The organism is Paenibacillus sp. 2003, from assembly GCF_031455635.1.
Taxonomy (GTDB): domain Bacteria; phylum Bacillota; class Bacilli; order Paenibacillales; family Paenibacillaceae; genus Paenibacillus; species Paenibacillus amylolyticus_B.
Genome location: NZ_JAVDTB010000006.1, coordinates 115,344 through 230,686, shown reverse-complemented (window position 1 = coordinate 230,686; position 115,343 = coordinate 115,344). Strand labels below are relative to the sequence as shown.

At 46.2% G+C, this 115,343-nt stretch carries 107 protein-coding genes, 1 pseudogene and 3 riboswitches (1 of these 111 only partly in view); of the genes and pseudogenes, 82 read left to right on the top strand and 26 right to left on the bottom strand.

Annotation, left to right across the window (positions count from 1 at the left end):
* Positions 1-23 precede the first annotated feature (23 nt).
* From J2X75_RS22740 to J2X75_RS22640, 21 genes are all read left to right on the top strand, one after another.
* On the top strand, positions 24-1,409 hold the full coding sequence (locus J2X75_RS22740; protein ID WP_310340318.1) for a transcriptional regulator: 1,386 nt from the start codon (positions 24-26) through the stop codon (positions 1,407-1,409).
* 313 nt (positions 1,410-1,722) lie between these two features.
* A complete protein-coding gene (locus tag J2X75_RS22735; protein ID WP_310340316.1) occupies positions 1,723-3,093 on the top strand; it encodes a helix-turn-helix domain-containing protein in 1,371 nt (456 codons plus the stop codon).
* Between the two features lie 21 nt (positions 3,094-3,114).
* Complete coding sequence (locus J2X75_RS22730; protein WP_310340313.1) at positions 3,115-4,479, top strand: helix-turn-helix domain-containing protein; 1,365 nt, start codon at positions 3,115-3,117, stop codon at positions 4,477-4,479.
* 24 nt (positions 4,480-4,503) lie between these two features.
* Positions 4,504-5,856 (top strand): helix-turn-helix domain-containing protein, encoded by a 1,353-nt coding sequence (locus tag J2X75_RS22725; protein WP_310340309.1) that lies wholly within the window; start codon positions 4,504-4,506, stop codon positions 5,854-5,856.
* 200 nt (positions 5,857-6,056) lie between these two features.
* Positions 6,057-6,230: a Spo0E family sporulation regulatory protein-aspartic acid phosphatase gene (locus tag J2X75_RS22720; protein WP_310340305.1), complete on the top strand. Its 174-nt coding sequence runs from the start codon at positions 6,057-6,059 to the stop codon at positions 6,228-6,230.
* Positions 6,231-6,412: 182 nt separating this feature from the next.
* A complete protein-coding gene (locus tag J2X75_RS22715) occupies positions 6,413-6,628 on the top strand; it encodes a hypothetical protein (protein WP_074093184.1) in 216 nt (71 codons plus the stop codon).
* 103 nt (positions 6,629-6,731) lie between these two features.
* Positions 6,732-7,625, top strand: a complete 894-nt coding sequence (locus J2X75_RS22710; RefSeq protein ID WP_074093185.1) for an McbB family protein — start codon at positions 6,732-6,734, stop codon at positions 7,623-7,625.
* Positions 7,615-8,445 (top strand): nitroreductase family protein, encoded by an 831-nt coding sequence (locus J2X75_RS22705; protein ID WP_074093186.1) that lies wholly within the window; start codon positions 7,615-7,617, stop codon positions 8,443-8,445. Before J2X75_RS22710 ends, J2X75_RS22705 begins: the two co-directional genes overlap by 11 nt.
* Before the next feature lie 10 nt (positions 8,446-8,455).
* Positions 8,456-9,496 carry a YcaO-like family protein gene (locus J2X75_RS22700; protein ID WP_036673104.1) on the top strand — a complete coding sequence of 347 codons (1,041 nt, stop codon included), beginning with the start codon at positions 8,456-8,458 and terminating at the stop codon, positions 9,494-9,496.
* 20 nt (positions 9,497-9,516) lie between these two features.
* Positions 9,517-10,617 (top strand): YcaO-like family protein, encoded by a 1,101-nt coding sequence (locus J2X75_RS22695; RefSeq protein WP_310340296.1) that lies wholly within the window; start codon positions 9,517-9,519, stop codon positions 10,615-10,617.
* Positions 10,618-10,632: 15 nt separating this feature from the next.
* Complete coding sequence (locus tag J2X75_RS22690) at positions 10,633-11,394, top strand: hypothetical protein (RefSeq protein ID WP_310340294.1); 762 nt, start codon at positions 10,633-10,635, stop codon at positions 11,392-11,394.
* Between the two features lie 11 nt (positions 11,395-11,405).
* A complete protein-coding gene (locus tag J2X75_RS22685) occupies positions 11,406-12,113 on the top strand; it encodes an AAA family ATPase (protein ID WP_310340291.1) in 708 nt (235 codons plus the stop codon).
* Positions 12,114-12,471: 358 nt separating this feature from the next.
* Complete coding sequence (locus J2X75_RS22680; protein WP_307540449.1) at positions 12,472-12,741, top strand: hypothetical protein; 270 nt, start codon at positions 12,472-12,474, stop codon at positions 12,739-12,741.
* Positions 12,742-12,931: 190 nt separating this feature from the next.
* Positions 12,932-13,120 carry an aspartyl-phosphate phosphatase Spo0E family protein gene (locus J2X75_RS22675; RefSeq protein WP_307540447.1) on the top strand — a complete coding sequence of 63 codons (189 nt, stop codon included), beginning with the start codon at positions 12,932-12,934 and terminating at the stop codon, positions 13,118-13,120.
* 242 nt (positions 13,121-13,362) lie between these two features.
* Entirely contained in the window at positions 13,363-15,186 is a 1,824-nt protein-coding gene (locus J2X75_RS22670) for a sensor histidine kinase (RefSeq protein ID WP_310340286.1), read from the top strand.
* Positions 15,187-15,191: 5 nt separating this feature from the next.
* Positions 15,192-15,959, top strand: a complete 768-nt coding sequence (locus J2X75_RS22665) for a response regulator transcription factor (protein ID WP_310340284.1) — start codon at positions 15,192-15,194, stop codon at positions 15,957-15,959.
* 103 nt (positions 15,960-16,062) lie between these two features.
* Entirely contained in the window at positions 16,063-17,358 is a 1,296-nt protein-coding gene (locus tag J2X75_RS22660; protein WP_310340282.1) for an ABC transporter substrate-binding protein, read from the top strand.
* 30 nt (positions 17,359-17,388) lie between these two features.
* On the top strand, positions 17,389-18,099 hold the full coding sequence (locus J2X75_RS22655) for a beta/alpha barrel domain-containing protein (RefSeq protein ID WP_310340279.1): 711 nt from the start codon (positions 17,389-17,391) through the stop codon (positions 18,097-18,099).
* Positions 18,100-18,376: 277 nt separating this feature from the next.
* On the top strand, positions 18,377-19,291 hold the full coding sequence (locus J2X75_RS22650; protein WP_310340276.1) for a carbohydrate ABC transporter permease: 915 nt from the start codon (positions 18,377-18,379) through the stop codon (positions 19,289-19,291).
* Positions 19,275-20,129 carry a carbohydrate ABC transporter permease gene (locus J2X75_RS22645; RefSeq protein WP_307540434.1) on the top strand — a complete coding sequence of 285 codons (855 nt, stop codon included), beginning with the start codon at positions 19,275-19,277 and terminating at the stop codon, positions 20,127-20,129. Before J2X75_RS22650 ends, J2X75_RS22645 begins: the two co-directional genes overlap by 17 nt.
* A 78-nt stretch (positions 20,130-20,207) precedes the next feature.
* Positions 20,208-21,545 (top strand): FAD-dependent oxidoreductase, encoded by a 1,338-nt coding sequence (locus tag J2X75_RS22640; protein WP_310340462.1) that lies wholly within the window; start codon positions 20,208-20,210, stop codon positions 21,543-21,545.
* Between the two features lie 509 nt (positions 21,546-22,054).
* Here J2X75_RS22640 and J2X75_RS22635 read toward each other — a convergent pair.
* The 4 genes from J2X75_RS22635 to J2X75_RS22620 form a co-directional block, all read right to left on the bottom strand.
* The gene (locus J2X75_RS22635; RefSeq protein WP_307540432.1) at positions 22,055-22,705 is read right to left on the bottom strand and encodes an amino acid ABC transporter permease; all 651 of its coding nucleotides are present in this window, start codon (positions 22,703-22,705) and stop codon (positions 22,055-22,057) included.
* Positions 22,706-22,929: 224 nt separating this feature from the next.
* Positions 22,930-23,652, bottom strand: coding sequence for an amino acid ABC transporter permease (locus J2X75_RS22630; RefSeq protein ID WP_310340271.1), 723 nt, complete (start codon positions 23,650-23,652; stop codon positions 22,930-22,932).
* A gap of 102 nt (positions 23,653-23,754) precedes the next feature.
* Complete coding sequence (locus J2X75_RS22625) at positions 23,755-24,588, bottom strand: transporter substrate-binding domain-containing protein (protein ID WP_310340267.1); 834 nt, start codon at positions 24,586-24,588, stop codon at positions 23,755-23,757.
* A gap of 39 nt (positions 24,589-24,627) precedes the next feature.
* Entirely contained in the window at positions 24,628-25,356 is a 729-nt protein-coding gene (locus J2X75_RS22620) for an amino acid ABC transporter ATP-binding protein (protein ID WP_051449904.1), read from the bottom strand.
* A gap of 480 nt (positions 25,357-25,836) precedes the next feature.
* Between J2X75_RS22620 and J2X75_RS22615 the strand changes: the two genes are divergently transcribed.
* Positions 25,837-27,450, top strand: a complete 1,614-nt coding sequence (locus J2X75_RS22615) for a glycoside hydrolase family 28 protein (protein ID WP_310340261.1) — start codon at positions 25,837-25,839, stop codon at positions 27,448-27,450.
* A 152-nt stretch (positions 27,451-27,602) separates the two neighbouring features.
* Here J2X75_RS22615 and J2X75_RS22610 read toward each other — a convergent pair whose 3' ends face one another.
* The gene (locus tag J2X75_RS22610; RefSeq protein ID WP_253429372.1) at positions 27,603-28,454 is read right to left on the bottom strand and encodes an AraC family transcriptional regulator; all 852 of its coding nucleotides are present in this window, start codon (positions 28,452-28,454) and stop codon (positions 27,603-27,605) included.
* Between the two features lie 256 nt (positions 28,455-28,710).
* Here J2X75_RS22610 and J2X75_RS22605 point away from each other — a divergent pair, with 256 nt between their 5' ends.
* Positions 28,711-29,169, top strand: a complete 459-nt coding sequence (locus tag J2X75_RS22605) for a cupin domain-containing protein (protein WP_076216501.1) — start codon at positions 28,711-28,713, stop codon at positions 29,167-29,169.
* 74 nt (positions 29,170-29,243) lie between these two features.
* Here the strand turns inward: J2X75_RS22605 and J2X75_RS22600 are convergent, their stop codons facing one another.
* The 3 genes from J2X75_RS22600 to J2X75_RS22590 form a co-directional block, all read right to left on the bottom strand.
* Entirely contained in the window at positions 29,244-30,098 is an 855-nt protein-coding gene (locus tag J2X75_RS22600) for a hypothetical protein (RefSeq protein ID WP_310340256.1), read from the bottom strand.
* A complete protein-coding gene (locus J2X75_RS22595) occupies positions 30,095-30,613 on the bottom strand; it encodes a sigma-70 family RNA polymerase sigma factor (protein ID WP_256975236.1) in 519 nt (172 codons plus the stop codon). Before J2X75_RS22595 ends, J2X75_RS22600 begins: the two co-directional genes overlap by 4 nt.
* A 277-nt stretch (positions 30,614-30,890) precedes the next feature.
* A complete protein-coding gene (locus J2X75_RS22590) occupies positions 30,891-31,718 on the bottom strand; it encodes an aldo/keto reductase (RefSeq protein WP_091018397.1) in 828 nt (275 codons plus the stop codon).
* Positions 31,719-32,050: 332 nt separating this feature from the next.
* Here J2X75_RS22590 and J2X75_RS22585 point away from each other — a divergent pair, with 332 nt between their 5' ends.
* The 4 genes from J2X75_RS22585 to J2X75_RS22570 all read left to right on the top strand — a co-directional run bounded on the left by J2X75_RS22585 (position 32,051) and on the right by J2X75_RS22570 (position 35,623).
* Positions 32,051-33,307, top strand: a complete 1,257-nt coding sequence (locus tag J2X75_RS22585; protein ID WP_310340252.1) for a DUF445 domain-containing protein — start codon at positions 32,051-32,053, stop codon at positions 33,305-33,307.
* A 353-nt stretch (positions 33,308-33,660) separates the two neighbouring features.
* Positions 33,661-33,942, top strand: a complete 282-nt coding sequence (locus J2X75_RS22580; RefSeq protein ID WP_100527832.1) for a hypothetical protein — start codon at positions 33,661-33,663, stop codon at positions 33,940-33,942.
* Positions 33,943-33,957: 15 nt separating this feature from the next.
* The gene (locus J2X75_RS22575; protein WP_223868876.1) at positions 33,958-35,298 is read left to right on the top strand and encodes a Tle-like phospholipase domain-containing protein; all 1,341 of its coding nucleotides are present in this window, start codon (positions 33,958-33,960) and stop codon (positions 35,296-35,298) included.
* A 52-nt stretch (positions 35,299-35,350) separates the two neighbouring features.
* Positions 35,351-35,623 carry a hypothetical protein gene (locus J2X75_RS22570; RefSeq protein WP_017691024.1) on the top strand — a complete coding sequence of 91 codons (273 nt, stop codon included), beginning with the start codon at positions 35,351-35,353 and terminating at the stop codon, positions 35,621-35,623.
* Positions 35,624-35,868: 245 nt separating this feature from the next.
* Here the strand turns inward: J2X75_RS22570 and J2X75_RS22565 are convergent, their stop codons facing one another.
* The 4 genes from J2X75_RS22565 to J2X75_RS22550 all read right to left on the bottom strand — a co-directional run bounded on the left by J2X75_RS22565 (position 35,869) and on the right by J2X75_RS22550 (position 40,522).
* On the bottom strand, positions 35,869-36,645 hold the full coding sequence (locus J2X75_RS22565) for a YcnI family copper-binding membrane protein (protein ID WP_310340245.1): 777 nt from the start codon (positions 36,643-36,645) through the stop codon (positions 35,869-35,871).
* A gap of 464 nt (positions 36,646-37,109) precedes the next feature.
* Positions 37,110-38,825, bottom strand: a complete 1,716-nt coding sequence (locus tag J2X75_RS22560; RefSeq protein ID WP_310340242.1) for a copper resistance CopC/CopD family protein — start codon at positions 38,823-38,825, stop codon at positions 37,110-37,112.
* Between the two features lie 208 nt (positions 38,826-39,033).
* Positions 39,034-39,690, bottom strand: a complete 657-nt coding sequence (locus J2X75_RS22555; RefSeq protein ID WP_307540391.1) for a response regulator — start codon at positions 39,688-39,690, stop codon at positions 39,034-39,036.
* Position 39,691: 1 nt separating this feature from the next.
* Entirely contained in the window at positions 39,692-40,522 is an 831-nt protein-coding gene (locus tag J2X75_RS22550; protein WP_310340240.1) for a sensor histidine kinase, read from the bottom strand.
* Positions 40,523-40,826: 304 nt separating this feature from the next.
* On the opposite strand from J2X75_RS22550, the gene J2X75_RS22545 reads away from it, so the two are divergent.
* Positions 40,827-40,994 carry a hypothetical protein gene (locus J2X75_RS22545; protein WP_017691019.1) on the top strand — a complete coding sequence of 56 codons (168 nt, stop codon included), beginning with the start codon at positions 40,827-40,829 and terminating at the stop codon, positions 40,992-40,994.
* A 134-nt stretch (positions 40,995-41,128) separates the two neighbouring features.
* On the opposite strand, the gene J2X75_RS22540 is transcribed toward J2X75_RS22545, so the two are convergent.
* The 3 genes from J2X75_RS22540 to J2X75_RS22530 all read right to left on the bottom strand — a co-directional run bounded on the left by J2X75_RS22540 (position 41,129) and on the right by J2X75_RS22530 (position 45,527).
* The gene (locus J2X75_RS22540; RefSeq protein ID WP_307540387.1) at positions 41,129-42,961 is read right to left on the bottom strand and encodes a bifunctional diguanylate cyclase/phosphohydrolase; all 1,833 of its coding nucleotides are present in this window, start codon (positions 42,959-42,961) and stop codon (positions 41,129-41,131) included.
* Positions 42,962-43,271: 310 nt separating this feature from the next.
* Positions 43,272-43,862, bottom strand: coding sequence for a DUF5317 domain-containing protein (locus tag J2X75_RS22535; protein WP_091038128.1), 591 nt, complete (start codon positions 43,860-43,862; stop codon positions 43,272-43,274).
* 243 nt (positions 43,863-44,105) lie between these two features.
* Entirely contained in the window at positions 44,106-45,527 is a 1,422-nt protein-coding gene (locus tag J2X75_RS22530) for a hypothetical protein (protein ID WP_310340234.1), read from the bottom strand.
* 276 nt (positions 45,528-45,803) lie between these two features.
* On the opposite strand from J2X75_RS22530, the gene J2X75_RS22525 reads away from it, so the two are divergent.
* The 15 genes from J2X75_RS22525 (at position 45,804) to nfsA (ending at position 60,423) form a co-directional block, all read left to right on the top strand.
* Positions 45,804-46,835 (top strand): BMP family lipoprotein, encoded by a 1,032-nt coding sequence (locus J2X75_RS22525; protein ID WP_310340231.1) that lies wholly within the window; start codon positions 45,804-45,806, stop codon positions 46,833-46,835.
* 294 nt (positions 46,836-47,129) lie between these two features.
* Complete coding sequence (locus J2X75_RS22520) at positions 47,130-48,629, top strand: ABC transporter ATP-binding protein (RefSeq protein ID WP_310340228.1); 1,500 nt, start codon at positions 47,130-47,132, stop codon at positions 48,627-48,629.
* Positions 48,626-49,693, top strand: a complete 1,068-nt coding sequence (locus J2X75_RS22515) for an ABC transporter permease (protein WP_017691012.1) — start codon at positions 48,626-48,628, stop codon at positions 49,691-49,693. Before J2X75_RS22520 ends, J2X75_RS22515 begins: the two co-directional genes overlap by 4 nt.
* Positions 49,677-50,600, top strand: a complete 924-nt coding sequence (locus J2X75_RS22510) for an ABC transporter permease (RefSeq protein WP_310340223.1) — start codon at positions 49,677-49,679, stop codon at positions 50,598-50,600. Before J2X75_RS22515 ends, J2X75_RS22510 begins: the two co-directional genes overlap by 17 nt.
* Positions 50,601-50,647: 47 nt before the next feature.
* Positions 50,648-51,319 carry a sulfite oxidase-like oxidoreductase gene (locus J2X75_RS22505; protein ID WP_307540376.1) on the top strand — a complete coding sequence of 224 codons (672 nt, stop codon included), beginning with the start codon at positions 50,648-50,650 and terminating at the stop codon, positions 51,317-51,319.
* Between the two features lies 1 nt (position 51,320).
* Positions 51,321-52,079 carry a nucleoside phosphorylase gene (locus tag J2X75_RS22500; protein ID WP_307540374.1) on the top strand — a complete coding sequence of 253 codons (759 nt, stop codon included), beginning with the start codon at positions 51,321-51,323 and terminating at the stop codon, positions 52,077-52,079.
* A 255-nt stretch (positions 52,080-52,334) separates the two neighbouring features.
* Positions 52,335-52,946 (top strand): hypothetical protein, encoded by a 612-nt coding sequence (locus J2X75_RS22495; protein WP_221823887.1) that lies wholly within the window; start codon positions 52,335-52,337, stop codon positions 52,944-52,946.
* A 192-nt stretch (positions 52,947-53,138) separates the two neighbouring features.
* On the top strand, positions 53,139-53,324 hold the full coding sequence (locus J2X75_RS22490; protein WP_307540368.1) for a hypothetical protein: 186 nt from the start codon (positions 53,139-53,141) through the stop codon (positions 53,322-53,324).
* A gap of 122 nt (positions 53,325-53,446) precedes the next feature.
* Complete coding sequence (locus J2X75_RS22485; protein ID WP_307540366.1) at positions 53,447-53,935, top strand: GNAT family N-acetyltransferase; 489 nt, start codon at positions 53,447-53,449, stop codon at positions 53,933-53,935.
* 123 nt (positions 53,936-54,058) lie between these two features.
* The gene (locus J2X75_RS22480) at positions 54,059-54,457 is read left to right on the top strand and encodes a metal-sensitive transcriptional regulator (protein ID WP_310340459.1); all 399 of its coding nucleotides are present in this window, start codon (positions 54,059-54,061) and stop codon (positions 54,455-54,457) included.
* Positions 54,458-54,515: 58 nt separating this feature from the next.
* A complete protein-coding gene (locus J2X75_RS22475) occupies positions 54,516-54,716 on the top strand; it encodes a copper ion binding protein (RefSeq protein WP_017691004.1) in 201 nt (66 codons plus the stop codon).
* Positions 54,717-54,941: 225 nt separating this feature from the next.
* Entirely contained in the window at positions 54,942-57,419 is a 2,478-nt protein-coding gene (locus J2X75_RS22470) for a heavy metal translocating P-type ATPase (RefSeq protein WP_310340456.1), read from the top strand.
* A 351-nt stretch (positions 57,420-57,770) separates the two neighbouring features.
* A complete protein-coding gene (locus J2X75_RS22465) occupies positions 57,771-58,931 on the top strand; it encodes a YhgE/Pip domain-containing protein (protein WP_310340215.1) in 1,161 nt (386 codons plus the stop codon).
* A 156-nt stretch (positions 58,932-59,087) separates the two neighbouring features.
* Positions 59,088-59,687 (top strand): TetR family transcriptional regulator, encoded by a 600-nt coding sequence (locus J2X75_RS22460; protein ID WP_310340212.1) that lies wholly within the window; start codon positions 59,088-59,090, stop codon positions 59,685-59,687.
* Entirely contained in the window at positions 59,680-60,423 is a 744-nt protein-coding gene (nfsA, locus tag J2X75_RS22455) for an oxygen-insensitive NADPH nitroreductase (protein WP_150365299.1), read from the top strand. Before J2X75_RS22460 ends, nfsA begins: the two co-directional genes overlap by 8 nt.
* 329 nt (positions 60,424-60,752) lie before the next feature.
* Here nfsA and J2X75_RS22450 read toward each other — a convergent pair whose 3' ends face one another.
* From J2X75_RS22450 to J2X75_RS22430, 5 genes are all read right to left on the bottom strand, one after another.
* Complete coding sequence (locus J2X75_RS22450) at positions 60,753-61,559, bottom strand: TatD family hydrolase (RefSeq protein WP_310340206.1); 807 nt, start codon at positions 61,557-61,559, stop codon at positions 60,753-60,755.
* A 104-nt stretch (positions 61,560-61,663) separates the two neighbouring features.
* Positions 61,664-62,572: an ABC transporter ATP-binding protein gene (locus tag J2X75_RS22445; RefSeq protein ID WP_310340203.1), complete on the bottom strand. Its 909-nt coding sequence runs from the start codon at positions 62,570-62,572 to the stop codon at positions 61,664-61,666.
* Positions 62,573-62,615: 43 nt separating this feature from the next.
* Positions 62,616-63,374 (bottom strand): ABC transporter permease, encoded by a 759-nt coding sequence (locus J2X75_RS22440; RefSeq protein ID WP_124117990.1) that lies wholly within the window; start codon positions 63,372-63,374, stop codon positions 62,616-62,618.
* The gene (locus J2X75_RS22435; protein WP_062322512.1) at positions 63,374-63,664 is read right to left on the bottom strand and encodes an MTH1187 family thiamine-binding protein; all 291 of its coding nucleotides are present in this window, start codon (positions 63,662-63,664) and stop codon (positions 63,374-63,376) included. Before J2X75_RS22435 ends, J2X75_RS22440 begins: the two co-directional genes overlap by 1 nt.
* Before the next feature lie 223 nt (positions 63,665-63,887).
* A complete protein-coding gene (locus J2X75_RS22430; protein ID WP_310340197.1) occupies positions 63,888-64,928 on the bottom strand; it encodes an ABC transporter substrate-binding protein in 1,041 nt (346 codons plus the stop codon).
* A 220-nt stretch (positions 64,929-65,148) separates the two neighbouring features.
* Positions 65,149-65,261, bottom strand: a riboswitch (TPP riboswitch).
* Positions 65,262-65,696: 435 nt separating this feature from the next.
* Between J2X75_RS22430 and J2X75_RS22425 the strand changes: the two genes are divergently transcribed.
* Both J2X75_RS22425 and J2X75_RS22420 read left to right on the top strand, forming a co-directional pair.
* Positions 65,697-67,097 carry a phospholipase D-like domain-containing protein gene (locus tag J2X75_RS22425; RefSeq protein ID WP_310340193.1) on the top strand — a complete coding sequence of 467 codons (1,401 nt, stop codon included), beginning with the start codon at positions 65,697-65,699 and terminating at the stop codon, positions 67,095-67,097.
* A gap of 22 nt (positions 67,098-67,119) precedes the next feature.
* Positions 67,120-67,341 (top strand): DUF2798 domain-containing protein, encoded by a 222-nt coding sequence (locus J2X75_RS22420; RefSeq protein WP_474200054.1) that lies wholly within the window; start codon positions 67,120-67,122, stop codon positions 67,339-67,341.
* Between the two features lie 427 nt (positions 67,342-67,768).
* Here the strand turns inward: J2X75_RS22420 and J2X75_RS22415 are convergent, their stop codons facing one another.
* Entirely contained in the window at positions 67,769-69,004 is a 1,236-nt protein-coding gene (locus J2X75_RS22415) for an MFS transporter (RefSeq protein ID WP_310340188.1), read from the bottom strand.
* A gap of 388 nt (positions 69,005-69,392) precedes the next feature.
* Between J2X75_RS22415 and serS the strand changes: the two genes are divergently transcribed.
* The 25 genes and pseudogenes from serS to sdaAA all read left to right on the top strand — a co-directional run bounded on the left by serS (position 69,393) and on the right by sdaAA (position 96,556).
* Complete coding sequence (serS, locus tag J2X75_RS22410) at positions 69,393-70,691, top strand: serine--tRNA ligase (protein WP_310340186.1); 1,299 nt, start codon at positions 69,393-69,395, stop codon at positions 70,689-70,691.
* 452 nt (positions 70,692-71,143) lie between these two features.
* Positions 71,144-72,250: an Ig-like domain-containing protein gene (locus tag J2X75_RS22405; RefSeq protein ID WP_310340184.1), complete on the top strand. Its 1,107-nt coding sequence runs from the start codon at positions 71,144-71,146 to the stop codon at positions 72,248-72,250.
* A 353-nt stretch (positions 72,251-72,603) separates the two neighbouring features.
* Positions 72,604-73,163 (top strand): annotated as a pseudogene (locus J2X75_RS22400) (GrpB family protein).
* Between the two features lie 4 nt (positions 73,164-73,167).
* Positions 73,168-73,575 carry a ribosomal maturation YjgA family protein gene (locus tag J2X75_RS22395; RefSeq protein WP_310340182.1) on the top strand — a complete coding sequence of 136 codons (408 nt, stop codon included), beginning with the start codon at positions 73,168-73,170 and terminating at the stop codon, positions 73,573-73,575.
* A 28-nt stretch (positions 73,576-73,603) separates the two neighbouring features.
* Complete coding sequence (locus J2X75_RS22390; RefSeq protein WP_310340180.1) at positions 73,604-74,161, top strand: GNAT family N-acetyltransferase; 558 nt, start codon at positions 73,604-73,606, stop codon at positions 74,159-74,161.
* 51 nt (positions 74,162-74,212) lie between these two features.
* The gene (locus J2X75_RS22385; protein ID WP_091038169.1) at positions 74,213-74,542 is read left to right on the top strand and encodes a DUF952 domain-containing protein; all 330 of its coding nucleotides are present in this window, start codon (positions 74,213-74,215) and stop codon (positions 74,540-74,542) included.
* A 68-nt stretch (positions 74,543-74,610) separates the two neighbouring features.
* A complete protein-coding gene (locus J2X75_RS22380; protein ID WP_124117971.1) occupies positions 74,611-75,201 on the top strand; it encodes a DUF1572 family protein in 591 nt (196 codons plus the stop codon).
* A complete protein-coding gene (locus J2X75_RS22375) occupies positions 75,198-75,788 on the top strand; it encodes a histidine phosphatase family protein (RefSeq protein ID WP_124117969.1) in 591 nt (196 codons plus the stop codon). Before J2X75_RS22380 ends, J2X75_RS22375 begins: the two co-directional genes overlap by 4 nt.
* 3 nt (positions 75,789-75,791) lie before the next feature.
* Positions 75,792-76,625, top strand: coding sequence for a DUF2785 domain-containing protein (locus J2X75_RS22370; protein WP_310340174.1), 834 nt, complete (start codon positions 75,792-75,794; stop codon positions 76,623-76,625).
* A 39-nt stretch (positions 76,626-76,664) separates the two neighbouring features.
* Complete coding sequence (pxpB, locus tag J2X75_RS22365; protein WP_310340172.1) at positions 76,665-77,381, top strand: 5-oxoprolinase subunit PxpB; 717 nt, start codon at positions 76,665-76,667, stop codon at positions 77,379-77,381.
* Positions 77,378-78,412 (top strand): 5-oxoprolinase subunit C family protein, encoded by a 1,035-nt coding sequence (locus tag J2X75_RS22360; RefSeq protein WP_310340170.1) that lies wholly within the window; start codon positions 77,378-77,380, stop codon positions 78,410-78,412. Before pxpB ends, J2X75_RS22360 begins: the two co-directional genes overlap by 4 nt.
* A complete protein-coding gene (locus J2X75_RS22355) occupies positions 78,409-79,182 on the top strand; it encodes a LamB/YcsF family protein (protein ID WP_310340168.1) in 774 nt (257 codons plus the stop codon). Before J2X75_RS22360 ends, J2X75_RS22355 begins: the two co-directional genes overlap by 4 nt.
* An 86-nt stretch (positions 79,183-79,268) precedes the next feature.
* Entirely contained in the window at positions 79,269-79,727 is a 459-nt protein-coding gene (locus J2X75_RS22350) for an NUDIX domain-containing protein (RefSeq protein WP_310340166.1), read from the top strand.
* 649 nt (positions 79,728-80,376) lie between these two features.
* Positions 80,377-80,793 (top strand): pyridoxamine 5'-phosphate oxidase family protein, encoded by a 417-nt coding sequence (locus tag J2X75_RS22345; protein WP_074093246.1) that lies wholly within the window; start codon positions 80,377-80,379, stop codon positions 80,791-80,793.
* 477 nt (positions 80,794-81,270) lie between these two features.
* Positions 81,271-83,544 carry a bifunctional 2',3'-cyclic-nucleotide 2'-phosphodiesterase/3'-nucleotidase gene (locus J2X75_RS22340; protein WP_307540309.1) on the top strand — a complete coding sequence of 758 codons (2,274 nt, stop codon included), beginning with the start codon at positions 81,271-81,273 and terminating at the stop codon, positions 83,542-83,544.
* A gap of 214 nt (positions 83,545-83,758) precedes the next feature.
* Positions 83,759-84,817 (top strand): EAL domain-containing protein, encoded by a 1,059-nt coding sequence (locus J2X75_RS22335; protein ID WP_310340163.1) that lies wholly within the window; start codon positions 83,759-83,761, stop codon positions 84,815-84,817.
* Positions 84,818-84,990: 173 nt separating this feature from the next.
* Positions 84,991-87,078 (top strand): methyl-accepting chemotaxis protein, encoded by a 2,088-nt coding sequence (locus J2X75_RS22330; RefSeq protein WP_310340160.1) that lies wholly within the window; start codon positions 84,991-84,993, stop codon positions 87,076-87,078.
* A 187-nt stretch (positions 87,079-87,265) separates the two neighbouring features.
* Positions 87,266-88,558 (top strand): arsenic transporter, encoded by a 1,293-nt coding sequence (locus J2X75_RS22325; RefSeq protein WP_310340157.1) that lies wholly within the window; start codon positions 87,266-87,268, stop codon positions 88,556-88,558.
* A gap of 771 nt (positions 88,559-89,329) precedes the next feature.
* Positions 89,330-90,256, top strand: a complete 927-nt coding sequence (locus tag J2X75_RS22320; RefSeq protein ID WP_253429468.1) for a phosphate ABC transporter substrate-binding protein — start codon at positions 89,330-89,332, stop codon at positions 90,254-90,256.
* 115 nt (positions 90,257-90,371) lie between these two features.
* Positions 90,372-91,307: a phosphate ABC transporter permease subunit PstC gene (gene pstC / locus J2X75_RS22315; RefSeq protein ID WP_017690972.1), complete on the top strand. Its 936-nt coding sequence runs from the start codon at positions 90,372-90,374 to the stop codon at positions 91,305-91,307.
* 2 nt (positions 91,308-91,309) lie between these two features.
* Positions 91,310-92,197, top strand: a complete 888-nt coding sequence (gene pstA / locus J2X75_RS22310) for a phosphate ABC transporter permease PstA (RefSeq protein ID WP_091018663.1) — start codon at positions 91,310-91,312, stop codon at positions 92,195-92,197.
* A 12-nt stretch (positions 92,198-92,209) separates the two neighbouring features.
* Positions 92,210-92,965 (top strand): phosphate ABC transporter ATP-binding protein PstB, encoded by a 756-nt coding sequence (pstB, locus tag J2X75_RS22305; protein WP_253429470.1) that lies wholly within the window; start codon positions 92,210-92,212, stop codon positions 92,963-92,965.
* A 195-nt stretch (positions 92,966-93,160) separates the two neighbouring features.
* On the top strand, positions 93,161-94,177 hold the full coding sequence (locus J2X75_RS22300; RefSeq protein WP_310340153.1) for a phosphotransferase enzyme family protein: 1,017 nt from the start codon (positions 93,161-93,163) through the stop codon (positions 94,175-94,177).
* 348 nt (positions 94,178-94,525) lie between these two features.
* A riboswitch (glycine riboswitch) is annotated at positions 94,526-94,648 on the top strand.
* A 4-nt stretch (positions 94,649-94,652) separates the two neighbouring features.
* Positions 94,653-94,787: riboswitch (glycine riboswitch) on the top strand.
* Between the two features lie 112 nt (positions 94,788-94,899).
* Entirely contained in the window at positions 94,900-95,589 is a 690-nt protein-coding gene (sdaAB, locus tag J2X75_RS22295) for an L-serine ammonia-lyase, iron-sulfur-dependent subunit beta (RefSeq protein ID WP_310340151.1), read from the top strand.
* Positions 95,579-96,556 carry an L-serine ammonia-lyase, iron-sulfur-dependent, subunit alpha gene (sdaAA, locus tag J2X75_RS22290; RefSeq protein ID WP_310340149.1) on the top strand — a complete coding sequence of 326 codons (978 nt, stop codon included), beginning with the start codon at positions 95,579-95,581 and terminating at the stop codon, positions 96,554-96,556. The genes sdaAB and sdaAA overlap by 11 nt, the downstream gene beginning before the upstream one ends.
* 172 nt (positions 96,557-96,728) lie before the next feature.
* Here sdaAA and J2X75_RS22285 read toward each other — a convergent pair whose 3' ends face one another.
* A complete protein-coding gene (locus J2X75_RS22285; protein WP_310340147.1) occupies positions 96,729-98,489 on the bottom strand; it encodes an alpha-glycosidase in 1,761 nt (586 codons plus the stop codon).
* Between the two features lie 228 nt (positions 98,490-98,717).
* Between J2X75_RS22285 and J2X75_RS22280 the strand changes: the two genes are divergently transcribed.
* The 5 genes from J2X75_RS22280 (at position 98,718) to J2X75_RS22260 (ending at position 103,418) form a co-directional block, all read left to right on the top strand.
* Entirely contained in the window at positions 98,718-99,401 is a 684-nt protein-coding gene (locus J2X75_RS22280) for a response regulator transcription factor (RefSeq protein ID WP_253429484.1), read from the top strand.
* A 56-nt stretch (positions 99,402-99,457) separates the two neighbouring features.
* Positions 99,458-100,969, top strand: coding sequence for a HAMP domain-containing sensor histidine kinase (locus tag J2X75_RS22275; protein ID WP_310340143.1), 1,512 nt, complete (start codon positions 99,458-99,460; stop codon positions 100,967-100,969).
* Positions 100,970-101,054: 85 nt separating this feature from the next.
* Positions 101,055-101,969 carry an ABC transporter ATP-binding protein gene (locus J2X75_RS22270; protein WP_310340141.1) on the top strand — a complete coding sequence of 305 codons (915 nt, stop codon included), beginning with the start codon at positions 101,055-101,057 and terminating at the stop codon, positions 101,967-101,969.
* The gene (locus J2X75_RS22265; protein WP_036607500.1) at positions 101,966-102,682 is read left to right on the top strand and encodes an ABC transporter permease; all 717 of its coding nucleotides are present in this window, start codon (positions 101,966-101,968) and stop codon (positions 102,680-102,682) included. Before J2X75_RS22270 ends, J2X75_RS22265 begins: the two co-directional genes overlap by 4 nt.
* Position 102,683: 1 nt before the next feature.
* On the top strand, positions 102,684-103,418 hold the full coding sequence (locus tag J2X75_RS22260; RefSeq protein WP_310340138.1) for an ABC transporter permease: 735 nt from the start codon (positions 102,684-102,686) through the stop codon (positions 103,416-103,418).
* Positions 103,419-103,514: 96 nt separating this feature from the next.
* Here the strand turns inward: J2X75_RS22260 and J2X75_RS22255 are convergent, their stop codons facing one another.
* Positions 103,515-104,075 carry an acyltransferase gene (locus J2X75_RS22255; RefSeq protein ID WP_310340136.1) on the bottom strand — a complete coding sequence of 187 codons (561 nt, stop codon included), beginning with the start codon at positions 104,073-104,075 and terminating at the stop codon, positions 103,515-103,517.
* A 666-nt stretch (positions 104,076-104,741) separates the two neighbouring features.
* On the opposite strand from J2X75_RS22255, the gene J2X75_RS22250 reads away from it, so the two are divergent.
* Positions 104,742-107,450, top strand: coding sequence for a PAS domain S-box protein (locus tag J2X75_RS22250; protein ID WP_310340133.1), 2,709 nt, complete (start codon positions 104,742-104,744; stop codon positions 107,448-107,450).
* Between the two features lie 137 nt (positions 107,451-107,587).
* On the opposite strand, the gene J2X75_RS22245 is transcribed toward J2X75_RS22250, so the two are convergent.
* Positions 107,588-108,541, bottom strand: a complete 954-nt coding sequence (locus tag J2X75_RS22245) for an L-lactate dehydrogenase (protein WP_310340131.1) — start codon at positions 108,539-108,541, stop codon at positions 107,588-107,590.
* A gap of 544 nt (positions 108,542-109,085) precedes the next feature.
* Here J2X75_RS22245 and J2X75_RS22240 point away from each other — a divergent pair.
* On the top strand, positions 109,086-109,772 hold the full coding sequence (locus J2X75_RS22240) for a MerR family transcriptional regulator (protein WP_310340129.1): 687 nt from the start codon (positions 109,086-109,088) through the stop codon (positions 109,770-109,772).
* Positions 109,773-109,907: 135 nt separating this feature from the next.
* Complete coding sequence (locus J2X75_RS22235; RefSeq protein WP_310340127.1) at positions 109,908-110,729, top strand: serine/threonine protein kinase; 822 nt, start codon at positions 109,908-109,910, stop codon at positions 110,727-110,729.
* Between the two features lie 215 nt (positions 110,730-110,944).
* Here J2X75_RS22235 and J2X75_RS22230 read toward each other — a convergent pair whose 3' ends face one another.
* The gene (locus J2X75_RS22230) at positions 110,945-111,154 is read right to left on the bottom strand and encodes a hypothetical protein (RefSeq protein ID WP_017690946.1); all 210 of its coding nucleotides are present in this window, start codon (positions 111,152-111,154) and stop codon (positions 110,945-110,947) included.
* 207 nt (positions 111,155-111,361) lie between these two features.
* Between J2X75_RS22230 and map the strand changes: the two genes are divergently transcribed.
* Both map and J2X75_RS22220 read left to right on the top strand, forming a co-directional pair.
* Complete coding sequence (gene map / locus J2X75_RS22225; RefSeq protein WP_076215941.1) at positions 111,362-112,108, top strand: type I methionyl aminopeptidase; 747 nt, start codon at positions 111,362-111,364, stop codon at positions 112,106-112,108.
* Positions 112,109-112,282: 174 nt separating this feature from the next.
* Positions 112,283-113,296: an NADP-dependent oxidoreductase gene (locus tag J2X75_RS22220; RefSeq protein ID WP_310340124.1), complete on the top strand. Its 1,014-nt coding sequence runs from the start codon at positions 112,283-112,285 to the stop codon at positions 113,294-113,296.
* A gap of 120 nt (positions 113,297-113,416) precedes the next feature.
* Here J2X75_RS22220 and J2X75_RS22215 read toward each other — a convergent pair whose 3' ends face one another.
* On the bottom strand, positions 113,417-113,902 hold the full coding sequence (locus J2X75_RS22215) for a CcdC family protein (protein WP_176873064.1): 486 nt from the start codon (positions 113,900-113,902) through the stop codon (positions 113,417-113,419).
* A gap of 217 nt (positions 113,903-114,119) precedes the next feature.
* Here J2X75_RS22215 and J2X75_RS22210 point away from each other — a divergent pair, with 217 nt between their 5' ends.
* Positions 114,120-115,274 (top strand): HEAT repeat domain-containing protein, encoded by a 1,155-nt coding sequence (locus tag J2X75_RS22210; protein ID WP_310340121.1) that lies wholly within the window; start codon positions 114,120-114,122, stop codon positions 115,272-115,274.
* A protein-coding gene (locus tag J2X75_RS22205) for a glycosyltransferase family 2 protein (RefSeq protein WP_310340119.1) crosses the window boundary here: on the top strand, positions 115,255-115,343 show its beginning. 1,354 nt of this gene lie beyond the right edge of the window; the window shows 89 of its 1,443 coding nt (coding positions 1-89); the start codon lies at positions 115,255-115,257; the stop codon falls past the right edge of the window. Before J2X75_RS22210 ends, J2X75_RS22205 begins: the two co-directional genes overlap by 20 nt.

Below are 115,343 nucleotides of genomic sequence, written 5' to 3'. Positions count from 1 at the left end.
TTTTCATTGTGGAGGTGGGATACATGGAACCTACAACTACGATACGCTCATATATTGAGGACTACATCAGGAAACAGGGGTACACCCTGCAGTATTTTGCCGATATATCGGGAGTTAACGCTGGAACGCTTAGTGCAATTATTAAGGGGACTCGGCCCATCGCTATGGCGCAACTGGATCTGATTACCCAAGGCATGAAGCTGGAAGAGGGGTATTTCTACGAGATTTATGGGGCTGAATGTTTCGTGGAATCGGCACCTCATTGGAGGAGACTGGAACCATTCCTGCAGCGCTGTGCTGAATTGGACAAGCTGGAATGTATTCATAAGGTTATCCAGGAAGTGACGGATGATCGCTCGTATATCTCGGAGTTGTTTGAGATGGCGGAAGGCATGCTTGAGCGTGGACAGACGAAGGCTGCACGGATGTTGTACGAATGTGTGGCGGAGTGTGAGAAATATCAACACTCGGAACGTCTGGCTCTTTGCCAGTATCGTATCTTCACGTTATCTCTCGGTCAGGACCAGCATGAGAATCTTCGTGCAGCCGTACATTTTGAACCATATATTAATCGGCTGGATGAGGAACGGCAACTGGATGCGATAAAAGACCTGGCGAATACGTATGCTTCACTTCGATATTGGGATAAGTCATCTTCCCTTGCTGATGATCTGGGACGGAAAGCTGAAATTATCCAATCGTACACTAAGAAAAAAGTGAATAAAGAAGATAGGGTCACAGCCTACCCGTTATTCGTATACCAGGCATATTCAAACTTGCTTAAGGCTAATGCATGCGAAAGAATGGGGAAATACGAAGAGGCTTTAAGATACACTACACAGTATAAAAGTATAGTTAATATAATAGATCCAGATGACGAAGAACTTTTGTTTATTAACAAGTTCAAAGGTTGGGGAGAAGTAAACACATATCTATATTACTTATTCATGGGCGACAATAGTATGTTGTCAACGTACGTTCAATATATAGAAAATAATCAATCAGAGTTATTGCCAGCGTTGGTGAATATTATGGAGGCGGCTAACAAAAATAACATGAACGTGGATGATATCCTTCACAAATTTGAACCTCAAATTAGTTCTGAGGAAAGCCTTATTCATGGTTATAGCAGGCAGATTAAACAAGATTTATTTACTACCCTTTTGCTAGAAGTATCAATCTACTACCTTACTCGGGGCAGATATGAAAAAGGTTTGAAGAGACTTATGGAGTGTTTCTCATCTGCAGTAAGAACTAATAATCAGATGGATACTATTCATTGCATGACACTATTCGAGGAATACAGGAATTTGGCCAGTAAAGAAATTTATAATCAATATAAACTATTAGTAGCGGAGGTGCGTAGTTATTATGAAAAAGCAGAAAATACTTTATATAATCTTGCTTAGTATGATTGTTGTTAATGTTGTACAATTGAGCTCGTCTTATGACACCACTGTTATTTATTCTTTGTTGTCCTCACATGGGTTAGGAGACATATAATTCTAGGTTTCTTATACATTTACGTATGTAATAATCATATAATAGGTTGCTTAGTATAAATGATATTGATATTTTGCATTTCATGAGAGGTTTATTTCCGAATACGGAAGTAAGCTTTTTTTGTATTTTCATAGATTGACCAATGTAAAATACAGGATTAAAATAACATTTATTATATGTTATTGAATTATAAGTGATTTGGGTGATGGAGGTGTGATAGTGGAATTGGTACCTAAAATAAGAGTACATATTGAGAAATATATGAGAGAGCAGAATCTCAAGTTGCAGCATTTTTCCGATATTACTGGAATTAATGTTGGAACTTTAAGTGCCATTCTTAAAGGCAACAGGCCAATGTCTATGAACCAACTGAATCAGATTACTTCTGTTATGGGATTAGAGAAAGGGTATTTTTATGAGAGTTATGGGGTTGAATCCTTCATAGAATCTTCGCCCCACTGGAGACGTTTGGAGCCATATCTATATGAGTGTGCTGAGCTTGGTAAGCTGGATTGTATACAACAAGTCATCACTCATGTAACGGACGATCGATCATATATAGAAGAATTATTTGATGTAGCTGAAAGCTTTTTTGCTAGAGGATTAAAAGAAGTAGCTCTTATTTTGTATGAATGTGTGGCAGACAGTGAAAAATATCAACACTCCGAGCGGTTGGCCTTATGCCAGTACCGTATTTTTCTGCTTCATAAAACACTGAATAAATTCAATAACTTAAATGCCGCAGTAAAGTTTGAACCTTTTATCGAAAAATTGAATGAGGAAGTACAACTGGATGCGATTAAAGATTTAGCTAATTTGTATGGCGCGATAAATCTATGGGATAAGGTTTTTGAACTGGCTAATGAATTGATTCTAAGAACTGAATTCCAAGTTCAACTTCAATCTATGAGACGGAACAGAAAACCAAGAATAGCCTCTTATCCTCTATTTACTTATAAAGCTTATGCTAATCTGCTCATGGCAAATGTATCTGAAGAACGTAAGCAATATATGAAAGCTTTGGAGTACACAGATGTTTATGAGAATATTATGGATGAGATTAAAAATCCAACAGAGGAAGAGCAAGAATTGATAGATCGATTCAAGGGCTGGGCTGAGGGCAATCGATATTTGTACAAAATACTATCAGGTGACTTCGAAGGCTTAAACGGTTATTTGAATTACCTAGATGTTAATCATGCCGAAATTTTAACAGCACTCGCCTATATTATACAGGCGGCAAATCAGTACTCTTTTAATATTGACCATGCATTAAATAGATTCCAAAATCACATTGATCAAATTAAAGCGGCAAGACATGTAAAAGGAATATATAACGAACAGGCATCAAATTTTAGATATATACGCTTATTCTACGAACTAGCAAAATACAGATTGAAACAGAACCAAATGGAACAGGGAATAGAACATCTAATTACTAGCTTGGAACGTTCATCTTCATGTAATGAAGATCTGATGTGTATCAAATGCATTGATTTGTACGGAAAATACAGAAATTCCGCTAGTAAGACCCAGGAAGAGCAGTATACAAAACTAATAGAAAAGTTAAGTGTACCAACTTTTCGATAGTAAAACATCTGGGGAAGGACGATGAAGACAATGTCCAATATACGTTCCTATATTGAAAGTCACTTGAAGAATAAGGGATATAAACTACAGCAATTTTCAGAAATCGCTGACATTAATGTGGGCACATTAAGTGCTATCATCAAGGGAACCAGACTTATTTCAATGAACCAACTAGACCAAATCACATCAGCAATGGAGTTAGAACAGGGGTACTTTTATGATATGTATGGTGTGGAGTGTTTTATTGAATCTGCACCCCATTGGAGACGCTTAGAACCGTTTATATATCGTTGTGCTGAGATTGGTAAGCTGGATATTATTCAACAAGTCATTACTCATGTGACAGATGATCAATCCTATATTGATGAGTTATTTGATGTGGCTGAGAGTCTCTTTAATAAAAGCATAAATGAAGCGGCACTCATTTTATATGAATGTGTAGCCGACAGTGAGAAGTATCAACACTCGGAGCGGTTGGCTCTTTGCCAGTACCGCATTTTCTTGCTTCAGAAAACACTGAGTAAATATGATAATCTCAATGCAGCAGTAAAGTTCGAATCGTATATTGATAAATTAAATGAAGAAGTGCAATTGGATGCAATTAAAGATTTGGCAAACGTATATAATACGATACATTTGTGGGACAAGGTCGATGCATGGGCACGGGAACTGGAACGGAAAGCAGAATTCCAATTGAAAATTCAATCTCGTAGGCGAAAAAGTAAAAGAAGGCTAACAGCCTATCCTCTTTTTACATATGTAGCCTATGCAAACTTATTAATATCAAGCGTTTATGATGCTCGTAAGGAATATGAAAATGTCCTAAAGTATATAGAAAAATACTTGGAAATAGTTGAGGTTGAGAATCCTACACAAGAGGATCAACAAATAATAGATTTGTTCCAAATATGGGGAGAAGGAAATCAATATGCTTCCCAATTAATGCTTGGTCAAGAAAATGTAATCAATTCTTATTTGGATTATATCGAAAACAACCCGTCAGAAATATTAGCTGGATTCATTAATATTTTGCAAGCAGCTAACCAGTATTCTTTTAACATTGACTATGCTTTAGACAGATTTAAAGATCAGATCAATTTGTTTAATACTGACATGTATATTAAAGGTAGTTATAACGATCAAATGTTAAACCACGCGTATCAAGATTTTTACTATGAATTGGGATATTATCAAATAAAACAGCGTAATTACTTACTTGGGATTGATGCCTTACTCATGTGTTTAGAACTCTCTTCTTCAAGTAAAGATGACCTGATGTGTATTAAATGTTTAGATTTGTACGGGGAGTATAGGAGCGAAGCCAATGAAAAACAGATCAGAAAGTACAAAAAAGTAATAGAAAAGTTAAGTTTACCGACTTTTTGATAATGAAATATCTGGGAAGGGACGATGAAGAAAATGTCCAATATACGTTCCTATATTGAAAATCACTTGAAGAATAAGGGCTATAAACTACAACAATTTTCAGAAATTGTTGACATTAATGTAGGCACATTAAGCGCTATCATCAAAGGAACAAGGCATATTTCAATGAACCAACTAGACCAGATTACCTCTGCAATGGGTTTGGAACAGGGGTACTTTTATGATATGTATGGTGTGGAATGTTTTATTGAGTCAGCACCCCATTGGAGACGATTAGAACCGTTTATATACCGTTGTGCTGAGCTCGGTAAGCTGGATATTATTCAACAAGTCATTACTCATGTGACAGATGATCATTCATATATAGATGAGTTGTTTGAAGTAGCCGAAGATTTGTATAACAAAGGAATGAAGCAAGCAGCACTTATCTTGTATGAATGTGTGTCTGAATGCGAAAAATATCAGCACTCTGAACGCTTGGCTATGTGCCAGTATCGTATATTTCTGATAAGTATGGGTTCTGACCAAAAAGAAAACAGAGTAATTATTTCAAAGTTTGAACCTTTTATAGAGCGATTAGATCAGGACTATCAATTGGATGCAATTAAGGATTTGGCGAATGCTTACTGGGGGTTGCATGAGTGGAATAAAATGAAGGATTTATCGCAAGAACTTGAGAGACGAGCTAACCTGGCTATGAAACAAACTAAAAAGCGTGTATCTAAATCTCAATATCCTTTCTTCGTATACAAAGCCTATGCCAACTTACTTTTTTCTAACTATTGTGATTATGCTAAAAATTACAAAGAAGCCTTAAAGTACACTGATATATATGAGAAAATCATTGAGAATGAAGCGAAAGTTGCAGATTATGAAGTTCTTCATAAATTTAGAGAATGGGCGAAATTCAACAAATGTTTGTATAAAGTCATGATGGGAAGAAAAGAGGTCATCCCTGAATACATCACTTACATTGAACATAGTGAAGAGGAAATTCTTCCTGCAATGGTCAAAATTCTTCAATCAGCAAATAGATATCAATATGATATAGATGACGTGTTGATGAGATTTAAAGCTCGGATCGATGCTAAATTCAATGACGTACGTTCACAAGGAAGATATACTGTACAGAGTTGGTATTATCGAAGAGTGGTGCTATTCTACGAATTGGCCTATTACTACTTTAACAAGAAGAGGTTTGAACTCGGAGCTACTTCTCTGTTAATAAGTTTAGAGATAAGTATTTTTGTCAAAGATGACGTTCTGATCTCAAAATGTGTAAATCTCTATGGGCAGTTTAAGGAGCATTTAACTAATCAAGATCATGATAATTATAAAATACTAATAGATAATATTTATATAGAAGCGAGTTTATAGTTTAGCCTACTGCAATCAGTAGGCTATTTTTTATTTTCACTTCCTTGAAAAGATAGAACGCAATGCCTTTTTCTAAAGAATTCTTTTTACAATATTATGCAAAACATAATATGTTCTTAAGAGAACTTTTCATCATGACCAAAACTAAACAACATACTTATTCTAAATGTTTTCTAGAATGTCCTAGAGGGGTACATGCCATGAGAGAACTAAGTATCTTAAAAGACCGGATCGAGCAAGGTCGGCAAGAGTTGAGTCGCTTGGTAGATCAATATGGAATCCCGAATGTGAAAGTGCTTGAGCAGTCTATGGCGTTGGACGAGCTAATTAATGAATATAATCGATTTACTCTAGGAGTGAATATGAGGAAATGAATGATATGATATTTAAGTTTTTACTAAATAATTACACATGCTAATTTGTATAATTATTCAAATAATTTAAATATAATATTCTTTTGCAAAATATTATATTTTAAAAAAGGGATCAAAATACTAGTTCAATTTTTGAAAAGGTTAAATGTATTTTTATCTATATTAAACAAGGAGGTGAGCATATGGGAGCAAGTAAACCTGGTAAAGGCAGTACAAAATATCCCGAGCTGACTAGCGGGGATTTCGGTGTTGGAGCAATCAGATTTCAAAATCCCCCAAATACAGGCGGGGGAACAGGGAACACCGGTAGCTGTGGTGTTAATGTAAGTTGTGTACTTTGCTGTTGTTGTGGCAAAGGTGGTGGAGCGGATAATGTACAAAAACAAATTGAACTATAGGACTTTTTTTGATTCCCAATAATTATATTGATTCGAGTGCGGCAATATGCGTATTTAGGATATTAGCCGCACTTGAAGTTTAAAGCGGAGGTGTCATATCATTTTGATTACAGAAGAGTACACTACGTACACATTGAATAACTTTGTTATCTATGAAATAAACTCAAATGAACTAGTTTTAATGCATAACTATGGGATAGTGAAAATAAAAGAAGCAAGATTAATAGAAGAAATAAAGAAATGGGATAACAATAATATTAAATCAGTCCATGAGAAAGAACTTATGGATGTTTTTCAAGAAGACTATTCAAATGCTATATCCTTTTTAGAGAATAATTACATCTTCATTACTAAAGAAGAGGTGAACTTCTCAATAGAAAAATGCGTTTTCTTAAGTAATAATGATGAAATACTTAAAGTGTCCCGAGAGTTTCTTTTTGAGAACCAAAATATGAAAAATTCAATTATAAATCTTAATGAAGAATCAAATAGCACACTACTATCAGAGAAGAATAGTAATACTTTATATGTAGTGTTTATGAATCCTTACAGTAAAGAAATAGCCAGTAAGATTACTTCACTTGTAAGAAGGAGTGAGAACTCAATTTTATTGATGAGCTACACATACAACAACAACTTTTATATTGATTCTCTTTATAGCCCTCAAGCATCTAATCCATGTCATTTTTGCCACATAGGTCACATTGAATCACAATTGCGTGTAGATTCTACTGGGAATATCTCTTATCAGCAAATTATCGATTCGATTTATAAAGATGAACCCAAATTCAAGGTTCATACTCCTCTAAACAAAAATAATATTTTGAATATACTCTCGTTATTAAGTAATAAAATAAGTAAATATTTCACCTTAGAAAATGGTAGAATAATCCATAATGAAGAGTTACATGAATGTTCCGTATTTGATCTTCAAACGAATAATTACTATACAGATTATTCATTACATTGGGAGCTATGTGACTGCTATGAAAAATAAGTATGTTGGAAGTCTAGAACATAACACAGTGGAAAGGTCATTCACTGATTACATTTACGCTTCTTATATACCAAAGAAAGTTGAGAACTATATTCTTAAATTTCATCAAAGCAGTACTTTGCTAAAGTTGCCTGATTCCAAGCACCAATCCATCGATGATAACGTAATTCCATGGCTTGAATATGCGCAGTACACAGATATCACTCCTGATTATTACGAACAGAAAATTAATCTTAATACAAGCACAGAAGTGAATGTAATCGGAAGTTACAGATCATTTAACAAAGAGAGACTGTTCAATTTTGCAGAGTTATCCCAATTATTAAATGATGCTTTTATAAGAGATAAACAAACGGGGTCTAAAAAATATGGTTCTGCTGGTGCTCTCTATCCCATAGTTCCGTTGGTACTCGTGTTCCAAGATCATGATACTTTGACAAGAGGAGTTTACGTATATGATGGGATAGAACAATCATTGTTAAAAATAACGTCTTGGGCCAAAGACGAAGCACTTCATATTAAGAAGTATGTCTGTCATGATGCAATAGATCTACCGGAAATTTGTATCGCATATGCAGCAGACTTACGCAGATCAATAATCAAATATCATATCAGAGGGTACAGACATGCTCTAATAGAGGTAGGAGCCATGAGCCAAGTGTTTAAAAATTCTCTCCATAAAATGAGTAAAGGTGTCGGAGAGGTAAGTTGGTCTGGATTCAATGATAACGAACTGACTAAGCGATGTGGTCTTAATGTGAGATTGTGTCCAATAGTAATGCTTCAATGGTTTGGATACACGGATTCAACAGGAAAATGAGGTCGATATCATGTTGTATTTATCAAATCCTCTTCACTTTAATATACCGGAGCAAAAATTTATTACTGACGACACATACACATCCTTCTCAAGAATTGGGAACTTTCTTAAAAATGGTTATATAGGGCCGGATAGTTCCACTGCAATAGATTTTAATAAGCAACAGTCTCTAATCAAAGCTTTTTCAGAAATGATCGAGAGAAGGGCAATATCTGCCGGGGGCATCCCTTTTGATGAGAAGAGTGTATATGCTATTAATATGGTTAATTCAAGTAGTGTACTTATTGATAAGAAATACTCAACGTATTCATTATCAGAAGAATTTCCAATTGATACTACCGGAACCTCTAGTCATATTTCGTCACAAAAAGCAATTGTTAGTTCTCTCCGAGAAATTATTGAAAAAAATGCCTTGTATCTATTTTGGTATGGTAAACAAGGCTCTAAAATTAAACTAGATGTATCTCTGATAAACAAACATAAAATTTTATCTGGATTAATGTATCAAAAAAATAAAGAAGTTCTTTTTTTTATCAATGAATATTTCTATCCCTTAAAGGTAGTATTTTGTTTTATTCTTCACAAAAATTTCGTGTGCTCTTCTGGGGTGGGTAGCTCTTTTTCCATTGAAGAGGCTATCCTTAAATCCACACAAGAAGCCGTTTTATTACAGTGGAAAGAAGAAAGTAATGAACTCGTTGCTATGTCACGCCAAGTGTTCAAGAAAAAATATGAAAATCAATCTGGGATTATTGATTACTTATCTGTAGGGTACGGAAGTATCTCAACTAGTGATTATGAAAAAACGATGAAAGAATTAACAATCTCCAATTTGTTAAATATACTTCCTCCTTGGGTGGCTGAAGTATATATGATTCCGCTAAAACAAACGGTAACTACAAAAATTAAATGTATAAAAATATACTCTCCTTATCTTTTTAATCATATTCCTTTAAAAGAGTACATTAACCTAAGAAACCCTATGAATGTAAATACGATAAATCTTAACGAGCAAAGCATGTTGAAAATACCTAACTGTATTGTAGTGTGATAGAGAGGAGGGAATACGCTTTGATAAATAATCCAGTTAACGGCACACCTTTTATGATTGAAAGGTTTCATATCAAACAAAATTCATTTCTTCTTGACTATTTTCAGAGTGATGTTATTACGTATTCTGAGAATGGTCCGCCTGCAAGCGCAATTGATTTTGATAAAAGAAAATCAATTAAAGCAGCAATAGGAGAGCATATAGAGAGGGTATCAGTTTTTAACAATTATCATAGATTCAGGGATCAATTAGTAGAGGGAGTCAACATGCTGAATGGTACAATAGAACAATTTCCTCTACATCGTATTTTGTTGAACTGGAATGATCCTATACTTAACAAATTAAATCTAGATAATATATATAGCGATACCTGCGGAATGGCCTCTCATGTTAGTTCCCATCAGTCGATAAATTCTGCATTTTTAGAATTCTTTGAAAGGCAAAGTTTGCTCTTCAGTTGGTTCACTAAATCTCCTGCTAAAAAGATTCATATTGAAGATATAAAATTTATAGATCTTCAATCCATTATCCAGATGTCTCGGATACATGTAGATGAGATTTTTATGTACGATATATCGTTGTGTGATGAGGTCAAGGTAGTAATTACAATTGCCTTTGGAGAAAAAACTAAAGGTGTTGGGATAAGTGCTGATTGGGACTACCAAGGTGCAATAACAGGCAGTCTAAAAGAGTTATTCCAATATATAACTGTGGAGCAGCCTATAAAAAAATCAAATTATCAAAGTGCGGAAAACTCAGTTGATCCATTACTTTACTCTCATTATTTTATGGAGAGACTTGGTGTAGATGAATTAAAAAGCGAGTTCCAATACCTAGAGAAATCAGACAAAGTGTGTGGTGAACTAATAGATGGAGACAAAACTGATCCTAATGAATTTTATAATACAGTTAAGAAAATCTCTTTAAAATTGGCAATGGATTTTAATCTTTGTTATATACCAGCTCTCGATAGAGAATTAAATACAAAAATTGTTAAAATCATAACAAATAAGGGCTTCCATCATATGTATGCTGCAAAAATAGACCCAACTCAAGTCGAAATCTTGAAGCCTTATAAGAATCGATTACACAATATTGGGAAAATGCTCCCGTTTGGATAAATTGGAGGTTGTATTTTGAAAATAACTCGTGAATACTTCCGGCTGTTTACTAAAATGATGTTAAGCAACAAAGTAGCATTCATATGGTATCTGTTATTTCCTCTCATTGCGTTTTTTATTTTTAACTACCAGTGGTTTACTCAGGGGCCTGAGATCAATGAGTTCTACATCCAAACGAGTGTATTTGTTTCATATATTATCTTTGTGATGTCCATCGATGTGACGACCAATCTGATCTCTTTAAGAGAGAGCGGTTTTTTCAAGATGTTCAAATTTATCTCGGGTAGTAAGTATCCCATTATTTGGGGGAAGGCTCTGAACCAGATTGGTTTTCTGTTCTTGACCATTCTTCTGTTCTCGCTAGTATCGGGAGTGATATTCCTGGATAGTTTTGGACAGGTTGCTTTGTTTCTCGCCGTGTCTTTAACAAGCTGTATAGTGGGGTCTGTAATGGTCATTTTATTAACTCTTATCCTCATGCTTCTTCCAGTAAGGCAGGAGTCGCTGAATGCGGTGGTCAGTATGAGTTTACTGGTCATGTTTTTTCTATCTGCGAAAGGACTGGCGTATTCAACAGAGTATGGTCTACTTCTGGTGTTTATCAATCCTATGGAGTACGTCAGGAATCTAACTTTTTTATTAGCAGAATGGTTTATGGATAGCCCTTTCCCACATTTGAGTCTGATCAATATGAGCCTCATCACGCTTTGTTATGTTAGCTGCGGACTTATCGCACTCAAGTTTGTGAAAGTCATATCCAGAACACATCGGACATAGCAGGAGGATCTATGATTAAAATTGAAGATTTGAGCTTTTCTTATCCCAAAGCCTCTCGTCAAAATCTGGATCATTTACATGTGGAGTTTCCCCAACAAACCGTGAATATGATCATTGGTAAAAATGGTTCCGGCAAAACGACTTTATTTGATCTGATCGCAAATGTGATTAAACGTCCACCAGAAATACAAGGTATTCCTGATGAGAAGGAGATCATCTACCAGCTCCAGGGTTTGTTATTTCCTCTAACTTTGAAGGCCAAAGATCTCTTTCGCTTTTTCCTGTATTCCGATCACTCAAACTGCATTGAAGTGAACAACGAACCTTATGTAGATGAAGATATGAGTCCAGCAGAGGTTGAATTGGTACAACGGGTATGGCATATGGAGTTTGGGCAATTATCTGTTGGGGAGAGGCGTTATCTGTGTATTCTGGCAATCACATTAATGAGGAGGAAATTATACATCTTTGACGAGCCATTAGCGGGTATCGATCCGGAAATGCGTTATCATATTTTGAAAAGGATCGAAAAGCTGGCACTCCATAATGAGTGCACTGTACTGGTCTCGAACCATCACTTGCAGGATATTGCAAATATCCAGTGTGTTCTGCATTTTATTCATCAAGGTAAAATAACCTTTAGCGGATCATATGAGACGTTTATTAAAATGGGAGATGGAGTGAATCCGGACTTGGCGTTTCTAAAGCAGGTGAAGTGAGGAGAGGTGTTTCTCCATTTTCAAAAACACAGTTACTCATGTTTAATTTGAACCGAGAGCGGAGAGGGAAAAGCTATTTTTATTTTCACATCCTAGAAAAGGCAGATTGCAATGCTTTATCTAAAGAACTATTTTTACAATATTATGCAAAGCACAATATGTTATAAAAAGCACTTGTAGTCATTAGCAAAACATATAGCTTACTCATATTATTGGTACTTATGAGTATAAAGAACCAACGGGGGTATACATTTACTGGCAAGATACTACTGGTTGGTAACTAGACAGAATTTAACAATTTTGGTAATATAGTAGCGCATACAACAGCAATATTATATTATCAAAGGAGAATTTAAATTTGAAAAGTAAAATGATTTCCTTAGTAGCCCTTATCTGTTCATTTGTATTATTTGTTATTGGATTTCAGTTTATTGCTCAAAGTACTAATTGGGGTATGAACAAAGCTATGTTGGTTCTTGCAGAATACCAAAATGTAAAGTCTGATACCTCTGATATCTTTGGTAGTTTCATAAACTCAGAGATTTGGTCGTATAAAATTGAAGGAATGTTATTGATATTTTTAGGGATGTTAATGTTGTATTTAGCAAATTCATTACGAAGTAAATAATGAAAAGTATTCGGGTCCCGAATACTTTTTTTCTTATTTACAATTTAATCTTTAGTTCAACATATAAGTATGAAAAAGGCTGAATTTCTTTGAAAACTTATGTAAATAAACATTTTATTCTGCAAAGGAATATAATATGAATTTTTTGGCAATGTATCCTAAAATGTTATACAAAGAGGGGGTGCATGCTGTGAGTGAACCGAAGCAGATCAAAGATAAAATCGAACGAAATAGGCATGAGTTAAGTCGTTTGGCGGAGAATCATGGCATGCAGGACAACCAAGTCCTCCGACAGTCCATGGTACTGGACGAGCTTATTAATGAATATAATCGATTCAAATATAAAAGCCATCTCAGGAACAGACAACCGATTGCATAATGCAGTCGGTTTTTTGGTCTAATTAGTGTTCTATAGAAATACCTTAGTCGACTGTAGCGATACAGTCGGCTTTTTTGCGTTCACCCTAAAACCAATGCGGATAACTTGAAATTCCGTACCAATTCCAGGGTTGGCAGGATAGCGAATGATCATTAAAACTGGATATGATGACCCCAGTTATATCCAGATTGATCTGTGAAGGGGGCTCATACAATGATCGGGAGAGGGAGGGATAAACGGAAATGATGGACAAGGTACGCATTTTTTTCGGAAAAAACGTAAACCTGCGCACCAAGTTGCTCCTGTTGTTCCTAGCGCTGACGTTGCTGCCGCTAAGTTTGCAGGGAGTGATGAACTACAAGCATTTCTCGCAGACGATGGATCGCAAGACCGAGCAGTTTACCATTGATATGGTTCGCCAGATTAACGCTAATCTGAATCGGCTGCTGAAGGACTTTGAGCGGTTGTCGCTCTTGCCGCTTTACGATCAGATGGTGCTTGGCATTCTGGGCAAATACAACGCTTCAATGGGGTCGGGAACATGGGCGAGGTCTGAGGATTATCTGAAAATGAAGCTTTACACATCGGGTCAAGCTTATGACCGGCCCGAGATTCGGGGGATTCACCTGATCAGCAACAGCGGCATTTTGTTCTCCAATCTCGATTCCCTGGCGGTCAAGCCGGTATGGGACAGCAGGCAGGATGATTGGTTTGCAGAGCTTGAAGGCTCGGAAGGGACATGGCGCCTGCTTCCTCCGCATCAACCCAGCTATTACACGGGTGGTCAGCAAGAATCGTATATATCGGTGGGCAGAGTGCTTCGAGATCCGGGTACGCTCCAGCGAATGGGTTACATTCTGATTGACATCCGTCTGGAGGCCTTTGGCCAACTGTTATCCAATCTGAATTATGAGCAAGATGCAAGTCTGATGATTGTAGACAGCCAGCAGCGTCTGCTGTTCGAACGGACCTCAACCGGAGGAATGTCTGCGTACGACCAGTTGTTATTGCATGGACAGCTTCAAAGCTATGCAGGAAACCAAAAAGTTGTTCTGGATGGGCAGCCCTATCTCTATGTACAACACCATTCCAGCTATTCCGGGCTTTCGGTGATCAGTCTTACACCTATTGTTGTGATTCAAAAGGAGTCGGGTGAGATGCTCACCTTTACAATATGGTTCGCAGTGTTATGTATGGCGGGTATAGCGATTCTGGCGGTTCTGTTATCCTATCGTATCACCCGGCCGCTGATTCGACTGAAGCACCACATGATTCGGGTGGAGCAGGGAGATTTCAGCCAGCGGGTAGCACACTTCAGCAATGATGAATTCGGACAGATGAGCCGGGGCTTTAACCGAATGATGGAAGAGATTCATCGACTGTTCAATGAGGTGTTTCTGCTGGGCATTCAAGAGCGGGAGGCAGAGTTGTCGGCGTTGCAAAGCCAGATGAATCCTCACTTTATATACAACACACTGGAGTCCATTAACATGATGGCCATTCGCCAGAAGCATGCTGAGGTATCGGACATGGTGACGGCGCTTGGCAAGCTGCTGCGCTATACGATTGATAAGGTGGACCGGATGGTTCCACTTGGAGAAGAACTTGCTTTTGTGCAATCCTATGTACGCATTCAGCAGGTACGTTACAACGGTAAGTTGGAGGTTAACTATGACATCGAAGAAGAGATAACGGAATGTGTGATTCCGAAGCTGATACTGCAACCGCTGGTGGAAAATGCAGTCTACCATGGCATTGAAGGGCAGGAAAATGGAGGAATAATCTGGGTATCTGCCTTGAAATTCGACCATGAACTGCTGATTAGTGTACGAGACAACGGTAAGGGCATGGCTCAGGCAAAGATTGACGAGTTAAATGAGTCCATATCAAAACAGCCTTCCAATGAGGCATTACGTTGCCATGCCGGGGACAGTCTGGGGCTTCACAATATCGCTCAGAGGCTTCGCCTCATGTATGGAGAAGGCGGCAGCCTAAGCATTGATGGAAGTCCCGGGCAGGGCCTGGTGGTCACGATATCCATTCAACTTCTACCGAAAGGGGATTGAAGCGAATGTATAAAGTATTGCTTGTAGAGGATGAGACGGTCATCCGTCAGGGACTGAGGGAGCTGATCGTACAAGTGTCTTCTCAGTTTCAGGTAACGGGCGAAGCGTCGAGCGGTACCGAGGCGCTGGATTTTCTGAGATGTGAGGTGCCGGACGTGTTAATCACGGATATCCGCATGCGTGAAATGGACGGTTTAACTTTGGTAAGCAAAGCAAGAGACATGTACCCTGAATTGCTCATGCTCATCATTAGTGGCTACGGCGAGTTTGAATATGCACGCAGAGCGATGGAGTTCGGGGTGTTGAACTACCTGTTGAAGCCAATCGATCGTTATGAACTGGCATTATGCATACAAAAGATTCAATTGCTGCTGGATCGCAGATACGGTATTTCAACCCTTTCTATCCCTGAGCCATCTGGCAAAGCAGAACACGCTGGTGGAGATACGCGGAAGATTATCCGAGATGTGAAGGAGCACATCAAGCAACATCCCGATGGAGATCTGCGACTTCAGACGATAGCAGATCTTGTTAACTTGAACCCTACTTATTTGAGCCAGTTGTTCAAGAATGAAATAGGCATCAATTATTCCGAATACATCACTGAGGCACGTATGGAGCGGGCCAAGTGGTTACTGATCAACACGGGTCTCAAAATCTATGATGTGGCACGGTTATCCGGGCATCAGAGCCCCAAACACTTCATGCTGGTGTTCAAGCAGCAGGTGGGATGGACCGCAGGAGAATATCGAGACCGATTCAGTATCTCTTGAAAAACCATACCATTTCTGTAGTTGACGTGATTTAAGGGGGAACAATGCTTTCGTTATACTTTGGTTGCACATGTATACCACGACGTCCATAAGGGGGATTTACATGAAAAAAGCAGGACTGATACTGGTGTTTGTACTCATGATGATGGCTTCAATCGCGTGCACAAGCTCCAATTCCGGCAGTGAACCTGGCAGTGCAGGCGGAGAGAATGGAGAGGTTGAGCTGAAGTTCATGATGTGGGGCAATCAGGCGCATATGGATGTATACAACAAGTTGATCGATGACTTCACAAAGGAAAATCCAGGCATCAAAGTCACGATGGAATCCGTACCTTTCGCAGAATACCAGCAAAAAATTTCGGTGCTTGCCGCCGGAGGCTCTCTTCCCGATCTCGCCTGGGTATCGGAGCGAATGGTGCCACAATTCAAGTCCAACCACATTCTGGCCGATGTATCCGAGTTCAAGGATGATGCACAGTTTAAGCTGGATGATTATATTCCAAGTACATTGGATTTGTTCCGTGATGGCGATCAATTGCTAGGGCTACCTTTCTCTACACCTCCGGTGGTCATGTTTTACAATAAAGCGCTGTTCGATCAAGCCGGTCTGACTGATCCAAACACACTTGCCGCCCAAGGGCAATGGACATGGGAACAGTTCGAAGAGTCCGCCAAAGCCATTACCAGCAAGGATGCGACCAACCGAGTCTATGGTGCCAACTTTTTTCGCGACTGGAAGACCTGGGCGGTGCTCTCCTCCTATTCCTGGTCCAATGGAAGCGGTCCGTTTGATGAGGGCATGACAACGTTCACCTGGAACGATGCCTATGGCGTACAGACCTTTGAACTACTGGAACGCATGATGTTCACCGATGAATCACACCCGAAGGCGGGCGAACAGGTCAGCTTCGATGCAGGTAATGTGGGCATGTTCTTCGATAATTACAGCTATGTTTCCAAAGCAAGAGAGATTACGGATTTTGAATGGAGCATCGCTCCTATGCCTTCCGGTTCACAAGGAAGTGTACCGATGCTGGGGCAGGCCGGATATGCCATGTTTAACGATAGCAAACATCCAGAGGAAACGAAGAAGCTGTTGAAGTATTTTGCGAGTGAGCAGGGGATTCAGGCGACAGCCACCTATTTTGTGCCTCCTCGTACTTCTGTTCTGAACTCGGATGCATTCATTCTTCAGCCGAATAACCCGAGCAAAGAGCATATTGTGCAGGCCGTCATTGATGAAATGCCCAAAGCGCGCTTAATTCCCGGTCATATCCGTTGGCAGGATATCGACAATGCGGTATTGCAGGGATTCGATCGACTGTTTGCAAAGACAGCGACAGCTGAGGATAACCTGAAACAAATGCAGGAAGAGATCCAAAGCATGCTGCAACCCTAAGTAAGTCGATTGAAACCGGAGGTGAGAATAATGGGCAAATTCAAAGAATTACTTGAGCGGAAACCGCTGTCCCTGGTGGTCAGTCTGCCTGAGAATGAACTTGCTTTGGCTCGGGCAGCCATGGAAGAGGGCGCTGATGCACTCAAGGTGCATTATAATGTCGGTCATCGCGCCAGCGGGAATCATTTTGGTCCATTGGACAGGTATGCCGAGGTATTTCGGGCGATTCGCAGTGAATTTGGTGGTCCGCTTGGGGTCGTACCTTCCGGCAGTATAGATGGAGCACGAAGGGAGGATGTGGAGCGTCTTGCTGGACTGGGTTTTGATTTCTATTCCATCTATGCACATCACTTGCCATCCTTCATGCTGAGTGACTTGGGGCTGGACCCAACGTTTGCGATCAATGAAGAATATGATACTTCACTCGTAACATCGGCAGCTCACTTCGGCTTCACCGCTTTGGAGGCATCCATTGTACCTGGAAAAGAATATGGTACACCGCTCAGCTTCGCGGATGTGCTTAAGTATCGCCGTCTGGTCTTGCAAGCCCAGGTACCGGTATTAGTTCCTTCCCAGCGAAGGCTGGTGCCGGAGGATATTCAGGTGTTATGTCATACCGGGGTCAAAGCGATTATGCTTGGAGCAGTTGTGACAGGCAACACGGAGGAACAGCTGCGAAGGGCTGTGAACGGGTTCCGCAATGCGGTGGACAGTCTGAACCGTCCAGACTATATAAGTTGAACTAAAGGATATTTACACTTGTACTCCGATGCCAGAACAACCTTCCGATCGCTGTTATCCCCAGATTTTTTGAATCCCTTATATAAAGGGGGAAATCCGGGGATAAGCATATGCTTCCGATGCAGCTTTCTTCCAGAAAGCTTTTAGGCGACCACTTCGCTTCTTCAGGTTTTTCTGTCCTCTACGTTCTTGTGTAAATGTATAGTTCACCTTATATAGAATCGTCACAGAGTCCAGCTTCAGGGGAAATTTGATCATAAAGGGGAGGGGGTTAACTGTGACCCATTCACGCAAGCGAAAAAGAGGGGGGCCGCTCGCCAGAGAAGCCCAGATCACGGGGTGGCTGTTTGTATCGCCGATGGTGCTTGGGTTTACCCTGCTGCTGTTATTTCCCATGGGTCTTGCGTTATACATGAGCCTGACCGATTGGCCGCTGCTGGGGGATCATCATTTTATTGGATTGGATAATTACCGGAATATTATGACAGACGCCATGTTCTGGAAAGTGCTTGCCAATACGGTCTATTTCACAGCGGGGCTGGTGCCGCTTAACATTGTGCTTGCTCTGCTGCTCGCGTTGTTATTGTCCAGAAATCTGAGGGGCATCGGAATTTTCCGGACGGCCATCTTTGTTCCGGTCATGACCTCGTTGATCGTATGGGCCATCGTGTGGAAGCTGATGTATGCGACAGAGTCGGGATTGATTAATCAGCTTCTGTTGATGGCGGGCACCAAGGGTCCGGCCTGGCTTTACAATCAGGATTTGGCAATGCCAGCGGTTATCGTGACAAGTGTGCTGAAAAATGTCGGTCTGAATATGGTGCTGTTCATTGCAGCGATTCAGCAGGTACCGCGTTCACTGTACGAAGCGGCAACATTAGACGGGGCGGGCAAGAGGGGAACCTTTTTTCACGTCACGCTGCCCATGATCACGCCAACAGTGTTTTTGACAGTAGTCATGACCGTGATTGGTTCACTCAAAGTATTCGGGCAGATCTATGTGATGACACAGGGCGGGCCGAGCAACAGCACAAAGGTATTGGTTTATTATATCTGGGAAAAAGCATTCAAATTATTTCAGTTTGGCTACGCTTCTGCTCTCGCATATGTGCTGTTCTTCATCGTGCTAATTCTGACGCTGCTGCAATGGCAGCTCCGAAAGAGGTGGGTATTCAATGAAGGCGATGCCTAGTCCTTCGGGGCGGAAGATAGGAAGTACCCTGGGGACGTATTTGTTGCTGACTCTGATTTCGCTCATTATGATTGTGCCATTTATCTGGATGATATCGACATCATTCAAGGAACCCCAGAGCATATTCACCTATCCACCGCAGTGGATACCGGAACCATTCCGATTTCAGAACTACATCGATGTCTTTCGATTGATTCCGTTTCACCGTTTTTATTGGAACAGTATCTACATTTCTGCGTTGGTTGTGCTGGGAACAGTATTCTTTGCCTCTCTCGCCGGTTATGCATTTGCCAAAATTCCGTTTAAGGGACGTAATGTGGTATTTCTCATCCTGCTAAGTGCGATGATGATTCCCCATGAGGTGACAGCGATTCCGATGTTTCTATTCATGCGGCAGCTGGGGTGGATTGATACCCATTTTCCTTTAATTTTGCTGCCGATCTTTGGCGCGGGTGGTGTATTTGGCATCTTTGTGATGCGGCAGTTCTTCATTACGGTGCCAACTGAGCTGGAGGAAGCGGCGATGATGGACGGCTGCAACCGATTCCGAATATATGCGCGAATTATGCTGCCTATTGCCAAGCCGGGTATGGCTACGCTGACGATCTTCACGTTTGTGACGATCTGGAATGAGTTCTTCGATCCGTTGATTTTCATTAACTCGCGTGATCTAATGACGCTGCCGCTTGGATTATCTCTCTTTACAGATGAGGTGGGCACAGCCTGGCAATATCTGATGAGCGCCACCGTTATGGCGACCTTACCACTGTTAATTGTCTTTTTCCTGGCACAACGGCGCTTCATTGAGGGGGTTGCCATGACGGGACTGAAAGAGTAAGCCATGAAATACGTGCAAAGGCGAGCAATACGTGCAATAGAACGGAAGGAGGGACAACATTTGCGTGAACGGATGAGCATGGAAAAGGAAGAGGCAGATGTCGTTATTGTGGGCGGAGGTCCAGCTGGTATAGCGGCAGCCATTGCGGCTGGACGACAGGGTGTCCGCACAGTGCTGGTGGAGAGATACGGATTCGTGGGCGGGATGTCCACTGCCGCTATGGTCTATCCCTGGATGACTTTCCATACGGAACATGGTGAGCAGGTCATTAAAGGTATTGCGCAGGAGATTGTGGATCGTTTGCAGATGCGTGGCGGCTCCCCGGGGCATTTGCGTGATACGGTTGGATTTGTGCACAGTGTCACACCGTACCATCCAGCCATCTTTCAGGTGGTTGCGGCACAGATGTTGCAGGAGGCTGGTGTCCGGCTGTTATTGCACAGCTTCGTGGATGAAGTGGTCGTTGGGGATGATCGGGTGGAAGCGGTGCGAGTGACAAACAAGTCTGGACGAAAGGAGTTTCAGGCGAACGTATTCGTGGATGCAAGCGGTGATGCGGATTTGGCTTATCTTGCAGGGGCTTCGGTGGCGAAGGGGAGAGATGGCGATAACCAGTCTCAGCCGATGACCATGAAATTTCGCATGCGTGGTGTGGATCTTGGACGAGTGAAGCAATACATGCAGGAGCATCCGGAGGATTTCTATGTGAAAACGCCTTTTGCAGAGCTGGACAGTATTCCGTTAACCGGGGTGAGCGGCTTCTATTCCCAATGGAAAAAAGCGGGTGTGCCGATTAATCGCGACCAAGTGCTGTTTTTTACCGGACCGGCTGACGATGAAGTGCTGATTAATTGTACCCGGGTGCAGGGACTCGATGCGACGGATGCCGAGGATCTGACCTCTGCTGAACAGGAAGGGCGGAAGCAGGTGCTGATGATTGCTGAGTTTTTGCAGCGTGATGTGCCTGGATTCGAACGGGCTTCCATCTCAGCGGTAGCACCTCAGATTGGTATCCGTGAATCCAGACGAATTATCGGTCATTATGCGTTGACCCAGGCGGATGTGGTCGCAGGACGGAAGTTCGAGGATGTGATTGCCAGAAGCGGTTATCCGATTGATATTCATGACCCTTCGGGTCAAGGTGTTGTGGCTGCCTTTATAAAAGGGGACGGGGCGTATGATATTCCGTATCGATGTCTGGTCTCTCGCAATATCCGCAATCTGCTGGCGGCAGGACGCTGCATCTCCACCACACATGAGGCGCATGCAACGACAAGGTTGACTCCAAGCTGTATGGCTACCGGGGAGGCCGCGGGAACGGCGGCTGCACTAACAGTGAAGATGAAGCTGGACCCAGTGGAGCTGCCGATCGAGCTGTTACAGGCGGAATTACGTCGCAACGGGGCGGCGATCTAGCGGATGAGCTCATTGTGGACGGATTGGGCGAATCATTAATAGTGGGAGTGGGTGTTTATTTAATTCGCGGTGGCGTAAGTTTTAACGAACCTGAGACGTCTAATTTCGGGATATAAGCTGAAACGAAAAATGTAACGAATCTCAGTGAAGCTATTCTGCTCAAAACTCTGAAATAGGGAGTAAAAGTGGGGTGAATCGGAAGAATAGAGCGTCTACGATTCGTTAGATTAGAAACTATCCCAAAAACAGCTGAATAAGCTTCCCCCAGTTCGTTAGAAATTGGTGGGAAGCTCGTGAATTGATGAGCATAATTTTAGCCCCAAAGACTCCAAATCCACTACATAGGTGGGTTTAGAGTCTTTGGGGCGCTTTCATTCTTTTCATCTATTAGGTTCTTTCCTTCATGCCTAATCATATCTAATCAATCACGAGGACTCGGTTCCTTCATGCTCCTTCATGTTTCGTATTATTTTCATGCCTTATTCTCCGCGCTTCATTCATTCAGTCATTCAATTCATGCGTGCCTCAAGTCGCCTTGCGACAATGGACAGCGTGTAGTTGATGACAAAATACAATACCGCAGCGAGCAGCAGGGCAGGGATAATATAATCGAAACTTTGGCCGCCAAGGATCTGCACGTTGTGCATCAGCTCCGGCAGAGAGATGATGATCGCCAATGAAGTATCCTTCAGGAGTGAGATGAATTGGCTGACCATCGGCGGAGACATGCGGCGTAGCGCCTGTGGCATGATGATGCCACCGAGAGTCTGCATGTAGCTCAGGCCCGAGGAGCGGGCAGCTTCCACCTGACCGCGCTCAACGGACTTCAGACCGCTACGGACGATCTCGGCGATCATCGCGCCTTCAAACAGACTCAGTCCAACAACTGTGGACCAGAAGACGGACATTTTAATCCCGAGCTGCGGAAGTACCATGTGGATGAAGAAAATGATGAGCAGCAACGGCAGATTCCGGATCGTATCCACGATTACCGCTACGATCTGTGACAGAACAGGGATACGGGTAAACCGGATCGTACCTAGCACAGTGCCAAGCACAAAGCTGAATATAATGGATAGCCCTGCCACTTGCAGGGTAATCAGGAATCCTTGAAGCAGGAAACGAAGGTTGGGCCACGCATAGGCCCCGCTAAAGTCCATATTTTATTAGCCTCCTTCTGTATGCAGGAATGGAATATCGAAGATCAATAGATGGGGCATGGACTGTGTACAAATCAACTCAAGCACCGTAGCAGTGAATTACAATATGCACTGTGACATGATCACCAATGCCAGCAAAACACAGACGATCCAGTACTCATTTAAACGACATGGACAAGCCAATATATCTCCCTAAAAATCTACGCCAGGTACAAGTCGATCTGTTACATGGTGACCTGATCTGCCGGTTTGTTTTTCTTCGGTTTGCCCTTGGTGCTGCGCGCCTCTGCATCGCTCTGTCCAAACCTGCGCTCCATATAATGCACCAGGAAGCTAAGTGGTAGTGTCATTACCAGATAGAACAACGCAACAATGGTGTACACACTTAGCGGCTGGAACGTATCCGAGTTAACGAGGTCTGCAAAATACATGAGATCCATACCGGCGACGACGGCCAGAATGGATGAGTTTTTAACCAGGTTGATGAACTGGTTGCCGATGGACGGCAAGACAATCTTGATGGCCTGGGGCAGAATGATCAGGTTCATGGCCTGTACATAGGACAAGCCGGAAGACCTTGCTGCTTCCAGTTGTCCACGCGGCACAGTCTGAATGCCCGCTCGGATCGCTTCGGCAATGAAAGCGGCCGTATAGATGGTTAGGCCCAGAGTGCCGGAGACAAATCCATCCAGCGAAATGCCGAGTGCAGGCAGTCCAAGATAGAAGAAAAATACAACCAACAGCAATGGGATGTTTCGGATAAATTCCACAAAAGCCGTGCCAATCCAGTTCAGCGGTTTCACAGGGGATATCCGAAAGATAGCCAGGATCGCGCCAAGGATAAAGCTGCCAATGAGAGCCATAATGCTCACTTGAATGGTATTCAGGAATCCTTCCAGAAAACGATCCGAGTGTCGCATCAGTACGCTGAAATCCAATGTGCCCATATAGGCGAAGCCTCCGTTCTCCAGATGTAGAAACGGCGATTACGTCTGCTCATGCATCGCATCCAGCAGACGAATTCGCCGCTTGCTCATCATTAATCGGGGTTACTCGGGCTTGGAGCCCAGCCATTTCTCATGTAATGTGTCATATTCCCCGCTGTCTTTCATGCTTTTGATCAGCTTGTTGACTTCTTCCACGAAGGCAGTGTCGCCTTTGCGGATGGCCATACCATAAGGTTCACTTGTGAAATTGCCACCAACCAAATGGAAACTGTTATCCGTCTGTTGCATGCCGATGAGGATGATGTTATCTGTGGTCAGCGCTTCGCCTTTACCTGCTTTGAGAGCAGTGAATGCATCCTGATAGTTATCGAATTCAAGCACCTCAGCATCCGGGGCTTTCTCTCGAATATTCTGAGCCGATGTGGAGCCTTTCACCGCGAGCACTTTCACTCCGCTGAGGCTTTCCAGGCCGGTAATCGCACTGTCGTTTTTCACCAGCAGGGATTGGCCTGCTTCAAAATAAACATCACTGAAATCCACCTGTTCTTTACGCTCATCCGTAATTGTCATTGTGGCGATGATGATATCGATGTCTCCATTTTGCAGCATGGGAATGCGCGTCTTGGAAGTGACCTCTTTCAGCTCGACCTTTGTCTCATCTCCAAGGATCTGTTTGGCGAGTGCCTTGGCGATATCAATATCAAATCCTTCAACGTTGCCACTTGCAGGATCTTTCAAGCCAAACAGCTTCGTATCGTATTTCACACCGGCAATGAGCTTGCCACGTTCCTTAATTCGCTCAATCGTGCCTTTCGCCTCGGCGTCACCACCACCACCGCTCGCTGAAGGTGTATCTGTACCTGTACTACAACCTGACAATACAAGGGAGAGAATGAGGACAAGCATAAATGATGGCCATTTCAATAATTTCTTCATGAATAAAGACCCCTTTCAAAATGGAATATTGGATTATTCTCAATGATGAATCAGACGGCTCAGGAATTGCTGTGCTCGTTCTTCTCTGGGGTTGTCAAAAAATTCAGCAGCGTTGGCCTCTTCTACAATTCGGCCTTCGTCCATGAAGATGACCCGGTCCGCAACTTCGCGGGCGAATCCCATCTCATGGGTAACGACGACCATAGTCATGCCATTATGGGCAAGGGAACGCATAACATCGAGGACTTCCCCGATCATCTCGGGATCGAGAGCAGAGGTAGGTTCGTCAAAAAGCATGATTTTGGGCTCCATGGCGAGTCCTCTGGCGATGGCTACCCGTTGTTGCTGCCCACCGGACAACTGGGAGGGATAACTGTCTGCTTTGTCGGCAATGCCCACCCGGGTCAGATACTTCATAGCTGTTGCGGCTGCCTGTTCTTTGGGTTGTTTGCGCACCTTCATGGGTGCAAGGGTAATGTTATCGATGACTTTTTTGTGAGGATAAAGATTGAAGTGTTGAAATACCATGCCGATGTCACGGCGGAAGAGGTTAATGTCCACCTTTTTCTGATGTAGAGGAATCCCACTGACGACAAGTTCACCTTCGGTAATGGTCTCCAGGCGGTTAATACAGCGGAGTAACGTGCTTTTGCCGGAGCCGGAAGGTCCGATAATGACGACGACTTCTCCTTCTTCAATGTGAAGATGGATATCCTTGAGGACATGAAAATGACCGAAATGCTTCTGGACACCCCTAAATTCAATCAAGAGTACACCCCATCCTTTCTGCAACGTCTGTGTGTAAAAGGGAGAATAAGGAATAAATTGAAACTAGTTATTTAATCATACATAGTCATCCTGCTTATGGCAATTGGTTTGTGATAAAACATGACATAAGTAATAGGTTTCCTAGGGCTATAGCCAGAAAATGTGTTATATATCTGTCATGTTATTAAATACCTTGTGACGAATCCTGACAGAAAAATGAATCTATTCTCCTAGTTGTTTTCCAACCTTTGGAATAGTTGTATAGAGTATACTGAAAGTGATGTTTGATTTATGACTCTGATTAACAAAACAAATAGCATCAAGTTCCACGTGTACATGGCAAGAAAGCTCAACCCTACACGTCATGCCATTGATATGATGGAGTGAGAGAGCGTCTGTTTGAACGTAAGTAAGGAAAGTAAAAGCGATGTATTGATCCCATAACAATTCTATTACATGTAGAGAGGATGATTCTGCACGATGAATACATATCACTCCCCAATGTCGACAGGAGCAGGTGCCCAGTCCGATGTTCGAGCTTATGAAGCCAATTTGCCTGTCATTCCTTCTCAAGATTTTCAGCTTACAGACTATGGAGCTGTTGGAGACGGCGTAACAGATAATACGGAGATGTTCCGACTTGCCATCGCTTCATGTGCTGAAGCAGGAGGTGGAAGAATCGTAATTCCTGCCGGGGTATGGCTCACAGGTCCGATTGTAATGCGCAGCCGTATCGAACTACATGTGGAAGCAGGGGCACTGGTTACATTTAGCCGAGATTTTGATCAATACCCATTAATTGCATCAAGCTTCGAAGGCTGGCAGGTGGTACGCTGCCAATCCCCGATCGATGGAGATCAACTGGAGGATATTGCGATTACTGGTGAGGGGATATGGGATGGGGGCGGGGAGGCATGGCGTCCGGTAAAACGCTCCAAAATGACCACTTCACAATGGAACCAATTGGTCGCTTCTGGTGGTGTTGTAGAGCAATCCGGCGGAGATGAAGAAATCTGGTGGCCTACCACAGCTGCACTTGAAGGCGGCACCATTGCGAATCGATTGCATCAGGAGCAGGTACGTGATGTCGCTGCCTATGAAAAAGTCAGAGACTTTTTGCGTCCCAACATGGTCAGTTTACGGAGATGCAAACGGGTATTGCTGGACGGTCCAACGTTCCAGAACTCGCCTGCATGGAATCTGCACCCCTGGGCATCTGAGCATGTCACCATTCGTAACGTGAGTGTGCGGAATCCGTGGTTTTCTCAGAATGGAGATGGGCTGGACGTTGAATCCTGTCGTCATGTGGTGGTGGAGAAGAGTGTATTCGATGTCGGTGATGATGCGATCTGTCTGAAATCAGGCAAGGATGCCGAAGGCCGTGAACTGGGTCTTCCATCGGAGTACATCACCATTCGGGATTGCACGGTGTATCACGGTCATGGCGGGTTTGTAATTGGCAGTGAAATGTCCGGTGGTGTGCGGCATGTGCGTGTGTCGGATTGTACGTTTATCGGCACGGACATTGGACTTCGCTTCAAAAGCGCACGTGGGCGCGGCGGAGTGGTTGAGGACATTCAGATTGAGCGCATATATATGAAAGATATCATTATGGAAGCGATCTCGTTTTCCTTTTTCTATGCAAATCAGGAAGGGTCTGCTCGGGGCAGTGACCTGTCTCAGGAGATTAGCGAGGAGACGCCGGTGTTCCGGGATATTCGCATATCGGATGTGATCTGTGCCGGTGCCGACACTGCGTTGCTTGTGAGTGGATTGCCGGAACTGCCTTTGGATGGGGTGATCATCCAGCGTTACAACGTGCAAGCTCGCAGTGGTATCCAATGTGCTCATGCAAAACATCTGCATATCGCTGAATTGCAGGCGCAGATTACCGAAGGTCCGCTGGTTCATTTGCACCAGTGCAAAGGGGCGGAGTTAGAGAGCATTCAGGGCAAGGGTGCGGATGGCCGACTTCTGATGGTGACCGGACACGAGTCCGCAGGCATTGTATGTCGTGAAGGTGATGCTGACACAGACGGTCGTCAGATCTCTGTGGGTCCCGAGGTGCGAAGTGGTGTGATCATTCGGAGGTAAAAGGTATTTAGTAGGGTTTATACAAGTTGGTCCAATTCAACCGTAGTGGCGTAGCCATAGATCCAGTAATTGTGATGCCTTTTGATATAAAGAATACGTAATCTCTGGAGCAAGGCTACCCACTCGGCTTTTATATGAAGTTATCTGATGATCTACCGGTGTTCCTTGCGATAGCGCAGCGGTGTTGTACCGGTGACCTGTTTGAATGTTTTGTTAAAATGAGCAGTATGCTCAAATCCTACCTTCTCTGCGATCATCTGGACACGCTCTTGTGTGGACAGCAATCTTCGTTGTGCTTCCCGGACACGAACAACCCGTAAATATTCACTAAATCGAAACCCGGTAAATCGGCTGAACATTCGGCTCAGATAGGATGGACTGATATAAAAACGATTTGCTGCACCCTCCAGCGTAAGTGGTTGGGTGTAGTTGCTGTTCACATATGTAACGATTTCACTGATTTTGTCCTGCATCGGATGTAAAGGACCAGGGCATGACTGCCGGATGTCCTCCTCTACCCGATGAATACGGATCAAAAGTTGGGCAAGCAGGCTTCTTACGGCGATCTCATAGTGAGGGCGTCGCTCTTTGCATTCTTGCAGCATCTGCCACAATATACGCTCCATCTCGGGCTGTTCCGCTTCAGGCAGGCGAAGGAGCCTTGAACAATTAAAAGGCAGCAGACCGCATATGCCAAGTTCCATCCCCGTTGCAAAAGCAGGCGAAAAACCGATTAAAATCCGTTCGAAGCCAGGAATACTTCCTTTGGAGGTGGTATGTACATCGTGAGGATTAATCAGAATAAAATCACCCTTGCGGGCCGACAGAATCTGACCATTCATGGAATAAACGCGTTCACCTTCAAGCAGGTAATACAGTTCGTAGAATGGATGAGCGTGAGGCTTTGGCATACCGTTCCCATCATGTCTGCGCATATGTTCAATGGTAAATGAATGTTCACCGATTCGATATTTGGGTCCAATCCGATCTTCTATGAGACTCATGGCACAGCTCCTCTCTGCTTCACGGATTAACAACGATATCCATATCATAACGGAAAATCCATCTTTTTGTAAACGCTATCATTGGAAATGAAATATTTCTTTAATATATCGTTAAATACCGAAAGAACGAATCTGGCATGGCCCATGTGAGCTGTCAAGGTGACAAAACTTGAATGATGTTTTAGAGTAGGGGGAGAGAGGCCAAACTCTGGTTAAGGAGTGTCTCCAATATGATTTGGAAGGAAGGAAACAGGTTATGACGACACATGAATTATCGCCATTGGTTGCTGCACTCAATATGCAGCCTCACGTTGAAGGCGGTTGGTATAAGGAAGAATGGAAGGCATCTTATCAGATTCCACAGTCCGTTCTGCCGGATACATACTCCGGCCCACGATTCTCGGCAAGTTCCACGTATTTCCTTCTACACGCACATGAAATCTCCGAGTGGCATACGGTTCTGTCCGATGAACTTTGGCTGTGGCACAGCGGCAGTCCAGTTGAACTGAAGCTGGGTGGCAATGGGGAGAACCCGGAGAACGAGGAAGTTCTTGTTCTGGGGATGGATATTGCTGCGGGGCAATCACCACAGGTGCTCGTTCCTGCCGGCGTATGGCAGACAGCGCGTCCGCTGGGCGATGAGCCTGTACTGGTCACTTGCGTAGTTGCGCCAGGTTTCCACTTTGATGATTTCAAGCTTGTATCCAAAGGTTAAGTATAACTTTTATCACAAAATCCCGATCCAGGTGCAGACGCATCCGAATCGGGATTCTTTTCTTTTGGCAATGACTAATCCATTGGATTTTCGTTACTCATCCAGCTGTCCATATAAAACTCCTCATGATAATCCGGTTGCCCGGCGAGTTCTTTGAGCTTCTGTTCAGCTTCTTCAGCGGTAGGATATTCTCCAATAACTGCTGTAAACTGACCAGTGGACGTTTTGAGGAAGGAGATGTCCTCATCCGGATAGGATTCTTTAATTATACCCATCGATTCTCCAAAAGGCATTGATTCTGTGCGGAGAGAGTATACCTTCCGAGGTGTGACCGGTTTGCCGTCGGAAGTCAGTTTCACTTCCAGGTATCCAGGGTTCTTGAATTCCGTTACGGCATACTGTACCCCTTCTTTTAAAACAACTACAAATCCGACGGAAGAGTCGTCTAAAATCATGGAACCATATACATCTTTCACTAAAGGCTGAGTCATGAAGTCGGCTTTGACTTTCTCTATATCCATGTAACGTGCACCGCTAAACGTGAAGAGGATACGATTCGGTGCTTCTTTGTGCACCACATTATAATGGGGTGCATCATTAGTCTGATCTTGCTCGTCGGTGCTAAAATTAATTTTAAGCGTATTTTCAGTTGCTTCTGAACCTACGGTTACCCCATCCGTAATCTTGCCGCCATCGCCGAATTGAAGGACCTGAACAATCGTTCCGACCACAGGTATTTTGACCATGGCGTTTGCGACAGTAGGAATGTTAATAATGAGCAGCAAAGCGGCACATGCTGCCAAACTGGAAGCGTAGCGAATGATACGGGATGAGCTTTTGCGAGCGGCAGCCTTTTGCTGGGCACGACGAATAACATCTGGAAGTTGAGCTGGAATTTCAATGTTTTCATAACGTTCTTTACTAGTCATAGATCTCCAACCTCTCCTTCGATTAAATCCATTTTTAATTTGTTGATAATCCGATAGAATTTTGACTTCACGGTATTCTCTGACAGGGAGAGCACTTCAGCGATCTCTCGAAAACGCATATTACCAAAAAACTTTAATATAATGTAGGCTCTATCTTCGGGTACGAGTCGATCCAGTGCATCATACAGATCCATTTTCTCTTCCACGGATGCCCCTCGCTCTGGAGCCACAAACTCCTGCGCATGATCCTCCATATAGGTCAATCGCTGGTTGCGTCGAATATGATCTATCGCTGTGTTAATCACAATTCGTGACATCCAGGAATCAAAATAAGTCATGGAGTCCATCTTTCCATAAGCGATGAACCCTTTATAGACCGCTTCGGATACGATATCCAGCGCTTCTTGTTCATTTTTAACATAGCAGTATGCCAGTCGATATAATTTATTTTGAATCTCTGTTATTTTTTCGCTGAACTGTTCTTCTTTTGTCTTTCTATGGTTCAGTCTAATCACTCCTGATCCCCCCATGATAAACCTAAATATTCAAGTCACCGCTCGTTCCAGGCCTGGATTCTATATAAGTGCTTGAGTTCGCTTTACACTCGTTAGACTGATGAGGAGATCAAATAGTTCTAAACTGTCAAAAAACTTTTTTTGGGCACAGATTCGGTACTGAATAGCTGTCCTCGCCTCCATTCTTAACTACGAATAGATTGCCTATAACATCACATGACAAAACACCCGCTCTTCTAAGATCGAAGGCGGGTGTAATCGAATTATGATGTTTATATTAAAAATTAAAGTTGTCGGGATCGGAACCAAAGCGTTTGTTCTCGTTCAGTCCGTTAATCTGCTCTACTTCTTCCGGAGTTAACTCAAAATCGTAGAGATCGGCGTTCTCGCGAATACGCTCAGGCGTGACGGATTTGGGTATAGTCACGATGCCGTTCTGCAGATCCCAGCGCAGAATGACTTGTGCGGGGGATTTGCTGTATTTGGCGGCGATGTCCTGAAGTAACGGATGATCCATCAGATGACCTTGTCCGAGCGGAGACCAGGCTTCGATCTGAATCTGATGTTTGTTGCAATACTCACGAAGCTCCGATTGAATCAAAAGTGGGTGAAGCTCCACCTGATTAACCGCTGGTTTGACCGTGGCATCGATCATCAAGTCTTCCAGATGGTGAATCTGGAAGTTGCTCACACCGATCGCTCGGATGCGTCCTTCTTTATGGAGTTTCTCCAGTGCTCTCCATGTATCTTTGTACTTGCCCTTAACCGGCCAGTGGATGAGATAGAGATCCAGATACTCCAGCTCGAGTCGTTCCATGCTGGCTTCGAAGGCAGCTAGCGTGGATTCATATCCCTGATCACTATTCCATACTTTAGTGGTAATGAACAGATCCTCACGAGCTACTCCAGATTCACGAATACCCTGAGCGACACCTGCTTCGTTGTTATACGCTTTGGCTGTGTCGATGCTACGATAACCAGCTTGAATGGCTGTTTTGACAGCATGAACGACTTCGTCTCCGTCTTTAACTTTGAATACCCCAAAACCTAGCCATGGCATTTTGACTCCGTTATAGAGCGTGGTTGTGTCCTGCACGTGTTTCATGGTCCGAAATTCCTCCTCTGATTGATTCATTGTTCCACTATGTAATTACCCTGCTGTTCAGCAGCCAATCGATATCGAAGGGCCGTTATGATTGATTATACTAAATTATTCCTGGTATAGGAAAAGGGAGCGGTGCGTTTACGACGTAAACACCGCTATTATCCTTTTTCTTCAACCAGAGGTTTGGTTTTGACGCTTGTGGGTGATAAGATGAAGTATACGAAATATGGAAGTCAAGACTTTGTAATTGGAGAGTTTACATAAGAACAGACGAAGTACGGAATCGGGTACAGACCAGACCGTACGACTAACGATAAAGGAGCAAGAATACAATGGCTAAACCTAAACAAACCAAAAAAGCAGCAGCCTGGTCTCTCGTGGTAATGGGAGCAGGTTTTGCTGCATCCTTGCCGTTCCAGGGCGTTCCCGTGGGCAAGTTGCTGGTAGGATCATTTGAAGCGGGACTCGTGGGTGGACTTGCGGACTGGTTCGCCGTTACCGCATTATTCCGGCACCCGCTCGGCATTCCCATTCCACACACGGCATTGCTGCCGAAAAATCGGGATAAAATGACGGAAGGTCTGGTCTCCGCAGTAGAGAATAACCTGCTCAATAAAGACAGCATTACCGAGAAAATTGCAGATTTCAAAGCAGCAGAGACGGTACTCGATACGTTGACACGTGAGCTTCACAATGACGGAATCAAGACCATGATTGATACGCTCTGCAAACGAATTCTGGCTGGTCTGCCGTTAGAGCAGATTGCTCCACTCGTAGCGGCTGAGATCAAGTCGCAGGCGGGCGCTTTTGATCTGGGTCCGATTCTGGAGCGGGCTGCCCATCAGATGACAGAGCGGGGTTACGATGCCAAAGCGCTGGACTATGGACTGAAGCAAGCTGAGGAATGGCTGGTTAAACCCGAGACGATCATGTTTTTGGGTGAAAGCGGGATGAAAGCGATCAGCGGCATTCAAATGAACGGATTGATGCAGTTTGCGATGAATGCGTTCCTTGGTTATATGAACGAGGAGCGTCTGGGTGGCATTTTACAAGGATATCTCTTCGATCGGGTAGAGGATATGAAACGTGAAGGCAGCGCTCTAAGGTATAAGGTGCTTGATATGGTACGTACCCAGACGGTGCGTCTGGCAATGAGCAAGGCTATGCAAGATGGAATCAACAGCTGGAAGAACAACATGCTGGAGGGCTGGAACGCAGAGGAAACGGTGCTGAACAAACTCACCGAACTGAGAGACAAGGCGCTCGCCGCGATGGAAGATGGACAGTATGTAGATACGTATGCACTGCCAGCCATTGAGCGGGTATTGGTTGATCTGCGGGCAGATGACGAGTTGATGACAGGCATGAATGCCAAGATCGTAAATGGCGTCACAACACTGCTGGAGAAAAACCATTCCAAAATCGGTAAACTGGTACGCGAAAATGTGGACAAAATGGACAATGCCACTTTGGTTTCGATGATTGAGGATAAGGTTGGACAGGATCTGCAATGGATTCGGATCAACGGAGCCGTTACCGGATTTGTTATCGGGATTGCGCTGACTGCGCTGCAGATGGCATTGGCATAACAGTAAATCATGCAAAAGGAGGGCCGCTCTTTCGAGGAGTAGGCTCTTTTTGTCGTGGATGGGAAAATTATCATGTGCTTGATGCAAGAATTAGGAAAGTGGGTAATGTACACCAAAGTGTCCTATTTGAATCATATAGGAAGAAAGTTACATGAAAACGATCCTGTTAGCCGATATGGCTCATGTTGATTTTGTACTATGATGCAGGTAACAGATGAATAGGGTGTACTTCACATATAGTGAATGCCTCGATTCTACCAAGAGGGGGGATCCGTATTAAACGTGCAGGATGGTTGAAGGGTTTATTCACACTAATGATGGTGTTTACTATATTTCTGGGAGGTTGTCAGAACATGAATGCAAGTGAGAAGGAAGCTTTGTACCAAGAAGCTGAAGCAACCGTAATACAGCACTTCAAGCAGAAGTTTGAACTGGATGTTGTGATTACAAGCAAAGAGTTGTTACCGGAAATGGCAGTGTCCCAGATTGGGCTGAAAGGGCATGTGAAAGATCATGAAGATCAGAGCTTTGGCATTTCGTACGACTACAAAAAGAAGGTAACCAAGAACCTGGTCATTAGCCCTGAGATTGAGGAAGTGATGATGGCCAAGGGACATAATCCATACGACAAATAAAGGGAGGTGTAGTTATTGAGTAACGGGTCCAATATTGATGATGAAACGTATAAAACGATGTCTGATCTAGCCTACCAGGATCAAAAGGCTGGAGACAAATTAACGGAACTTCCCGGATGGGAGGTCCTTGAGGGGACGGAAAGCAATAAATTTTCCGGTTTTGATGCTGTAACATTTTATAATCCCGAGACCAAGGAAGCTGTCATTGCTTATCGTGGTACAGAAGGAAGTGCGTCCTTGGATCGCTCTGTACCTGACTTTGTCATGGATGGCCGCATTGGGGGCGGAGAGTTGATTCGTAAGGGCCAGCAGGAGGCCGGGAATTTTGTCAATAATCTTACGCCGGATTGGCTCGACAAAGGGGTCGAAGGTGTCAAGGACTTCACGGGTATATCCAAAGTGGAGGATTGGGCTGGTGACAGGGTAAGAGACGTGGAGAACTGGACGGGTGATCGCGTAAAGGATATTGAAAAAACCGTTTCCCCTACAGGTTGGGCCAATCAGATGTATCAATCTGAAGACTACGCAAATCACATGCAGAACAAGCATAAGGATCTGAATTTCTCGATGACTGGACATTCCTTGGGCGGGGGAAATGCACAATATGCGTCTGCTTATACAGGAATTCCAGCCGTGACGTTTAGTGCACCATCTGTAATGGGTAATTTGACGCCAGAAATGCGGCGCCGGGCTGAAGCGGGTGCATTTGACGGGCAGGTTGTGAACTATGCGAATCCCAGTGATCTGGTAGCCAGCGGAACGCTGGGAGGATATGACCGGCATGTGGGATCGACCTTCTACATTAATTCCAATTATGAGGATGCAAATGATGGAGTGGGCATTATCGATAAAGCCAAGAACTCATTTGGCGGGGAAAACTATCACAGTTTGGATCAATATGATTTCAAAAACGGTTACATATCCAATGACCTGTACGATCCGATTACTGGAGAGAGAATCCGCTATTCACCGCGCCTTATGGATCACATGGGACCGTTCAGCAAGAACTTCGGTCCGTTACGTTCCAAGTCTGGCGGCGGAGGAGGTATGGCTTCGGCTGCTGCGGCTTCAGGTCTGATTCAGGTAACGCCGGAAGAACTGAAAAGTGTCGCTTCGCGGTGGAAGCAAAATGCACAACAATGCAATGCCGAGCTAAACCAGGTACGAAGCCGCATGGCTCAATACCTGCATACAAGCCGCAGTCGCAGGCTGGAGCCGATTGTCACCCAACTGGACGCGTCGATTCAAGAACTTAGCACATGGCATATGAAACATACCAGCCAGTTCCTGAACTTTATTGATGAGAAAGCAGATGCCTTCCGGCAGGCGGACGAGAGTCCGGTTCATTTTAATTAGGAACCAGGTTGGTTAATGTCGATATCACGTACATGGGGGGAGGGGAACGCAAGTGGGTGGACAATTGCTGGTGGAATTGAATGATCTTCGAATTGCCGAAAAAGAACTTACACAGCTGCTTGCCCGTCTGCAAGCCGATGAACAGGAAGCGAGGGCGTTATATAGTCGCCTGAACGATTGGAAGGGGCAGTCTGCCGATCATACAAGGCAGCAGATTGAAGAGTTTTTTGCGGGCCTGTCCAGACGTATTCAATCCATCGAACAGCAGAAGAAAAGCTTGCTGCAATACATTGAGATCATGATCCAGACGGATCAGGAACGCTAAAGAGTGGTAAGTCTGATGCCATATTGCGGATGGTAATCAGCGTTAAGATGAGTATGACCGTGGAGAAATGCGCGCGATTGTATGTAATTGTGAGTATAAATAGCATGATTGAGAGTTAAACCACGGAGTAAAAAGTATGAATACCAGAAAAAAAGCCTATGGCTTATCGGGTTTGAACCCTTATGCCATAGGCTTTTTTGTTATCTGAATTTTTCTCAGGTTTTCGTAAATCTGTAAGTTGGTTTTTAACGTTTTTTGCGACGTGTAGCCAAAGCGATCCCCAAGAAGGACAGGATCAGGGCCAGAATGGATACGATCAATGTTGCTTGTTGAAGCTTCAGCGTACCCGGATCTGTATCTGTGTTGTTTGGCTCACCTGTAACGGTGTCATTGAGTGCATCGCCCAGCGTGGTGTCATCGTTTGCTTTGCTATCGTCGGTAGCTGCATTATCCCCAGTGGCTGCTTCTGTACCTGCACTATCATGTCCATCGTTGGCATGACCTCCACCTGCCGCAGCATTACCAGCAGCAGCCGGATCTTCGCTAATCGTTGTGATACTGTGCGGGTTGGCGTCACTTGGTTGGCCTGTCCATTCTACGATGCTACCATCACTGTAGTATTGGAAGGCATCCCAAGCTACTTCAGCTTCCGCCTTAGGGTTCTGTGCAACGAAGTTGAATTGCTGGAATTGTCCTGCCAGAATTCCCTCATTATCGCCGTCAATTTCCCAAGTAATCGATGTTACTTCATTGGAGTCGTTCTTCTCTGTAGTGATTTTCCAGCCTGCCAGTGGTTGATATTGCTTGAATGCAACACCTTCCGGAACTTTCATCGTGATTTTGGTTGTAGGCAGTTCTTTCTCGGATGGAATCTTAATCGTGTACGTCTGCCATGCGCTTGTCTGTGCAACGGATGGGCTAACGGTAACGTGAGCGCTCGCGAATCCGGCGAATAACATGAATGCTGCGGTACCTGTTGCGATAGTGGATGTTAGTTTGGAAATCCATGATGTTTTCTTCAAAATAAATAACCCCTCTCAGTTCTTATCATATATGATGCGGCCCATTTTCTTAAATGAGTGTCTACGTTCTGCAAAGGCCGTTTCGGTTACGAATTGTTCTTTCGATCACCGTTATTCCCGGATTTTATTGATTCAACTATATAAATTGAACTAAAGATGGTTTACACATGCACTCCGATGACAGAATAACCTTCCAATCGCTGTTATCCCCAGATTTTTTGATTCCCTTTTCTCAAAGGGGAAAATCTGGTGATAAAGGCGAACGCTTCGCTTTTTCAGGTTTTTTCTGCCCTCTCCGTTTCAGTGTAAATAATAGTTCAATTTATATAGTAATAAGTTGAAATCCGGGAATAAAGGCGAGTGCTTCGCTTCTCCAGAATCAATTTCGTATCCTTCATTACATTTGCAGTTCGTAGAAACACTAATTTTAAATTGGGTCTCTTTTCAATATAAACGTTGTGTAACTATGGCTTGGCGGTGTCGATCTCAAATTCGGCATCCAATGCATCCAACGTTTTGGTCAGAAGATGTACCTTGATATTCCAACGGCCAGGCATGGAGATATAATCTTCAGCCTTATACACACCGGTGTCATTTTTCGGAATGGTAATCTCATAGATCCCCATATCCATGTCCAGATGTGTGAGTGACAGTGTGATCTGTTCCAGATCGTTAACGATACTGCCATCTGCACGTTTCACATCGACTTCAAATTGGTTCTCTCCCGTCACATTGGGACTCACCTGAAGTGTGATCGACGAGCCGTCTTCTGTAGTCTTTGTCTCCTGATACGGACCGACCGCAGCCGGTTGTCCTGGAGACAGGTGTGTTAGTACGGCAGCAAGGGCGAGAATCACAGCACCAGTAGCAAGCTCGGCTTTCAGGCTACCGGATAATCTGCTTCCTGTTGCTGCTCTTGCTAATCTGGCATGACGCCATGCAAAGAGAACCATCACAATCAGCAGGACGATCTTGCCGATCAGGACAAGGCCATAGGCTGTAGTGAACAAGGAGGTCAGCACGGGTGCAGGCAGAATAATCAGACTGCTGTATATCCCTGTAGCAACCAGAGCGGCTACGGCGCCAATCCCCCAGGCGGTAAACCTGCGAATAGCAACCCAGTAAACTTCTCCTCGTACCTTCGAAGGCAGCTTATCTGCCAGTGGGGGCAGACATATCGCCATGGCGGTTAATGCACCAATCCAGAAAGCGGCACCGATCAGATGCACAAAGTCCATGGCAATCGCGAGAGCACGTTGATCGGCAGCAGCCGGATGTCCCGTCATGGCATGAGTGAACAGCCATCCAAGCACGAGCACGAGTGACCCGTAAGAAGACCAAATGCGAGCACGGATGGATCGATCGCGATCATATCCGGAGAGAATCGTGACGGCCAGTAGCATTACAATGAGTATCTGTAACATCCAGATCTGGCCAAAGGATGTCAGCTTAAGCGCACTTCCGATCAGTGCCCAGCTTAGCTCACCCAGAGCCACACCAGATTCATATAACGTATTCAGTGGTAGGCTGACCAGAGCGGCAAAGGAAGCAGCAGCATAGCTGATCCATAACAATCTGTAGCTGCCCGGAACGTCCATAGGTTCTCTTGTCATGGATGTCGGTGCGATTCGCAGTAGCAAGAATGCAAGTGTCCCAAGAATGACAGACAATCCGAGATACTGAATCCAGTCTGTCAGGGATACGATCCATTTCAGCGGCCCGCCTGTTGAACCCGAACCGGATGTTAGATCACTTAGCCCAGCAGGCGATCCGGAAGGTTCTCCGATATGGAAAACATATGCGCCTTGAATCGGGTGTCCATCGGCAGACACAGCTTTCCAGTTGACGGCATAAGTCCCGTTCCCGAGTCCAGCCTGCAGGCCAGTCTCCAGAATATGAGGGCGATCTACATCAATCTTTACATTTCCATCGTCTGCCTGATTGCCGTCAGGGCCGGTAATTTTGATATCATAAAAGGCCGTCTGCAGGGATTCGTTGAACTCCAGCGTCAGCCGTTCCGGAGCAGCTACGAGGATCTCATTTTCTCCTGGCGAAGCCTTAACAATATAAGCATGGGCAGATGCCCACTGTGGCATAACTAGGCAACATACGAGCAACAGACAGGTGACCAATGCCCAGTGCCGTTTGCCCCATTTCAGGGTAAAGCGTGTAAAAATCAAAAAATCATCACCCTCAGGTTATAGATTTGTAGTCATTCATGGTCCTTTAAACACAATCTAACCCATTATAACTTTGTCCAAAATGACTGCGTATGACTACATTGGGCTATAAAAAAACGATTTGGTCTACATAATTGTGACAAAAGCATGAATGCTATGTCATTTCTCACCTATGTCGGACGCATCATTGACTTCGAATTAACAATGTTTATTTGCGAAGTTTACGTCCTGCAAGCCCACTCTCTAGTGCGTAGCGGGTGAGTTGTACCCGGTTTTCAAGCTGGAGCTTCTGCAAAATGTTTTTGAGATGATTCTTCACCGTCTGGTCTGAAATACCGAGTTGATCTGCGATCTCCCGATTGGTATATCCCGCGGATACCCATTGCAGAATCTCAAGCTCCCGCGCCGTTAGCGGGTTATCTTGCACATCTTCACTGCGTGGTGCGGGAAACTCCTGCAAAATTCGGTAGGCCAGTTCCTTACTGAGCGGTGCGTCGTCACTGACGATGGCGCGCAGGTATTCAAGCCAGGTGGAAGGCGTTAGATTTTTGAGCAAATAGCCTTGAGCGCCTTGTTTCAATGCTTCGAACAGAAACGTCACATCATCCGATACCGTGACCATAACAACAATAACATAAGGGAATTGCAGCTTGATCTGACGGGTGGCTTCCAGCCCATCCATGCCCGGCATCTGCACGTCCATCAAGATTAGGTCGGGCATCCATTGTCCGGTGAGCTCCAGCGCTTCCTGTCCATTCGAAGCTGTACCAATCACTTCAAACAGGCTGTCCTCGGATAAAATGCTACAGATCGCTTCACGCGCATGCGCATGATCATCAACAACCAATACACGTACATGTTCCATATTAAGTATGCTCCTTTCCTATCGTCATTCGTGTATGCCCTGGTCTTGAATCGAGGGTAAAAGACCAACCCATCTCGGCAGCACGCTCCTTCGTAATTCGCAGTCCGTACCGATCCTTCAGATGAAGAGGATCTCCACTTAGTCCATTCCCATTATCCTGAATATAAATGAACCAGGCAATTGGGTTACCTTCCGCATGAACCTGAACGCGGGTAGCCTGCGCATGTTTGCGTACATTAAGTAAACCCTCCCGGATACAGGCGAGCAGCTCCACTTGCTCCTTGGCAGAGAACGTTACACCCCTGAGGTCCCAATGAATCTGTGCACCAGGTACCGTTTCCTTGACGAGCACTTCGACCTGCGCATGCAGTGAAATAATTTCTGATGTTACCGTAGAGGAAGGAACAAAACGCAACTGGGCAATAGCTTGCCTTACATATGTATTGACTTCGTGCACGGTTTTTTGAATCTCCTGGATCTCATGCTCATGTCCGCTCCCTGCCAGACTACGGCCTGCTTTATCGGTCTTGACTGACAGCAGGAAAAGAGACTGAGATATGCCGTCATGAAGTTCTCTTGCCAATTGGTCACGAGCTTCCAGAGCTGCTTTCGCTGCGCGTTCCTGCTCCAGAGCAGCCCTGGCACCTTCGAGCATGTGGAACAATCGGCTGAGCAGTGTCACGCTGACGAGGTAAACGATGAGGGGTGTTAACCAGTTTCCTGCATCCATCGAAAGGTATGGCATCAGAAACTGATGGCGAATGTATTCCCAGATGCCAACCGTGAATGTGGGGATCAGCAGAATCATCCATTTAATTTGTTTATAGGACATGAATGCAGAACTCCTTTGATCTAGGATTAGCTTAATTAGGTACTTTATTTATACAGGGATGGGACCATTATAACGCAAGCTTGTCCAAGACCCTAGTCTGTGTCTTTGGAGAAAGCTGGGGAGGATCAGGGAGTATTTAGAAGGATATCTAAGAACGACAAGGGGTGAAATGTTGTCACGCTAGGTGAGGGTTGGTGTGAACAGCTGAGGAAGGCTGAGTCCGTTTTCCCTATCGGAGAAGGTCCTCTATACTTATATAGAACGTGAATTCATTACAAAACATGTTAAGGAGTGAAGCAACAACATGAGTCAAGAAGTATTGGAACGTCGCAGTGAATTGCTCAAAAAGAACATTCACCAGATGCTTGTTCAAGACAATCAGCACGGTATCAGTCGCCAAGACAACATGTTTTTGCAGCAGATGATCAAAGAGCTGCATCAGACCTCACATGAACTGAATACCAAATCTTAATGTAGAATCTGCACGAGAATGAAGATGTCTGGTGTACGATTCATTCCATGAAAATGAAAATGGCGCTATCTCCGATCAGACCGGGGATAGCGCTTTGATTTTTTTTTAGAGCCTATAAAAAAGCCTCATTTATCTTACAGCAACTGTTGCAGAGCGGTTCTTTTCTCAATATATCGAATGAATAACTCGGCAAGCTCCGGATCGAACTGTGAACCCGAACATGCGCGCAGCTCCCTAATGGCTTCCTCCACGTTCTTGGTCTCCTGATACGGCCGCTCTGTCGTCATGGCATCAAAGGAGTCAATCACGGTCAGCATCCGGCACAGCCGGGGAATCTCGTTACCCTTCAGGCCGTAAGGATAGCCCTTGCCATCATAGCGCTCGTGGTGAAGTTCAATATACGGAATCAGATCGGCGAAGCGATCGTTCGTGATGACCATTTTTTTGCCCCAGGTGACATGTCCCTTGATCGTTTCCCATTCTTCTGCGGTGAGCTTGTCCTTTTTGTTCAGAATGGACCAAGGAATCTCCAGTTTGCCGATGTCATGAATCAGTGCTCCCAGCACGAAACGACGTTTTTCCGCATTGTCCAGTGCGAGCAATTCACTGATATCCAGTGCATATTTGTAGACCCGTTTGGAATGTTTAAACGTATCCATATCCTTGTATCTGAACAGATTGAGCTGCTGCTCGATGTCACGAACGTCCTGTACCAGATCAATCTCGTGTTCCATGCCATCATTGCTGCCGTGGCGGTGCACGTTGTTCTTGCCCTGTTTCTTCGCATAATACAGTGCTTTATCCGCCTGATCCACGAGCTGGGATTTGTTATACATATCCACCTGATAGGGCGCGACGCCAGCAGAGAAGGAGAGACAACCGTGTGGAAACACTTCAACACCTTCAAACGGCGTGTCGTTCAGTTGTTTACGCAGCTTGTTCATAAACCTGTAGGATTCGTCCAGTTCCATGCCTGGCATGAGCAAAGTAAACTCTTCCCCTCCATAACGAAAGGCGGTAACAGGTGTGCCTTCCGTCTTTCGCATCAGAAAATCTCCCAGCAGGGCCAGCAGACTGTCGCCTTGTAGGTGGCCAAACCGATCGTTATACTTTTTGAAATCATCGATATCAATAAGTCCCAGACAAAGCGGTGTTCCCTGCGTACGAGCGGTAGTCAGTTCATTTTCCAACATACTTTCAAAATAACTATGGTTGAACAGACCTGTGCGTTGATCCGTGTTAGCTTTCTCCTCAATGCTCTGATACATGACAAACAACTGCTTGAATGCATGGGAGAGCAGAATACTGAGACTCAGATATAACAACAAACCGAGTACGCCATTATGCACAACCAGAATCGTCAATACAAGCGCCAGAATCAGCGTACATAAATAAACCAGCAGGGATTCGGTAACGAATGCCCGCTTCATCTGCTGTAATGCATCCTTCGTTGAGAAATGAAAGAATAAGCCAAGTGTGATCGTGTTGATGATGAAGTAGGCTGCGAGCGCTGCAAAATACGGAATCAGGTTATAGCCGTCCAGAGTTCCCGATTGCCCACCAGTCCACTCAAACACAGCAGCTGCTCCTGTAATCATGAGACTGTAGATGCTGAAATTGACAATGTGTTTCCACCAGGTAAGCTTGCGCTCTTTGATTAACAGGATGATGGAGACAGGAAGCAGTATAGATAAACTGAAAGCTCCGCCAAACATGAATATACAGGCAAGGTATACCGATGAATCCATGGATTGCTGATTGCCTTTGGGTGGAATCTGGAACGTGAAATAATCCAAAATTAACGCCGCACCCAGCATGGTGTAGACCATAACCCAATCCGCCGTGGTTAGATGAAGATAAGACCACTTGTTCATGTACAGAAAAACACCGATCCCGGTACAACTAAGCAAAATAACATACAGACTGCTTCGATCTGCCTTATGGATAAGGTTACGAATAAAGTTCATAAAAAATCTCCTGCTTGGGTTTAGTCTACTCTTGATGTGTATATAATTGGCGTTCTTGTATAGGGATATATTATATAGATGTTTAACATACCAATTTGCCTGGCAAAAATCCAGAAAGAAAAAACAGGCCGCTGGCAGCCTGTTTGTCTTGTTTGGCGGTATGGATACTAGCCGCCCAGCTTGTATCCCGAAGTTAACGCTACAACGACAGAAGCCACGATGATTGCGTTGATGACAATGCGGGAATATTTCACACCTTCAAATTTTTTCATGGAGAAGACCTCCCTTCCTTGGAGTCTACCTGTTTTCTTCAAGCCTGATGAGTTTTAGCAGGTTGCACAGCCTTTTTGTCCCGATTCACCATCATGTATTGGATAAAAAGGAATATGCCAACGTTCATGACCACATCACCGATGCTGATAACTTGAGTCCGTGGATAAGGGCTGGAGAGTGGGATGATATCACCGAGAAAAGGCAGATTTGTAGATGCATCCATCATAAAATGCTTTGATACGGCGCCGCCTTCCCTGAGCATGTCTACATAATAGGGTCCCAGTACAGCGGAAGCTTCCACAGAAACAGGCATGCGCCCACCGTTTACTGCCATCACGGCAAAATTGAGAAATACCCCAACCCAGATGAGCATGAAACCGGTATGGTGTCTGTTGAGCCACAGGAAAGCGAGCCCTGTAATGTAGACGGCAGCAAAGAGATATCCATTAATGGATGCCACCCATTCGAATCGTTCCTGGAGATAGAAAATAAAGAACTGGATCAGCAACAATACAGGGAAAATCCAGCCGCTTCGCAGCTTGAGTGCTGCAAACTGGTTGAGCCCATGCCGCAACCCGCCCCGAAAAAATCCAACGATCAAGCCTAGTAGAATACCGTCATATACCATGGAGTAACTCCTGTTCGTGCGGAGATATGCAATATGATTGCGTGTTTGTGTACATAAAGGATTCGACCTTATATTGGTAATTCCTGCATGAGAAAAATGATTTTGTAGAAGAAATTTGCAAAATGCTGAACAAAAAACCGCCTTTACGAATCTAGGGGTCGAAACCCCTGTGAAATTCGGTAAAGGACGGCTGCTTATGGTGCCAAAATACGAGTTTTAATTTGGTTAGAGACGGAATTTATTTTATTCAGATCCACCGTTCAGATAGTTGAAGAAAGGCTGGTCCACCCAGAAGTCATACGTCGTAATGTCCGCATCAGGTGCCAGCTTCAGGAAACCTTCACGAATGGATTTGGCATTCTCTTTCAGAGAGAAGGACTGAGCATAGTAATTGCCAAGCGCGATCTTATTATTGGAAATGACAGGGTAGTTCGCCAATGTGGTTGGTGAATAATACAACGGTTGCCACCAGGAACTGAGAATCAATGGAGATGTACTGTCACTGTTCTTTTTAGCATATTTCAGCACAATGTCGTTGAAGCGAACTTTGTCTGCCACATTGTTGAACTCGAACTGAATATCATATTCCTTCGCAGAAGCGATATAGTTGCCGTTCTCGATCTGTGTCACTTTATAATCAGGTGTTTCCTTCGGCTCGCCCCATTCCTTCAAATAAATGAAGGCAGATGTCTTCGGCTGGAATTGTACATCAGCATCAATACCTTCGCTACGCAACAAACCAACCAACTGTACAGCATGTTGAATATTATCGTGGCCGTAGGTAAGTGTCAGTTCATCGATAAAGTTGGAATCAAAGCGGCTATCCTTCAGATTGTAACCTGTTACGAGATCATCTCGCAGCGCCTGATCCACAATCTTTCTCAGCTCAGGTGATTCGATCAGATCCGCTGTGCGATATGCAGCATACAATTTGGAATAGATGTCCGCATCGCCGGAACGCCCAATCTCATGTTTGTATTTCCCTTGACTGACCAGTACGCGTCCAAGCAATGTATTAGCGAAATCTTTACTTGCTACGCCACCCTTAAGGAGAGCGGGGTACAGGCTTTCGGGAATCAGGCCTGTATCGATCGCCGCAGCCAGTTCCTGTGCGGCTTGTCCCTGAACACGGTTCGGGTTAATGCCAACTTTGGCAAGCGCTTTGGCTGTTTTCTCTGCAGGATATGTATAAGCCAGTTCCTTGAATCCGGCTGCTTTCACCGCGATGAAGACCGCCGCATAAGTGCTCAGTTGATCCTTGGCGCGTACTTCTGTACCCGTAAGAACCCCATTATTGTATAAGGATACGGCAGCATCATATGAAGAATCACCAGAAGACAGATCGGTAAAGACAGGAGCTTTGGCTTCACTGTCACTTGCTTGAGTTGCTTCCGTGATAGCTGCAATGGCTTGAATGAAATCACCTTTGGTCATCTGTTGCGGCAATTGAATGTTGTATTTCGCTTGCAAGAATTGAGCAAAATCCGCTGCGCTTTCCGTATAAGCGACGGGAGCCTGAGCTACCGGTCCTTTGACACTTTGTGAAGTGGTTGGTTTAGCCGGAGTTGCAGATGCTGCAGAAGCCGAAGAGGGCAGGCTTAGACTGCCGAGTGTTACCGGAGCGGCGAGTAGGGCCGCCAACGTGATCTGGGTGATTTTTTTCAAATGAATAGCCTCCTTAAAATGGGTTGGAAAATAATCAGCTTTGGGTTATAATTCTGACAATTCCTATCAGAATAGAATAATTGGACTGACTTTAGCACGGAGACGCGCTGGATGTCAACGAAAAAAAGCTTGATACAGAACGGTTTCCAAAGCTTGGTAGAAAGCGAATTGTAAATTATATTCTATTTGAGTGTATACGCTCAAAGATTTATTGACAAGGATCGACAGTATCCGCTAGGATAAGAAAAAAGAATGTTGAAAAGGGGTATTTTCAAAATGAAAAGAGGTTTATCGTTCGTCTTATCGATCATCATGTTGGCTATTTTGTTGGCAGCTTGTGGGAATTCGGCTTCCAAAGACGAACAATCCGCCCAAGGCAGTGATTCGGAGAAATCTCTTCGGATGGCCCTCGTACTTCCCGAAAAAATAGGGGTTAACCCTTTCTTTGTACAGATGGATGAAGGTTTCAAAAAAGCAGGCGAAGAATTCAAAGTAGATACCAAGACGATTGAATCGACAGACCCGGCAGCATTTGAACAAAATCTGCGTGCTGCGGTTGCCGAGAATTATGATCTGATTATTACAGCAACTTTCCAGGCAGAAGATGCATTGAAGAAAGTCGCAGCAGAGAATCCGGACAAGTCCTTTGCAATTGTAGATACAACCGTTGATCTTCCTAACGTTCGTAGCGTTGGTTTCCGTGAATATGAAGGGGCGTACCTGCTCGGTGCAGCTGCTGGATTGTCCACCAAAACAGACAAAGTCGGCATGATCGCAGCAATGGATGTACCATTGATCAAGAAATATACAGAAGGTTTCAAAGCGGGATTGGATTCCGTCAATCCGGATGCAGAATTCCTCGTGAACTATGTAGGTGGATTTAATGACCCGGCTAAAGCAAAAGAATTGGCGCTGGTACAATTCGGCAAAGGCGCTGACTTCATCGCTGGCGCATCCGCTGTAGGCGATCTCGGCGTGTTCGAAGCAGCGAAAGAAAAAGGCTTCTATACTTCAGGTCAGGATACGGACCGTACCGTTGAAGACCCGGAACATATCGTATTGTCTCAATTGAAATCAACGGATACCGTTGCTTATGAGACTGTGAAAGATTTTGTAGAAGGCAATTTCAAAGCAGGTGCAGTGAACTATGGCTTGAAAGAAGACGGTGTGGGCCTGACTTACGTTACACGTGATAGCGAATCCCCGCTGAATGCTTTTGTTGGACAAGAAGTGATCGACAAAGTGAAAGCAATCAAGGATGATATCGTATCCGGTAAAATCGTAGTCAAAGATCCATTGCAACAATAGTTTTGAATGTTCTTTTCAATGAATGAGTGATGGAAATGATCAGCCGGCTGCCCGATCAGGCAGCCGGTTTTGCTGCTATTAAATGACCAGTATATGTTCAACTTATCGTTTACACGATAACGAAGAGGACAGAAATAACCTGAAGAAGCAAAGCGTTCGCCTTTATCTCCGGATTTTCCCCTTTATATAAAGGGAATCGAAAAATCTGGGGATAACAGCGATCGGAAGGTTGCTCTGTCATCGTAGTGGCGAGTGTAACCTTTTAAGTTGAACTGAGAGGAGCGAACGCGAGATATGCTGTTGGAGATGGAGCAGATTACGAAGAAATACGGCGGCTTCACCGCTAACCGTGACATCCGTTTTAATTTGCGTGAGGGAGAGATTCATGCCCTTGTCGGTGAGAACGGGGCCGGTAAAACAACCTTGATGCGTATGCTGTACGGTATGGAACAGCCCACGTCAGGCACAATCAAAGTCCGTGGACATGAGGTGAGCTTTGCCACGCCGTCCCAGGCGATGGCAAGTGGCATCGGCATGGTGCACCAGCATTTCATGCTGTTCCCTTCCTTTACGGTGGCGGAGAACATCGTGATTGGACGCGAACCGGCTAAGGCAGGCGCATTTGACCGCAAAAAAGCAGCGGCCCAAGTGAACGAGCTTGGCAGACAATATGGCATGCCGGTTGACCCGTGGAAAAAAGTGTCCGAGTGCCCGCTTGGCATGCAGCAGCGTGTTGAAATTCTTAAGGTGCTGCATCAGGGCGCAGACATCATTATATTGGATGAACCTTCGGCGGTACTGACTCCGCTTGAAGTGAAAGAACTGCTGGCGAACATGAAATCGCTCGCCAAACTGGGCAAAACCTTTGTACTGATCACGCACAAGCTGCAAGAAGTCATGGATGTAGCCGACCGGATCACGGTACTTCGGGATGGTCAGGTGACAGGCACGTTGGAAGCGAAGGATACACATGTGGAGGAATTGTCTCGTCTGATGGTTGGTCGTGAACTTGTGCGTATGGACAAGCAGCCATCGGTTCCGGCTGAAGCTGTGCTTCAGGTGGAAGGGGTTAATCTGTCCGGAGCGAAGGATCGTTCGGCGCTCAAGGAGATTCATATGGAGGTTCGTAAAGGTGAGGTCGTTGGCATAGCGGGTATCTCAGGTAACGGCCAGTCAGAATTGATTCAAGTGATTGCGGGACTGCGTAAGGCGGACAGTGGTCGTGTCTTGCTCTCCGGGCAGGATACAACGAACTGGCCTGTACGGCGCATAAGGGAGCATGGACTTGCTCATATTCCGGAAGATCGTTACATGTGGGGAGCGGCCAAAGATGCGAGCGTTCGCGAGAACGGGCTGATGGGACATCACCATCGCTTGCAGTCGCGTGGCATTATCAAAGCCAAAGCAGCAAGAACAATGGTAGAAAGCTGGATCAAACAGTTCAGCATCAAGACGGGTTCTGCGGAGACCAAGGCACAGTTTCTGTCCGGAGGTAATTTGCAGAAGCTGATTGCCGCTCGTGAATTTGCACAGGATACACCGTTTCTGATTGCAGCCGAACCAACACGTGGTGTGGATATCGGAGCGATGGAGACGATTCATGCCGAATTGCTACGCAAACGAAGTGAAGGTGCGGGTATTCTGCTCATTTCATCGGAGTTGTCGGAAATATTGCAATTATCGGATCGCATTATTGTCATGTATGAAGGCGAAATTGCCGGGGAACTGAGAGCAGAGGAAGCAACTGAGGAACAGATCAGTTTGTTAATGGCAGGAGGGAAAGAGCGGATATGAATCGGGTAAAAGAAACACTTCGCGGACTCGTACAGCCGCTGCTTGCCGTATTCATCGGTCTGATTGCAGGGGCTGTGGCGATTCTGATTGTTGGCGGTAATGTGGTGGATACGTATGCGGAGATGTGGAAAGGGGCCTTCGGCAACTTCTACTTCTTCACCAATACACTGGCTCGTTCCACACCGATCATCTTGGCGGGACTTGGCGTAGCCTTGGCATTCCGTGCCGGATTTTTCAATATGGGAGCCGAAGGTCAGATGATTCTTGGCGGGCTCAGTGCCGCGCTCACGGCGCTCTATCTGCCAGGACCAGGCTGGTTTGTGTGTATTGCTGCGATTGTGGCAGGTATTGTTGCCGGGGGAATCTGGTCTCTGTTTGCAGGTTGGCTGGATGCTCGTTTCGGCATGAACTTATTGATTACAACCTTATTACTTAACTATATTGCCATTTATTTTGGTGGATACATGGTCTCCTATCCATTCAAGGATCGGACTGGATCTGCAGCGATGGCTCAGACACCCATGATTGATCAGAGTATCTGGTTGCCAAAGTTGTTCCAGGGCATGGGACTGCATGCTGGCTTCATCATTGCCATAGTCGCGGCTATTCTGATCTACTGGTTCACTCACAAAACGGTGACTGGTTACGAGATCCGCATGCTCGGCAGCAACCCGTCCTTTGCAACCTACGGTGGTGTTCGCCGCATTCGCATGATGATGCTGTCCATGGTCATCAGTGGTGGACTTGCTGGACTCGCGGGTGCGGGGGAAGTGCTCGGTACACAGTACCGTTTCCTTGATGGCTCGCTGTCATCCGCAAGTTATGCCTGGAGCGGCATTATGGCCACGCTGCTTGCCCGCTCGCATCCACTTGGTACAGCTGTAGCAGCTATTTTGCTGGCTGCGTTACAGACAGGTGCCATGGGGATGGAACGGAACACGGATGTGCCGCTGGAAGTCGGCAGTGTCATTCAGGCCGTATTGACGTTATTTGTATCAGCTCAGATCGGTTATTCATTCCTGAAGCGGAGAAAGGAGAAAAAGTCCAATGCAACAACTGTTTGATGCAGCCATGTTTGGCTCAACCTTGCGGATTATGACTCCAATCCTGCTTGCAGCGCTCGGTGGGGCTTTATGTTCCCGTGTCGGTCTGTTCAACGTGGGTCTCGAAGGACTGGTTTTGATTGGTGCGTTCTCCGCCATTGTCGGTAATTATCTGTTTGGCAATGTGCTGCTGGCTGTACTCTTTTCCATTATTATTGTCATGTTGTTCTCGGCGCTCTTTGCCTTTATAAGTATTAATCTCAAGGCCAACGCGATCGTGGTCGGGATCTCGCTGAATTTCCTGGCTGCGGGGGTGACGACCTTTGCACTGCGTGCGATTTTTGATGTAAAAGGTGCATACTACGACAAAGACATGGTTGGACTTCCCAAGTGGGATATTCCGCTGATTAACGACATCCCGTGGGTGGGCGATGTATTATCGGGACATAGTCCCTTGGTCTACCTCGGTATTGTGCTCGTGATTGGACTGCAATTCTATCTGTTCAAAAGTGTATCCGGCTTCCGCCTGCGCTCCGTCGGTGAGAACCCGATTGCAGCACAGAGCATCGGGATCAAGGTACGAGGCATCCAGTACGGTGCTGTTCTGATGTGCGGTGTGTTGTGTGCTCTGGCTGGCGCACAGTTGTCGCTCGGTCAGGTGACGATGTTTACCGAAGGTATGACCGCGGGTCGTGGCTTCATTGCACTCGTAGCAACGATGTTGGGGCAAGCGAATCCGCTTGGCGTGATGGGCTCAAGTGTACTGTTTGGCTTCATGGAAGCATTGAGTATTCGTCTGCAAGGCTTCTCCTTGCCAACCCATTTCACATTGATGTTGCCGTATATTGTGACGCTGGTCGCAATGTTCTTTTTCAAAGACCGTACCTATGCACAGGATGCACTGAAAGCGGGCGGAAGCTCGCGTTAATTCCTGAATGCCCATGCTAGAGGCAGAAGAAGAAGGAGGAATTCCACTTGCATAACAAGGCTGAACGTTTGAAAAAAGGAAAAACCCCGGCACCCAAAGCAGGCAATGATCATGGAGATCGCTTGCCGCCGGGACAGATGCTGACGGAGAAATTCCCGATTCTGCATGAAGGGGAAGTGCCGGAATATGACCTGTCCACCTGGGACTTGAAGGTATTCGGCGAAGTGGAAGAGGAGAAGGTGTTCTCCCTAGCTGAGTTGCAAGCGATGCCTCAGGTGAACACGGTGAGTGATATTCACTGTGTTACCCGTTGGTCCAAATTCGATACGCCGTGGGAAGGTATTCGCTTCTCCGATTTTGTGAAACTTCTGGGGGTTAAGCCGGAAGCAAAATACGTCATGATCCATGCAGATCATGATTATGAGACAAATGTACCGCTCGAAGAATTGATGCATGATGACGTACTGCTTGCATTCAAATATAACGGTGAGCCACTAACACCCAAGCATGGTTTTCCACTGCGTATGGTTGTGCCACAGCTTTATTTCTGGAAGAGTGCGAAGTGGATACGTGGGCTGGAGTTTATGACAGAAGACCGTAACGGATTCTGGGAAGTGAATGGTTTCCACCATTTTGCCGATCCGTTCAAGGAACAACGCTTCTCGGGTGAAGATCTGCCGATTCCGGAAGACGAGTGGACGAAGAAGGAGTTTGATTGATATGTTGATGCCTATTTTGCAGATTCATTCGGAAGACATGCCGGCATATGCCATCGTCTGTGGTGATCCGGCACGTGCAGAGAAGATTTCCCGTAAGCTGGAGCAGGCGAGAGAACTGGCGTTCAGTCGGGAGTATCGTACATTTGTTGGATTGTATGAAGGGGTACAGATCGCTGTGGTTAGCCATGGTGTAGGTTCACCTGGAGCAGCTGTGTGTTTCGAAGAATTGATTCGCGCGGGTGTAACGACACTGATTCGTGTAGGTACAGCGGGATCGTATACAGCTGATTATCCGGCAGGTAGTGTGATTGTGAGTACAGCCGCTGTTCGTACAGATGGATTGACTCGCCAACTGGTGCCGGATGGTTTCCCGGCGGTAGCGGACATTGGGGTGACGCAAGCGTTGATTGAAGCTGCTCGTGAGCAGGGGAACGCGGATGCTACAACCTTTGCAGGCAAAGTGGGCGTTGGTATCACCGTAACGCTGGATGCGTTCTTTGCAGGCGTGGAAGAGATTCCACACCGCAAGTACAAGCAGGCTGGAGCACTTGCGGCCGAGATGGAAATTGCGGCACTCTACATTGTCAGCACCTTACGTGGCGCTCGTGCCGGAGCCATTGTCGCAATTGATGGATTCGCGGACAGCGATCTGGCTGCCGAGTATGATCCGCATACAGATGCGGTTGGACAAGCGGTGGAGCGCGAGATTAATGCCGCTCTGCAAGCGCTAGTAGCGCTTGCTCGTCAGGATCAGACATAGGTTAGTTAAGGCAAGTATACATTTTTTCTTATTGTTTCAATCAAAACAGTAGATGATGTCCATTTGAGGTGGACAATATAAAAGGGGCGTCCCGTAAGGTCATAAATATGACCCAGGGGGCGTCCTTTACTTTTTGATTTTTCCGTTTTTGGTTAAGTGGAGCCTTTTAAATAAACTGAAAAAGAAGAGGGGATAAAGTTACAGTAGCGAATTGTATTTGCATGGTATGTCATTAAATTAGGAGAGTGATTATATATGGGCTGGAGTGAATTACGTGAAATTCCTAATGAATACAGCGATGAGGTACAGCGGATTGATGAGCAACTTTTGAAACTGGTCGCAGCCAGAAAGGACATAACCGGAGCTGTCCAATACCAACCCCCTCAAAATACCATCGATGAATGGGTGAGCTTACTGGATATGAAGGAGGAAGATATCCGATATGTTCTCCGTAGCGTGCAACCGATGCCTCAAAGACACTACTTTCCAAGTGAACCTCTTCAATTGACGAGTGTGGTGCCGATTATGAAGAAAATGATTAAAGATTCGTGTGAGTATATGATCACGCACTCGATGCAATATGAAGGCGAAAGCCTCGTATATGTGGAGATTCAATATAAAGGGAATGAAGCTGAGCGTATACAAATGGTTCCACACTTGGCTCTGGAAATATTCAGCGAACAGAGACATATCACCATGAGACATGGCAGTCGTGGAGGAGGTGGGGAGACGCAAATTAGTTTCCGAGTGGTTCCTGCCCTTCCTTCTTCTCTGGAAAACGTTCGATTCTCCTTGATTCCCTCAATACCCGAGATGGAATACAAAGTAGAGGAAATCATTTTGGATAAACAGGTTGATTTCGATTAACGGGGAACAGGATATATCATGAAAAATGACGTATGGAGAATGCGCATGTAATTAGGGCGCATATCTATACGTCATTATGTTTAACTGGGGAATAAGTGGATGGCCTGTCCTTCGCGAAGAATGATAATGCAGAAAGTGGGCAGGTTATATAAAGGAACATCAACATGAATACGAAAAAGGGAGGACTCTACGATGAAACAGAACAATCAACCTCAGGACGAGGCGGAAATTCGCAACAAGCTGGATGAAGACGGGGATTCCTTGATGGAGAAAAAGAAAATCTTGAGCGGAGTAGACATTGAGCCGCAGGCGGACGAATGGGCAGCGAAGCCATCACCTGTTGCTTTTAATGAAGGAAATGCTTCTTCGAAAAAATAAACAACATGAGCATCATATGGGCTTGATGGAATGAAGATAAATTTAGCGAAGCAGGTACCCTTATGGTATCTGCTTTTTGGTTGTATAATAATGTAAAATTCAGTGATGAAAGAGTGATGAGGATGAGTACGGGTAAGATTAAAATCAGAAAGGCAGAAATGAGGGACTACTCTGGCGTGTCATTGTTGATGGATGAGCTTCACCAGATGCATGTCGAGGCGCGGCCCGATCTATACAGAGTGTTAGAGACCAGAATGGAGGAAAAGGAGTTCACCGAACTGCTGGAAACGGACAAGCGTTACCTGTATGTTGCCGAATCTTTAGAAACGGGCTTGATTCTGGGTTACGGGAGTGCGCAGTTGAGTGCTATTCAAGATAACCCATTGATGGTGGATCGCAAGATGTTGTACATCCATGAACTTGTAGTGGATACCAAGCATCGGGGCCAAGGAACAGGCAAACAGTTACTACAAGCATTCATCGAGCTAGGGAGAGAGCTTCAGGCAGACAGCGTGGAATTATCCGTGTCGACTTTTAACTCTGGCGCACAGGCTTTCTATGAACAGATGGGTCTGGTCGTTCGCAGCAGCAGGATGGAATATACCTTGTAAGATGCACTGCTCTTTTTAATTAGGAAGGATTCATCCATTTTTATCAAAATATCAGAATACTCTTGAATACCCCCATGGGGTATGTTACTCTTAGAAAAGAACGAAAGAAAAGGGGTGTTCATGATGGATCATCAGAGCCATCCCGAGGAACCTTTGCAATCCTCCAAGTCAGATTCAACGGAAGCTTTGGCTACAGTTCAAGAAGTGGCATCCTGTCATGCCGAAGGCAGTGATGGGAAGCATGTGCGCAAGAGTCACCATTCGCAGGAGATGAAGAGTAACCTGGTTTCTCGTTTGAACCGTGTGGAAGGTCAGATTCGTGGGATCAAGGGATTGATCGAGAAGGATACGTACTGTGATGATGTGCTGACGCAGATTGCGGCGGCTCAGTCTGCTCTTAATTCGGTAGGCAAACTTTTGCTTGAAGGCCATATGAAGAGCTGTATCGTTGAGCGTATTCAGGCTGGTGAACATGAGGTTGTGGATGAACTGCTGGTTACGATGCGGAAGTTAATGAAGTAAGCTGAATCAATTCACCTATTTAATTTATCATTTAATATACCCCAAGGAGGAATTTACAATGTCTAATGTTACGTTGAACGTTACGGGAATGTCTTGCAATCACTGTGTGAAGTCGGTTGAAGAAGCTGTGAAGAATACCGGTGCGAGTGGTAAGGTTGATCTTGCAGCGGGTACAGTAGCGGTGGAATATGATGAGCAGACGGTGAACGTGGATCAGATCAAAGCTGCCATTGAAGATCAGGGATACGATGTAGTCTAAAGGGATCACAGGCTTAAACCGAACATGCTCATGGGCGAAAAAGAGGTCAAAGCACCTTTTTCCAAGAGTCAGGTTTAAGCCTAATTTTCTGTCTAATATATACCCCTAAGGGGTATGTTGAATGCGACATACAAAAATTGAATCGACATGAAAGGAGCTGACATGATGGATAACTCAACGAATAAACCAATGGATGGATCATCCGAACCCACCCCAATACCACCTATGGCAGAAACACCTGGGCTGAAGGCAACACTGCACATCACGGGAATGACCTGTGCTGCATGTTCGACGCGAGTGGAGAAGGGATTGTCCCGCATGGAAGGTGTGCATCAGGCCAATGTGAACCTTGCCATCGAACAGGCAACCGTATCTTATGATCCGAAGACAACCAACGTGAATGCGTTGCGGGATAAAGTAGAGGCGCTTGGCTATGGTACAGTATCAGAATCGGTTGATCTGAACATCACCGGTATGACGTGTGCTGCCTGTTCTGCGCGGATTGAAAAAGGTCTTTCCCGACTACCCGGGGTATCTCAGGCGAATGTAAATCTGGCGCTGGAGACAGGGCATATCGAATATGCCGCGGGCTCATTGAAACCTTCGGATATTACTGCCAAGATCAAGCAGATGGGCTATGGTGCTGAACTGCAATTGACGCAAGAAGAGACCACATCGGTTCGTGAACGTGAGCTGCAACGCAAAAAGTGGAAATGGATGATATCGGCTTTATTATCGATTCCTTTGCTGTGGGCAATGGTTGGGCATTTCTCGTTCACATCCGGAATCTATGTACCCGAGCTGTTCATGAACCCTTGGTTCCAACTGCTGCTGGCAACACCGGTACAGTTCGTGATTGGGTGGCAGTTCTATATAGGAGCGTACAAAGCACTTCGCAACCGCAGCGCGAATATGGATGTTCTTGTCGCACTGGGTACCAGCGCAGCGTTTTTCTACAGTCTGTATCTGACGTTATCCAGTGGGTACTTGCCTTTTGCGTCGGTGGATCATGGTGCAATGGGAACAGGCACAGCCGCCATGCCTTCGGTAGAACTCTATTATGAGACAAGTGCAATTCTGATTACGTTAATTCTACTGGGAAAATGGTTCGAGGCTGTGGCGAAAGGTCGCTCTTCACAGGCGATCAAAAGCTTGATTGAACTGGCTCCACGTGAAGCCCGTGTCATCCGGGATGGACAGGAAGTTATGGTTCCTGCTGCATATGTTGCGGTAGGAGAACTCATTCTGGTGAAGCCGGGTGACAGCATACCAGTAGATGGTATCGTTGAGGAGGGGCAATCCTCTGTAGATGAATCCATGTTAAGTGGAGAGAGCCTTCCCGTGGATAAAAAACCGGGAGATGCCGTTACAGGTGCTACGCTGAACAAAAACGGGGTATTACGACTGCGTGCGACCCGAGTTGGATCGGACACGGCTTTGTCCCAGATCATCAAAGTGGTGGAACAAGCTCAGGGCTCCAAAGCACCGATCCAGCGGATAGCAGATGTCATTTCAGGCATATTTGTTCCAATTGTTGTCGGCATAGCCGCGTTGACATTCTTGATCTGGTATCTGTTTGCAAGTCCGGGTGACTTCGCCGGTTCTCTTGAAAAAGCCATTGCTGTGCTCGTCATTGCCTGTCCATGTGCACTGGGGCTGGCAACGCCGACCTCTGTCATGGCTGGATCAGGACGTGCTGCTGAATACGGCATTCTGTTCAAGGGCGGCGAACATCTGGAGTCGGCACAACAGATTCAGACCGTGGTGCTGGACAAAACAGGTACAGTAACCCAAGGTAAACCGGTCCTTACCGTTGTTATCACGGCTCCGAATTGGACGGAATCCGATCTCCTTGAGCGAGTGGGAGCGGCTGAACAGAGTTCCGAGCATCCGCTGGCAGAGGCGATTGTTGCGGGTATCCGTGCAAAGGGCCTGGAGCTGGACCCAACAGAAAAGTTCGAGAACATACCGGGATACGGCGTGCGAGCTTCAGCAAAAGGGCAGGAAATTCTGGTCGGCACGCGTCGTTTGCTTGCAGATGCAAAGGTGAATGTCTCTGAGGAAACCCTTCAGCAGATGAACCATTTGGAGGAACAAGGGCGTACAGCGATGCTGGTAGCGGTGGATGGTCAGTGGGCAGGGATCGTGGCTGTGGCTGACACCATCAAGGATACCTCTCGCGAAGCCATTGGGCGTCTTCAGGCGATGGGGATTGATGTCATCATGATCACGGGAGACAATGAGCGAACAGCTCGCGCTGTAGCAGAACAGGCAGGGATCGGTAAAGTTCTGGCTGAGGTTCTGCCGGAGGGTAAAGCTGCGGAAGTGAAGAAACTTCAGGAGAGTGGTCTGAAAGTTGCGATGGTAGGTGACGGTATTAATGATGCTCCGGCACTTGCTACTGCTGATATTGGAATGGCCATCGGAACAGGAACGGATGTAGCGATGGAAGCGGCAGATATTACGTTGATGCGTGGTGATCTGAACAGCATTGCAGATGCGATTGAAATGAGCCGGCGCACGATGGGTAACATCAAACAAAACCTGTTCTGGGCACTCGGATACAACGTTATTGGTATTCCCATTGCGGCAGTTGGCTTCCTGGCTCCATGGCTGGCAGGGGCGGCGATGGCGTTCAGCTCCGTATCGGTTGTACTGAATTCCCTACGTCTGCAACGCATGAAGCTGAAGAGAAATGACTGACCGACCTTTGTTTGGAGATATATTCAACGCCTCATTGTCAATGAAGTGAGGATGAATAAATACGCGGTTCGCTGCGGCGGACCGGTTTTTTTGTTGAGAAAAATACAGTTGAGTCGCCAGAAAGTAAGCCTGAATCGTTGGTATAGATGTTCTTTTCTACGTAGAAAGGATAGCATAATACTCTTTTGTGAAAATGGATCAATTGTATTCATGAATAAAGCTTACGTTTTCTGAATTTTTCAAAAATGAGTTGACAATATGGACATATTCACATAAAATTTAAACGATCGTTTGATTCAAACAACTGTTTAAATCAAATTAGAACTATTTGAGTAATGGAGGACACCTTTTATGTTACAGGCTTTACGTACATTGTTTAAAAAACCGCCAGTGATTGTAGGGATCGTAACAGCACTTATGTTCCAAGTGATCTTTAGCGTGATCTGGATGACCGCATATTCTGGAGTAAATGACCGTACGAAAGAATTGACGGTTGCAATTGTGAATGAGGACGGCGAAATGTCCAAAGGAATTGCAGATTCGCTTGCTGGAACACTGCCTTTCCATACCGTATCCAATCTAAGTGCGGCTGAAGCGTTGGATCAGTTGAATCATCACCAAGTACACATGGTGCTGGATATCCCGGCTGGATTTAACGAATTGCTTCAGACGGCTGGCTCAACCGCCGAGATTAAATACACCATTAATGAAGCAAACCCGGTTACGATCAAAAGCATGATGCAAGGTGTATCACAAAGTGTGACAAACACGATTAACAAACAAGCTACAGCGCAAGGGGTACAAACGGTACTTACTGCTTCGGGCGCGCCTGCTGATCAGGCTGCTGAAGCTGCTGCGAACCTGGCTACCCGAGTGGAAGGAACGACAACGTCCATCAACCCGGTTAACGGGATGAATAATCAGATGGTGCCAATGATGATGGTACTGGCTTCCTATGTAGGTGCCATGATCATGGGGATGAACCTCCAGACAGCCATGGGTATGCTGTCATCTACCTATTCCCGATTGACTTTGTTTGGCGCGCGAGTAGTCATTAACGTGGTTTCTGCATTGGTCGTTTCCTTGCTGGGATCATCACTGATCGTTGCATTGGGAGGACAGATTGCACAAGGATTCGTTGCATTCTGGTTGTTCCAGGCGCTCTTCCTGTGCACGTTCATGTTCTTCTCCCAGTTCTTCCTGATCTGCTTCGGACCTGCAGGAAGTCTGTTCAACATCATCTCACTGTCCTTGCAACTGGTATCTTCCGGTGCCATGGTACCGCGTGAATTGCTGAACAGCTTCTATAGCGGCATTGGGCAGTACCTGCCTGCAACATACGCCGTTCAGGGTATTCTGAGCGTGCAGTTGGGAGGCCCAGGAGTTCAGTCTGCTGCGGGCTCTATCGTGATTGTACTGTTGGTTGCCGTTGCGTTGTCACTGGTCGTGACGTTATTGAAAAAACAACGCATGCCAGCTATGGCTCCAAGCCCTGCTCAAGCAAACAACTAAATACAGCAGATGTATACCATTGCATCATAGGATAGGACAAGCACCCCGATGATTTTCATCGGGGTGCTTGGTGTAATATAATAGACAGATGATTCGCTGGCTGCAGTCCTTGAGCTGGAGCGAATGAGATGAACGGACAAGAGGGAGCGGGACGGAATGACGGAACCGGAGTTGGATATCAAAACGAGGATATTGCTTGCAGCCAAGAAGCTTTTTGCACAGCAGGGGTATGACGGGACGAGTGTTCGTCAAATCTGTGATGAGGCGGGGGCAAACGTGTCACTGGTCTCATACCATTTTGGCGGCAAAGAAAAGGTGTTCGAGGCATTATTTGAACATTTCTTCCCCGATCATAAGATGAACTCGCTGGCGGAAGAGTCCATGTCCTCGCCTGTGGAAGGTATCCGCCGAATTATTGGTGAAGTTGTGAAGTTCACGATGACAGATCGGGAGATGAGCGATATTGTGCAGCTTGAAATTACACTGCGTACACATCGCACAGCTACCGTATTTCGTTTTCTGGACCCCGTCTGGACACGTGTGAGGGAACTGCTGCAAGAAGGAAAAGACCAGGGATTATTCCAAATCGAGTCCGTATCTTATGCAATGCTTCAGGTTATGGGTGTGGCTTTGGCGCACAAACGGGCCAAGAATTCGCGATTTGGCTTTGATTATCAAGATATGAATACAGACGAGCTCGCGGAGCAGACAATTGAGTTCGTACTTCGAGGATTGGGAGTGAACCGCCATGAATGAAACCATTGAGTTGATGATGAAGCACCGTTCTGTACGAAAATTTAAGCCAGACCCGGTAAGTGATGAGCAGCTTGCAGCCATTGTATCGGCAGGGCAGATGGCTTCCTCTTCAAGCAGTGTACAAGCTTATACCGTGATTGCTGTGACTGAATCGGAGCAAAAAGCCAAGCTGGCTGAACTGGCAGGCAATCAGGCCTACGTCAATGAATGTCCGGTGTTTCTCGTATGGTGTGCCGATCTGTACCGGCTGAGTGATGCTGCGAAACGTCATCTTCCTGAGAAGGAATCGTATGCCGATTCGACCGAGAATTTCATGGTAGCCACGATTGATGCCGCTTTGGCTTCCCAGAATGCCGCTCTTGCAGCCGAATCCCTTGGCTTCGGAATCGTATATATCGGTGGGCTTCGTACTCGGATTGAAGAAGTCGCTGAGCTGTTAGGATTACCTGAGGGCGTATATCCGGTGTACGGCATGTGTATTGGTGTTGCAGATCAGGAAACGGGAATTCGGCCACGCCTGCCATTGAAAGCCGTTCTGCATCATAATCGGTATAATGCCGAGCAGAGCCTCCAAGGTGTTGAGCAGTATGATGAGACTACAACCGCGTACATGAAAGAAAGGACCAATGGAGAACGAACGACCCCATGGTCCGAACTGATGGCGAAGCGTCTGACTGAGCCGACACGTTTGCAGGTGAGACCGTTCCTGGAAGGCAAAGGATTCTTGAAGCGTTAAGTTGAACGGAAGGTAGTTACACTTGCCATTCCGATGACAGAACAACCTTCCGATCGCTGTTATCCCCAGATTTATTGATCCAATTTTTGTAAAGGTGAAAATCTAGTGATAGCCGATGCTTCCGATGTAGCTTTCTTTCAGAAAGCTTTTAGGCGAACGCCCTGCTTCCTCAGGTTATTTCTGTCCTCTACATTCTTGTGTAAAAATTTTGTTCAACTGATATATACGGTAAATTAGAAGTCAGTCGGTGGCGAAGCCGACTGGCTTCTTTGTGCTGTGCTGGAGGGCAAGCGAGTGCGCTTTTGCGCTTGCTTCTACATAATGATTACTCAAGTTAAGCCATAGAAACGCTTTGTGTTCTGATAAAAGAGACGGGCGGCCCGCTCGGTTCCCATGCCAGTGATCTCACTCCATGCCTGGGTGACCTGTCTGGTCATAGCCGGGTGTGTCATTCGTCCCTGAAACGGTCCTTCGAAGGGCCAAGGTCCGTCGGTCTCGGCCATCACTTGTTCTGATGGATATTGCCGGGCGAGTTCACGAATCTCTTCTTCATACACAATATCCGGCGTGAAGGAAATGAAATAACCGTTGTCCGCCATACGCCTTACGGTTTGGCGAGAACCTTTGAACCAATGGAAATGAGCACGTCGGAACTGATATTGCTCCAGCAGATCACAGACAATATCCGCATCATCGTATACCGCATGAAGGACAAGTGGTTTGTTATGCTTTTTGGCAAGTTGGATGAAACGTTCAAGCAGCTTGATATACCCGCTCTGATCGAAGCGCTGTCCTGCCTGCTCCGCTTCCTGACGATTGTAATAGGGAAGGCCAACTTCTCCGATGGCTGTGGCTTGTCCCATATGCTTCTCGATCCATTGGAAGAACAGGTCCATCTCTGCAGCGGAAGGCAGTTCCTGTTCTGGATGGAAACCGAAGGCTGGATAGATGTTACGTGGATGTTGATCTGCAAGCTCCAGATTAGCCTGGGCAGAAGCGAGATTCATAGACACGGCAATGACTGCCTCGACTTGCTGAGACGGAAAAGATAGCAGCATCTCGCGTTGTTCTTCAGGGGTATACTGATCCAAGTGAATATGAGCATCAATGAATGGAGCGAAAGCTTGAGAATGCATGAGGGAAATCCTCCTTGTGTTCATATATAGTTTAGTTATGGTACGTCAGATTCCATGTGATGGATCACCATTAAAGGAAAATAATAACTTAAAAACCCGCGCTACTAGGATAGGCGGATTTTCTGCTGTTCTTCTCTCATCCACTGTGCAATCTGCCGTTTACGTTCAAGGAATGCCGATTCCTCCGTAATTTCTTCTCGTCTGGGGCGATCAAAAGGAACATGTACCTCATGCAACACCGTTGCAGGCCGGTTGGATAATACATAGACCCGATCAGCTAGCAGCAATGCTTCTTCGATATTATGGGTGATGAACAGCACCGAGCGGCGGTTCTGTTCCCAGATATCGAGCAGCCAGCGCTGCATGTCGCTACGTGTCAGTGCATCCAGCGCGCTGAAAGGTTCGTCCAGCAGCATGAGTTCCTGCGGACTGAGCAGGGCGCGCAAAAATGCAGCACGCTGCTGCATTCCGCCCGACAGCATATGAGGATAGGCTTGCTCGAACCCGGCAAGACCCACGCTGCTTAACCACTTACGAGCTTCTGCAAGTGCTTCGGTCCGAGGGGGAGCACTTGAAGCTACTTCTCCAGCAAGCAGTACATTGTCTTCAATGGTACGCCATGGGAAAAGGGCTGGCTGTTGTGGCATATAACTAATCTTGCCACGCTGTCCCGTCACATTCTGACCGTTCATAAGCACTTGGCCTTCCTGTGGCTTTAGCAGACCGCCGATGATATGGAACAGGGTGCTTTTGCCACAGCCAGAAGGTCCAACGATAGCAACAAACTCGCCTTGCTCCACAGTCAGGGACAGGCCGTTCAGAACCGGTAACCTGCTCCGCCGTTCACGGAATGATGCATGAACATTAACAACGTCCAGTGCAGGTGGAACCGGAGCAGGAGTCGTGTTGGCAGGTCGATCAGGCTTAACTGGGTGGAGTTTTTCACCGTGCTTTTGCTCCATTACACTTGCTCCTCGTCCAGGCTGGACTTGTTCGTCCTGTTGCCGATTCATATGGTCATCACTTCCTAATATACAGATTACATTACATGCTTTACTACCGCTTCTGTGGCCGCCAGCGCACGAGCAGCTTCTCCAGAAGGGCAATGAACAGGAAGAGCAGCAAGCTGAGCGCGACAATAATCATGATCGCCACGAATAGGCGGTCCGTACGATAAGCCGACTTTTGCAGCATCATATAATAACCAATACCCTTGTCTGCGCCAATCCATTCGGCGATGATGGCACCCATCACGCTATAGGTAGCAGCGATTTTGACACCGGAGAACACGGATGGCAGCGCATGGGGAAGCTCCAGCTTCCAGAAGATATGATGACGTTTCGCACCAGCCATGCGCATATAGTTCATCATCGCTGCATCTGTACGGGTCAAGCCGTCCATGGCTGCCACTGCAACGGGGAAGAAGCAGACGAGGATGATGGTAATCAGCTTGGGCAACAGCCCGAATCCGAACCAGATTAACAGGAGCGGCGCGAGCGCGATGGTTGGGATATTTTGACTAAGAATAAGTAAAGGGTACAGGGCCGACTTGAGAAAAGGAACCAAATGCAGCACCATTGCAATCAGTAATCCGACCGCTGTTCCAGCGGCGAATCCGATAAGCGTTAACTGAATGGTTGCGGAAGCGTGCATGCCAAGCCGTTCGGCCTGAGTTGCCGCTTCGCGGGCGATATCGGACGGTGCAGGCAGCATCCATTTCTCAATATGGAAGAGGGAGACGGCTCCCTGCCATATCGCTATAAAGAGAATAACCGCCACAATGGGCGGCCATACACTTTTGAAATAGGTATGCATTAGCGATACTTCTCCGTCAGGGTATCCATGCTTAAGCCATTAGGGCTATGGGCGATTTTGATCTGGGAGATGATGCTTGGACTGCCAGCCTCCACGAGTACCTCGTGCATTTTACGGACAACCTCCAGCAGTTCCTCCAGTTCCCCCTCCATCGTGGTGTCGAGCGGGTTCACCTGATATTTCAGGCCGGATTGCTGAATAACTTCAATGGCGCGATCTACGTAAGGATAAGAGTTCTCGCCATTTGGCGTTTTCGGAATAACTTGAATGCTAAGCAATGTGCTTGCCATGTGAGATCACGGCTCCTTTCGTGATATATAAAATGAACCAATGACTGTTACACTTGCCACTTCGATGACAGAATAACCTTCCAATCGCTGTTATCCCCAGATTTTTTTGATTCCCTTTCTCTAAGGGAAAATCCGGTGATAAAGGCGACCGCTTCGCTTTTTCACGTTATTTCTGTCCTCTCCGTCCTCGTGTAAATATTAAGTTCGTTTTATATGAGAAATTTTATTGGGGTAAAAACTCGTTTGTGTATGCCTTGCTCACATCGATCTGTTCATCCAGCAGTTTTTTGCTAAACATCCAGTCGGTGTAGTTCTGCCACACTTCCTGTTTTTGTTCTCCCCAGCGCGGGGCGTCATCCGTGTACTTTGGACTAAGCCATTTCTGGCTTGCCAGTACCAAGTCTTTATCCAGATCCGGGACGGCCTTGATCAGAATATTCGCTGCGTCTTCGGGATGATCAATTGCGTATTGATATCCTTCTGAAGTGGCTTTCAGGAATGCTTTCACCAACTCAGGGTCGTTCTGAATCGTCTGCTCGTTTGTCACGAGGACAGGCGTGTAGTAATCCAATGCATCTGAATAATCCTTCACATACAACATGTCGATGGGTTCCCCGCGCAGTTCGGCTTCAATACCCGTCCAGGCGTAGAAAATCCATGCAAAATCAATGTCCCGTTTTACTGCGGTGAAAAAGTCGGCGTCACCCATATTAATGTTTTTCACTTTCGATACATCGGCTCCGTCGCCTTCCATAATGGATTGCATCACGGCTTCTTCGACTGGGGAACCCCAACCGCCATAGGTTTTACCTTCAAAATCTTTCGGTGACTTGATATTCCGATCCGCCGGAGCAGCGAAACCAGATGTATTATGCTGAATAACTGCTGCGATGGAGACCAATGGAACACCCTGTGTGCGGGCTTGAGTTACACTCTCCTGATAACTTACACCAAAAGGCACTTCATTCGAGGCAACCATCGTATCTGCGCCGCCGGCACCTGGCTGAACAATCTCCACGTTCAAGCCTTCGGCCTTATAAAAACCTTGATCCACAGCCGCATACAGGCCGGTATGATTCGTATTTGGTGTCCAGTCGAGCACCACTTTAATATCTTTCAGGGCGGCAGTGTCACCTTTGTTGCTGCTTTCCGTATTTGTGTTGCCGTTCTGCCCAGCTGGGGCAGCTTCTTTGCCACCACATGCGGCTACAGTCACCATAAGCACGCATAAGAGCAACAATCCCATCGTTTTACGCCATTTCATCTGTGGTTCTCTCCTTCGGTATGTCCGGCCGATTGGCACGGGGTACTCCTTGGCTTCATATCCAATCATCTTGCATAAATCGACAGATTTATACCAGTTGAGATCTGGATAACGTCACTTTTTTTAGCTCTCTGGCTATATAAAAGAACATTAAAAAAGCGTCCCGTAATCCGGGACGCGTGCAGGCGTTAGAGAGGTGGCGTTCAGCATAGGGCTGTGCCATTTCGATATACTCCGATTCCTACGCTGGCATGATCCAGATCAGGTCTAAGGGTTAGTATCTTGGTGGGATACACTCTCAGCCGGCCAATTCCGACTCCCCTGGGAAACTATGAAGTTACGGGCATTACTAGGTGTAATTATAGGCCAGCGGGTGGAACGTGTCCAGTCAGGAACTGGATGGGGACACGTATGAACTTATCAAACAGGCCGTTATACATATGTATATCAGCCTGTTTAGATGTGTTATTTTCAATAATTATCGTGGCGAATCCTATAAGGAAATCTGGGTGAGTGTAAAAGCACCGGATAGTGGGTCATAGCCTAAGTGCTGAAGATCCGGAAGGCTCCCAACAAATACTTAGATCAAATCCGATGTTTGATATCTCGTCGCATAAGGGTTGCTTTCCCTATTTCAGTGATCAGCTTTTGCTCGTTTGACCTTGACCGGGGGCGCTTGATTCATTTAAACAACATAATTTAGATACAAAAGGAGATAGTACTGCTATACAAATAATTACTTTTTACATAAAAATGGGGGCGTACTGAATGATCCTTAAAATCATATTCGCAATTATTCTGTCCTATTGTATCTACGTTTTTTTCACAGCTTACCTTTTATTTTTGGTTCCGTCTCCATCTACTATTGAAAATACGGATATGCAAAAATCGATAACAGAAGGAAGCACAACAGATCGCGTATTGCTCTTGGAGGACGGCTTTCAATCCGGTCAGGTGAGAATCCAGACCATTCGAGAGGCGAAAACAAGCATCGACGTGGCTTATTACTCCATCCAAAAAGGAAAAACATCTCAACTCTTTTTTGCTGCTTTATTCGATGCAGCTGATCGGGGTGTTCATGTTCGAATCATTTTAGACGGGATTTTTCACAGCATGCGTGGAGAATTGCGTGATATTCCAGATGCCATTGCAGCTCACCCCAATGTGGAATTAAGATATTATGAACCACTCCACATATTTATGCCATGGACATGGCATAACCGTCTGCATGACAAGATCCTTCTTGTCGACAACACATATGGCATTATTGGCGGCCAAAATATTGGTGATAAATACATGGCATTGCAACCCCCAAAAGACTATGTATTCGATCGGGATGTCCTTGTTTACAATCCAAATCATAATACAAACAGCACGGTTGTTGAAATGAAAAAATATATAGATCGGTTATGGAGCCATCCATTCACCAAACCAGAAAAACATACAAAACGTCAGCATCATGCAAAGGGGTTAAAAGAGCTGTCTCAGCTGGCTCAGTTATATAAAAAAGCTCAGGCTCAGAGCGATCCTTTTGTTAAAGTGTTGCCGAAGGAATGGGCTCAAGAAACTCTTCATTCCGACCACGTCACTTTCATTCACAATCCAATCAAAAGGCTGTATAAAGAACCGATCATGTGGAGAGCATTTGTTCATTTCGCCAATCAAGCAAAGTCGAAAGTGTACCTTCAGACGCCATATGCCATTCCTACCAAGAAAATGATGAAAGCCGTGCATCTGTCGATGAATCCAGAAACAGAATGGGTCATGCTAACCAATTCAATCCAGCAGACCCCTAACCCTTTGGCTTTCGCGGGATACTTAAGCTCTAAGAAGCGGTTACTTGATACCAGTCTGGCCATTTATGAATACGAAGGCCCGTATTCCATACACGGCAAATCATTTGTCATGGATGATTACCTCAGCATGGTTGGTTCGTATAATCTTGATCCCAGATCTGCCTTTCTAAATACCGAATCTGCTGTGGTCATTTCCGGTTCTGCATTCGCCGACCAACTAACAGAGGCAATGGATATCAAACGTGCACATAGTACGCGTGTGAATAAAGGTGACTACCCAGCAGAATCTACGAATCAGAAAGGCTCTGTTTTCAAACGAATGGCAATCACAGCTTTATCCAAACTGTCTTTTCTCTGGAGATTTATGTTGTAGTAAAAGAACCCACAATCTTGGCATGGTTCTGATCATGTCCATGTATGGAATGATCTCGGCATATCTCGCTGATCAATTAAGTGGGTCATCCGTACTCCGTACGTATCTCCATACAATCGCTCGTAACTTCAGCCTGGCGCTTCCATATCAGTTAATCATTCTGGGTCCACTCGTGCGATATGTATTTGGTAAATTCATCAAGGATAACGGGCCTGTAATGCCTGTCGTTAACAAAAGTGTGTGATTCAGATGGCCATAAGTATTTCCTGGGCAATCTTGTGCAAAGGAATAGATCGTATTCTCATCTGTAATGAAAGGTGATCTGAGGCAAAGATAGGATACTTTTCACCATGATTACAGCGCTAACGAATCAAGAACACCTTATTAGGCCAGTTTTTAGTGAATAAAAAATCTAACGAATCTCAGCGGCGTTATTATGCAAAAAACCTCCAACGAGGCATTTAATTGAAGCTAATTATCTATAATAACGTCTCTAGAATTCGTTAGATTTCAAATATCCTGAAATGGAGATAAATAGCGTGTGCTAGGTTCGTTAGAACAGAGTAACGCTACAAAAAAATGTCCACCGTCAGGTCATGACAGTAGACATTTCAATCTCAATCTCAATAATAGGTATTTCTAATACTCAGGACTGGATCGACACAGAACTGTTAAGTCGCAGAATTGGCTATAGGTTTGTTCTGCCATTGATACGTGATTACACTAATGACAAACAGGCCAACCGCAAAGATGGCAAGCATCCATGCAGATTGATTAACCGCCAGATGATCAAGACTCCATCCCGTGGTCAAAGGAAGAATGGCACCGCCAACCCCACCTGAGGCAATCAAAATGCTAGGTGTGGATTCTTCTGTTCCGGGCAGCAGTTTACTCGCGAAGACAAGGGCAATGGAGAAAATGCCTGACATGGCCAGTCCAAGCAACAAGATGATGAGAAATGCAGACCAGATTTGGTCTGTAAATGGAAATACCATTAACAAGAGAACAGATGCGAGACAACTGTACAGGACATAGACGCGGTATTGGAATTTCTCTGCGATATACCCGGCGAAGAGTCGTCCCACGGACATGGCAATCCAGAAACAGGTGACACTAAGCGCTGCTCCGGCTTCCTTCATGTTCATTTTCTCAATTAGAATCGCTGGCATGAAGTTAGCAAGACTCATCTCTGTTCCAACATAGAGGAAGAAGAACAGGACGAATAATACCAAAAGAGTCCTGTTACGGCCCCGATAGGCTGGACCGGGTGTAGTGGCAGCTACGGGATGCATCTCACCTGATGTCCCGGCAGTATGGGCATGTACTAAACCGTTATTAGAACTACGTCGCTCCAGAACCTTATCGAGTTCACCAAATGATCCTTTTGCCCAGAAAACAAAGGTCAGCGCTGCACAGATCGCAACAACGAGAAAGGACAAACGCCAGTATCCAGCAGCAATCAGACCGCTAGCTATTAGCGGCATGACCATCGCTCCGATCCCAAATAACACTTCCAGTCGACTCATGGCAACGGCCGTATTGTCTTTGATTGCAGCGATGATAATGGTGCCAATAACAGCTTCAACCATTCCGAATCCGAAGCCGGCAGCGGGTGCAATGACGAACATCCAGCCCCATGGTGGCAACAGCATGTAAGATAATTCTGCAATACAGAGCAATGCTGTGGCGATTAACAGACCTCCCCGTTTACCAAAGCGTCGGTTCAGCCATGGAGATAACAATACACCGCCCAGGAATCCGGCAAATTGAGCAAAGATCAGCGTTCCGCCTTGGCTATAATCTTTGCCGTAATGTTCAAGTGCAACCGGTAGAATGGAACCGAGCACAACGTGGGCAAGTCCAATCAGGAAATAGGACAGACATCCGATCCAAAGTAATTTTTTCATAAAGAACTCCTTCTACTTATAAACATAAATTGAGGATCACAATAAAGCGCAATCTTGAAGACAACGTCTATCATAACAGGACATGTCAAGTTGTGCCATGAATTCCTGATCGATACAAAAGGTTGCAATTTGGTCCGGCGTTCGTATATACTGAGACACAACAATTACAGATCGGACCATGCCGTTGAAGAGCATCCAACTCGGAGGCGTTTTCGCCAGGGGAGCGATATTTCCCCAAGTTAACCGGAACCGCCCGTTATCGCGGACCAAGAGGCTGGAAGCAGGATATCCTGATTCAGCAAGTTGGGTGGCACCGCGAGCAGAGCGCTCCTCGTCCCAAGGGATGAGGGCGCTTTTTGTATTTTTACAGCCAAAGGAGACGGTGACCATGTTGGAAATGAAATGGATTCGGGCACATGCAGAAGAGGTTCAGGCCGCAGCAGACGGGAAAAAAATCAAGATCAACATTCGCGCATTGTTGGAGCGGGATGAGGAACGCAGGACACTTTTGCAGGAATTGGAAGAAGGTCGCAGATTGCGAAATACGTTATCTGCTGATATTGGCAGACTCATGCAAGCCGGGAATCGGGAAGAGGCCGAGGGTTTGCGGGTTCAGGTGAAACAGCTCAATGAACAGTTGGAATACGTGGAAGCGAAGCTTGCCCCTGTGCAGGAGGAAGTAACCAAGCTGCAATGGCTGGTACCCAATATCGTATCCCCAGATACCCCGAAAGGCACGTCGGATGCGGATAATGTGGAGCTGCGACGTGTGGGAGAGGTGCCAACGTTCGAGTATAACACCAAAGATCACGTGGAACTTGGGGAGTTGCATGATCTGATCGATATTCCTCGTGGAGTTAAGATTGGCGGTACGCGAAGCTATGTATTAAAAGGCGCTGGCCTGTTATTGCATCGGGCAGTACAGCAACTTGCGCTGGATCTGCTGCTGAAGCACGGGTTTACACCGATGGAGGTACCGCTGATGGTCAGGGAGGATGCCCTGGTAAACACCGGATTCTTCCCAACCGGTCGAGATCAGGTCTATGAACTCGAAGGGGAGAACAAGTGGCTGGTGGGAACTTCTGAAGTGCCGCTGGTCTCGTATTATGCGGATGAGATTGTCGATGTTCAAGAGCCTGTGAAGCTGGCCGCGGTATCGACGTGTTTCCGCAGTGAGGTTGGCTCCGGCGGACGGGATGTACGCGGATTGTATCGTGTGCACCAATTTGCCAAAGTTGAGCAGGTCATTCTCTGTGCTCCTGATGCGGAAGAATCGGAGCGTATGTTGCAAGAGATTACGGGACACGCTGAGGAATTGCTGCAAATACTGGAACTGCCGTATCGTGTTGTCGCCGTATGTACTGGGGATATGTCGCAGAAAACGTACAAACAGTATGACATCGAGACCTGGATGCCGAGCCGCGGTGCATATGGAGAAACCCATTCGTCGTCGAATCTGCATGATTTTCAGGCTCGCCGTTCGAATATTCGTTGCCTCGATGCCGAAGGCAAGTTGGCCTATTGTCACACGCTCAATAATACGGCGGTGGCATCACCGCGTATCCTGATTCCGTTGCTTGAGAATCATCAGCAGGAGGATGGAAGCATTCACATTCCGGCAGCCCTGCGGCCCTATATGGGCGGCGCGGAGAGCTTGATTTTGCCAGAGCAGGATGAAGTGAAGTAGAGAGGTTATATAACGCTTTAGGCAGTAGAAGAGGGGGATGTTCCATACGTCTTGTAAAATGACGGTGGACATCCCCTTTTAAATGATAACGCTATTTAATTAACCAATCCCCTAATACTTTGTGCCAAATTTACTAATCTGGTTAGTTCTCGGACCTAAGGTATAGCTTACTTTTTTGTTCACAAATTTCTTCGTTTATGTAAGTAAATAAAATTATTTCTTAAATGTCAACGCAGCTTCCATTCACGCTCGTTAATGATTTCAATTTGTCCAGATTCAAGGGCTTTTTTGAAACGATTGCGGGCTGCAGTATTACGCGACCTTCCCATATTATACAATGAAATTCATGAATTGTTCCAAGACTTCCACTTATGTTATTCAACTTTATGCAATTCGTATCCGATATAATATAATAGAAGTAAAATATTGGATTATGGGAGATGGAGATAGAAATGAGTAGAATCAAATTGGCGCTTCGAGGCACACTTGCTCTAATTATGGCATTAACCGTACTGGTCCCTTCGTTGGCCTTGGCGGCTACTGGTGACGTGAAATCGATTGAAATAACCAATAGCAGCCCGCAGAAGATGAGTGTTTCCGAAACAGCTGCGCTTCAGGTGATGGCAACTGTAGAAGGTTTTGATAACAAACAGGATGTTACCGAAGGTGTGACTTGGTCCACCAGTAATGCAGCGGTTGCGACGATGGTGAAAGGCAAAGTCAAGGCTGTGGCCGCAGGCGAAGCAACGATTTTTGCAGAGGTAGATGGGGCAAAAGCCCAGTTGGTTGTCCAAGTGCAGGAGAAGATCAAAAGCATCAAAGCTACACCGAAATCCTACAGTTTTGTTAAAGGCAGTGAAAGCACCCTTCCGAAAGTAAGCATCACCCGTGCGAATGGTAAGGAAGAGGATGTGACGTCTGAGATTGTGTGGTCCGTATCCACTTCTTCGGCTGTGCTGGAAAACGGTAAAATCAAAGGCGTTACACCCGGCAGAGTTTTGCTGCAAGGTAAGTACGGAACAACGATTGTAAAAGTTCCTGTTGCCGTGACGGATGAGATTACTAAAGTTGAGGTCACTCCTGCCACAATGCAGCTGAACATCAAGAAGTCCAAAGCGTTGAAGGTTATCGGCACCTACGCGAATGGCAAAACGATCAACCTATCGAAACAAATCGTATGGACTTCTTCCAATACAAATGTAGCTGTCGTGAAAAATGGAACCGTTAAGACGCTGACCGAGGGACAAGCAACCTTGACAGGAACTTATCAAAATCAGACAATAAAGGCAGAGGTTACCGTTGTACCTTTGCTCAAAAAGTTGATTACTGGTCAGAAAAAACTGGTTTTGTCCCCACAGGGAAGTACAACACTGAGTGTGATGGCCCAGTATGATACGGGCAAGACCACTGTCGTGACCAACAGTGCGGTGTGGAGCAGCACAAAGCCGGGCGTAGCGACAGTAACAAATGGCAAGATCGTGGCTGTAGGCAAAGGTAAAACGTCTATCACGGCCAAGTGGGGCAACAAAAAAGTGACGATCCCTGTTACGGTAAAATAAATCTTCATATAATGAAGCGCTTTGCATAAATCCAAACATAAATTCAGTACATCATCACGTTAAATAGCATTATATGATCAAGGGTATCAGACAATTAGGGGCGTAGACATACGCTCCTTTTTGGATATATAGAAATCAATATAAATTGAACTAAACATTTACACAAAACGTAGAGGACAGAAGGGACCTAAAGAAGCGGAGCGTTCGCCTTTATCCCCGGATTTCCCCTTTATAAAAGGAATCAAAAAAATCTGGGGATAACAGCGATCGGAAGGTTGTTCTGTCATCGGAGTGTGCAGTGTAAATATTCTTTAGTTCAATTTATATCGCGAGATCAAGGAGGGAGCATGTTAATGACAGATCCAATGCAACCAGAGAACTGGCCTGCCTGGGCGACAGAGGCGGTAGAGATTGCTCCAGCCAACCCCAACTGGGATGCGCAGGCTCAGGAAGAAATCCGGCAACTCAAACGTCTTCTACAGCAGTTTAATATCCATCAATTCGAACATATCGGAAGCACATCCATTCCCGGATTACCCGCCAAACCCATTATTGATCTGATGGCAGAGGTACAGTCATGGGAGGATATGAGGATATGGATCTGATTGCCGATCAGCTGAATCCGGTGGGCTGGAATTACGTTCCGCCTGAACTGGATGGACGGGAGTACAGACGATTCTGGGTCAGAGTTAAGGATGGCAAGAGAGCTGTGCACCTTCATCTAATGCGCCCGGGAGAAGAACGCTGGGATCGTCAAATTCGGTTTCGGGATGTGCTGAGAAAACGCCCAGATCTGGTGGAAGCTTACGCCGTCCTGAAGGCGAAGCTTGCTGATGAGAATAAAGAAGATAGGGAATCGTATACCGCTGCCAAAACGCAATTTATTTTACAAGTGCTTGATGAAGGCGTGTGATTGATTGAAAAGCGTACTTATCAGAGACAGGCTGATCTATTTCTTCGCAGTCATGATGACTATGGCGGCAGGACTCGCATCCAGACACTTTGGTGAACGATTGCCGGGTTGGGTGCATGAACATTTCGGGGATGCATGTTGGGCGGGCATGATTTATTTCGGAGTACGCATGGTGTGGCCTCATCGCAGCTTGGTGTGGGCGATGTGTTTGAGCTGTGTATTCAGCTGGATGATTGAGTTCTCGCAGTTGATTCAGACGCCTTGGCTGATTGAGATACGCTCAACCGTATGGGGTGCTCTTATTTTGGGACATGGTTTTCTGGTAATCGATCTGATTCGGTATACGGTCGGTATTCTGTGCATGGTTATGATAGATCGTTATTTCCTGAGAAATAAGATGGCTGGATCATGAACTCAAGTGAATCATGGAGGTGTGCTGAATGAATGTAGAAAAACTTTTTGCCGAATCACCGGAATTTGAAACACAGCGGTTAAAGCTGAGACGCCTTGCGATGGATGATCTCGATGAATATTATGCATTTGCCTCTGATCCGCGAGTGAGTCAGCAAAGCTTGTGGAACTGTCATGAGACGGTGGAGGATTCAATTCAATATATTCAGCGGGTACTGGATAATTATGAACGGAAAATGGTACATATCTGGGCTTTTGTCTTGAAGGAAACAGGAACCTTGATCGGGAGAGGGGGCATCTTTCATCTCAACGAACCCATGCAGAGTGCTGAACTAGGGTACGCGATAGCCAGCAGTCACTGGGGTAAGGGTCTTGCAGCAGAAGCGATGCAACCCATCGTGGATTATTGCTTTCGGGAATTGGACTGCAATCGGTTCGATGGGAAATGTAATGCAGGCAACATAGGCTCTGCACGCGTAATGGAGAAGCTGGGCATGTCGTACGAAGGTTTGTTACGCAAACAGTTGAAGATCAAAGGTGTATTTACGGATCAAAAATTGTACTCCCGTATCCGGGATGATCTATAATACTTCCAATGCCACATAGGGTGCATCGCAGAAATTGAAGGAGGCGGAACCATGATCTATAGTATTATTTCCCGTTCGTTGTGGGAGCAAGTGTCAAAAGGGAGTGAGTATGCACCAGATAGCCTGGAGACAGACGGATTCATTCATTGTTCCACCAAGGAACAGATCCCATGGGTAGCCGGGCAATATTATGCAGGCCGCACGGATCTGTTATTACTTAGTATTGATGAGAAGGCGTTGAAGCCGGAGCTGGTATATGAGGATCTCTACGAATTGAATGAACTATTTCCACATATCTATGGAGAACTCAATCTGGATGCGGTTCGCAAAGTCATTCCATTTGAACCGAATGCAGACGGCACATTCTCATTTCCTGAATAAATAACATGTGACTCTTCTGTTTGGACGTGATCAGGGGACAACATACTTTTCCGAAGGGTGGTTAACGGATGGATATGAATCAGGTTTTTCTGGAGACAGCGGAGAAGCAATTTCTGTATTACAAGCAGCTCGGGGAAAAAGCCATGGCACAACTGGAGTCCGAGCAATTGTTTCAATCCTGGAATGAAGACGCGAACAGCATTGCGGTTATCGTAAAACATCTATGGGGCAATATGCTGTCCCGTTGGACGGATGTACTGACAACAGATGGTGAGAAACCCTGGCGTGAACGAGATGCTGAATTCGTGAATGATATTACATCCCGGGAAGAGTTGCTCGCTAAATGGGAAGAAGGCTGGACATGCCTACTCGAAGCCATTCGTTCGTTTACCCCGGAACAATTGTCTCATATCATATACATTCGCAATGAAGGACACACCATCATGGAGGCAATTATTCGGCAATTGGCGCATTATCCGTACCATGTCGGGCAGATTGTATTTGCCGCGAAAATGCTTAAAGAAACAGCTTGGGACAGTCTCTCGATTCCGAGAAACGGGTCTGCTCAATATAATGGCGACAAATTTGCCAAGCCGAAGGCACGCAAACATTTTACAGAAGATGAACTTCATATAGAAAAAGGTGAGGAACAACAATGACTCAAATTGCATTGATTCGCCATGGAAGTACAGCGTGGAATAAGGAAAAACGTTCGCAGGGACAGACGGATAATCCGCTGGATCAGGAAGGAAGGGAACAGGCGGTTTTACTTGCTGCGCGACTAGCCGAAGAATCCTGGGATGCCATCTATGCAAGTGACTTGGAGCGCGCAAGTGAGACGGCTCGCATCATTGGTGATCGCTTGGGCATTCAGGAGGTTCATCTGGACCCTAGACTTCGCGAGATGGGCGGAGGACAGGTCGAAGGAACGACGGAAGAGGAACGTATAGCCAAGTGGGGAGCGGATTGGAGTACCCTGGATCTGGGACGGGAGCTTGCAGATGCAGGGACTGTTCGAGGCAGTGCGGTGCTTGAGGATATTGTACAGCAGCACCCTGATGGAAGAGTGATCGTTGTCAGTCACGGGGCCGTTCTGCGGAATACACTGAGAGGTCTGGTGCCTGAACTGGATATCAGCGTGAAACTGTCCAACACATCCATTACCCGGATCGCCAAGAATGAGAATGCGTGGCAATGCGAACTGTACAATTGCAGCGTGCATTTGGATTCGTCCAGGGAGTCTTAATAGATGGATGCTCTGACGTTAAAACAAAAATTACAGCATATTCAGTCGTCTAATCATTCCATTGATCACGAGGAACAGCCTTACGAATTGACACTGCATATGATGAAGCATATTGGTAGTACTGACCCTGTCCTGCGGGATGAATTGATCTATGTTACGTTTGCAACCTGGATTGGACAGGGTGTATTTTCGGAAGATCAGCTAAGGCATGTATTACAGTTGGCGCTGGACGATCAGCACCTGTTCTATGGGATCGGAGAGCAGGGAACGGATAGTGTGTTTACGCGGACGTTCTCCGTATTGTTACTGCCTCCAATTCTGAATGTGGATCGTCAGCGACCTTTCCTGGACAAAGAGGATATCGCAGGGATTCATCATCGGTTGACTACATATCTGAAACGTGAAAAAGATGTTCGCGGCTACGCCGATAATAAGGGCTGGGCGCATGCCCCTGCACACGCGGCGGATGCGGTTGAAGACTTGGCACAATCGCCTTATCTGGAGCGAACGGATCTGCTGGAACTTCTGCATGCACTCGCTGTAAAAATAACGGAATCAAGTGTGGTTTACATCCATGATGAAGATCAGCGAATAGCGCATGCCGTAATTACCATTCTGCGTCGCAATCTGCTGGAGCAAAAGGATATTACGTTGTGGATCGATTCTCTTCATCAAGGAGATCAGGCGGTGAACAGATCACTTCTGGAAACCAGTTATAGGAAACTGAATGTGCGTCTGTTTTTGCAGACACTGTATCTTGCGATACGTACAGAAGAAGATGAGCCGTTTCCGGCGGTTCGTTCACTGGTACTGCAGGCACTGGAGAGAGATAAATAACGATACGCTAAACGTCGTGGATAAAGGGGGAGATGGCGCATGACCGAATTGACGTATGCATGGACGGAGGAGATCTTATCTCCGCTGGGTGAGGCAGCCGTGATCATTGATTGCGGAGATCAATTGTCTGACGCTGTGCAGCGCAGAGTGATGTCTGTATGTGCTTTGCTGGAAAAAAGCACTCTGTCAGCCATGATCGAATGGGTGCCTTCATATACGTCCGTTACAGTATTTTATGATCCGTTCATCTCCCCGTACCCCGAGTTATGCCGTATTCTGCTTCAGCAGTTGAATCAAATGAAGGAATCCGTCCAAGACAAACCCAGAACGGTCACGATTCCCGTATGTTATGGTGGCGAGTGGGGGCCTGATCTGGACTACGTTGCCAGTGAACATGGACTGACCGCAGAGGACGTTATTGCGATTCATACATCCGGGGATTATCTCGTACATATGATAGGATTCGCACCGGGTTTTCCGTATCTCGGCGGGTTGTCTGAACAGATTGCTACGCCCAGACGTGCAACGCCAAGGCTTCGGGTTGAGGCTGGCACAGTAGGTATTGGTGGCAAACAGACGGGAATCTATCCATTGGACACACCCGGAGGATGGCAATGTATTGGACGAACGCCACTCCGGTTGTTTCGGCCGGAAGAGAGCGTACCGAGTTTGCTGGCAGCAGGTGATCGGGTTCGATTTGAACAGATTACGATGCAGGACTATCTGGCGTTGAAGCGGAAGGAGGGCGAACGATGAGTATCGAAGTGATTCGCCCTGGTCTGTTATCTACCGTTCAGGATGAAGGCAGAACCGGGTATCGTCGGTATGGTATTCATCCTGGCGGGGTCATGGACACCTTTGCAGCCAGAGCAGCCAATATGCTTGTGGGCAACTCCCGACATGCGGCAGTGCTGGAGATGACGATGACGGGGCCGGAGCTTCGATTTCAGGAGAGCCAGCTAGTCTCATTATGTGGAGCCGATCTGACGGCAACGGTGGATCATCTGCCTGTACCTTTGTGGCGTCCTGTGCTGGTGCGGGCTGGAAGTGTACTGAAGTTTGGTCAATGTCGTCATGGTTTGTGTGGATATCTGGCGATTGCGGGTGGAATAGCTGTGCCTGAAGTGATGGGCAGTCGAAGTACAGACCTCAAGACAGATCTTGGCGGTGTGGATGGGCGAGCCTTGCGCGTGGGGGATCTGTTATCCAATGGTGAACCTTCTGCCGAAGCGCGAGTATGGATGCAGCGTATGGAGCAGCAGGTAAAGGAGAGTGAGCAGGACCACCGAATGTTGGCGCCTGCGTGGCTTTTATCTGAACGTGAAAGACCTGACTATTATGGGCAACCTGTTATTCGTGTGATGGAGAGCAAAGATAGTTCGCTGTTCAGCCAAGAAAGTCTTGGACAATTCTATGCCGAAAAATACGTGATTTCTTCGCAATCCGATCGGATGGGCTATCGCTTACAGGGCTCCAGACTGGAGCTGGATCAGCCCCTGGATCGGTTGTCTGAAGCCGTTACCTATGGCACGGTGCAGGTGCCACCTGATGGTCAGCCCATCATCTTGATGGCGGACCATCAGACGATTGGAGGTTATCCTGTCATTGCACAGGTAGCTCGGGTGGATATGCCAATCCTGGCTCAGGCTAGGCCAGGAACTCGAATTTCTTTTAAGAAAATTACGCATGATCAAGCCGGACAGTTGTATATGGAACAGGAAATCAATATGCAGCTCATGGATAAGCTGATAAGCAGAAGAATGGCAGAAATGGGGGGCGCTAAATGAATACCTCGAAAACCTTGGATATCAATTGTGATCTGGGCGAAAGTTATGGTATATATCGCACGCTGTCGGACGAAGCCATTCTACCCTTGATTACATCAGCCAATATTGCCTGCGGATTTCATGCAGGGGACCCGGCTACAATGCGGCTGACGGTGGAGAGGGCATTGGAGCATCAGGTTGCAATTGGAGCCCACCCCGGGTTGCCGGATTTGCAAGGGTTTGGCAGAAGACGTATGGAGATTACGCCACGGGAAGCATATGACATGGTGGTGTATCAGATCGGTGCACTGGATGCATTTGTCCGGGTAAGTGGAGGGCGAATGCATCACGTCAAACCGCACGGTGCTTTATACAATATGGCCGCAGAAGATACGGAGCTTGCTGAAGCCATTGTGGAGGCGATCTATCAAGTACAACCTGATCTATATTTGTATGGTCTGGCGGGCAGTAAGCTGATTCACGCTGCGGATCGCATCGGTCTGCGCAGTGTGAGCGAGGTGTTTGCGGATCGAACCTATGGGACGTACGGACAGTTAACTCCTCGCAGTCAAGCTGGAGCCCTCATTGAAGAATCGGGACAAGCCATTGCTCAAGTGCTTCGGATGGTGAAAGACGGCGTGGTTGTATCCACGGATGATACGCTGGTTCCCATTAAGGCAGAGACGGTCTGTATCCACGGTGACGGAGTGAACGCTCTCGCATTTGCGCAAGAGATTCGTCACGTCTTGGAATCGGAAGGCATTAGGTTATCTGCGCATACCACGGGATGATACGCATGTTCAGCAGAACAACAGTAGTATCAGGTTGTTCGGATTGAACTTTGAAATTTTGGAATGACAAGGAGTGAATGAACAGAATGAAACCCATACGCAACTCGGCGAAAGCTGTCATTGTGCAGGATGGACGATTGCTGGTCATCCGGCTGGAAGACCAATATGGTACCGCTTATGTGTTCCCGGGTGGAGGACAGGAGAAAGGTGAAGAACTCAAGGATGCGGTCGCGCGCGAATGTCTGGAGGAAATTGGTCAGGCTGTGAACGTGGGAGAGCTGTTACATATCCGGGAGTATATCGGAAAAAATCATGAATTCGCCGATTGGGATGCAGACATCCACCAGGTTGAATTTTATTTTGCGTGCAGCCTGATAGATCCGGAGGCAACCGTTTATGAAGGCTCCAATCCAGACGACCACCAAGTCGCTGTGGAATGGATTGCACTTGAAGAGCTGTCCCAGATTCGTTTATATCCAAAAACCATTGGTGAGCTGCTGCTTAAATCGGATTCTTCATCAATCTATCTTGGAGATTTGAATTGAAATGATCCTAGGAACGATATGAGATAATCCCTTTATGTAAATATTTTTATAAAGAACTTTTCCAATTTTGTCACGTTGGCGTATCGGTTCATGGATTCACCATAGGTGAGGTGGGTACACTATAAGTACAGGCTTATTACACCTAACGTAAGTTGACTGTACTTATACACGGCGACGGAGCGGATAAAACCTAAAGAAACGAAACCTGCAAAGTTAAGTACAGGTTTCTGTTTGAACTTTAGCTTAACCACTCCTCAAATTGGGAGAACAGTAGACGTAGTGGAGGGGACGGAATCGATTCTGAGGAAGCGAAGTGTCTGCTTGTATCCTTGATTTTCACTTGCATATCCATTGAATTAAACATTTACACGATAACGGAGAGGACAGAAGAAACCTGAAAAAGCGAAGCGGTCGCCTTTATCACCGGATTTTTCCCTTGAGAAAAGGGAATCAAAAAAAATCTGGGGATAACAGCGATTGGAAGGTTATTCTGTCATCGTAGTGTCAGTGTAAATCGTCTTTAATCCAACGTATACGATGAAGAGATCAGGATCATCGTGAGATAACAGCGATCCAAAGAAAACGATCCGCACCCGCAACGGCCTACATAGTCCTTCCAATATCCCCCAAACCGAAAGGAGCACTTCCCATGAACCAGACTGAATTGGAACAAAACATTGTAAAAGCATTGGAAAACAACCCTTTTTGCAGCTTCTCCACTGTGGAGAATGGTAAACCAAAATCCCGCTATATGGCGCTTTTCAACGATGGACTGAACATTCATCTGGCAACGAACCGCCGTACACACAAAGTAGAGGAACTGGAGAATAATCCGAATGTTAGCCTGCTACTGGGTTATGAGGCTGGTGGTTCCAAGGAAGTAGTTGAGATCGAAGGGACCTGTGAAGTGACGAAGAACGAAGGCTTGCGTGAGCAAGTGTGGAACGACGAACTGAAGGCGTGGTTCGATGGACCTAATGATCCAAACTATGTCATTCTGGACATCACCCCGACTCGTATTGAATATACAGGGAAAGATCATGAACATCATGTGTGGGAACAATAATCCAAATATGAACATAACCTCTGCAAAGTAGCGTCCTTATGCGAAAATACCCGCAGAGTTTAATCCAACCGTGAAAGCCATGAAGGTTTCACGGTTTTTGTTATGGATGAATAACGCTTAATTGGTTATACATGTAAGACACATGTAATATACGTATTTTAGAGATAATAAGTACGATATACCTACTAAAATGTTGAAAAAATTGTCGAAATCACGCATGATAATGTAAACTTGCCTAGGTATGTGCGGTTAATGTAAAAAATAATGCTTTTCAATGGCTGAACATTGCGTTATGATTTGGAATGTAAACGACAAGCACAGACATAAATAGATGTTCATGTGAGATAAACTTACCTGAAATTCCGATGCATGTCATCAGAGCGTCAGTACGCACAACCCATGAAATCTATCTTTTTTCTGCGCTCTTCGTTTGCCCATTAATGCATGATTCAATGTACATAACCGGGAGGGGTTATTTTGAAAACGAGTAAAAAAGTATTATCAAGCCTGACTGCCGCTTTGGTTGCATTAAACGTGCTTGCGGTGTTTCCGGTACCTGTATCGGCTGCGGATGCTGCCAAAGTTAAACTGCGGATCATGGAGACAACAGATATTCATGACAATCTGATTAACTACGATTATTATTCCGACAAAGAGACAGACCAGTATGGACTCGCCAAAACAGCTACACTGATCAAAAAAGCGCGTGATGAAGCCAAGAACAGCTTACTTTTCGACAATGGTGATCTGATTCAGGGTAACCCGCTGGGAGACTATGTTGCAAAGATTGATCCACTGAAAAAGGGTGAGACTCACCCTGTATATAAAGCGATGAATCTGCTCGATTATGATGCAGGTAACATCGGTAACCATGAGTTCAACTATGGTCTGGACTTCCTGGACATGACGCTGGAGGGAGCAAACTTCCCTTACATTAATGCCAATGTTTATGTAGACGATGGTGATGATGATGAGACAAATGACAAGAATTACTTCACACCGTATGAGATTTTGGATAAAAAAGTAACGGATGAGACTGGCAAGGAACATACGATCAAAGTGGGTGTGATCGGATTTGTACCGCCTCAAATCATGCAGTGGGATAGCGCTAACCTTGAAGGTAAAGTAATCGCCAAGGATATTATTGCTACCGCGAAAAAATTCATTCCAAAAATGAAAGCCGAAGGTGCCGACATTGTTGTAGCCATCCCTCACTCCGGATTTGAGGATATTCCTCAAACGGATCTGATGGAGAACTCCGTACTGTACCTGAGCCAGGTAGAAGGCATTAATGCTATTCTGTTTGGACATGCTCACAAAGTATTCCCAAGTGCTGATTTTGCTGGAAAAAAAGGGGTAGACCTTGAGAAAGGTACAATTAATGGCGTTCCTGCTGTAGAGCCAGGGTTCTGGGGTGATCATCTTGGTATCATCGACCTGGATCTGGAGCTGGTTGATGGCAAATGGAAAGTGGTTGATTCCAAAACGGAAGCACGCCCAATCTATGACACAGCCAACAAAAAGCCATTGGTAGATGCGGATCAGGACATCATTGATGCGGTTCATGAAGAGCATGAAGGTACATTGGAGTATGTTCGTGGTCCGGTGGGCGAAACGACTGCACCTATCAACAGCTTCTTCGCTCTGGTGCAGGATGATCCATCCATCCAGATCGTAACGAATGCACAGAAATGGTATGTCGAAAAACATATGCAAGGTACGGAATATGAGAAAATCCCTGTATTGTCCGCAGGTGCACCATTCAAAGCCGGTGGACGTTCAGGCGCTTCGTATTACACGAATATTCCTAAAGGCACCATTGCGATCAAAAACGTTGCTGACCTGTACGTATATCCAAATACGGTACATGCTGTAATGGTTAACGGCGCAGAACTGAAAGAATGGCTGGAATGGTCTGCAGGCCAGTTCAACCAGATCGACCCGGCTAAAGGTGGACAACAACAACTGATCAACAACGACTTCCCAACGTACAACTTCGATGTTATCGATGGTGTAACGTATCAGATTGATGTGACCCAACCAGCCAAATACGATAGCAAAGCTACGATTGTTAATGCATCCGCAAGCCGGATCAAGGACCTGAGCTTTAACGGCAAACCGGTTGATCCAGCACAAAAATTCATTGTAGCGACAAATAACTACCGTGCTTCTTCATCCAAACTGGCTAACCCGGACGGCAAACGGATCGTTCTGGCTGCACCGGATGAGAACCGTCAAGTGATCATCGACTACATCCGTGAGAATAAAACGATTAATCCGGCAGCGGACGGCAACTGGTCTCTGGCACCAATCAAACCATCTGCTGGGTTAACCGCAGCAGCACTTAACGACCTTGAAGTGGTATTCGCATCTTCCCCGGATGCCAAAAATCTGGTAGAAGCGAACCCGGCGATGTCTTTCATTGGTACAAATGATGATGGTTTTGCTGAATACGGCATGAAATTGACTGGAGAAGCAACAACAACACCGAAACCAGGTACGGAGCCTGCTCCTACGCCTACAAAGCCAACTAAACCTACGGAGCCGACTACTCCAACCAAACCAACGACCAAGCCACAGCCTGAGAAACCAGCGGGCGGCAAAGTGGTATATGTGGTGAAAAAAGGGGATAACTTGTACCGTATCGGCTTAAAATATGGTGTGGACTGGCGCAAGCTTGCGACAGCTAACAAAATCTCAAATGTGCATAACCTGAAAGTTGGACAGAAGATCGTGATTCCCGCATCTTAAAGTTTAATAAGCTGAGGAGGAGACCGACAGTCATCAGACTGTCGGTCTTTTTTTCTGTAAATTTGAATATATTTGTTCCAAGAATCGTCATACAGGAAGTCATCAAAACAGTAGAGATTAATTTTAAGACCCATGATATAATATTTACAAACTTTGGGTATATACAAGTGAACATTAATGGACATGGAATCTAAATTGGCAAGGGGGGTCCTACATGAATTGCAGTGGCTGCAGTCCAATCTATCCTATAGAGGGCCAAGGTACCTTGTACTTGCGTCCCATTTCCCCCGCTTTGCTGGAAGCGCTACAAACGCCGGGAAGACTTATCGAGACGTCGGATGACATGATGTGGATGCATTTTTCGAATCTGGAGACGGTTCAGAGCTTAATAGAACAGATCGGCGAAATTGATCCGACATTACGTGATTCCCTAACTGTTCAGATTATGCCTATTTACGAACAGGCTAATGAAGAAAGCTGGATTAGTCTAACCATGCAGGAGTCCCGTTTCAAACATGCGGAGCTTGTTTCCATTATTCTGGAGCATCAATTCAGCAGTCATATGCAACCCATCGTTGATGCATCGGAGCAGATTATCGGATATGAGTTTTTGCTTCGTCCTGCTGAGAATGGAAAATCCTTCAGTTCCTATGAATTATTTGAAGTTGCGCGTGAGACCGGACTACATTCTTTTCTGGATCGATTGGCGCGTATTACTGCTATTGAGACCAGTGCCCTTTTTCTGCCGCATGGTGTCAAACGCTTCGTAAATTTCCTGCCTTCCTCCATATATAAACCCGAATATTGTCTGACACATACGTTTGAAGCGATTGAACGTCTTTCGCTTGACCCTAAAGATTTTGTGTTTGAAGTCGTGGAAACAGAGCAGATTCAGCATATGCCCATCTTGCAGCAAATATTTGAGGTATATCGTTCCCGTGGAATGTCGGTTGCACTGGATGATGTGGGTGCCGGATATTCGACAATAGAGTTGATGAATAGGTTAGAACCGGATTTTGTCAAAATAGATCGAAGTCTTATTGACCGATGTGATCAGGATTCGACCAAACAACAGCAAATTCTTCATATTGTTGAGATGTCGAGTCGATTTGGAGGGCAAGTCCTTGCCGAGGGGATCGAACGAATGGAAGAGTTTGAATTCTGTCGTTCCATAGGTATTGAGCTTGCCCAGGGCTACTATTTTGGTAAACCCTCGGCACAACCGCCAGGCGGTCCGTACTGCAATACTTCATCTAATTTATGTAATAATTAGTAACCTGTAGCTTGTACAAGTCGCTTCTGATCAGAGGTGGCTTGTTTGGCGTGCCTGCACATTTTTCTCTCAAATAAATACCCTCATTTAGCCGATATATAAGATAAGCCTTTTAGATTGATCCATACATACAAAGAAAGAGGGCATTTTTACATTTTGAGGGGGAGAAAGACATGAGTGAAACTCAGGATAATAAACCAATGAAAGCAGCGAAACCTGCCAAACCAAAACATAATCAAAATAAAAAGAAGAAAAAGAAAGGTTTCGTCTGGAATATAAGGAACAAACTATTGGTCTCCTTCCTGGCAGTTCTGCTCCTGCCAAGCTTGGCGATCGGCTTGATCACACTGACGATGGCTGAAGATGGCGTACAAGGACAATTAGTGGATAGTGCCATGCAAAGTGTGAGCACTGCCAATACCATTGTAGAAAGTCAAGTGAATAACAAGATTCATGACATTAACTATTTCGCGGATGCCCTTGATCCGAGCCTGATCAAAGGGGAGAACGATAGTACAGAGCTTCAGTTAAAGCTGGAGCAATATCTGGGCTTGCATCCCGATGCCATGAACATTTTTGTGGGAACAACGGATGGAGTCATGGTTCGAGGTAAAGCAACAGCAAGCAGTACGCGTGGAGATGCATATGATCCTAGGGAGCGGGAGTGGTACAAACTAGCGATGGAAAAGCCGGGTACAGCCGTCGTATCAGCTGTGTCTGTTAATACCGATGGCGTTGCCGTTGTATTTATCTCCAAAACATTAAAAGACCAATCCGGTGTTGTCGGTTTGTCTATGGATCTAACAGATCTGCAAGAGCAGGCATCCATTAAGGTGGGCAAAGAAGGTTACGTCATTATAATGGATGCAAACAAAAACTATGTCGTATCCCCTGTAGCAGATGCAGGTACGCCGGAAACGAGTGGCTTGCTGGATGAGATGTATGAAGGTCCAGAAGGTCAATTCGATTATGTGTTCAACGATCAGCCGAAGATGATGATTTTTTCAACAAATGAAGCAACAGGCTGGAAAATTGCCGGCGCGATGTCCAAGAGTGAAATAACCAATGCGAGTAAGGATATTCGCATGGCCACATTTATTGTTATTCTGGCGGCTACGTTCCTTACGCTCCTCTTTATTATCTGGTTTACACGCTCCATGCTGCGTCCAATTAAACGATTGCAGGAATCAGCCAGAGCTGTAAGTAAAGGTGACTTGACCGTGAAAATGGAAACAGGACGTAAAGATGAAGTCGGAGAACTGGCGAAGTATTTTGAACGTATGGTCGATAATCTGCGGATGATGATTCTTGGTGTACAAGAAACGACAGAGCAGGTGTCTGCTTCTTCTCAAGAGTTGTCTGCCAGTGCAGAACAAACCACCAAAGCGATTGAACATTCAACACAGGCCATTCAGGAACTGGCTGAAGGTGCAGAGCAGCAGGTAAACAGCGTGAAAGACGGATCGGGACAGATGAGCCGAATGGCAGAAGATGTTCGAATGATGTCGGAGCGTGTGCAATCGATTACGGCGAATATGCGGAATACGTCCGGAGCGGCTTCTTCTGGGAATGAGGCAGCAGGACAGGCTGTGGAGCAGATGAACAGTATCCAGGAAACGGTGGAGCAGCTGGGAACGGTGGTTCAATCTCTGAATGCCCGTTCCGTTGAGATTGGTAGCATGGTTGATGTCATTGCATCCATCTCCAAACAAACGAACTTGCTCGCATTAAATGCTTCTATTGAAGCGGCAAGAGCGGGGGATGCGGGTCGTGGGTTTGCAGTTGTAGCCGGTGAGGTACGCAAACTGGCAGAAGAATCCGGAAGTTCGGCAGCGCAGATTGGTGAGGTGGTTCATAATATCCGTCAGGACATGGATGCCGCTCTAATCGCCATGAATGCGGCTCAGACTCGGGTAGGAGAAGGAATTCAGGCTGTGAATACGTCAGGACAATCCTTTGCTCAGATTCGGGAGGCGGTGGAAGATGCTGTTCATACATTGGATGACTTGTCCGCAACAACGAAGCAACTGGAGAGTGGTGCATCCCACGTTGCCAAGGCGATGAGTGATATTTCGAATGTGACCCAGGAATCGGCTGCGAATACAGAATCCGTGTCTGCATCTTCGCAAGAACAACTGGCATCGGTAGAAGAGATCGCATCATCATCGGCACATTTGAATAGCATGGCGGAACAATTACAAGGATTGCTTGGCATGTTCAAGATGGTGGAGGATACACCGAAGGATAAGGGCAAAGAATAAAATCTAACATTGGAACGCCATAATTTACCACACTCTTTATAATAGAAGAAAATAAAGATAGACATTGCTCCTGTAGCCCTGTATAAATATATCGTCTGGTTATTCTGCGCGTATAGCGGTGTAATCTTACAAAACAAGATCGAATTAACGAAATAATATATGGATACAGGGTACAGCAGGAGGCTCTATGGTATACGTAGCAATACTGATTTTTGTAGTGACGATCACCTTGGTGATCTGGCAACCTCGTGGGTTGGGTATCGGTTGGACTGCCTCGGGCGGGGCATTGCTTGCCCTGCTATGTGGAGTTGTCAGCTTAAACGATGCCTCGGATGTGGCATCTATTGTATGGAATGCAACACTGGCCTTTGTTGGCATTATTATGATTTCTCTCATCCTCGACGAGACGGGTTTCTTCGAATGGGCTGCCCTTCATATGGCAAGGCTGGCTGGAGGAGACGGTCGCAGACTGTTCTTCTACTCCATTCTGCTGGGAGCCGCTGTGTCTGCTCTGTTCGCGAATGATGGTGCGGCGCTCATTCTGACGCCAATTGTGCTGGCGATGGTGCGTGCATTGAAGTTTGATGAGCGCATGGTGTTGGCTTTTGTGATGGCGAGTGGATTTATCGCCGATACCACGTCGTTACCGTTAGTCGTCAGCAATCTGGTTAACATTGTGTCAGCCGATTTCTTTGGTATTACATTTGTGGAGTATGCTGTACGCATGGTCGTGCCCAATCTGTTCTCAATCGTAGCGAGTACGGGGATGTTGTTTTTGTTCTATCGCAAAAGCATACCCCTTCGCTACGACATCTCCGCGGCACGTGACCCGAAGGAAGCGATACGTGATCCACGGATGTTCCGAATCGCCTGGTTCATGCTTGGGCTGTTATTGGTTGCCTATGTCTCCAGTGAGTTTCTGCCGATTCCCGTGTCGGTTATCGTTGGCTCCGTTGCGCTGCTGTTCGCTTTATTGGCACGCAAGAGCGAGGCTGTTGATCTGAAGCGGGTAATTAAGGAAGCGCCATGGTCGATTGTGGTGTTCTCGGTGGGCATGTACATCGTCGTATATGGACTGCGTAATGCAGGGTTAACGGATCATCTGAGTCGCTGGCTGGATGCCATAGCAGAGCATGGTCTGCTGGCTGCTTCGCTCGGGATGGGCATCATCGCTGCTGTATTATCATCGGTGATGAACAACCTGCCGACCGTGTTGATTAACCTGCTAGCCATTCAGGGCGCACATACCGAAGGTATTATTCAGGAAGCATTGATCTATGCCAATGTCATTGGTTCCGACCTGGGTCCCAAAATGACCCCGATTGGATCACTTGCCACATTGCTGTGGCTGCACGTGTTATCCCGCAAAGGTGTGAAGATTACATGGGGGTATTATTTCAAAGCAGGCATTATCCTGACCATTCCAACCTTGTTAATTACGCTAGCCGGGTTGGCGTTGTGGTTATGGATTCTGGGTTAGAAAAATTAGCTTGTATGTTAGAAGTATCTGATTCTTTCAATGTATTGTAAAAGACTGCTCTCTTCGCTGCCTCGCCGCTGGTGCTATGCACTGGCGGCGGGGCAGTTTCTTTGTTTTTCTTCTGTTTCTTCTATAGAAGAAATGAAAATTTTCTATCTCTATTAAGTACCTAAACCAATTACATAAGGCCAGCCTACTATAGGGCTGGCCATTTTTTACTACTTCTCAGGCTGAAGATTGAAATGCCTGAGATTCAACGAGCGCTGACACAGTGCAGGGAACTGAACGATTGTGTGTCGTTTTCACCTGTAAGAAAAGAATAACTTTTTCCTTGGTCTTAATGCGTAGATAAAACCACGATCGTAGTGAAGGGGACGGAATCGATTCTGAAGAAGCGAAGCGTTCGCCTTTGTCTCCTAATTACAACAATTAAAATTATTGATCAAAGAAATTTGGAGACAACAGCGATCAGAAGAACGATCCGTAACCGGAACGGCCACTTATGGTATTAGCTACTTCATATATCTATAAGTAAATTTTTTTCATGGAAATTTGGACACAATACGGATTTACATTGAATCCGTTCCCGAAGTGACCACTTCAGCGCAATTTCTCTCAGATAAATTTCAATATACAGCCGATATTTTTAACATTGCGTTTACAAAACACTGATTTTAAGATGACATACCGAAACTACAATGAGTAAAGAGTTGATGGTGAACAAACAAATTCACAAAACGCCATCACTACATTGGGGGAGGAAAACAAAACATGTTTAAAAAGTTGCCGTTTATTTTGATGACCTTAACGTTCGTACTGGTGCTCGCTGCATGCGGATCGAAAAATGACGCGGGTACAGAGGGTGCTGCAAGCAATGGATCAGGGGAAGCTGCTGCTGAGCTTAGCGGTAACATTCTGGCAGTCGGATCAACAGCATTGTTACCTCTGGTAGAACAAGCTGGACAGAAATTTATGGCAGTTGATGAATATAAGAACGTAACGGTTCAAGTTCAAGGTGGCGGTAGTGGTACTGGCTTGACGCAAGTATCTGACGGACAAGCTACAATCGGTAACTCTGATGTATTTGCAGAAGAGAAGCTGGAGGACGAAGCCAAAGTAAAAGAACTGGTTGACCATCAAGTAGCCGTAGTAGCTATGGCTCCAGTTAGCAACAAAGATGCAGGTGTAGAAGATTTGACTAAGCAACAACTGGTTGACATTTTCTCCGGTAAAGTGAAGAACTGGAAAGACGTTGGTGGCGCGGATAAAGCAATTGTTATTGTAAACCGTCCAAGTAGTTCCGGTACTCGTGCAACTTTCGAGAAGTATGCATTGGGTGCAAAAATGGATGATATCCAAGGTTCGATTCAAGAAGATTCTTCTGGTAACGTAAAAAAATTGGTAGCTGAAACGCCAGGTGCTATTGGTTACCTCGCCCTGTCTTACTTGGATGATAGCTTGCAAGTATTGAAGTACGAAGGTGTAGAAGCAACAGTTGAGAACGTGGAAGCAGGAACGTATCCAGTGTGGGCTTACGAGCACATGTACACAAAAGGTGAGCCGGATGCAGCAACAAAAGCTTTCCTGGACTACATCCTGAGTGACGAAATTCAACAAAACGACGTGACAGAACTTGGATACATTCCAATGTCAGGTATGAAAGTAAAACGCGATGCAGCAGGTAATGTGGTTCAATAATCTTTGAACTTGCGCATACAGCGAAAGAGGCGGACTTAGGTCCCGCCTCTTTACGCGGTTTGCTCTGAAATAATCCCATATTTTGCATTAATTCTACTATAGAAGGATGGTTGTTATGGAACAGACCGAAGGGGGAACGGTAATGAATAACAAGTTGAAACCGCGCCGGCCCTTAAAAGAGAAACATTATTGGGAAGAGTGGACGGGACGGATCTATACGTCGATTTGTGTCGTTTTCCTGATCGTTGTCATGTTTTCCATTGTTTATTTTGTAGCGTCCAAGGGACTGTCCACATTTTTCCAAAACGGAATAAGCATAAGCGAATTCCTTGGTGGAAAGACGTGGAATCCAACCGGAGAACCTGCATTCTACGGGGCATTACCGTTCATTACAGGTTCTTTCATTACAACCTTGCTTGCAGCATTGATCGCTAGTCCACTTGGCCTGTGTGCAGCACTCTTCATGACAGAGATTGTACCGGGTAAAGGGAAAAAAATATTGCAACCGGCCATTGAGCTCTTGTCTGGAATTCCGTCTGTTGTGTACGGATTTATCGGTCTGAGTGTCATCGTACCTTTGCTGCGCAGTATCTTTGGTGGAACAGGCGTCGGGATTGCAGCCGGATGTCTTGTTCTGGCGGTAATGATTCTTCCTACGGTAACAAGTATTATGGCAGATGCGTTGTCTGCTTTGCCAAAAGGATTGCGTGAATCCTCGTACGCACTGGGTGCCACTCGCTGGCAAACCATCTACCGTGTCATCATTCCTACGACTTTGCCAGCTTTGTTGACAGGTGTCGTTTTGGGTATGGCTCGTGCTTTTGGTGAGGCCCTTGCTGTGCAGATGGTTATCGGTAATGCACCGCATGTTCCAACATCCTTGCTCGAATCGGCTTCAACATTAACAAGTGTAATTACACTCAGCATGGGTAACACCACGATGGGTTCTGTTCATAACAATGCACTGTGGAGTATGGCGCTTGTCCTGCTGGTGATGACATTTGTCTTCGTCATTCTGGTTCGCCTGCTTGAAAGGAGGAACCGGGTATGAAAATGAAGGCAAAGACGGTAGATAAAATTGCAACATCCGTTATCGTTGTATTGGCCCTGTTCATTGTTATTATATTGCTCGGTCTGCTTGGCTTCATCATGTATAGAGGAATTGGACATATTAGCTGGAACTTCCTGACGAGTGCACCCCAGTTGCTTAAGGGTGGCGGCGGGATTGGTCCACAGCTCTTTAACTCCGTATTCTTGCTTGTCCTGACATTGATTGTGACCATCCCACTCGGATGGGGCGGTGGAATTTACATGGCTGAATACGCCAAACCAGGCAAGATCACCAGCTTCATTCGTCTGGTCGTTGAAGTGTTGTCATCATTCCCTTCCATCGTTATCGGTTTGTTTGGTCTCTTATTGCTTGTAAATCAATTTGGTCTTGGTTTCTCCCTGATCTCGGGTGCCTTGGCTCTGGCGATCTTTAACTTGCCACTGATGGTACGGACAACGGAGCAGGCCTTCCGGGCTGTTCCGAAGGAACAGAAGGAAGCGGGTCTTGCACTTGGACTGTCCAAGTGGAAGATTATCACTTCCATTCTGCTGCCTGTGGCATTGCCGAGTTTGATTACGGGTACGATTCTGGCATCGGGCCGGATCTTTGGTGAGGCGGCAGCGTTGATGTTCACCGCAGGTATGAGTAGTCCACCACTGGACTTTACAGATTGGAATCCGACGAGTCCAAGATCACCGCTTAATCCGTTCCGTCCGGCAGAGACACTTGCTGTCCATATCTGGAAAGTGAACAGTGAAGGCATTGGGCCAGATTCCAAAGAGGTGGCAGCAGGTGCATCAGCTGTGCTTGTCATTCTCGTGCTGGCGTTCAATCTAAGTGCGCGCTGGATCGGTCGGGTTGTATTCCGCCGCATGACAGCTTCGAAATAAGGAGGAACCAACATGGCCATACCTTTTGGTACGGAACAGTTAAGCATATATTATGGACATTTTCAGGCGGTCAAGCAGATCAGTCTTACATTTCCCGAAGCGAGCGTAACGGCGCTCATCGGGCCGTCTGGCTGCGGTAAATCCACGTTCCTCCGGTCGCTTAACCGAATGAACGACGAGATCGCCGGTTCCCGCACAGAGGGACATATCTGGATGGACGGTAACGATCTGAATGAGCCTGGAACCGATGTAATCAAGCTTCGCCAGAAGATTGGCATGGTGTGGCAGAAGCCAAATCCTTTTCATAAGTCCATCTACAACAATATCGCGTTTGGCCCCCGCTACCGTGGTACAAAGAGTAAGAAGGCACTGGATGAGATTGTGGAAAAAAGCTTGCGTCGTGCTGCGCTCTGGGACGAAGTGAAAGACAGGCTGAATGAATCAGCCCTGTCTCTCTCAGGTGGACAACAGCAGCGTTTATGTATCGCCCGCGCCCTGTCTGTTGATCCGCAGATTCTGCTGCTCGATGAGCCTGCATCTGCACTTGACCCGGTATCCACGGGTAAAGTTGAAGAATTGATTACCGAGCTCAAGAAGGAGCTGCGGATTGTTATTGTTACCCATAACATGCAGCAGGCGGCACGCATCTCGGATTATACAGCTTATTTCTATCTGGGAAGCATGATTGAGCACGGGGACACAGAGCATATTTTCACGAACCCGGACAATCGTCTGACGCAAGAATACATTATGGGTCGTTTCGGTTAATTGGATTATGGAGTGTCACATAGAGCAACAGACAGAGAGATTGAGAAATAAATAGAGACAAAAGAAAGCACAATGCCTGGACGGTTGTTCGGGGGTTGTGCTTTTTAAATTTCATTTCGGAAGAATTTGCTGTATGCAAAGCAATCATGCTACGATATTTAGTATTAAGAGAACGTTTACATTACTTTGAAGGAGATGTTGATAATCACTACGGATCAGATGTCTTACGACCATATGGCAGCTCAGATTATACAGAACTACACTATTGAGAAACCTGTCGTTTCATATATTCGTCATAATGAGAATCTGACGTATCATGTCGTTGATGAAGCAAGCGGGCAGAAGTATCTGCTACGTATCCATCAAGCCGCATATGCAAGTATGACAGGTATTCAGCATACGCCTCCTGCGCTGGAGGCAGAGATGAACCTGCTTCATGAGTTAAATGCAACGACAGCATTACGCGTACAGCATCCGGTACGCAATGTATCAGGAGATTGGGTCACGTTATGGACAAGTGAAGCAGGTAAAGAGATCTGCTGTACAGTTCTGGAGTGGATTGAGGGAAGGGACATCCAGCAGGGAGAACGCCTGACAACAGAACAGATCTATGATCTTGGGGCACAACTGCAGATGCTTCATCAATATGGGCGTGAGCAGAATCAGACAGATCAAACAAAGGTGCGGCCGGCATATGGCAACATTCATGAGAACTTGGTCATGCTAGGGCAGCTAGAGGAAGGCGTCCGACTGGGGATTTTTACAACGGAAGACTTCGATCTGCTTCGTGAGACGTTTGAGAACATTAATGAGCAGCTAGAAACATACCCGCAGCACGCAGGGACATGGGGGATCATTCATGGGGATATTACTCGCAACAATCTGCTGATAACGGATCAGGGGATGTCCTTGATTGATTTTTGCCTACACGGTTATGGTTATTATCTTTTCGATGCCGGAGGGGCAGCACTTATGTTCAATCGGGAGGAACGTGACATATTCTTATCAGGTTATACCAAACAGATCGCGCCACTGACGGATCGTGATATCCGATTAATGGAAGGATTCATGTTGATCTTTACACTGGGTTATTATGCCTTTCAGATGGCGAATGAGTCGAGACACGAATGGATGAAAGACCGCATGCCGAAGTTATGCAGCAAGTATTGCAGACCCTATGTACAGAACGAGAGTATCTTCTACGAACTGTGAATTAGGGTGTGCAGATCAGGAAGGGCTACGAACAGTGTGGTTCAAATATTATGGTTGCCTGAATACCCGAACAGTTTCGTGGACAATATCATAAATAGTAGTAAGCACATCTTTGATTGAAGGAAAATGAAATAATATGTTTAAAATATCCTTTTATCGTATTAATGTGATGAAAGCTGACAAAATATTCTGGTTTTCATCGGTTCAATAGGAAATCAAGGAAATACATCCAAAGAAATCGTTAAGTTTGTTGACACTGATCTTCCGGTCGATTAATCTTAATGAAGAAGAAATGAACGATTTCCATTACTGTTCTGACATACGCTCAGAATGGTTCCATACAGCGGATGATAACGAGCGGGAGAGACCTGAGTTAGCCGAGCAATGGCTAGTGTTCAGGCACCGAAGGAGCAAGCTGCTGCGCACCCGGCGCAGCGGTTAATCTCTCAGGTAAATGTACCATCGTTGGACGCAACTCTGGAGAGTGCGCGAACTGCGCCACCCAAGGGGTATATGATCAGTTAGTCCGGTGACTTGTCTGTAATCGCAGGCAATGCACCTTGTCGTGAGACACTGCTGATCGTGAAACTCTCAGGTATCGAGGACAGAGAGAGGGCCTGAGGCCTTCTTCTGTCCTTTTTTGATGTCATCATTCAGTAATAAAGGAACATTATGGCATGGGATCTGGATGGAAATGACGAACACAATTGGAGGGTTACAAGGTGCGATTTAAAGATGTTTTCTCAATTATTGGTCCGTCGATGACGGGGCCTTCAAGTTCACATACAGCTGGAGCAGCAAGGCTCGGAAGAATCGCTCGTCAGTGGCTAGGTTGTACGCCCGATCGTGCCCGGTTGACACTATACGGTTCATTTGCTGATACGTATCAGGGGCACGGAACAGATCTGGCACTGATCGGCGGTCTGCTGGATTATGTCACAGACGATCCGCGTATTCCGGATGCAGAGCAATACGCAGAGGAAGCGGGCATGGAAGTCGAGTTTTATACAAGCGGCCTGCCTGCTCCTCATCCCAATACGGTCAAAATTGAGTTGTGGCATGAAGGGCGTACCTGTTCCTTAATCGGTGCTTCTATTGGTGGTGGTAGTGTATCGGTGCATGCGATGAATGATTTTCGTGTCCAGATTAGTGGTGAGTTTCCGACACTTGTGCTGCGGCATGCGGACAAAGCGGGAGTGCTTGCCTCGGTAACGTCCACGATCAGTTCATCCGAGGTTAACATCGGGTATATGCAGGTGGATCGGAAAGCCCGTGATGGCGAAGCGCTTACTGCGATGGAGATGGACGGCGTGCCGAATCCTGATATGCTCAAGCGTCTGAAGGAGCTGGATCATGTACTGGACATTCGTGTCATCGATTTGAAGAGAGGAGTTGATTCGGATGCGATTTAAACATTTACACGAACTGAATACGATCTGTACAGCGGAATCCAAAACGATTGCTCAACTGATGATCGAGGAGCAGGTTCAGGAGACCAATACACCGGAAGCGGATGTTGTGAAGCAGATGTCTGAATATTATCAGGTGATGAAGGAAGCGGTACGTAAAGGGTTAACGGAAGATACCACTTCACGCAGTGGATTAACGGGTGGAGACGGTAAAAGAATGGCCGAGTACATTCGCAAGGGTGAAACTTGCTCAGGAGATGCTTCCGCACTTGCCATGGCGTATGCCCTGTGTGTATCTGAAGTAAATGCCTCCATGGGCCGGATTGTGGCAACACCAACAGCCGGTTCCTGCGGCATCATCCCCGGTGTTTTTATTAGCTCACAGGAGCGATTTGGCTGGACGGACGAACATTTGGTGAATGGGTTGTTCTGCGCGGGAGCGATCGGTTATGTTATTGCCAACAATTCATTTATCTCCGGTGCGGAAGGTGGCTGTCAGGCAGAAGTGGGTTCCGCGATCGGCATGGCTGCGGGTGCCATGGTTGAACTGCGTGGAGGTACACCGGAACAGGTCGTTCATGCCGTAGGCTTGGCGTTAAAAAATACACTGGGCCTTATCTGCGATCCGGTCGCAGGCCTCGTTGAGATTCCATGCATCGTCCGTAACGGACTGGGTGCAGTTACGGCGCTGGCTGCGGCTGATATGGCCCTGGCCGGAGTGCGTAGTGCTATTCCGTCAGATGAAGTCATCGACGTTATGCTGGAAGTAGGCAGTGCGATGCCGAGCCGTCACCGGGAGACAGCCCAAGGCGGGTTGGCTCAGACGCCAACTGGCCGTAAAATGATGCAGAAGCTGGCAAAACCGAAGGCCAAGCGTGCAGAGCCGGAGATGGAGTCGAAGACAGTGGATTCTGACACAACTACAAGTGGGGCGGACAATGCTCAAGTGGACACGGACCCTCAGGTTTAAGCTGAACTGGGACTACCGGGATATCATCAGTGACATTATTATGTATAATGGCGAATACAAAACAAGCGTCCGCGAACCCGAATCCGGGTTCTGCAGGACGCTTGTTTTATACTGTCAAATGAAGCGAAGCTGGGCTACTAATATGTGACTTCAGATGTATGTGTAATCTGATCTAGTCCTTGCTCACAGACGTACTCAGTACGGCATATCCATACGCGGGCAATTCAATGGCAAGCACGCCGTCATCCTTGGCGGTACGATGGTTTCCGCCGAATAACTCGGTCCATTCCTCGTCACCAGCCTCCAGCTCGACAATAGCCGTCTCTTCGGATCGATTGAACAGGACCAGAATGCGTTCCTCCTCATTTTGCCGCTCAAATACCAGTTGGCTGCCATCGGTACGAGCCTGCAGGAAACGAACGGTGCCTTCTGCACGCAGGGCAGGATGAGCATGACGCAGGGAGATCAGTTTTTGATAAAAGTCAAGCAACTCACGGTCCTGCTTCGCTTCATCCCATTCCATGCATTTACGGCATCCCGGATCATGTTCGCCGTCCATTCCAATCTCGTCTCCGTAATAGATGCACGGAGCGCCCATGTAACTGAACTGGAATAATGCAGCCAGCTTCATCTTGCGCTGGTCTCCTTCACACAGCGTGAGCAGTCGCGGGGTATCGTGACTGTCCAGCAAGTTAAACGCCACTTCGCTGGCCTGAAGCGGATAACGGGATAATTGCCGACCGATGGAGTTCGCGAACTGTTCGGCATGCATTGTATTTTTCACAAAGAAAGCATTCACGGCATCGGTAAACGGATAGTTCATGGACGCATCGAACTGGTCGCCTTGCAGCCAGGAGGAAGACTCGTTCCATACTTCGCCCAGAATGTAGGCATCCGGATTAGCGGCTTTGACTACACGGCGGAAATCACGCCAGAATGCATCATCCACTTCATCTGCCACATCCAGTCGCCATCCGTCTGCACCCACTTCCTTGATCCAGTACTCAGCAACCTCCAGCAGATAGGCTTTAACCTCGGCATTCTCCGTATTCAGCTTTGGCATGTGCGCTTCGAATCCGAAGGTCTCATAAGTAGGAATGCCATCCTTCACGTCCAGCGGGTATTCGTGTACATGGAACCAGTCCTTGTATTTGGATTGTTCTCCGTTCTTCTGCACATCTACAAACGGCGCAAATGTCTTCCCGGAATGGTTGAACACAGCATCCAGAAGTACACGAATTCCGCGTGCGTGGCACAGCTCGACCAGTCGTTTCACGGTATCTGCGTCACCAAAGTGCCGGTCTACCCGCAGGTAGTCTTCAGTATCGTATTTGTGATTGGTGGTGGCTTCAAAAATGGGTGTGAAGTAGATCGCATTAATGCCAAGATCGCTGATGTAATCCAGATGGTCGATCACGCCCTGAAGGTCACCGCCGAAGAAATTGAAAGGCGTCGGCTCACCGCCCCATGGCTCCACCTTTTCCGGACTAATATCCGGGTTGCCGTTGGCGAATCGTTCAGGGAAAATCTGATAGAACACCGCATCCTTAACCCATGCAGGGGGTGTGAATACAGCTCCGGCATGAATATAAGGGAACTGGAACATACGACCTGGATCGTCCGGTTCTTCTTCCTGGAAGTCTGTCTCGGTCATCCAGATCTGTTCGTCTCCGTTTTTGAGCAGAAAAGAGTACTTCAGTCGGTGGTAGGGAGGTTTTACCTCACCCTCGTAGTAATCGAACATGGAGTCAGAGGTGAACTTGGTTAAGGGAACCAGCGCTTTGGTTGCATCCCACGCATATTTATCCCCGGTCAGGGCATGTACCTCAGTCAGATCATTCTTTTTGGCACGCAAACGCAGATGGATTGTATCTTGGTCATAGGCATAGGCCCAGTTTCGTTTCGGTTGATGATAGATGGCTTCCAGCAGCATAATGAATTTCCTCCCGTCAGGTGTAGGTATAATATGTACTTGGTAGATTTGATTGATATAACATTCCCCACGTTAATGGATAAGCTATAATTAGAATGTGTGGTAACGTAAAGGAATTCAATATGGTTTCAACAAGATATGAATCCAGCTGTTATAGACAGCTTTTATCAGGATGATGCTCAGATATATCATTAACCCAATGGGGGCAGAAAGGAAACGAATATTCGAATGAAAACCAAACTGTTATATATTGAAGATGATACGGAAATTGCAACTTGGGTCAGAGCCGATCTGGAGGAGCGCGGTTATGAGGTGGTATGGCTCGGCAGTGGTGAAGGTGCAGCGGAGGCTGCTGTCGGTTGCTCACTCATTATTCTGGATGTCATGCTGCCCGGGTTGGATGGATTTACGGTGGGTCAGCGACTGAAAAAAGAGCATCCCGCCGTGCCCATTGTCATGCTCTCGGCCAGAACGTCCATTGACGACAAGTTGCATGGTCTCGATTTTGCCGATGACTATGTGACCAAACCATTTCACCCCGATGAACTGGCTGCCCGGATTGAGGTCCAACTGCGTAAAGCGGGAACTGCGGTCTCATCGGATACAGCTCTGAAGCTGGATCACCTCTCCATCTATGAGAAGGATAACCGCATCGTCAATGAGGAGACGGGGGATGAGATTGTTTTATCGGGAAAACAGTTCCACATCTTCGCTTACCTGCTACGACATATGGGCATGATTCGAACCAAAGAGCAGATCTATGAAGCCGTCTGGAACGAGCCCTATCTGGATGGAGACAAGACTCTGATGGTACATATTCGACATCTACGCGAGAAGCTGGAGCTTGACCCGGCCAATCCGGTAGTTATTCAGACAGTCCGCGGTGTGGGATATCGCGTGAAGAAGCCATGATCCGGCGGTTCCAAGAACGGAAGACCATGAAGGCAGAACGGAAGGGAGAACGAAGCATGGCTCAAAAGCAGTCCGGGCGGCGAAAGCTACGCTTTGGGCGGTCCTTGATGTCCAGATATATCATCCTGATTCTAGCGGCCGTATTATTCGTGCCTGTCGTTCTTCCGATCATATCCGTTATATATATTGTTGTAGTGAATAACACGGACACGAATATGAACCGCGCCGCGCCTTACGGTGATGTTACCCGGATCAGTAACCTCTGGTCACGTGAAGCGAAGAACCTGGATGGTGCTTCGGATGAAGAGATTAAGGCCCGGTTGGAGCAATTACATGGCTCGTATCCCAAATCTTCCATGTATCGTGTGAATGTGAGCGGTGAGACCCTCTTTATTCTTGGGGGTGAAGATGTAACGCTTCTGAAATCCACGTCGCCGGATGGCAGGACAGACACGACATTGAGATGGTCACTGGATTCCGGGCAAACGACAGAGACTCATATTCCAGCCTTATGGAATGTAAACAATACGGTGCAATTCATGAAAGAAGCTTCCTTTCGCGATCCACTGACCGTAGTTGCATATATTGGCGGAGATGAGCAGGACAATGGACAGGGATTCATGATCATTGAAGTGCCGCGGTCCCTTCTGCAAATGAATCAGAGTAACTGGCCGATGGAACTCTTGTATCTTGGTATCGTAATGACCCTCATCTTTCTGATCTTCATCATTATGTCGATTCTCTTCTTCGCACGCATTCGCAAACGACTTATACGTTTGCAGACGGCCATGATGACCACCGGCAAGGAAGGCCTCCCGCTTCCGGTAGATATCCGCCGGTCAGACGAGATTGGTCAACTGGAAGAATCCTTTAATCAGATGGTGCATCAACTGTCCGACAGCCGTCACCGTGAACGCGAGGAGGAACAATTGCGCAAGCGTCTCATTGCGGGGCTTTCCCACGATCTGCGTACCCCGCTAACGGTGATTCGTGGACATATGCATGCTTTGCACAAGGAAGAGCTGAGCGAGCAAGGTGACCGTTCATTACATCGCATGGAAGCAAAGATGGAGGACCTCGGCGGGCTCATTGACAACATGTTGTCCTATAATTTGCTCACGAGTGGGAAATATACACTGAAGCTGGAAGAGAAAGATATACTGCGGATCGTCAGGGAAACGGCTGCCGCCTGGTACCCGGTCTGGGAGAAAGAGCAATTTGATATTGATATTGACCTGCCAGAGGAACCGCTGATTTGGCATATGGATGAACAGGGCATGCGCCGTATTCTTGATAATTTGTTCCAAAACGTGATACGTCATGCCGCCAGCGGGAAATATATTGGTATATCAACTCAGGAGATTCAGGGTGAGACGGCCATCGTTATTCAGGATCGGGGTCCGGGAATGCAACCGAATTCCGACACAAAAGGCACAGGTCTAGGCTTATCCATTGTAGACCTGTTGATTCGTGAGATGGGTCTGCGCAAGCGGGTAGACAGTTCCGATACGGGTGTCCAGACATATATCTACAGTGGTAAGGGAAACAGGGAAACAACAAACCGCTGAAATAGCTTTTTTAAACTAAACTTAAACTAGAGACTACTTTGGCTTTAACCTTGGAAGGTTACGATAGTTCCGAGGTGATCATACAGTGAGTGAAAATATTATTCAAACGGCGAATTTATGGAAAACATACCGGGACCGTGCAGCGGTCCGTGAACTTGATCTGCATATTAAAAAGGGAGATATCTACGGCTTCCTCGGTCCCAACGGTGCCGGCAAAACAACAACGATTCGCATGCTTCTCGGCTTGATTAAACCAACCAAAGGCGTGATCCGTATCTTCGACAAGGATATCCGCAAGGATCGCATGGATATCTTGCGCCGTGTGGGTTCCTTGGTCGAATACCCGTCCTATTACGGACATCTGAACGCAGTAGAGAATCTGGAAACCTTGCGTCGCATCATCAATGTACCCAAATCAAGAATTGCTGAAGTGCTGTCCATTGTAGATCTGACCAAGGATGCCAAACGTTCGGTGAAGGGATACTCCCTTGGGATGAAGCAACGTCTGGGTATTGCCAGCGCTTTGTTGGGTGAACCGGAGTTGCTGATTCTGGACGAACCAACGAATGGACTCGATCCGGCTGGTATTCAGGAGATTCGGGAATTGATCAAACGCATGCCTCTGGAACATGGCATTACCGTTCTGGTTTCCAGCCACTTGCTGAGTGAAGTCGAACAGATGGCAAGTCGTGTTGGTATTATCCGTGAAGGCAAGATGGTGCTTCAGGATACCATCGCAAGTCTGCATAGTCAGACGGGCAGCTCGATCCGGTTAACAGTTTCTGAGCCGGAAGAGGCCATGAAACTGGCGAGAGAGCAGGGGCAATTTGGTCAGCGACAAGGTTCTGCTTTAACGTTTCCTTATATGGATAATCCTTCGGTTGCGCTGCTTGTGCGCCGATTGATTGAACAGGATCATGATGTGTATCGTGTTGAGGAACAGCGTCAGTCGCTGGAAGATCTGTTCATGCGGGTCATTGGTGAGGGGGCTTCCATATGACTGGGCGTGCATTATCGTCGGACTGGCTCAAGATTCGGGGGAAAGGGATCTGGTTTCTTGTCTTTCTGGCCCCTCTTGGATTGACAGCGATGCAGGCACTTAATTTTGGCTTAAGGCTGGACTATCTGAAAGAGCAGTATGCAGATAACCTGTGGGGCGGATTGCTCGGCAATGTGGTTGTCTTTGTGCCCTTGTCTCTGATGCTGGGAGCAACCATTCTCAGCTCCATGATCGCTAATGTTGAGCATGAACAGGGATCGTGGAAACAGTTGCTCGCGATGCCGATTCCCAGACCAGCTGTGTATTTAGCCAAGTTCCTGCTTGCATGTGTGTTGCTGGTGATCTCCTGCCTGCTGCTAACCGCAGGAATTGTGGGTCTGGGGCTGATACTCGGATTTCATGCCAGCGAAATACCTTGGACACATGCGATCAAGCTGGGGCTATTGCCTTTGGCTGGTGCACTTCCGGTGTTGTCACTGGAGTTGTGGCTCACGATGGTTAACAAGAATCAGGCGCTTCCCGTCACCCTGGGCATCGTTCTCGCGATAACGGGTATGTTCTCACTCAGTATCTCACCGATCTTTCCGCTCGCATGGGCACAGATGGCTTGGAATGGACCTAATCCATATCTGTATGCAGGCATGGGGGCAGGTCTGGGGCTCTTGATCCTGTTGTTGGGTATGGTGCATTTTAGCCGGAAGGATGTGGCCTGATATGAGCTTTGCGACAACGTATTTTCGAATTTTGTCTGCTGAGCGGTTGAAGATGGGCAAATCACCCGTATGGCTCCTGATTCTGTTAAGTCCACTTATTGCACTGCTCATCGGACTGTTGTCCACTCCATCGGGGAATTGGCAGGTACTGATGGGCACCATGGTCTTCTTACACGGATTACTCCTTTTGCCGATGCTGACTGGCGTGTTTACGTCCTTTGTCTGCCGTTTCGAACATGCGGGAGGAGGGTGGAAGCAGATGCTGGTTTTGCCGCTCACACGTTCAGGTGTATATGCTGGCAAACTGACGATTGTACTCATGCTTCTGGCGGGTACACAAGTGTTGTTGCTGATATCCATTTTGCTGGCAGGCATGATCCATGGCATTACGATGGAGATACCCTGGGGATTCCTGGTGGGCAAACTACTGCTTGGGTTGCTGGCCTGTGTACCCTTGGCTGCCCTGCAGATGTTCGTTTCATTGGTGTGGAGTAGCTTTGCCGCACCGCTCGCACTGAATTTTGCTCTGACTGTACCGAATATTCTCATCGTGAACTCGGCGACGTTTGGGCCGTATTATCCTTGGGCACAACCGATGATTCTGATGACACCAGTGGACGGCGGAGGTTTCGGAGCCTACAATGTTCCCCTTATGACGATGCTGGCGGTCGTCGGAGGCAGTGCTGTTATTTTCATAGGAATCGGCATGCTGTATTTTGCGAAGAAAGAAATCTGAATAATTAAATATATGCCTAGTTATCCTATGACCAAGATCCTCTTTTAAGCAAAACATGCAACGTTCTATTGTATGTGAGCTTGAGGGGATTTTTTTCTAATGTCTGACCCAACCATCATGAATGGTCAGTTCCCGAATGATTTTGGCCGGCGCTCCGGCTACAAGTGTATTCTCGGGTACATCTTTGGTCACCGTGCTTCCTGCTGCCACGACTGCATTTCTGCCAATAGTCACTCCCGGCAGAATGAGTGCGCCTGTACCAATCCAGGCATTATCCTGAATCACAATCCGCTTGGCAGTTTGGCTCCCGTCATCCAGCGAGTCAATTCGGTGGTAGGCACTGTCGAATAAGCTTGTTCGAGGACCAATCATGACGTTATTGCCGATGGTCACTTCAACGTTAGCGGCAATCCCGACTCCTGCATTAATCATGACGTCATCGCCAATCGTTAATCGCGCGCCTTTGACCACCGTTAACTGGGTTCCCCAAGGTTTGCCTATAATGTTAAGCCGCTTTCCCACCTGCAGGTCACCCAATCTATTCAGATAAACCTTACCCCTGATTCGTGGCAGCAGGCCCATAGAGGGCTGAATTTTACCAAAGATGGCCAAACCTCTTAGTTTGCCATAAATAATTTTAACTCTGTTGGGCAGCATGATTCATCCGTCCTCTCCGTAGTTGAAAATCGGTTTTTTAACGATTATAGCCTTTTTGATACAATTTGTATCGTTAATTTTACGTCGAGGCATCGTAAGAGCGGATGATCTCTCTTTCCTTGAGAAGCTTTTCTTCAGGGGGAGTTCGGGGTCATCCTCTCAGCTCGCTAACGAATCTGAGGAGTCTTAATCAAGGATTTGAAGTGATCGCAGCAATCTAAGGAACTTGAGACATGTTATATCCAATGAAACAAGCAGCGTTTATCTCAGGAGATTATGGGGATTAGCGTGTCTGATGTTCTTTAAAATTTAAAAAGGGCACATGTACGCCAAATAAGATGTCCTGAGCTCTTTAGAAAAGCCATTCGCCAGAATCAGCTGACTTGGAATTGAACTTCAAGGTTGTCAGAGGCTAACATTAATCCTTGTATAACTTGTCTTTCCTTGAAGACGCTCCTAAGTAATATCAAAATTCCAAGTATTACCTCACACATCATGTGAATTGAATCATAGATTGTAAGCAAAATGAGACGAGAATCTGGTAAAATAAAAAAAGCTGTTTCTAGGCAGGCTTACATGGTTATTCGAGGGTAGGCCCATTTTTGTAAGGGATAATTAATCCCTGCTGTTAGATGAAGATATTGGCTGAGAAAAGAGGGGTAAGCCTTGGATATTAATAAAATGGAAACCCTGAAGCGCATTATTTCTGAGGGAAGTTCTTACCAATCACTGTTTTTTAACCATCCGGATGCCATTTACGTAATGGACATCCATGGAAACTATATTGATGCTAATCCCTCGGTAGAGCGGATATCGGGGTATACACTGGATGACTTGATTCGTATGAATCAGGGTGAGATCTGTCCTCCGGACAGTGAAAATTCACGCAAACAATACATTAAAGAGGTACTGGCTGGACGTTCAGTCAGTAATCCCATTACTTTTTATCATAAAGATGGTTCCCTGAAACAGGCAGAGATCACGTATGTGCCTATAACGGAGGGAAAAGAAGTTGTAGGAATCTATGGCATTGCCAAAGATGTTACCGATATCCTGGAAGTGCAACGTGAGCTTAAGGAGGCACAGGAGAAATATCAGGTGCTGGCTGACCATGCACAAGATCTGATTACAACTTGTGCTACGGATGGCGAGTTATTATACGTTTCCCCTTCCGTGTACACCTTACTGGGTTATAAGTCGGAGGAAGTCATAGGAAAGTCCTTCAAGGATTATTGTTATCCGGGAGATTATCCGGACCCTATGGATCTTTCCAAGATCGGCAATGGCTGCAAGATGCGTGTGTTGCACAAAAAGGGACATTATATCTGGATGGAGACATTGGCGAAACCTGTGGCTGGAGAGCGTGGCAAGAGTGTCCAGATTGTAAGCATCAGCAGGGATATTACCCAGCATAAGGATGCGGACAGACGTCTTCGGGAAAGCCGTCAGCGATACAGATCGTTGTTCGAACATAACCCGGCAGCTGTGTATTCATTGAATCTGGAAGGTAAATACAGCGCAGTGAACAGCAAACTGGTGCAAATGCTGGATATTCCGCGCAATAAGCTTATTGGCCAATCTTTTTTATCCAATCTGGATAAATGCGAAGTACAATACGGCAAACATTATTTTGAAATGGTGAAGCAAGGCGAACCGCAATATTATGAGACCCGAATCGTCAATTCAAGAGGTCGGAAGATTGAAGTATCTGTTACGAATGTGCCCATTATTGTGGATAAGGAAATGGTAGGCGTCTATGGGATCGTGTCCGATATTACCGAGCGCAAGGAATATACGGAGCGAATTCAGGAGCTCAGCAAGCAACATGAGCTGATCCTCAACACGGTTACGGAAGGAATATATGGTTTGGATGCGGATGGAATCACCATGTTTATGAATCCTGCAGCAGCTTCGATGTTCGGTTATGAGGCGAAAGAATTCATTGGCAAAAACTCACATCCCATCATCCATCACACCCGTGCAGACGGAAGTCATTTGCCACAAGAAGAGTGTCCGATCCACATGACTGTGTTGGATGGACAGAGACGTTCAATCAAGGAAGATGTATTCTGGCGTAAAGATGGCAGCAGCTTTCTGGTGCAGTATCAGGTGACGCCGATTATTGAACAGGGACAGATTCAGGGCGCCGTGGTTGTGTTCAATGATGTGACTGGCGAACGTGAAATTGTACGTGCCAAAGAAACAGCTGAGCTGGCAGCTCAGGCCAAGTCAGAATTTCTGTCGATGGTTAGCCATGAGATCCGGACACCGATGAACGGGATCGTGGGGATGACAGAATTGTTGATCGGTACCGATTTATCGGAAGAACAGCGTGAATATGCCGAGATTATTCGAGACAGCGGCGATGCTCTGCTGAACATCCTTAATGATATTTTGGACTTCAGTAAGCTGGAATCCGGGAAAATGGCACTGGCTTATGAACCATTTGCATTACGAAAGATGCTGGAACAGGTTGCTGAACTGTTTAAACCGCGTGCAGATGAGAAACATCTGGAGATCAGATATCGTCTCAATCCAAGCATCCCTGAGTTCATGGTCGGTGACGCCATACGTATCCGGCAGATTCTGGTGAACTTGGTTGGCAATGCGCTCAAGTTCACAGATCAGGGAAGCATTGATGTTAATGTGGATATTATTAAGGGCAGAAAGCCTGAAGACAGCGTTCTTGATTTTGCGGTGCAAGATACGGGAATTGGCATCCCGGCTGACAAGCTGGATCAGTTGTTTCAGTCCTTCTCTCAACTACATCCGGTGATTAACCGGAAGTATGGTGGTACAGGGCTGGGACTGGTCATCTCCAAGCGACTCGTGGAGATCATGGGAGGCAGTATCAGTGTCGAGAGTATAGAAGGGGAAGGCTCAACCTTCCGGTTTGCTGTTCCTGCGGCGAGTGTAGATGCTTCATCAGAACAGACAGTAAGTCAGTTCCATCATGATCGCACACGTCAGAGTGACAAGGTCGCCATGCGTATTCTGGTGGCGGAGGATCATCCGGTAAACCGGAAGATTTTACGAGAATATCTGGAGAAGCTCGGATACCACGCAGATGTATGTACCAATGGTGTGGAGGCAATTGATGCCATCTCTCAGAATGCTTATGATATTGTCCTGATGGATATTCATATGCCTGTGATGGATGGACTAAAGGCGACAGACCTGTTACACCGCCTAATTCCACAGGATCGCATACCTCCAATCATCGCAGTTACAGGCAATGCCAAACGTGAAGACAAGGAAGCTTGTCTGGAGATTGGTATGCGTGATTTTATTAGCAAACCGGTTATGCTGAGTGAGTTGAAGCGGGTGTTACAGCAATGGGGACCAAGGGACGAACCTCAACTTGCACCGAATTGAACAACTACTCAGCTATGAAAGTAATAAACGCAAACATGCCAATAATCCTCCACTGCTGGAGTGTTATTGGCATGTTTGCGTTGGCAGGCTTTTGAAGTTGAGCCTAAGCATACAAAGTGGAGTTGTACACGAATGGCTTATACCAGTGTCAGACGATTGATGTTACCAGATAGGATTTCACAGGAATTGTTGAATTTCTCACGTTCCGCCGCATCCAGATTCAATTCGATAATCTCCTGAATACCATTGCCACCGATGATTGCAGGAACACCGACACAAACGTTGTGTTGGTCGTACTCTCCGTCCAGAATAGCCGATACGGCGATGATCTTGTGTTCGTCATTGAGGATGGAACGAGTGATGTGAGCGAGGGCGTTGCCAATCCCGAATTGGGTAGAGCCTTTGCGAGTGAAGATCTCCCATCCCGCATCTTTCGTTTTGCGTGCGATATCGTCCAGATCCAGATGTTTGAAGCGCTCCTTGTGCTGATCCATGATGTGCATAATCGGTTTGCCACCGATGGTCACATGGGACCAGGCTACGAACTGGGATTCTCCATGCTCCCCGAGAGCATAACCATGCACACTGCGTGGATCGATGGAGAAGACTTCAGACAGCAGCGTTTTGAGCCTTGAAGAGTCAATGGACGTCCCTGTGCCGATGACATGCTCACGCGGCAGGCCAGATAATTTCCATACCATATAAGTTACTATGTCAACCGGATTAGCAGCGACGACAAAAATTCCGTTAAATCCACTGTTCATGATCGGGACCACGATGTCTTTGGCAATCGATTCCGCTTCCTCCAGAATATCCAGCCGTGTCTGTCCTGGTTTGGGATTCGCCCCGGCAGTTAAGACGATAACATCCATATTGCCACAATCGGCGTACGTGCCTGCATATACCTTGGTGCGATTATGTGTGAAGTCCATACAATGGGAAAAATCCAATGCCTGAGCTACAGCACGGTCATACGTCCGGTCCACCATCATAATTTCCCTGCAAATTGATTGATTAATCATGGAATACGCACAACTCGAACCGACAAGACCCGCCCCGATCACCGCTACTTTGCCTGATTTGCCTAACACTGCCGTTCAGCCCCCATTTAGATTGATATTTATTCGTTACTAATGCGTCCTATGTTAAGTATAGTCCTTTATTTTATGCTGAAATGCACTTCTACGTTACATAAGATAACACATGGAAAAGCTGTGCAGCAATGATATCCGCTATCGCGGGAGCGTATTGGAGTAAATGAGTTAACAAAATTGACATGAATAATTCTTATTCATATGATTTGACGGCGTTTGCACCTGTGTCATTCGACATGACAGCATTCATGCTCATTGTCGGATTGGGGGTTATTTGTGCGGATCATATACCTGACAAAACTTCTTATTAATCCGCAGAAACAGAACAAAACCGCCAAAGGGATCTGCCGAGAAGCTGACGAATACATACGGACAAGCAAAAGATAAACATACTTGATCCATGAGACAGGTTGCCCCGATCCGATGACGGTTCCATAAAGGAACGCTGAAGCCATAATGTTTTTATCCAAGAATCAATTTCATAACTCACTAAAGGTTTATGAAATTGATTCCCAAAAGACTTCATTCCGGGAGGGAATTAATGATGATTGAAGAAGCAGGAGCAACGACGGAAACGGCCAAGAGCCTGGGCATAGGTGCCAGTACTCTTCGTAAATATGCGGCGGCACTGGAAGAACAGGGATACCGGTTCGAACGGTCCGCCAACAAATCGAGACTATTCAAGTCCGACGACATCGAGTGCATTGAACGTCTAATGACTGAACTCAGAGAGCATAATCTACCGCTGGCTGATGCTGTGGTGACTGTATTGGCTCCAGAAGTACCTGTAGCTGCAGTAGAAGTAGATGTACCGGTGATGGGGATTGAAGGTCTGTCAGAGACGGAATGTGCAGCAACATCAATGTCATCCGTATTCCCTGAAGAACCTGAAATAATGGGTAATCGGAGATCCTATGAAGGTCTGGGGCAACTGGTGAGTGAAGTGACTTATGGTGCTGTAGAACAACAGCAGGATGATCGGGTACAGCTGCTGCAACAGCGGGTCGATGAACTGGAGCTGACCCTTCAGCATCTGGCTGATACACATATGGCGCTTCAGGAACAGATGGAAAAACAGCGTCTATGGATGAACGAGAAACTGGAAGAGGAGCGGGATCGTGAACTCGTAACCAATCTGCGCAGTTTCCAGGGAAGAAAACGCAAACCAAAAGGAGTATCCCTGCGTATGTTGTTTGGGTTCCTGCCCAAGAAGCATAAGGAAGCTTGAGCAACAGGCATTTACCCATCGTGATTTTACAGTATCGGCCTGATATAATAAGCTCCATACAACATGAGGACTGGCAACGAACTGCTCAGTATAGATAAAGACTGAGTGGATCAGGAAGCTGGCGTGGGAGGGTCTGTGGAGCTGCGACGAAGTTGGCAAAGATTGCTCGGATTATGGACGGATCGTCCTCGCCGGGAAGGCACGACCATTGCTGAGCGTTATACAATACAGGAATTGCTGGGTATGGGGAGCTATGGGCTGACATACCTGTGTACAGATGATCAGAACGGCAGGGAAGTGGCGTTGAAGGAGTCCAAACCTAGCAAGGGCAGACTCTCTGCGCACCTGTTGGAGCGGGAGGCGGACGTGATGAGACGTCTGCATCATCCGGCAATCCCTGATCTATTGGATGTGTTCACATCCGGGAGACGAAGTTATATCGTTACCGAGTATATTCGTGGACAGACGCTGGAAGATTGCATATTTGAGCAAGGTCTTCAATATACGGAGCGGGAATGTCTGGAATTGGCAGGTCAACTGCTGGCTCCGGTGGCTCATGTACATGAGCAGGGATATATTCATGGAGATGTGCGGATTCCCAATGTTATTTTACGTGAAGGGACGGTGCATCTGATTGACTTTGGCCTGGCGAGACGCTTGGGGGAGCCGTTGTTGCCGGAGCTGAAGCGACGTATGCGTGAAGTCCCTGAGCCTGAAGATGAGCGGGCTACACCGGATCATGATCTGCAGGATATCGGCCACTTTCTTCTCTTTATGCTGTATTCGGCTTATGAGCCAGAGAAGGGCCGCGAACCCGCCAGCTGGCAGGAGGAACTTAAGCTTACGCCTGAATTGCACCAGATGCTGGAGCGACTCCTTGGACTCCGTCCAGGTTATGAAGGCGGAGCGACGGAGTTACAGGCAGAAATTGAGAATGTGTTGCTGAAATTACAATGAAATAAGCTCTATAGGCGGACCTATATTTGTTATCCGTGACCTCTTCGTACGATATTTATAGGGGTCTTTTTCCTCTTTGCTATAGAAACAATAAAGGGGTGTTCTGTTATCCGTAAGTACGGCTAATAGAGCACCCCTTTATTACATATTCATTTATTGAAGCGTCTAATAAGCTGGTGTAATCATTGCTCTTTAAAAGCAGTCATGCGAGCCGCTTAGCTGGAGCTGTATTTTCTGCTTTTGTAATACCCGGAGCCACTACGGCTGTCCCGGTATTTCACATCCGAAGAAGAATAGCGCTTGTAGGAACGCTTGCCTGAGGAACTGCTGTGACGTTTATAGGAGCGCCTGTCCGAGGAGCTGTAACGTTTGCGGTGAGATGAAGATTTGGAATCAATAAGTTTGCCGATAATCTTTTTGAACATGAGCTTTCACCCTTTCGACTTCAACTGTTTTAAGCATATACGTGGTCAGATATGGAGGGGTTTCGATTTTTTCATGGATAATTGTATTCATTGGACAGGAGCTTGGCGTATAATAGGATGTTGCTGATTGCACGGAATTTTTTATTTTGAGCGTTTAGCGTTACAATAGAGGACAGGATAAGATTTTAACGGACAGGAGTAGTTATTATGATTACATTAAAGACCAAAGAACAGATTGAATATATGAAAAAAGCCGGAGAAATTCTTGCCGCATGCCATAGAGAAATTGCAAAGATGATTCGTCCAGGCATTACGACACAGGAGATCGACCAGTTTGCAGAAGCTTTTATGAAGAAAAATGGCGCTACGCCGGAACAAAAGGGATATAACGGATACCAATATGCGACATGTGCGTCGGTTAATGATGTGATCTGTCACGGGTTTCCGGGAAAATATGCACTGAAAGACGGCGATATCGTTACAATCGACATGGTGGTTAATCTAAATGGCTGGCTGGCGGATTCGGCTTGGTCATATGCCGTAGGTGAAGTGACTCCGGAAGCACAACATCTGCTGGATGTAACCAAAAACTCTCTGTATAAAGGCATTGAACTTGCCGTGGTGGGCAACCGGATCGGAGATATCTCCAATGCGATTCAAGTGTATGCGGAAGGTGAAGGCCTATCGGTTGTGCGTGAGTTTATCGGACACGGCATTGGTGAGAAGATGCATGAGGAACCACAAGTCCCTCACTACGGTCCGCCTCATCGGGGTCCGCGTCTCAAGGAAGGCATGGTTATTACGATCGAACCAATGCTGAATATTGGTACGTTCCGAAGTAAGCTGGATTCAGATGGATGGACTGCTCGTACTATGGATGGAAGTCTGTCTGCCCAGTATGAACATACGATTGCGATTACGGCGGATGGTCCAGTGATTTTGACAGCACAATAATAGCCAAAAGCAGCTACAATGTGACGATATTTGCATATTTCAAGGCGGCCCACGTTTGTGAACCGCCTGTTTCGGTTTAAACTATTAAGAAGTGATAACACAGAGCCAGTGGTAAGTGATCTCAGCTGACAAGGGTTAACCTTGCGTCCACTTGGCAACAAGGAGGTAATTTTGGTGTCTTTAAATAAACAGATCGTACTTGCTTCTCGTCCCGAAGGTGCCCCTTCCAGAGAGAATTTCAACTTCATTGATGCACCTCTTCCTGAACCGGAAGCTGGGCAAGTCCTGGTACGTACATTATATTTGTCGGTTGATCCATACATGCGGGGCCGCATGAAAGATACAAAATCCTATGCTGCACCTTACGCGTTAAATGAAGTGATCAAGGGTGGAGCCATTGGACAGGTTGTAGAATCTTCGGAACCCAATCTGCGCAAAGGAGATCTCGTATCCGGTATGTGGGGCTGGCAGCAATATGCCGCAGTGAATACGGGGGATCTGTCGCTGATCGATACGGAAGAAGCACCAATCACCGCTTACCTGGGTGCGCTGGGCCTGACGGGTCTGACGGCTTATTTTGGTATGGAAGACATCGGCAAACCGAAAGACGGCGAAACCGTCGTTGTATCTGGAGCAGCCGGAGCGGTAGGCATGATTGCAGGTCAGATTGGTAAAATTGTGGGAGCACGCGTGGTTGGCATTGCAGGCTCTGATGAGAAATGCGCTTATTTGAAAGAAAAGCTGGGCTTCGACGTGGTGTTGAACTACAAGAAGGAGCAGGATATGTCAGCGGCCATTGAACGGGCTTGCCCGAATGGCGTAGATGTCTATTTTGACAATGTGGGCGGTGACATCTCGGATGCAGTCTTGCGCCACATCAATCGGAATGCACGTATTCCGTTATGCGGTCAGATCTCATCCTATAATCTGGAGAAACCGGATATCGGGATGCGACCACAGACGTTGCTGTTAACGAATACAGCATTAATGAAAGGTTTCCTGCTGGGTGACTATACGAAATCCTTCAAGGAAGGCCGCGCCAAGTTGGCGAAATGGATCAAGGAAGGTCATATCCAGTATGAAGAAAACATTGTGGAAGGGTTCGAACAGACGCCGGAAGCATTCATGGGTCTCTTCTCGGGAGATAATCTGGGCAAGCAACTGGTTAAGGTTGCAGATCCTGAATAGATATTGAATGGTTTACATGTACAATTAGGTTGGAAACGAAAAGACACGTTCTGCGCACCAATGGTGTAGCTGAACGTGTCTTTTTTATCTGTAAATCTGTGCGTGGTCTATGTAGGGTGACTAGTGTTCGGCGACCAGCACTTCTTTGTAGTGTTTGTACATATATACACGCCAGCGTACAATCATGCCAAAAGCCAGCAGGAAGAACAATCCGCCCGTTTGCGGAATACTTACATATCGCTGAATGACTTCATGCAGGATCAGGCGTACGGCCAGCAATCCAAGCAAGATAAAAGCAAAGCTGCGAGAACGTGTGGCAAAAATTTCTTCACCTACTCGTTCAAACCGTGTACTGCGAATGAGGGGATAGGAGAAGAGGAACCAGCCCACCAGGAACGCAATGAATGCCCAGAGTAGAGGAACATGTGTCTCCGGTACAACAAACATGAGAAACCCTGTGCTCATGCCGAGCGGAGGAATAAGGATTTTACGAATGGTCACCGGTCTGTGACTGGCTTTCATGCGGATGAAGATGGCAAGCAGTGCCATGACAAGCATGCCCACGGTTGCTCCGATTTGCAGGTAGTACGGACTGATTTGAGCCACGTAGAACTCCCTCTTTCTGGAATAATATGTTATCCGGTGATCCGGAACCCAGTACGAATTGCCGGAATTTTCAGTTCCTATTATATCACAAACGCAGAAAGCCGATAGAAAGCTTAGTGTATCATATACCCGATATGTATTCACAGGGTGTATTTGAAAATTTTGTATTATTGTGCCCGTTGTAAGGCCGTTTATTCGATTAAGGGGAAATCATGCAATGATTGGACAACAATGGATGTATATCAAGCTTATCGGCTCACATCATAGAGGGTGGCTTATGGGTAATACAGATTGGTTAGTACATGTGGTCAGCCTTGTGTGTGCAAGTGTACTAGCTTTTTTGCTGGTTATCTACGGTTACATCTTATGGATGAAATATAGCACTAGGCGCAGGGAAAAGGTTAAGACGGCACTGATGCATGAATTACTTGCAGAAGGTTCATTTCTACAGCGGTATCTGGGTCAAGGAGAAGTAAAAGTAGACCTACTGAATATGAGTGGAGATCAACAGAGCGTTTTGCAGCAGCTGTTATTGCAACGGCTTGCTCAAGGTCCGGTAGAGCACGAGAATCTGCGAATTCATCTGTTATCCTGGCAAGTCTTTGGAAGCTCATACCGATTGGTTTTGAAGACGGGAAAGTGGAGTGAACGGGTTAACACGTTGTTATATATTGAACAGTTTCATATGGTGGAGCTTCTGCCCAGGTTAGAGGATATGCTGCGGGTTACTTCCTGTACGCCGCTTGAACGCTTCATCATTTTACGCATATATGCCAGAACCGGTTATTTCAGAATCGTTAAGGAATTGTTGCGTGAGCAATATGTATGGTCCGATTCGCAGTATCTGCAGATTCTGCTGTTGCTTACCAATTCATCCTGGACTCGTCTGAAGGATCATTTCAAGGATGTACCTTATCAGGTCCAGTGTAATATCGTCCAAGCCATTCGTATTCGGGATGACCAGACGGAGGGTGCTGTTGTTCTACTGGAGAAGCTCATTCTTGGAGAGGATGCATTGCTGCGTACCCATGCGTATCAGGCATTGGCTCAAGTGGGCAGAGGTCACGAAGATATGCTGAAGGGGCTATTGCTGGTATGGAACGAATCTGGTGAGGAGAGGCAACGCTCTGAAAGACTAACAGTGACCCAGCTTATGGGTACTGTTCATGCGGATGCTTTTATTCCTAGACTGAAGGTAATGATGGGTGATCCTTCTTTTCAGATCCGACAGGAAGCGGCGAACTCTCTTGCCCGGTACGAGCAGGGACTTGAAGAACTCCGGGAAACGGCTGTAAACCATCCGGATAAATATGCAAGGCAGATAGCGGAGGAAACGCTGGAAAGGATGCAGTATGGACGAAAGATGGATTGAGATGTTGCGGAGTTTTGTTTTGGCATGTTACGAGGGGATATTTATCTATCTGGTGTTAGCGATTGTGAT

Bases quoted from the DNA above. Each gene is read 5' to 3' on its own strand.
- J2X75_RS22700 (WP_036673104.1), top strand. From the start codon at position 8,456: ATGTTGTATTTATCAAATCCTCTTCACTTTAATATACCGGAGCAAAAA.
- J2X75_RS22585 (WP_310340252.1), top strand. From the start codon at position 32,051: ATGGCTAAACCTAAACAAACCAAAAAAGCAGCAGCCTGGTCTCTCGTG.
- J2X75_RS22715 (WP_074093184.1), top strand. From the start codon at position 6,413: ATGGGAGCAAGTAAACCTGGTAAAGGCAGTACAAAATATCCCGAGCTG.
- J2X75_RS22470 (WP_310340456.1), top strand. From the start codon at position 54,942: ATGGCAGAAACACCTGGGCTGAAGGCAACACTGCACATCACGGGAATG.
- J2X75_RS22265 (WP_036607500.1), top strand. From the start codon at position 101,966: ATGACTGGGCGTGCATTATCGTCGGACTGGCTCAAGATTCGGGGGAAA.
- J2X75_RS22255 (WP_310340136.1), bottom strand. From the start codon at position 104,075: ATGCTGCCCAACAGAGTTAAAATTATTTATGGCAAACTAAGAGGTTTG.
- J2X75_RS22210 (WP_310340121.1), top strand. From the start codon at position 114,120: ATGATTGGACAACAATGGATGTATATCAAGCTTATCGGCTCACATCAT.
- J2X75_RS22425 (WP_310340193.1), top strand. From the start codon at position 65,697: ATGATCCTTAAAATCATATTCGCAATTATTCTGTCCTATTGTATCTAC.
- J2X75_RS22665 (WP_310340284.1), top strand. From the start codon at position 15,192: ATGTATAAAGTATTGCTTGTAGAGGATGAGACGGTCATCCGTCAGGGA.
- J2X75_RS22610 (WP_253429372.1), bottom strand. From the start codon at position 28,454: ATGAGTCTCATAGAAGATCGGATTGGACCCAAATATCGAATCGGTGAA.
- J2X75_RS22525 (WP_310340231.1), top strand. From the start codon at position 45,804: ATGAAAAGAGGTTTATCGTTCGTCTTATCGATCATCATGTTGGCTATT.
- J2X75_RS22350 (WP_310340166.1), top strand. From the start codon at position 79,269: ATGAAACCCATACGCAACTCGGCGAAAGCTGTCATTGTGCAGGATGGA.
- J2X75_RS22345 (WP_074093246.1), top strand. From the start codon at position 80,377: ATGAACCAGACTGAATTGGAACAAAACATTGTAAAAGCATTGGAAAAC.
- J2X75_RS22480 (WP_310340459.1), top strand. From the start codon at position 54,059: ATGGATCATCAGAGCCATCCCGAGGAACCTTTGCAATCCTCCAAGTCA.
- J2X75_RS22390 (WP_310340180.1), top strand. From the start codon at position 73,604: ATGAATGTAGAAAAACTTTTTGCCGAATCACCGGAATTTGAAACACAG.
- J2X75_RS22415 (WP_310340188.1), bottom strand. From the start codon at position 69,004: ATGAAAAAATTACTTTGGATCGGATGTCTGTCCTATTTCCTGATTGGA.
- J2X75_RS22375 (WP_124117969.1), top strand. From the start codon at position 75,198: ATGACTCAAATTGCATTGATTCGCCATGGAAGTACAGCGTGGAATAAG.
- J2X75_RS22550 (WP_310340240.1), bottom strand. From the start codon at position 40,522: ATGTCCTATAAACAAATTAAATGGATGATTCTGCTGATCCCCACATTC.
- J2X75_RS22230 (WP_017690946.1), bottom strand. From the start codon at position 111,154: ATGTTCAAAAAGATTATCGGCAAACTTATTGATTCCAAATCTTCATCT.
- J2X75_RS22555 (WP_307540391.1), bottom strand. From the start codon at position 39,690: ATGGAACATGTACGTGTATTGGTTGTTGATGATCATGCGCATGCGCGT.
- J2X75_RS22625 (WP_310340267.1), bottom strand. From the start codon at position 24,588: ATGAAGAAATTATTGAAATGGCCATCATTTATGCTTGTCCTCATTCTC.
- J2X75_RS22725 (WP_310340309.1), top strand. From the start codon at position 4,504: ATGAAGAAAATGTCCAATATACGTTCCTATATTGAAAATCACTTGAAG.
- J2X75_RS22285 (WP_310340147.1), bottom strand. From the start codon at position 98,489: ATGCTGCTGGAAGCCATCTATCATCAACCGAAACGAAACTGGGCCTAT.
- J2X75_RS22260 (WP_310340138.1), top strand. From the start codon at position 102,684: ATGAGCTTTGCGACAACGTATTTTCGAATTTTGTCTGCTGAGCGGTTG.
- J2X75_RS22670 (WP_310340286.1), top strand. From the start codon at position 13,363: ATGATGGACAAGGTACGCATTTTTTTCGGAAAAAACGTAAACCTGCGC.
- J2X75_RS22475 (WP_017691004.1), top strand. From the start codon at position 54,516: ATGTCTAATGTTACGTTGAACGTTACGGGAATGTCTTGCAATCACTGT.
- sdaAA (WP_310340149.1), top strand. From the start codon at position 95,579: ATGCGATTTAAACATTTACACGAACTGAATACGATCTGTACAGCGGAA.
- J2X75_RS22630 (WP_310340271.1), bottom strand. From the start codon at position 23,652: ATGGGCACATTGGATTTCAGCGTACTGATGCGACACTCGGATCGTTTT.
- J2X75_RS22500 (WP_307540374.1), top strand. From the start codon at position 51,321: ATGTTGATGCCTATTTTGCAGATTCATTCGGAAGACATGCCGGCATAT.
- J2X75_RS22485 (WP_307540366.1), top strand. From the start codon at position 53,447: ATGAGTACGGGTAAGATTAAAATCAGAAAGGCAGAAATGAGGGACTAC.
- J2X75_RS22445 (WP_310340203.1), bottom strand. From the start codon at position 62,572: ATGAATCGGCAACAGGACGAACAAGTCCAGCCTGGACGAGGAGCAAGT.
- J2X75_RS22600 (WP_310340256.1), bottom strand. From the start codon at position 30,098: ATGACTAGTAAAGAACGTTATGAAAACATTGAAATTCCAGCTCAACTT.
- J2X75_RS22580 (WP_100527832.1), top strand. From the start codon at position 33,661: ATGAATGCAAGTGAGAAGGAAGCTTTGTACCAAGAAGCTGAAGCAACC.
- J2X75_RS22325 (WP_310340157.1), top strand. From the start codon at position 87,266: ATGGTATACGTAGCAATACTGATTTTTGTAGTGACGATCACCTTGGTG.
- J2X75_RS22330 (WP_310340160.1), top strand. From the start codon at position 84,991: ATGAGTGAAACTCAGGATAATAAACCAATGAAAGCAGCGAAACCTGCC.
- J2X75_RS22240 (WP_310340129.1), top strand. From the start codon at position 109,086: ATGATGATTGAAGAAGCAGGAGCAACGACGGAAACGGCCAAGAGCCTG.
- J2X75_RS22300 (WP_310340153.1), top strand. From the start codon at position 93,161: ATGTTGATAATCACTACGGATCAGATGTCTTACGACCATATGGCAGCT.
- J2X75_RS22510 (WP_310340223.1), top strand. From the start codon at position 49,677: ATGCAACAACTGTTTGATGCAGCCATGTTTGGCTCAACCTTGCGGATT.
- J2X75_RS22435 (WP_062322512.1), bottom strand. From the start codon at position 63,664: ATGGCAAGCACATTGCTTAGCATTCAAGTTATTCCGAAAACGCCAAAT.
- J2X75_RS22515 (WP_017691012.1), top strand. From the start codon at position 48,626: ATGAATCGGGTAAAAGAAACACTTCGCGGACTCGTACAGCCGCTGCTT.
- nfsA (WP_150365299.1), top strand. From the start codon at position 59,680: ATGAATGAAACCATTGAGTTGATGATGAAGCACCGTTCTGTACGAAAA.
- map (WP_076215941.1), top strand. From the start codon at position 111,362: ATGATTACATTAAAGACCAAAGAACAGATTGAATATATGAAAAAAGCC.
- J2X75_RS22450 (WP_310340206.1), bottom strand. From the start codon at position 61,559: ATGCATTCTCAAGCTTTCGCTCCATTCATTGATGCTCATATTCACTTG.
- J2X75_RS22360 (WP_310340170.1), top strand. From the start codon at position 77,378: ATGAGTATCGAAGTGATTCGCCCTGGTCTGTTATCTACCGTTCAGGAT.
- J2X75_RS22495 (WP_221823887.1), top strand. From the start codon at position 52,335: ATGGGCTGGAGTGAATTACGTGAAATTCCTAATGAATACAGCGATGAG.
- J2X75_RS22635 (WP_307540432.1), bottom strand. From the start codon at position 22,705: ATGGACTTTAGCGGGGCCTATGCGTGGCCCAACCTTCGTTTCCTGCTT.
- J2X75_RS22440 (WP_124117990.1), bottom strand. From the start codon at position 63,374: ATGCATACCTATTTCAAAAGTGTATGGCCGCCCATTGTGGCGGTTATT.
- J2X75_RS22280 (WP_253429484.1), top strand. From the start codon at position 98,718: ATGAAAACCAAACTGTTATATATTGAAGATGATACGGAAATTGCAACT.
- J2X75_RS22535 (WP_091038128.1), bottom strand. From the start codon at position 43,862: ATGGTATATGACGGTATTCTACTAGGCTTGATCGTTGGATTTTTTCGG.
- J2X75_RS22275 (WP_310340143.1), top strand. From the start codon at position 99,458: ATGGCTCAAAAGCAGTCCGGGCGGCGAAAGCTACGCTTTGGGCGGTCC.
- J2X75_RS22590 (WP_091018397.1), bottom strand. From the start codon at position 31,718: ATGAAACACGTGCAGGACACAACCACGCTCTATAACGGAGTCAAAATG.
- pstB (WP_253429470.1), top strand. From the start codon at position 92,210: ATGGCCATACCTTTTGGTACGGAACAGTTAAGCATATATTATGGACAT.
- J2X75_RS22615 (WP_310340261.1), top strand. From the start codon at position 25,837: ATGAATACATATCACTCCCCAATGTCGACAGGAGCAGGTGCCCAGTCC.
- J2X75_RS22730 (WP_310340313.1), top strand. From the start codon at position 3,115: ATGAAGACAATGTCCAATATACGTTCCTATATTGAAAGTCACTTGAAG.
- J2X75_RS22660 (WP_310340282.1), top strand. From the start codon at position 16,063: ATGAAAAAAGCAGGACTGATACTGGTGTTTGTACTCATGATGATGGCT.
- J2X75_RS22465 (WP_310340215.1), top strand. From the start codon at position 57,771: ATGTTACAGGCTTTACGTACATTGTTTAAAAAACCGCCAGTGATTGTA.
- J2X75_RS22380 (WP_124117971.1), top strand. From the start codon at position 74,611: ATGGATATGAATCAGGTTTTTCTGGAGACAGCGGAGAAGCAATTTCTG.
- J2X75_RS22405 (WP_310340184.1), top strand. From the start codon at position 71,144: ATGAGTAGAATCAAATTGGCGCTTCGAGGCACACTTGCTCTAATTATG.
- J2X75_RS22355 (WP_310340168.1), top strand. From the start codon at position 78,409: ATGAATACCTCGAAAACCTTGGATATCAATTGTGATCTGGGCGAAAGT.
- J2X75_RS22490 (WP_307540368.1), top strand. From the start codon at position 53,139: ATGAAACAGAACAATCAACCTCAGGACGAGGCGGAAATTCGCAACAAG.
- J2X75_RS22460 (WP_310340212.1), top strand. From the start codon at position 59,088: ATGACGGAACCGGAGTTGGATATCAAAACGAGGATATTGCTTGCAGCC.
- J2X75_RS22520 (WP_310340228.1), top strand. From the start codon at position 47,130: ATGCTGTTGGAGATGGAGCAGATTACGAAGAAATACGGCGGCTTCACC.
- pstA (WP_091018663.1), top strand. From the start codon at position 91,310: ATGAAGGCAAAGACGGTAGATAAAATTGCAACATCCGTTATCGTTGTA.
- J2X75_RS22320 (WP_253429468.1), top strand. From the start codon at position 89,330: ATGTTTAAAAAGTTGCCGTTTATTTTGATGACCTTAACGTTCGTACTG.
- J2X75_RS22385 (WP_091038169.1), top strand. From the start codon at position 74,213: ATGATCTATAGTATTATTTCCCGTTCGTTGTGGGAGCAAGTGTCAAAA.
- J2X75_RS22655 (WP_310340279.1), top strand. From the start codon at position 17,389: ATGGGCAAATTCAAAGAATTACTTGAGCGGAAACCGCTGTCCCTGGTG.
- pstC (WP_017690972.1), top strand. From the start codon at position 90,372: ATGGAACAGACCGAAGGGGGAACGGTAATGAATAACAAGTTGAAACCG.
- J2X75_RS22540 (WP_307540387.1), bottom strand. From the start codon at position 42,961: ATGAACTTTATTCGTAACCTTATCCATAAGGCAGATCGAAGCAGTCTG.
- J2X75_RS22740 (WP_310340318.1), top strand. From the start codon at position 24: ATGGAACCTACAACTACGATACGCTCATATATTGAGGACTACATCAGG.
- J2X75_RS22605 (WP_076216501.1), top strand. From the start codon at position 28,711: ATGACGACACATGAATTATCGCCATTGGTTGCTGCACTCAATATGCAG.
- J2X75_RS22430 (WP_310340197.1), bottom strand. From the start codon at position 64,928: ATGAAATGGCGTAAAACGATGGGATTGTTGCTCTTATGCGTGCTTATG.
- serS (WP_310340186.1), top strand. From the start codon at position 69,393: ATGTTGGAAATGAAATGGATTCGGGCACATGCAGAAGAGGTTCAGGCC.
- J2X75_RS22545 (WP_017691019.1), top strand. From the start codon at position 40,827: ATGAGTCAAGAAGTATTGGAACGTCGCAGTGAATTGCTCAAAAAGAAC.
- J2X75_RS22370 (WP_310340174.1), top strand. From the start codon at position 75,792: ATGGATGCTCTGACGTTAAAACAAAAATTACAGCATATTCAGTCGTCT.
- J2X75_RS22420 (WP_474200054.1), top strand. From the start codon at position 67,120: ATGGTTCTGATCATGTCCATGTATGGAATGATCTCGGCATATCTCGCT.
- pxpB (WP_310340172.1), top strand. From the start codon at position 76,665: ATGACCGAATTGACGTATGCATGGACGGAGGAGATCTTATCTCCGCTG.
- J2X75_RS22335 (WP_310340163.1), top strand. From the start codon at position 83,759: ATGAATTGCAGTGGCTGCAGTCCAATCTATCCTATAGAGGGCCAAGGT.
- J2X75_RS22685 (WP_310340291.1), top strand. From the start codon at position 11,406: ATGATTAAAATTGAAGATTTGAGCTTTTCTTATCCCAAAGCCTCTCGT.
- J2X75_RS22705 (WP_074093186.1), top strand. From the start codon at position 7,615: ATGAAAAATAAGTATGTTGGAAGTCTAGAACATAACACAGTGGAAAGG.
- J2X75_RS22720 (WP_310340305.1), top strand. From the start codon at position 6,057: ATGAGAGAACTAAGTATCTTAAAAGACCGGATCGAGCAAGGTCGGCAA.
- J2X75_RS22640 (WP_310340462.1), top strand. From the start codon at position 20,208: ATGGAAAAGGAAGAGGCAGATGTCGTTATTGTGGGCGGAGGTCCAGCT.
- J2X75_RS22645 (WP_307540434.1), top strand. From the start codon at position 19,275: ATGAAGGCGATGCCTAGTCCTTCGGGGCGGAAGATAGGAAGTACCCTG.